The organism is Acinetobacter sp. AG1 (assembly GCF_001005525.1).
Taxonomy (GTDB): Bacteria; Pseudomonadota; Gammaproteobacteria; order Pseudomonadales; family Moraxellaceae; genus Acinetobacter; species Acinetobacter modestus.
In genome coordinates this window covers 1-115,343 of the sequence record NZ_LBMZ01000123.1, presented here as the reverse complement: position 1 = coordinate 115,343, position 115,343 = coordinate 1, and the positions used below count along the sequence as shown (strand labels likewise).

The window sequence follows — 115,343 nt, the reverse complement described above, 5'->3', positions numbered from 1 at the left end:
ACTTGTATTAGCATAGGTATTCCAAACCTCTGTATTTGACCATCCTGTTGATGCTGCTGTAGCATTTCTGTCTGTGTTATAAGTTCTTGTTGATACACCAGCACTGTAAGTTGCTTTAACATTTGCAGCGTCACCACTGTTAAAACGCAAAATACCAGAAGCTCCAAGAGTATTATTATAAAATTTACTCATACCATTATTGATACCAGTATCACCAGAAAGTCCAACGCCTCCTAAAGTTTGAAACAACTGTAAATTACTTCCATTTACACTGAAATTATTCCAAATTGCCTGCAAACGTAACCGATTTTCACGTGGTATTTGCGCCGTGTTTACAGCACTTGTATTACGAGTACAACCATTTAAGCAAAATTGATTTGCGTCACCTTCTATTTTACTTGGATCTCTCACGAAAGCATCAGCCCATAAACCCAATTTAAGTTTATAAGCATCTAACCCTGTATCTGATGTAAGCCCAGCAAGACTTTGATTATAAAGTGGAGCTTCCATAGAAAGGTAAGTAACTGAACTTTTAGATGTACCACCTTTTGTACCATTGACATAAAAATCAGGTACATTGTATGCAGTACTTGCCTTTAACAACCAAGGATTACTTGCTGTTCCCCAACTCTTAATACTTGCATTAGCAGCAGTACTTGCTATACGGGTATTCGTATTGTTATCAGATTTGGAAACTGCTAAACCATATAAAAATAAATCTGCTTTACCAGCACCAGCTGCACTAGCTTCTGATGTTAAAGGGCCAACAGGAATGTAACGAATATAACCTGTATCATTTAATCGATCATCCGTATTACCAGCAATCCCATCCACCCCAGCTAATGGAGTAGCCTCATTAGGACCTGCGCCACGGAAAATCATATAAGTATCTTGGGGTAGTAAAGCGATGCCTTCACCAGTGGTTTCACTTAAACCATCGTCTGATAATTCTTGCAATGCAAAAACTGACTGATTTAGACATAAACCAATCAAAGTCGCCAAAACAGTTTTTTGAAATGATACCGTATGAAGTGTAGTCATCTTGACCTTCCCATTACGCGATGCTCCGCACCATCGTTATTTTTCTAACTTCCTTTTGAGTGATTCCCTAAAAGAGAAATTGTATCCAAACATCACTCAAACGCAGGTAAATTTTACCCATATATATTCATTCTTCATTATGCCGATAATTTACACAAATGCAAAATATATTAGGTAAACGTTTTATTTTCCGATGAATGAATTATTGTTTTTAAATAATTTCTTTTAAATATATATCTGAATATTATATTTTTATTCTTTAAATATAATGTTTGTATTGCAACAACCAAAAAACTTTATGATTGTTGCAAAATGTAATTTAAAAATCATGTTTTCGGTAAAGTTACACCTGTTTGACCTTGGTATTTACCGCCACGGTCTTTATAAGATGTTTCACAAACTTCATCACTTTCAAAGAACAACATTTGTGCAACACCTTCACCCGCATAAATACGTGCTGGGAGATTCGTTGTATTTGAAAACTCAAGCGTAACATGACCTTCCCACTCAGGCTCTAGCGGCGTTACATTCACGATAATACCGCAACGGGCATAAGTCGATTTACCTAAACATACCGTTAGGACATTTCGTGGAATACGGAAATATTCAATCGTACGCGCGAGAGCAAATGAGTTCGGTGGAATAATACAAACATCTGATTCGATATCGATAAAACTTCTGTCATCAAAATTTTTCGGATCAACAATTGCAGAGTGAACATTGGTAAAAACTTTAAATTCACGCGCACAACGGACGTCATAGCCATAGCTAGACACCCCATAAGAAATCAATTTTTCTCCGTTTTCATCGAAACGGACTTGATTCTCTGCATAAGGTTCAATCATGCCGTGTTTTTCGCTCATTTCACGAATCCAACGATCAGATTTTATTGCCATGACTTTTATCCAAAATCTAAGTTAATGATTGGCGAGTACTTTAACGTAAAACGACATTAATGAAAACAACAGAACCCTGCTACCTAGATGGTTCAAGGCAGCAGAAAATTAGAATTAGAGATTGATTAGAGCTGAATAGCTAATAGGAATGGCAAAGCTGATCAGTACAACTGATGCTGTACGCTGTAACTTAGATTGAGATAACCATTTTACTTTATTGGTTGCCAACACAGCGCCAACTGAAATCCAAAATAGTGCAATTGGAAGAATGAGTGCAACAAAGCTACTCATATGCGCAACATAGATTTCTTGCATTTGCCATGCTGTTGTTGGGAAAATTGCAGAAGCAAATAGTAAAGCTTTAGGGTTTAATAATGTCGCACATAACAATTCTCTAGGTCGAATTGTAGGTTGATTTAAAATCACTTCTTGATTTGCTGTACGCCATAATTTAATCGCAAGGAAAATAATATACCCTGCACTTAATAGTTTTAAAAATGTTGGCAATAAAGGTAATGTCGCTGAGACTTTACCAATCAACATTCCCCATGCACTAATCGCAATAATATAACCAATCGCTTCCGCAGGAATCAGCAATAGAGATTTACGCAATCCTACCTGAATACCAGAGGATGCAAGTAAAGTATTGGTTGGACCAGGAGTGAGCAAAATGGTTATCACTAAACCAATAAAAAACCATGAAATCATTGAATGACCTCACTAAAAGATAAATTCAGATTAATATAATTGCCAAATGATAGCAAAATTTTAACTGTAAGCACTTATGACGAGAGCCTATTTAAATAAATGTTTTATCTATATTTTATTAATTACAAGTACACTCTACTCAAGAGTCACATGAGTAAAAACACAGGCTAAAATACAACACATATAACGTATTCTAAGTATTCTTATTTTTTAACAAGATAAACTTTGGTGCTATTTTAAGTTTTCAATAAGTAAATAATGTTATTTTATATACATTCGTTCACTTTTCTCTTTAAATGTGTTCCATCGCTTATGCCTAAGAAGTTTTTTAACAAGTGGCTGCCTTCATCAGAGAAAGTTGCTAGTCTAAAATTTATGAGAATTTTTGGTGAACGTACCTTAAATCCTCTACTTTGGTATGTGAACCGTCGTTCTATTGCGAAAGCCATGTTTATTGGAACATTTTGGGGAATATTACCTGTCCCTTTTCATAGCCTATTCATTATTTTGACTGTGTTATGGTTTGAAGTGAACTTGCCTATTGGCCTATGTATGGCTTGGTTAACCAATCCGCTCACTGTCGTTCCAATTCTGTATTTAGGTTTTTGGTTTGGAACTAAAATTTATCATGTGCACATGATCAATAGCGATATGCTTTTAGGGGTTTTACACCAAATTATCAATTGGCTTAAGAATTTTGGTCATGGCCATATCGATTTCAGCCTTGCGAAGATTCTCGTGTCAGGGCTTGTCATTGAAGCAATTTTATTTGCGATTAGTTTTTATTTAATTACACATTTACTTTGGCGTTGGAGCGTAGTGAATGCTTGGAAAAAAAGAAAGCAAGCACTGCAATCAAATAATGAAATTAAAAAAAGCCTCTAAATTAGAGGCTTTTCAAATTTAGAAAATACGATTTTCATCACGCTGACGTTTTGGCAATTTATTCATTTGTTTTAATACAGCTTGTGCGATATTGAGGTAGCTCTCTGCCGCTGCATCCTGAGCAATCACACTTGGTTTACCATTATCTGCATGTTCACGAATTTTTGCGTCTAAAGGTAAACGTCCTAATAAAGGAATATCATATTGCTCAGACAATTGATCTCCTCCGCCTATTCCAAAGATCTGTTCTTCATGTCCGCAATTAGAGCAAATATGTGTCGACATATTTTCAATAACACCGAGTACAGGAATATTTACTCTGTTAAAGAGTTCAATTCCTTTTACCGCATCCATAAGTGCAACATTTTGAGGAGTAGTGACAATCACCGCGCCTGTTACAGGAATACGTTGTGCCAAAGTCAATTGAATATCACCAGTACCAGGTGGCATATCAATCACTAACACATCTAAATCTGGCCAAAGTGTTTGGTTAAAAAGTTGCATCAATGCACCAGTCGCTTTAGGACCACGCCAAGCCACAGGGGTATTGTGCGCACCAATCAAATGTCCAATTGAAAGCACAGCCATGCCGTACGCATCTAAAGGCACAAAATTTTCATTTTCAATTTGTGGAGTACGTCCCGCATTCCCCAACATGGTTGGAATACTTGGACCATAGATATCTGCATCCAAAACACCGACTTTTAGACCGAGTTGTTGCAATGCAAGCGCCAGATTCACTGTGGTGGTTGATTTACCGACCCCACCTTTTCCTGACGATACCAATATTACATTTTGAATACGTGGATGTGCTGCCACATCGCGTTGTTGCGGTGCAGCTTTTTGAATCGGTGGATTATTGGGATCGACTTCCGCTTTAGGTGAAGCATCCATTACAGGTGGTAAATTGCTATTTTCTGCTTTTGGCTTTGATGAGCAGCTATGACCTGCTTCACCATGCGCTGCATGTTTTTGTTGAATAACATGTAAATTTAACTCTTGGATACCGCATTTTTCTAGAGCTTCAGCGAGTTCGTCGTGAATCTGTTGTAAGTGATCTTTTTCTTGAGGAAAAGTATTAATCGTGAGTTGTAAAATTCGACCTTGTACATTCACTTGGCTGATACGATCTTTTAATGCATTTTCAGAATGTGGCAGCACATAATTTTGTAAAACAGCTTGAATTTCATCTTCCTTCACTTCTTGTGCTGGTGAAAAAACAGATTTTAAGGAAGAAAGCCACGACATTTTGTTTACTCCAAAAACAGATGATCAATATATCACTGAGTTTGGCTAGTTTAGCAGTATTGAAGATTGGACGCTCACATCAGAGAAGATAATTGCTCATTTTTTATGAACGTGTTTTCCTCTCTGAGTATAAGCGTGAATCTTAAATAGTCATCAAAAGATTAACCTTTGAATTTATTTAGTGTATCTGTTGCAGCTTTCTTTAAATCATCCAGTTTATGGCTCGCTTGAGCTTTTAGATCTTCAAACTTAGCAGCAGCTTCATCTTTTAGTTCAGCAGCTTTTGCTTTGGCATCTTCTAACTTATGGCTTGCTTCTTCTTTTAAATGATCTAATTTCTCTTTGGCTGCATGCTGAGTATCTGCCAATTTTTCTTTCAACTCATCTGCTTTAGCAGATAAAGCAGCTTTACCCTCACCATACTGATCCGTTGCATTTGTTTTTAAATCATCTAAAGCTTGCTCACCCTTTTGCTTCAACTCATTAGCTTTATCTTTTGCTTGTTGCAAATCAGCTTTAGTTTGATCGAGATCTTTAGCTGCAAAGTTTTTAACGTCTTCGACAGTTTCCTGACCTTTTTGCTTGATGTCATTTCCAAGTTCACTGACTTTATCTTTGGCTTGCTGTAAATCTGTTTTAGTTTGCTCCAAGTCTTTTGATGCGAACTCTTTTAACTGATCAATTTTGTCATTACTCATGTCTTGTTCCTCTTGTTATATCGTAATAAATTACTGTTGCTTTCAGTTATAGTTATACAAGATTCTGCGGATATTTAGAGGAATTGCTGCAAATTGAAACAAATGGGATACAGGATGATTCAATTTATTGCTTATGAATAACCATTTGAATTTTCAGATATAAAAACTATATAAATAAATAACAAATGGTTTACTTAATCCAATCTGACTGATGAATTTCATACAATACATGCCAACTGAGTGGATGATCTTTTACCAAAGCAGGATGTTGAAATTCCCCCACTTTGATCATGCCTAACTTTTGCATCAGCATTTGTGACCTTAAATTTTCCAAGCTTGTAAAAGATACAATCTTTTCAAAGTTTAATTCTCTAAAGGCAAAGTCCAATACTGATTGAGCAGCTTCAGTTGCATATCCCTTCCCCCAATAAGCCTGATCTAAACGCCATCCAATTTCAATGCAAGGAGAAAATGAAAACTGTGTCGGTTGCGAATGTATGCCAACAAAACCAATAAATTGATGGTTTGACTTTAATTCAACTGCCCAAAAGCCCCAACTCTGTAACTCAATGATCGCTCTAACTTTATTAATAAAAGCGTCACTTTCGGTGCGGGTCAATAATTTAGGAAAATATTGCATCACTTGAGGATTTTTACTCATCTGAGCAAAAGATGCATAGTCCTCGGGCTGCCACTGTCTTAAAATCAGTCTTGCTGTTTCGATCACTTTTAAAACCATTAGTCATTCATTAAAAACTATTCACAATATACAGAAATAGATCAGATATACTTTTGCGCTATCAGAATCTATACCTTGTTTATAAAGCTTTATATATGAATGAAAATGAACTCTTAGACATCCAAAATGAACTTCAAGCCCAACAAAAACGTTTGAACTATATCCTTTCAAGCAAGAAAAGAATCCAAAACATGATTGATTCTTTTGAAGGTGATTTAGCAGAGCAATTACTTCCTGTCATTCATAATGAAAGCAACGATTATGCTGGAATCGCAACAAGTTTGGCACTTTCAATTTGTTGGAAATTTTCAAAAGTTGAATTCCCAAAGACCGTTCATTGGTGCAGTGAATTAAGTATTAGCGATCTACAAGTTAAAGATGAATTTACCGCTGTAATTAAAGCTCAGGCTTGGTTAGGTACTTTAGGAAGTGATGAACTTTGGCAAACGCCACTCTTTGCCGAAATTACAGTTGATCCAAAAACCAATAGTTTAAAAAGCTATCACATCCATTTCTTATCTAAAGGGAAAATCATCTCTTTAAGAAAGGACTCTAAGCAAAGTGTTACCGTTAAGCAAATGCAAAGTATGTAATCCTTTGGGATGCATACTTTTTTAATAAAACAACTTAACTGCGCTTTAATTTCTCAAAACCATTGGCTGCAATAAATCCCAACAACAATGGAACTAACATAAAAACATATGCAAAAATTAAAGTGATAAATAGTTCAAATTGAAAACTTTTCTCCCCGAGAACGATCATAAAGCTCACAATATAACCAACCAATATGAGCCCTAAGCCTCTGAGCAGTTGAGATATATCGATTATCTTTTTAGGTTGAGGTAAAAAGTAGTAACAAATCAAATAAATAAAACTAAGGCATCCAATTAAAATTGGAGAAAACATAATGATAGTTGCAACGCCTCTTAGCACACCATTAGAAATATCTTGAGATGAAAATATCTGTTCATACATTAAAAAACACCAAACTAAGATGATTATACTCGCTGTTGCAACAACCCCTGAAATAATTGAGCGTAGAAACCAACGTTCAAAAATTAAAGTTTCACCACAATAATTTTTTGTCATTAATCTTTTTCCTCATCACGAGATAGCAAACATTCGCGCTCATACAGCCTAATGCCAGAGTCAGTAGCATTACGAAATACATCAAAATACCGATCTTTAAAGCTGAGAAATCAATCTGGTTCACTTGATCTTCAAACAGAATCATTGAGACCAGTAATGTCCAAGCAATTAAGATCACAAAACTTATTTTTAAAAACTGGTATAAATCAAAAATCTGAGTGGGCAGTTTCAATACTGCAAAAACAATCAAATAAAAGATAAAAGCCAAAATGAGAAGGATTGGGGTCAGATACATCATGACTTCCATCCTATCACTGACCACATGAATAAGATGATTCTGTCGATAATTTAAGAATAAACAAAATGGAATCACAAAACTAAAAACAGAAACTAAACTGGCTGAGAGTGATGCACAGACTAAAGACCAAGACCTCATTTCTATTCCTCTATTTTTGAGATTGTGCTTATTTTCAATAAAAGAAATGTGTTTTGGTTGAAGCCAAAGTGAAGCTTGTATGAAGTTTGAAAATAATGATTCTCCATCAGGCTAAAAAGATTTCACCGATTCCCTTGTGCAAGTCGCTCTTAAGTCATGTAAAATCATCTGCCTTGCAAATACGAATGAGAGAACAATATCCGTGCGTAAAATTTTAGTCACCAATGCCCTTCCTTATGCCAATGGTCCTATCCATATGGGTCACTTACTCGGTTATATCCAAGCAGATATTTGGGTTCGTGCGATGCGTGCAATGGGTCATGACGTGACTTACGTATGTGCGGATGATGCTCATGGTACAGCGATCATGTTACGTGCCGAAGCCAATGGCATTAGCCCTGAAGCACAAATTGCCAATGTTCAGAAAGAACACATTCGTGATTTTGATGGTTTTGGGGTGCATTTCGATCACTATGATTCAACCAATAGTGATGAGAACAAAGCGCGTTCAGAAGAAATTTATATTAAAAACCGTGAAGCAGGCAATATCGCAATTCGCCCTGTAAATCAGCTTTTTGATCCTGAAAAAGGTATGTTCCTGTCTGACCGTTTCATTAAAGGTACATGCCCAAAATGTAAATCAGAAGATCAATACGGCGATGCCTGCGAAGTATGCGGTACAACGTACAATGCAACTGAATTATTGAATCCACGCTCAACTTTGAGTGGTGCGACTCCTGTTGAGAAATCGTCAGATCACTATTTCTTTAAACTTCCGAATTTCTCAGAATACCTACAAAAATGGACACGTGATCAAGGTCGTTTACCTGTTTCGATTGCCAACAAGCTAGATGAATGGTTTGAAGCAGGTTTATCCGATTGGGATATTTCGCGTGATGCACCTTATTTCGGTTTTGAAATTCCAGATGCACCAAACAAATATTTCTATGTTTGGGTCGATGCACCGATTGGTTATATGTCGAGTTTTGAAAACTACATCAAAACCAAACGTCCTGATTTGAGCTTTGATGACTTCTGGAAAAAAGACAGCGATAAAGAAATTTATCACTTCATTGGTAAAGACATCGTTTACTTCCATGCGCTGTTCTGGCCTGCAATGCTTGAAGGTGCGAACTACCGTACCCCATCAGGTTTGTTCGTAAATGGTTTCTTAACGGTGAACGGTCAGAAGATGTCAAAATCTCGCGGTACATTCATCAAAGCTGAAACTTATTTAGAGCATTTGAATCCTGAATATTTACGCTATTACTTTGCTTCTAAGCTTTCAGACAAAGTTGAAGATTCAGATTTGAATTTGGATGACTTCGTACAGAAAGTGAATTCTGACCTTGTCGGTAAAGTGGTCAATATTGCCAGCCGTTGTGCAAAATTCATTAACAGCAATTTCAATAATACGCTTTCCAGCACTTGTGCTGAGCCTGAACTGGTGCAAAGCTTTATTAATACGGGTGATTCAATTGCTCAAGCCTATGAAGCACGTGAATTCTCTGCGGCTGTTCGTGAAATCATGGCACTTGCGGACAAAGCGAATCAATATATTGATGAGAAAAAACCGTGGGCACTTGCGAAGCAAGAAGATCAAGAACAACAAGTCCATGATGTTTGCTCAGTCGGTATTAACTTATTCCGTCAGCTTGCGATTTACTTGGCTCCAGTGCTTCCAACGCTTGCGACTCAAGTTCAGTCTTTCTTACAACTTGAAAGCTTTGACTTTGCATCACGTCAACAAATCTTAGTTGCACACGACATTGCTCAATTCCAACCGCTTATGCAGCGTGTTGATCCTAAAGCAGTTGCAGCAATGGTAGATGCATCGAAAGACTCTTTAGCTGCGGCGGCAGAAGCGCCAAAAGTGGAAAAGAAAAAAGAGAAGAAAGCCGAGAAAAAGCCTGAGCCTAAAGTTGGTGAAGCTGAGATCATTGGTATTGAAGACTTTATGAAAGTTGACCTCCGTGTAGCTGAAGTTTTAGAAGCTGCAACGGTCGAAGGTTCGGATAAATTGCTTCAATTAACTTTAAATGTAGGTGAAGCTGAACCGCGTAATGTGTTTAGTGGTATTCGTGAGTTTTATCAGCCAGAAGATTTAAAAGGTAAATTAGTGGTGATGGTTGCGAACCTTGCACCTCGTAAAATGCGTTTTGGTATTTCTAACGGTATGGTACTTGCCGCTGGTAATGGCGAAGGTGTTTGGGTGATTTCACCTGAATCGGGTGCTAAAGCTGGTGATAAAGTTTCTTAGTCAATAAAAATATAAAGGGCTTCGTAAGAAGTCCTTTTATGTTATTTTGAAATAAATTAAACTAAATTTCATAAATGAATAAAAATAAATTCTCAACTACAGCATTTACTCGTTTCGGCCCAATGATTGGAACTTTTATCATTGTCATCAGTTTTCATATATTATTTTTTTTAGATCACCCTGCAAAATTCTTACAAGGTTTAATCACGCCAAGTGTGATTATCCCTATGTTTTTCTTGATGTTGATTGCCATTATAATTGGTTATGTTATTGGCTATATTCCTGCGTATATCACAGGTGAGTTATTTTTACATATATTCAAAAATAAGTTAGCGAATGCAAATTTATACCAAATTATCGCTTATGGTTGTTTTACTAGTTTTTTATGGATACCTCTTTTATTAATACTGTCTCAATTTTCTCATGAATGGTTACTGATTTTTTTATATCTACAATTTATTTTCATTCTGCCAATTACTATTATTTGCGCTGTTATTGAATGGAGAAAATTGAGATAAGGATTAATATTTTGAATCAAATAGACTCCCTAAAACTAGATAAAAATGTATTTTACCTTATGTACAGATGAAACCTCTTATTCAAGAACACAATCAAAGACGAGGTGATTTCTTTTAACTTGATTATTTCCTTTTAAAGAATAGTTATCCGTGCTAAAAAGTAGACAATTCAACTAAATTTGAGAATATTTATAAATGAAAAGAATAATTGCTTTGGCTTTATTAAGTTCGTACTTTCCTTTACTGAGCCATGCAGAAACAAGCAAAACTCTGCCGATCATTGAACAACAAAAACAGGTTGCAGGCTACTACCAATATCAAGCAGATGACGTACAAATCACTGCCTTGCTTGATGGCACCAACTTTATGTCGCCAAACTTATTTAAAGATATTTCTCAACAACAAGTGCAACAAATTTTGAAGAAATACTATGCAGATCAAGATAAAGGCGTACAAACCTCTATCAATGCCTTCCTCGTCAATACAGGAAAATCTCTGGTATTAGTGGATAGCGGTGCAGCCAGTTGTTTCGGCTCACATCTAGGTTCAGTATTAACCAACCTAAAAGCATCAGGCTATCAACCAGAACAAGTCGATACCATTCTACTCACACATTTACATCCCGATCATGTCTGTGGTATCAGTAAAGATGGCATTGCCAATTTTCCTAATGCGACAGTCTATGTATCTAATGATGAAGCAACATATTGGTTAGATCCCAAACAAGCGGCAAAATTACCAAAAGAGAAACAAGCCAATTACTTAGGTACAGTCGAAAAGATCAAGGAAGCCATTGCTCCTTACCAAGCCAAACAACGCTTTAAAACCTATAAACTCGGTGATGAAATTCAGGGCTTTAAAGTCATTAACACGGCAGGACATACACCAGGGCATTTTAGCTATGAGCTAAAAACCAAAGATGAAAACGTGGTATTTATTGGAGATATCGTACATTCACATACTGTGCAATTTGATAAACCTGAAACGGCAATTGAATACGACATAGACCCGAAAAAAGCAGTACAAACGCGTTTAAAGCAATTCGCAAATTTTGCTAAAAATGGACAAACCATTGCCGCTCCACATTTACCATTTCCGGGGATTGGACATATTTATTCTGCGGATGGAAAAAGCTATCAATGGATTCCTATACATTTTAAAGATTAAGACAAATGAGCTGATTCTAGGCAATAAAAAAGCGACTTTCATAGTCGCTTTTTTTACGGTATCACTTCATCCCAAAGATCAGTTTTAATCCCAGCAAGGTCATCACCCCACCTGCAATACGATCAAAAATAGCCTTAGATTTTAAATACACTTTGCGAGGGCCTTCTGCTGACAAGGCGACTGCCACAAGCGAGTACCAACCTGCATCAATAAAGAAGCACAGCATCGGCAATACCACATAGAAATACGTTGGGATTTCTTTCGGTAATAACGCGGTAAAAATACTGGCAAGGATAATCGCAATTTTGGGGTTACTTAATTGGGTAATCAGTCCTAAACGAAATGCTTGCGTATAACTCATGGTCTTGACTGTACCATTTACAGCTTCCATGGGTTCTTTGGCATGTTTAATAATTTTAAACGCCAGCCAAAGTAAATAGAGACCACCAAAAACTTTCAAAGCTATATAGGCAGAAGGCACAGCCAGCAAAATTGCTTGTAACCCCATCACTGCAAGCAAACCAAATAATGCTGCACCTGTGCCTGTACCAAGCGCCGTAAATAAGCCATGTTTACGTGAAATCGCAATTGAATTTTTGGCAACATAAATAAATGTAGGACCGGGACTAATTGCCCCCAACATTAATGCCAAAGCAATAGAGCCTAAAATCAATAATGATTCCAAGATAGACCTCAAGATTAGAATAATTTTCAACTATTTATTTTACTTAAAAAACCATAATAGAAGATATAATTTTTTTGATTTCTGTTTATAAATTTAAGGATTTTTCAAGCAATTTGATATTTAGTAAAAAACTAAAAATAGAGCAAAAACTCAATTTAATTTCAATATCAAACAGTTAAAACATAGCATATGAATACTAAAATTTTATTGTGCATCCATTTTTTCTATTAAAGTTTTTTTCTGATAATAATTTATCATCGTTTTTTAGCAGAACTTTCATATATTTTTAAAACATACAATCCCATAATAAAATTATGGCTTTAATTTTCTTTAGAACTACAAACGAGGCACATCAGATGCAAAATAAAAGACTGAAAACATTAGACCGCTCTAAATCACATCTTTGGATTGTAGGTGGAGGCATAGCTGGTATGGCTGCTGCTGCTTTTGCGATTCGTGATGCTAAAGTGCCAGCCGAACATATCCATATTTTAGAAGAGTTGAATGTTTCTGGTGGTTCGATGGATGGTGGACATAATCCGCTTAATCCTAACCAAGCATGGGTCACACGTGGTGGGCGTATGCTAACTGATGAGACTTATTTGTGTACTTGGGATTTATTTTCAAGCATCCCGTCTTTAGAAAATCCAGACATTTCTGTTCGTGAAGAATGTCGTGAATTTAACGAACAAGTTAAAACCAATGCTCAAGCACGTTTGATCGACTCAAATCATATTATTGCAGAAGCTCAAAAATTGGGATTATCAACGCTCAACCGTGCTCAAATGTTACGGCTGTTAGCATTAAAAGAAGATCGTATTGGTAGTCGCCGTATTGATGAATTTTTTGATGATGCATTTTTCCAAACTAATTTTTGGCGGATGTGGCGAACCACTTTTGCGTTTCAAAAATGGCATAGCGCAGCAGAATTACGCCGTTATTTTTTACGTTTCATTCATGAATTACCACGCATCCATACCTTAGCAGGCGTAAAACGAACCAAATACAATCAATATGATTCAATGATTCACCCCCTACAACGTTGGTTGGTGGAACAAGGCGTTGATGTTCGTTTCGGTAGTTATGTCACAGATGCGGACTTTGTCGAAGATGCCCAAACGAAGGAACGTAAGGCAACCCAACTTTATGTCAACATTCCAGAAGGCACTGAACAAATTCAACTGGGCGAGCATGATCTTGCGCTCTTTACTTTAGGTTCAATTACGGCTGATTCACGTTATGGCGATAAATTCGATGTTCCTGAGCTGATTCGTGATCGACAAGATCATGGCTGGCGTTTGTGGGAAACATTGGCTCAAAAAGCCCCTGATTTTGGTCGTCCAATGACCTTCTATGGCAACATTGATGAGCATAAATGGAAATCCTTTACGCTCACCATGCATGATGATGTGCTGCTAAAACGGATTATTGATTACACAGGAAATGAACCCGGTACAGGTGCATTGATGACTTGGTTTGAATCTGGTTGGCATCTGTCTGTGGTCGTTCCAGCTCAACCGCATTTTGCTGACTTACCAGAAGGCAAATTCACCTTATGGGGTTATGGTTTTGAAATTGATCATATCGGCGACTACATTAAAAAACCAATGAGTGAAGCCACAGGTCAAGAGATTTTAATTGAGTTGATTCATCAATTTGGTTTCGATGACATCTTGGATCATGTGTTGGCACATACAGACATTACCACGGTAATGATGCCTTATGCTTCTGCCCTATTTGCATGTCGTAAAGCAGGTGATCGCCCATTGGTCATTCCAGAAAATGCGGTCAACTTTGCTTTCTTAGGTCAATTCGTAGAGCTTGTAGATGATGTGGTTTTCACTGTGGAATATTCCGTACGTTGTGCCATGATTGCCATTTATCAACTCTTAGGTGTCGAACGTGAAATTCCAGAGATTTATAATGGTTTACTCGATCCTAAAGTTGGCTTAAATGCTTTGGAAGCAGTTTTTCACTAAGTTTTAAAATAACCATAGAGCGGATCACTGCCCTATGGTTATTCAACTTATTTTGATAAAACGATATAAGCAACTTCACTGCTAAAAGAACCATCGGCTTTGATTTGATAATATCGTTGCACCTGCTCTGATGCTTTGCTTTGTAAATCACGTATGGTGGTAATGGCATATTCAGGCGTTTGCATCCGTTCTGTCCAACTTTGGAAATCTAAATCCAAACGTTGCTTTGCAACGGTTTCAACTTTAAAGCCAGTAGATTCCGCGAAATACATCCATTCCTGCAAACTATAATTTCTGACATGACTCGGATCTCGAATCATTTCAATGGTCTGAAAAAAGCTATCAATCGCTGGGTTTGAATTTCCTAAAATATCAACAATAATAACTTTGCCGTCTTGAGTTAATACACGATAAATTTCATGCATTGCCTGAGCAACACTCTGCCAATGATGCGCTGAATAACGCGTGATGACACAGTCAAAACGTTGATCTATAAAAGGTAGTTTTTCCGCTGCACCTTGTTGGGCAATCACGTTTTCAAAACCTCTTTGTTTGGCTTGAGTCGATACAAGCTCAACCATTGACGGCGTTAAATCATAGGCAACTACTTCATCAACCAATGCTGCCACCTGATAAGTCACATGCCCGCCGCCACAGCCCAAATCCAAAACTGTTTTTATTTGATTGGTCCGAATCAATTGCTGCATTTTCTGAAATTCAATGCCTTGCGCATGCACCGCACTGGCTAAATAGACCTGAGATTTATCTTGATACTGCTGTTGATTCACTTGATGTTGCGTATTCATTTCTTATCCTTGTAGTTGTTGACGTATTTAAAATAGCCAATCCTAACCAAAATAAAAAATAATCAATTTTAATAAAATTAATAAAAATAAGTTATCAATTATAATCCAATCAAACTGGCTGCTACATTAATAGCGATGGCTAAAATCATGGTATTAAAAATAAAAGCCAAGACACAATGAAAAATATTCAGATGCCTCAATTCAGAACTGGTAATGGAAACATCTGCCGTTTGTGCAGAAGTGCCGATAATATAACTAAAATAAATAAAATCGAGATAATCAGGTTGATCAGTTTTTGGAAAATCTAAACCCGGATCCTTTTGCTGACTTTTGGCAAGATAATAATCATGCGCGTAGTGAATCGCAAATAAAGTATGCAGCAACAGCCATGTTGAAAAAATAGTCCCGATGGTCAATAAAATTAGAAATCCTTTTAAAAAAGTTTGGTCTTTTGGGACATGACTCAATTGCACCACAATCGAAATAAAACAAATCACAATCGCAATCAACACGACATTTAGAATGGCCCATTTGCCCGCATCTTGTTGTTTTGCTCTTTGTAAAATATGTACGGCATCTAAGCGCCACATCATTTTTAAGGTCAGGAATAAATATAACCAAATGGCAATATTCCAGCCTATTTGTAAACAAGTTGCCCACTGCCAATGGGTGAAAAAATGCAAAACTGCATAAATCACGAGACCTAAACTAAAGGTTGCGGATAGGTATGGTCGATGTCTAATCCCTCTCGCAAAACGCTGTATAAAGCCCTGCATTCTTCACCTTTTATTTTGTGTTTAGTCTCAATTGATGCTTATTTTGACGTTATAAAGTCTTATCGGAACACCATATCACATGTATTTTACTTAAATTAAACAAAATATAAGCTGCTTAAGATTTACTTCGGACAAAAATGTCCGTTTAATTCACATTTGATCTTTCAAGAATTTGAGTCATGGCAAAACGTCAGCAATTGGCAGCGCATAATCGTGACGAACTCCTCAACGCAGCAGAGGAAGTCTTCAGAACACACGGTGTTCACGTCCCATTACAAACCATTATTGATCATGCAGGCGTTGGTCGTGCGACCTTTTATCGTAATTTTGCAGATCGAAAGGCATTGATGTTGGCTTTACTTGAACAAGCAATGACTCGTTTAGAGCAACGCGCTCAAGCCTTACAAGGACTCAATGATGGTTTTATTCGTCTAATCGAAGGCCACATTGAACAACTCCCACATTTGGTTGTATTGATTGATTACTGGCGCATTATTGATCGACAAGACCCAATCATGCTAAACATTTATGAAAGACGTGATAAAGCTTTGCAACCACTTATTGATCAAGCAATTGAACATCGACTCTGTCGTCCTGACCTCACTCCGCAAGATTTTGGCATGATTACGGCGATTTTAGGATCTTCATTTCAGGGACATCATCGTTCTGATCAAATTCGCTTAGCACAACGCGCAATAGAATTATTATTAAACGGCATTAAAGTTTAGTTCGAGGAATAACATGGATAAAAGCCCTCGCTATCTTGAAACTCCTCCTGATTGGTCTGCCGATGAGCGTCCAACCTTACCCGGCTCGCCCGCAGCAATCGCACACGCTAAACCAAAACGCTTCGCCTATTTTTTTATTGGGCTGTTTATTTGTATTGCTGCCAGTTTAAGTAATGGCTTTATCGTTGCGAATTTACCCATTTTCCAAGGTGAATATGGTCTAACCCCTTCTCAAGCTGCTTGGTTACCTGCGGCTTATGTGATGGCGAATGTCAGTTCTAACCTGATTTTATTTAAAGCCCGTCAACAATATGGTTTGCGCCTATTCTCAGAAATTGGTCTATTGGTTTTTATTGGCGTATTGATCTTACACATTTTTGTCAAAACCTATGAAATGGCATTGTTTGTTCGTTTCATCGCTGGCTTAGCAGCTGCACCACTTAGCTCATTGGGTATGTATTACACCATGCAAGCTTTTGGTAAAGCAGATATGGCCAAAGGAATTTATTTAGCATTCGGATTCCAACAGCTTGGTCTACCCTTAGCATGGATCATTTCCCCTTTCTTGCTGAGTGCCAATCAGTGGGATGTGATCTATACCTTTGAACTGGGCTTAGCGATCTGTTGTTTAGCGATGGTGGTTGCCTTGAAGCTTCCTCGAAGCTTACGTTTACAGGTTTTTGAAAAGCAGGACTTCTTCACTTTTGCTTTGCTCGCTCCTGGTTTTGCATGTTTGTGTATTGTATTAACCCAAGGTCCAATTCATTGGTGGTTTGATAGTCCTTGGTTGGCCTATACCTTAATTGTGGGTTTTTGTTTGATTGTTTTTGGTCTTACTTACGAACATTATCGTGCTAATCCATTGATCATGACGCGTTGGTTAGCAGCGGGCGATTTACTCAGTTTTGTGGTCAGCGCCTTCGCCTTACGTTTGTTAATGTCAGAACAAAGTTATGCCGCTGTTAATTTTCTAAAAACCATAGGTATGGGACCCGATCAGTTTGTCCCACTCTATGTCGTTATTTTCTGTGGCACCATTGCAGGCTCAGTCTTTAGTGCACTCACATTTCACCGTGAACGCCTCATTCTGAATTTATTTCTCGCTGAAATCTTAATTTTAATTGCCTGTGCCTTAGATTATCACCTCACCAGTGACGTTCGCCCTGCCAACTTCTATCGCAGTCAATTTTTAGTCAGCTTTGCAGGCGGCGTATTTATCGGTCCGCTGTTGCTCATGGGCTTTATGCGAACTTTACAACGTGGTCCTCAATATGTAGTGACCTTTATTGTATTGTTTTCAGCAACGCAAAACTTTGGTGGTTTAGTCGGTTCATCTTTCTTTAACACCTATCAGCAACGCCATACCTATGACTATAAAGTAGAAATCAACAGCAGTCTCGACCCTACCGACCCCATCGTCGCACAACGCTTACAAACCTATCAACATAGTGCCATGCTCAACAGCAATGATCCTGTTTTGCAAAACAACCAAGCCTTGCAGAATCTGAATAAAGTAGTAACCCGCGAAGCCCAAGTCCGAGCCTATAACGATGTAATTGCATTAAATGGCATTTTTGCAGTGATTTTACTACTTTGGGGCTTATTCAAGTATGCACGGAATAAATACAAAACCCGAAAAAGTTTGCAAACTGCCAGTTAGTACCATCGTATTAGATTGAGAAAAGATTATGTCCGAACAAGATAAACCTGACAGCGATAACGCTTCAGATGTGAAACAAAATGAGAGTACTCAAGTGGTAAAAGCGCCTACCGCACAATTGCCACCACCTCCACCACCGACGAGTAAACTGATTAAAACCAAACGCTCGACCCTCTGGTGGATGTTATTGGTACTAATAGTTGGCATTACCATTATCTTATGGGCATGGCGCATTGGTCCCTTTCATACAGCCGTTGAACAAACCGACAATAGCTATGTAAAAGGTAAAACTACCATTCTGTCCTCACAAATCAATGGCTATGTTAAAGACGTGTTGGTCAAAGACTTTGATCAAGTCAAACAAGGTCAAGTGTTGATGCATATTGATGCCACCACCTATGACCAGAAAGTGACACAGGCAGCATCAGGGGTTGAGCAGGCTGAAAACAGTCTTGCTAATCAAACCCAAGCGATTGCTCAACGTCAGGCTGATGTTGTGGCAGCACAAGCCAAGTTAGATCAGGTTAAAGCACAATATGACTTATCCGTTGCACAGTTAAAACGCTATCAACAACTTGGTGATAGTGGGGCTGCTTCAAAATCTGAACAAGATAAAGCAGCAGCAGATGTGCAAAATAATCACGCCTTACTCAAGCAAGCTGAAGCCAATATTTTAGTAGCACAAGAATCGTTAAAAACGGCACAAGTAGCACAATCAGGCTTAAAAGCACAAGTCAATAGCGCGCAAGCACAACTTGACCAAGCCAATACAACCAAAGACTACAGTACTATTGTCGCGCCATTCGATGGGCAATTGGGTGAGGTCAACCCTCGTGTAGGTCAATATGTAGCGGCAGGAACACAATTACTTTATTTGATTCCAAAACAAACATGGGTGATTGCCAACTTTAAAGAAACCCAAATCGCCAACATGAAAACTGGTCAAAAAGCGTACTTCACTGTTGATGCCATGAATCATCAGAAATTTACGGGGCATGTTGAGCAGATTTCCCCTGCCGCAGGTTCAGAATTTAGTGTACTGAAACCTGACAATGCGACAGGTAATTTCACTAAAGTGGTACAACGGATTTCTGTCCGTATTGCGATTGATCCAAATCAAAAAGGCATGGAAAAATTACGACCAGGTATGTCTGTGATTAGCTCTGTAGATACTGACTCTTAATGCAAGACTGACATTCTCAATCAAATCCATTTACAATGTGATCAAATTCATTTCCCTTGTTCGAAAATGTTTGATCACATTGCTTTTCCCATACCCTATCAAACATTAGCGCTTAGCAGTTCGGTTCAATTAACCATGAAGCGTTTGGATCTGATTCATCCTCAAATTTCGGGCAATAAATTTTTTAAGCTGAAATACAACTTCCTCGCTGCACAACAACAAGGTTTGTCGCAAGTACTAACGTTTGGTGGTGCATTCTCCAATCATATTGCAGCAACGGCTTATGCAGCTCAACGCTTTGGCTTTCAAAGTATTGGCATCATTCGTGGTGAAGAACTTGCGACTCAAGACTTAAATCCTACCCTACAAACAGCACAAGATTTTGGTATGCAACTGCATTTTGTCAGCCGAGCCGAATATCGGCTACGCCATGATGTTGAGTATTTACAACAACTACAGCAGCAATACTCTCAAGCCTTTATCATTCCAGAAGGTGGAACGAATGCACTTGCTCTGCAAGGAACACAGGAAATTTTGAGTGAAGATGACCGAAAGAATTATGATGTCATTTGCTGTGCCGTTGGAACTGGTGGAACAATTGCAGGACTGATTGAAAGTAGTTCAAATCAACAACAGATAGTGGGTTTTTCTGCATTAAAGGGGAATTTTTTACAACACGATATTCAACAGTGGACCACTAAAACCAATTGGACATTAACCGATGCCTATTGTTGTGGGGGTTATGCAAAAACTACTGATGAACTACTACAATTTATGCAGCAATTTGAACAGCAATATGCAATTCCTTTAGAACAGGTTTATACCGCTAAGATGATGATGGGGTTGTTCGATTTAATTCAACAGAACCACTTTCTAGCAAATACAAGGATTTTGGCGATTCATACAGGTGGGCTACAAGGCCGTTTTAAAATGTAAATCACCAAAATCATTTTTATCATTCAACCTAGATTTATATTATTGATTTACACAAAACCTCACTGTTCCTGTCGCTGCGGGATTTAATACGCCAGTTAAATTCCACTCCAATGCATCTCCGACATGATTGATATTACAACTATTACCATTCGGTGTTGAATTGCAACTCATACTACCGAAACTGGTGGCTATAGGTAGACTATCCTTAATTTTCACATTATTCAGCAGCTTCGTACTATTATTTTTATAGGTGATTTCATACTCTAAATGGTCGACCTTATTTGCTTGATTCATTACAGAAAATTGATTTTGATCAGCAGGCGTTGAAGGACAACTGGCAACTGCGCGTACCTTTTTAGTTAAGCTAAGACCCGCTTTACCAATCAATGTGACATCTTGTCGTTTAATTGATTGACCCGTAATTGTCTGTGTTGGATTTGCCAAGATCACACTATAACTTGCCTCTAAGGTCGAAACATGCTGTGCACCTGCCATGACATTTGTAGGTGAATGAACACGTTGAACCAAACAAATATCTGCATTGGGTTGTAATGTATATGGATTCGCTACGGTTGGATTAAATATGGTTTCACCACTATCCACACTCCCATTACAGTTCGTATCTTTATAAACCAAAGCTTGCCAAACTTGGTCATTACCACTGTTGGGTTGTTGGGTAGACAACTGATTGAACTGTGTGATTTGTACTGGAGCTTGTGAATTAAGACGATGCGGATAATCTGTGACGTCTCCAGAAGCTATGGTGTGTTGCCCATCTTCAGTCAGTACGATATTCAGATTTGCATCACCAAAATTATTATTTAGATAATTGGTTGCGGTTGTTTTAGGGAGTGAAATCGTATCCGTACTTCGGTTATAACTTCCGGTTGGACTCGCTCCGCTGACAGAACTATATTCGGACAAATTTGTTTGTACGATACAAAATGGATTGGTTAGAACGCTGTCCTCAACTTTAAAACTATATTCTCCATTACTATTACTGATCGTCACAAAATTAAGCTCAAGACCAGCACAATTAGCAAGTTTGAGACGACTCCCTGCAATGCCGATTTCATTTGCATCTTGTACGGCATTATAAGCATTACTCAAGATATTATTGGTCGTTCCGCCATTATCGTTAAAAATACGCCCTGTAATCAGGACCAGTTTTTTTCGACTATTGGTTAAAGTACAAATAATTGCAGCATCATCACTGTGAATCGTTAGCTTAAAGCCATTCAGAGCGATGTTGTTGCCTGTGCAAAGTAAACTACTATTATAATCTGCAGCTTCACCTTTACTAAATGACTCAAGAATCGTTGCAGTTTTACCAATCACATTCGGCATAAGCACAACAGGCGTTCCAGTGGTGCTATTTGCCCCTGTCTGATCAGCAACCGAAACTGCGGTGGTTACATTGGTATCCAAGCCAATACTATTCACGATTACACTATCACCAGCGACTGCGTTATCCCATTTTTTTATCAGTGTTAAAGTCGTGAGCGTATTGGTTAAGGTACATACAATTTCAGCGCCAGAAACGATACCACTTTTATTTAATGTAACTGTTGCATTGGTATAATTCGTAGTAACTGAACTGGCTGGCAATCCTGTGCAAACTGCATTGGTTAGACGGAAACCTGTTGGAATATTTGTTTCATTAATCACAGCATCTGTTGATGGATTTGGGGTAGTAAAATACTGTGTTTCCCCCACAGTTTCAGTATCTTGAACTGTAGTCGTAATTGAATGATTTGCGATACCATTATTGCCAGTAAAATCAAACTTACCCAACCCACCACGGCTAATTTTCTTAATAATTAAACTAGGCTTACTATTAATAAAAGTACACGTAATGTCAGCACCACCAGTAATTAAATAGGTGTACGGAATCGTGATTCTATCGGTACTGAAATTACCAAATGTACCAATGTTGCCTGTAATCAAACTATTTGAATCAATACAACTCGCAGATTTTAGTGCGTACCCCGTCGCAATCGATGACTCTCTAATAACAACATCTGTTGCATTACTCACTACCGTTAAAACAGGCGAAGTCCCCGTTCCAATATTGGGTGATCCTTGTAAACTTGTCGCAACATTACTGGAATTACTGGATAAATTAGTATTAGCAAAACCGAATGTTCCCGTTCCTCCCTGAGAAATTTTCTGAATCTTTACCGTTGGAATTTTGGTATTCACAAAGTTACAGTTTAAATTTGGATTATTGCTAATATCGGCTGCTGTTAGAGTATAAACCGATCCTGATTGGCTACCGACAGAGTTGCCCGCTGTGTTACGACAACTGGCACCTGTTAAACTCCATCCCCCGCCAGTAGGTAGACTACTTTCATTAATCGTTATGCTACCAGTTCCTGTGACGACAAAAGGTTGCACACCTGCCAGCGTCGTATCACCATCAACCTGATATTCCTCACCCTGAGTCAATGTTGTAATCGAACCCGAAGTTTGGCTTGTACCAGTCAAGGTAAAACCGAAAGTACCTAATCCACCTATTGTTGATTTTGTGAGGGTGATTAAAGCTTTTGCAATAGCAACTTGCACACTACTACTATTATCAGAAGGGAAAATTTCAGTGTTGGCAGCGGGTACATTGACTGTTGCAGTATTGGTTACAATCCCTGCTGAATTCGCTTTGGCTTGAACAACCAGCGTACAAGTTGCACCTTTAGGCCCACTAAATTGACCAGTTAGCGTATTGCCTGTAAAACTTGCATTACATGTGATTGCACCATTTGATTTGGTAGCACTCAACAAAGAGAGTGTATTGAAATTACTTGGTATTGCATCAGTGAAGTTTGCTCGACTCGTATCACTGACTGCATTTTCCCCCTTATTACTAATGACCAATTGATACTGAATGGTATCTCCTAAATTCATCGTCAATGAATCAGCTACAAAGCTTCCAGAAGTACCTATTCTTTGTTTCTTCTCTACTTTCAAATCCATATCTGTCGGCAGATCATCATCTTTAATTACATAGTTTGCAACACCGTTACCAGATGCTCCGCAATCATTTGATGACATAATATGAAAATCGTTACTTTGATTGATGGTTACATTAAATGTATCGTCAACCTCATTCACTAAATCATTAATAATTTCGACTGGAACCTCAAGAACATAAGGAGTGCCCGCACCGTAATTGCCTTGCGGTATTGTCTTGGTAAAAGTGTTTGCAACTCCACCATTAATTTTATAATCGACACCTAATTGAGCTGTGCCATCATTTACATTAAAGACCAATGAAATACCACCACTCGGTACATCACCGACCACAATAACCTTAAGTGGCTGCACAGTGCCGCCATTTTCAGGTACAACATAATTGGCTGAACTAAATTCAATAATCGGTTTTACAATAATTTGTATCGCATCTAAAAAATTTCCGCTGGTGCTTGTTCCCGAAGTCGACTGGAATCCCATCGGCACTTGTCCTGTTGCGCCTGTATAGGTAAATGTTCCACTGTAGTCTGCCCAACGTTTAATTGTAGAACCCGTTGTCGCCCCTACACCTGATCCAGAACCGCTAGAGACAGAACATGTACCCGACACACAACTTGTGACCTGCCCATCCCCAGTTTTACTTGTCGAGACCGTTGTGATCGTTTGAGTTCCAGCACGCAACAACATCGTATCGTCAGCAGTATTACGCCCATTATGGCTAAATTTCCAAGATACAGACTCACCATTCACTAAACAGATATTCTGAGAAACAGTAGAAACAGCATCTGCGTTTAATTCGACAAATTGATTGCCTTCCCGTGCTTTGATCGTGTTGGTGGGGGTTGTATTGGTACCATCAATATTTCTTGAGCCAGCCCACATTTCCATGAGTTGCCCTGAACCATTGGTTGAGATTGAGCATGTGCCACTAAAGCCCTCATTTCCATATGGGTGTGTGGTTAACCAACCAGGTACACGTGTACTACTTATATAAACACGACAAACATTGGTTCCAGTTGAAATGACTGGAGTTTCAAAACCTAAATTTAAATAACCACGCTGATAAGCAGCATTTGCAATCGAAATATTGAATATGCACAATAAAATGGCGATCGTGATTTTTGTAGAATAAGTACACTGTAATTTCAACAAATCAAATATTTGCAAAACCTTCATACCCACCATAACGCACCCCGACATTAAATGTGTAGTTTGGATTTGCAAGAAACGTGCTATTTAAAAAAAATAATAGAGAATACCGAGGTATACCCCATAATAAAATCAATGACACCGTCGCAAAAACAGAACTAAAAACAATTTAATTTTCTGAAAAACATCAAAGTTTAAACTTAAAAAGAGACTTTGCTCTCATTTGTATTCTACATCAGACTTTGTATGTTTTTTGTTAAGCCAATCATGATTTGCTAAAAAACTGGATCTATTTTGTATCTAATAATGTGTAAATTTTAGTAATGAATTTGCTTCATAAATCCGTATAACTTCGTAAATTGTGCGTACTAAACTTCGCTTAAATCTTTTATAATCGCTCGCTTTTCGTCTACCGAGTAATCCTCATGGTTCATCAAGTTGATGTTGTTGTTTTAGGTGCAGGTGCATCAGGCTTGATGTTGGCTGCAGAGGCTGGTAAACGTGGACGTTCCGTTGTCGTATTAGAAAAAGCCAATAAAGTAGGTAAAAAGATTCTAATGTCTGGTGGTGGTAAGTGTAATTTCACTAACTTAGATGTTGAACCATCAAATTATATTTCTGAAAATCCACACTTTGTTATTTCAGCGCTCACTCGTTACACCAACTGGGATTTTATTGGTTTGGTCTGCGAATATGGTATTGAATATGAAGAACGTAAACACGGTCAGCTCTTTACAATCAAAGGCGCAAAAGAAATCCTCGAACTTTTACTTGCAGAGTGCAATAAAGCGAAACGCGTTCAGATTCAGACCCATTGCGAAGTACAAAGCGTAACAGCACAAATAGATTCAAGTTTTATCATTGAAACCAATCAAGGCACTTATCACTGTGAATCTCTCGTTGTGGCGACGGGTGGCTTATCTATTCCAACACTAGGAGGCTCTGGTTTTGGATATGAACTAGCACAGCAGTTTGGACACCATATTTTTCCTACCCGTGCAGGTCTAGTCCCCTTCACCTTTTCAGACCATTTTAAAGAAGTCACAACGCGCTTAAGTGGTAATGCTTTAGATGCAACACTGGTGAATGATCGACATCAATTTACTGAAGCTTTGTTGTTTACTCATCGAGGTCTAAGTGGACCAAGTTCATTACAGCTCTCAAATTATTGGCATGTGGGTGAAAGCTTTAAAATTGATTTTTTCCCGAGCCAAGATTTAGTTCAATTCTTCAAGGAAAAGAAAAAGTCGCAACCCAAAGTTCTGCTCAGAACTTTGCTCAGTGAATTCACGGCGAAAAGTATCGTGCTTGAGTTACAACAACTAATTTGGGCGGAACAAAGTGAAACTGCGATTGGCAATTTTAGCGATTTACAACTAGAGCAAATTGCTGATCAATTGCACGCCTTTTCTGTTAAGCCATCTGGAACTGAAGGATATCGTACTGCTGAAGTCACATTAGGTGGTGTAGACACCAGCGAAGTTTCTTCAAAAACCATGGAAAGTAAAAAGCAGAAAGGCTTGTATTTTATCGGTGAAGTACTCGATGTAACAGGTCATTTGGGAGGATATAACTTCCAATGGGCATGGTCATCGGCTCAAGCAGCGGCTCAATTTGTTTAGTTTACTTAACAAATTAAGCCGATTGCTAAATAATACTAAGCATGATGATCTGAAGAGTTAGCGGCTTCTGTAGAAGATACTTTTTGAGTATTTTCAGTTGGTTTTTCTTTAGCTGTATTTGATTTCGCAACAACAAATTTGTACGCACTCGCCAAAAAACCTACAGTAATACCTGCAATAATAATCGGTGCAAATACGCGATTTGGCCTCTTCATTTCACTCTCCTCTATAGAATTTTTATTTAGAGACTATTGATACTTTATCTATAAATGAATTGCTTTTCAGGTCAAATTTTTGATTAATCCTATTAAACTACAGTTATATGTACCCTAAAACTCAGTTTTAGGTCTCGTTTTTCTAAAATATGCCCTAATCACGATATAGATAAAAACTCAATAATGCTTATACAAACAAAACGACCACCCTGCTTAGAGTGGTTGAATTGGTTCAAAAAATCAAAGATTTTTTTTTCTATTCATCTGAATAAGGTGGAGTCGGTGGTGTTATTGGTGGTACAGAATGACTTGGTGTGATTTCTTTATGTAACGGATTTGGTTGCTTAGCTTCATTTTTTGCCTTATCTAATAAATCTGTCAATAAGCGTTCTGCAGGTTGACGACCGCCTAAACCAAATGCCAAGGCAAAAGCAACTGCAACTGAACCAAGCGTCAAACCAAAAGCCAAATTCACAATTGAATCCGCAATACCCATGGCTTTTAGACCCATCGCAATCACTAAGCCCATAATTAAAATACGAACTAGGTTTGCTAACCAACGTGAACTATTGTATTCACCGCGTTGCACCACTTTAGCCACAACATTCGCGAGCCAAAATCCAATAACTAAAATTACAGCACCAAGTAAAATACTTGCACCAAACTGAATAAACATCGCAATCAGAACACTTACTTGCTCTAAGCCAAGACGGTTCGCAGCTTCAGAGATTGCAAACAACATGGTAAAAAATACAATCAAATAACCGATCACATCAGAAACACGTGTTTGCCCAAGGAATCGTTGCAAATCAAGCTTCATTGGAATTTCATCAATTCCTGCCCCTGAAATCAGTTCAGCGACTAAACGTCCAACAAAACGAGAAACAATATAGGCAACGATTAGAATTAAACCTGCTGCAATAATTTGTGGAATTGCATACATTATTTCATTCAACATCGCTGTTGCGGGTTGAGAAATCGCTTGGATTCCTAAAGCTTCAAATGCCACGATCAACGCTGTAATGACAATAATTGCAAACACAAATGAGCCTAAAAATTTCGATACATTTGAGTTTTTAAATAATCCTACTTTTTCAGCTTGAGTTTGTAGTCCCAAGCTATTACTTAATCCCTCAACAATACCACGCACAATTTTGGCGAGAATATAACCTACAAAAATGATCACACCCGCAATAAACAAATTAGGCAGATAAGCAATCGCTTCGTTTACCATGTTTTGTACGGGAATCAGCAGTCCTGTTAAACCTAAAATAGACAGCACAATTGGTAGAAATAGTAATAAAACCAACCAGTAAAAAATTTCTGCGATATTACTACTTAAAGCGTTAACACCAACTTCACTGCTTAGCTTCTCATCTAATTCTGTTCTAGATAATACGTTGGTCAATCCAGCACGTACCAAACGCGCCACAATCCAACCAATAAATCCTACTGCAACGGCTGCAAATAAGTTTGGTATATAAGCAAGTACTCGTCCTACCATATTGCTAAACGGGTCACTTACACCACTAATATTTAAAACATTGAGTGAGCCAACCACAGCGAGAATCATGACAAACCAAAACACCAATTTGGAAACCAAGTTTTCAATATTGGGTGTACGACCAGTTGCCGAAGATAACTTATGATTGGTATCAAGCTTTTGCAATAGCCGCTTTACACCTGCGGCAATGACTAAGGCAATAATCCAACCCACCAGTAAGATCACAATTGCTGCAAAAATTGGATGAAATTGATCCCAGTAATACATGGCATCAAATCCCCCTCGATGAGAGGGATCATTAAAAAATTCATTCATGCGAGTTATCCTTATATTGTATTTTTAAATCTTGATATAAATCACCCATCACTGTTCTATGTTGAAACACACAAACTATGAATGTTTATCACCTTAGTTTTTGTCGATTTTTCAATCAATCAACAGCATCACTAATACAACAAAAAGCACTCATAATTTTGCAAAAAAGCCCATTAGTTCACACTAATGAGCTTTTAGATAAATTGTTTTGGTCAAAGCCATTTAAGCATTCAGAAGTACAGACTGCAGATTTGACATCATCACTTGAGCAGTTGGATTTGCTGAATGATCGGCGATCATAAATACAAGCAACGCTATCAGAAAAATTCCAACTATTAATAACATATAGACTGGTAATTTCCTTTTACGTGCAATTTCTTCCTTACTTGCCACATGAGGTTGTGGCTTACTAAAATCATGCATCATAGCAGCCCTCATCCTTTTATTTGTTAGGCTTTTATCTTAGCAATACTCAATGTTGCATTGTGTGAAAAAGCTTCGGACTATCGTTGCGGTGTTTGCAGAACTCTACTTTTTTTATTTATTTTTTTGTTTAAAATATAGTCGGTTTTAGAATACGCTAAAAATAAGCTATACTAGTCGGCTTCGTTTCTCATATGTTTTGCTTTATGTCCTATAGTCAACAAAGTGTTTCTCTTGATTTAGACACGGATGTTACTCATCAATGTTTTTTACATCACACACGTGATGAACATTTAATAGGAATTATTGAGTTTAATAAGCCAAGCTATATCTTAAAGTGGGGAGATTTAGAATACTTCCGTCGTCGTACTGAAGAATTCTCCGTCATGCCTTTACCTGATTGTGTAAATGCAATGATTATCGATATTCGAAATGTACAACCTTTTTTAGACAATGAAGTGCCTATTTTACCTTGGCGCTTACTCGAAGAAGATTGCCCTGTTCGCCTTGTTGTTCCTCAAGACCGTTTAGAACATTATATTGGTATTTTTGAACCGACATGGCTGACCACTGATGTCGATACTGCAATTCAAGAAATCCGTGAATTTATGGATATGTTTGTACATTAAGACATATCCATACCATACAACTACCAATAATTCTCTACTGCAATATTACCTTCACCACGACGATTCATCGTTAAACCTCGTTGTTTTAGAGCCTCTTTTGTATCTTCAACCATCTGAGGATTACCACACAACATCACATGACTACTTGCAGGGTTCAAAGCTAATCCTGCTGCTTTTTCTAATTCACCATTACCAATTAAAATTGGGAGTCGATCATGTAATGCGGCTTGGGGATCACGGGTAACAATTGGAATGAATTTAAATCCAGAATGCCCTTCACCAAATGATGCAGCGATTTCTTCAATACGTTCCACATAAGCCAACTCGGACTCTGTACGAACGCTATAAACTAGATGAATATGTTTATATTTATTCCAAGTTTCAAAGTCTTGTAACATGCATAGAAATGGTGCAAGTCCAGTACCAGTCCCCAATAGCCAAAGATCTTGTGGTAAAGGTTGTTGATACCTTGCCAAAGTCAAATAACCATAAGATATTTTATCTAAATAAAGTTCATCACCGACTTTAAGGTGTTGCAAATTTGACGTAAATGCACCATCGGGAACAACAATCGAAAAGAATTCTAAAGTTTCATCAAAGGGCGAAGAAACAACAGAATAAGCTCTTACAACTAACTCACCATCAACCATTAAACCAATTCGCGCAAACTGCCCTGCTGTAAATTTAAAATGAGCAGGTCGAGTCATGGTGAAACTAAAAAGATTGTGAGCCCAACGATGAACAGATAGAACTTTTTCTACGCTAAATTTTTCAATTGACATGATTTGAACGTGGCACGAAACAGTAGGCTCATGTTAGCATGATCGAATAATTGATGGATACTCAAAACATTAAGGCTATTTAACATGCGCATGACCTTACGCCAATTGGCTGTTTTCGTGGCGGTTGCACAAGAAGGAACTGTAACCAAAGCGAGTGACGCTGTCAGACTGACACAAAGTGCAGCAAGTATGGCTTTAGCTGATTTAGAAGATGGCTTAGGTGCGCCTTTATTTGACCGTTTAGGCAAGCGTTTACAACTGAATGATTTGGGGCGTTTTTTATTGCCTCAAGCTTTAGAAATTTTAGGTCGCTGCGAATCGTTTGAACAAGCCGCTAAAGGTGAACTGCAAAGCATTGATTTGCGTTTAGGTGCAACCTTAACGATCAGTGATTATTTAATGCCTGATCTGATGGCTGAATTTTTACAGCATCATCCTCAAGCCCACCTTCAATTACAAGTCGGCAATACTCGCCAGATGATTGAAGCAGTGAATCAATTTCAGCTTGATTTAGCCTTGATCGAAGGTTCTTGTCATTTGCCTCAATTACAATGTATTCATTGGCGAGATGATGAACTTGCTGTTTGCTGTGCGCCTGATCATCCTCTAGCAAAGTTAGATCGCCCAATTACACCAGCAGATTTCCATGAGGTTGAATGGATTTTACGTGAAGAAGGCTCAGGCACACGTGAAGTTTTTGACAATGCGATTTTACAAGATCTACCAGATGCCAATATCCGTTTAACCCTCGGCCATAACGAAGCAATTTTAAAAATTGTTGCTGGTGGTTTGGGCATGTCTTGTGTTTCAAGACTCGCGATCGAACCGCTGGAGGAGAAAGGTCAACTGGTTATTCTTAATACACCTTATTGGCAATTAACTCGCCCATTGTACATGTTAGTGCATCGTCAAAAATACCAAGGTCCTGGACTCAAAGCCTTTTTACATTTTTGTGAAGATCAGGTTTAAGCCTGATCTTTTATTTTAATGTCTAAATTGGTGCTCACATGGTTCACCATCATTATTTCCATCCATTTTCACATTTGGACAATTTCTTAAAAAGAAGACAGCCTCTTCATACGAACGCATTTGAGAACAGTGAGTTCGTCCATCACAACTAAATTGGGTTTGCGCGGTGGCAGGTTGCTGTTCTAATCATTTTTGATCATGGTGTACTGGTGGTATTGCTTTTAAAGCTTGCTCCGTTTTTTCAGATAACTGTACTTCAGTTAAATCACCCAATGCCTGTCTTTGGGCAATCACTATTTTCTTTTGCTCTTCGATCAACTGAGCTGCTTTTAATTTTTGTGACTGTTGATAAGACTGATATTTTTTAAAGACCAGAACTGCTAAAACCGCAATAATCATTAAACCAATGACCGTAACGATCATTCTCTTTTTAGAACTAGATTGAGGATTATTTGGTAAAATTGCATTAGAAGAGATCTCAGAATTAGAGGCAAAATGACTAGAAGAATGAGAGCTCTTTAAATCTAACCGAACAATATTTGCTGCTTTAAATTTATCTTTATCTTGCACAATAAGAAATTTAAGTAATTCGCCAACTTTTGGCTCACCGCCTGCTTTGGGAAAATCGGTAATATGAAAGAAGATATCTGCCCGCCCTTCAAGCGCTATAAAGCCAAATCCTCTTTCTGAATTATATTTTTTAATTTTACCTTCAACAAACATATTTTTCTTTTCTCATTTGCAGAGCTTAATAGATCAATATGGAGATCAAAAAATTCTCTCCATATTTTATCTAGATGATTAACGTCGAAAGTTTGATAACAATTCTGATGTAATCGATTCATTATGAGCCAATATTTTATTTTTTTTAGTTTTTGCAGGATTCGGATCTACTCGTTCAATTTGTACTGCTTTAAATTTTCCATTATTTTCTAGGGCTACAAATTTTACTTTTTCATTTCGTTTCGGCTCACCTTCCGATGCAGGAAAATCTGAAATATGAAAAAAGATCTCGCCTTCAGCAGTTGCAATAAAACCAAACCCTTTGTCTGGATTATATTGTTTAACTTTTCCCTGATAAAATTCTTTTTTCATGACATTCACCTAATTTTGCAAGTACCGTATTTCAGTATATAAAAAAAGAGACTTTAAATCCTCCCCTGAAAACCTTACGGTTGGATTAAGTCTCTGTTTTAAGCATATTTTCAAAAAATTAATCTTTTTGAACACTACCAAATATCTTATCACCCGCATCACCAAGACCTGGAACGATATAGCCATCCTCATTCAGACCTTGATCAATTGATGCTGTATAGATACGTACGTCAGGGTGCGCAGCTTCTACTTTTGCAACACCTTCAGGTGCAGCAACCAAAACCATAACACGTATATCTTTACAACCACTTGCTTTAAGCACATCAATTGCAGCAATAAGTGAATTACCCGTCGCCAGCATTGGATCAATAATCATCGCTAAGCGATTAGCAACATCAGGTACTAATTTTTTATAGTAAGTACGAACCTCTAAAGTCGCCTCATCACGCTCTAAACCTAAGACACTGACTTTGGCACTTGGGATCAAGCTCAGTACGCCTTCAAGCATACCAATTCCAGCACGTAGAATCGGTACAATTGTAATCTTCTTACCTGCAATACGTTGAGTCGAAACTTTACCTGCCCAACCATCAATTTCATGATCGACAACAGGAAGATCCTTAGTTGCTTCATAAGTGAGTAACATCGTGACTTCTTGCGCCAATTCACGGAAGTTCTTTGTGCTAATGTCTGAACGGCGTAATAAACCAAGTTTATGACGAATAAGCGGATGGCGAATTTCTTGAATCGACACGAGTGAGTACCTAACTAATATTAATCTTTGAGTATTATAGAGTGTTTTTTTACTCTTCATTAAAAAAAGCCCCCAAATTTTGGAGGCTTTTTTGTACAAATCAAATCATTATTGTTGTTGAGACAACATGAAATGCAATGGAGAAAGAATTTCTGACTTCAATGCTAAATTGATCATTGGATCTGGGTAGATACCGAGTAATAATACAAGCAATGCTGCACCGAGTACCATGATACCACCAACTTTAGTTCCCCAATGTGCGTCAGCATCAATACGAGGTGTTTCTGGTGGTGTCATATACATTACGATCATCACGCGTAAGTAGTAATATAAGCCAATACCACTTCCGACAACGACCATTGCAGCCAAGAACCAATGTTGAGTTGTTACAGCAGCCATTACCACAAGGAATTTACCAATAAAACCTGCAGTTAATGGAATCCCTGCTAATGACAACATCATCACGGTCAATGTTGCAGTCAAGATCGGACGACGCCAGAACAAACCACGGTAGTCTGCAAGACTTTGTGCTTCATCAACGTTGTTATATGGACTAGACATTAACGCAACTGCACCAAATGCACCGATTGTTGTAAATACATAAGTAATCACATAAACCGTTACACTGCCTAAACTTGCATAAGTCATACTAATCAAAGCAATCAACAAGTAACCAAAGTGTGCAATTGATGAATAACCAAGGATGCGTTTTAAGTTAACTTGACGTACTGCAAGTAAGTTACCGACCAAAATTGATAACACAGCAATGACTGTCAAAACAGTCACTATTGATTCAACTAAGATTGCACCAGAACTTAATAAGTAACGTACAAATAAACCAATCGTTGCAACTTTGGCAGCCGTTGCTAAGAATGTCGCCATAGGTGCTGGTGCACCTGCATACACATCAGGCGTCCATTTATGGAATGGTGCAAGTGAAAGCTTAAATGCAACAGCAAAGATAATGAGACCTAGACCTAATAGCACCATTGGTTGCTTGATCGCAGTCATCAAAGCTTGAACAGAGTCATAGAATGACAATGAGCCTGTATATGCATAGATATATGCCATACCCATCAACAACATCGCAGATGCAGTTGCTGAAAGTACAAGATACTTAATTCCCGCTTCTAAAGATTGGCTACGTTGATGCGTGTAAGCCAACATACCATACACAGGAATTGACATTAACTCTAAGCTAATGAAGAAAGAAGCATAATGAGAACTTGCAACCAATAACATTGCACCTGCTACAGAACAAAGTAACAAGATATAAAGTTCTTCACGATTATCTTTATACGTTTCAATGTAGGCATGTGAAAGCGTACTACAAGCCAAAGCAGCAATCAAAATCAGGAATTGGTAGAGCATGGTAAATGGATCAACCATAAACATGCCCATCACGTTCGCAGGAACAAAGTGCCCACTAAACATGGTATATGCAATTAGAATTGCAGAAAGGTTTAGACCCACAACTGTCGTTGTTGCAATCAGATTATGATTACGTTTAATCGCAATCAATAACATCACAACAACTGCAGTCAATGCCACAATCATCGCTGGGGCAAGTGGCATAAGCTCAGAAAAAGAAAGTGTGAAGTTCATGGTTTATCGCATCTCCACTTGTTCAAGTTGAGTCGCAGTCTGCTGAACAGTTTCGACAACTTCTTGTACTGGCATATAACTATTGACTAACCACTGCATACTTGAATGTGACATATCCAAGAATGTCTGTGGGTAAAGTCCTAACCAAAGTAAACCAATCACACAGATCATCAAAATACTAACTTCACGTACTGATAAATCTTTCAGTGGACTCTTGTAGTGTTGCTTTTGTTCAGCATTTGGTTCACCAAAAAGTGCTTTGTGAATCAGAATCAGACCGTAAAGACCTGCAAATACTAAACTTACTGCAGCAATGATGGTGAAGGCTGGATAAGCTTTAAATGAACCCATAAGAATTAAGAATTCACCAATAAAGTTACCTAGACCAGGTACACCGACAAGCGCTGCAACAAAGAACATCAGGAAAAATGGCAAGTATTGCAGTTGGCCACGAAGACCACCCATTAAACGTAAATCACGGGTATGTAAACGTTCATACACTTGACCAGACATAATGAACAATGCAGCAGATGACAAGCCATGTGCCAACATCATGATCATCAGACCTTGGAAAGTTAGAATATTACCTGCGTAGATTGCAAGTAAAATGAAACCCATGTGTGAAATAGACGTATACGCAAGCAGACGTTTCATGTCTGTTTGTTGGTAAGCTAAGAATGCACCGTAGAAAATACCAATTAAACCCAAAATGATTGCAATATCAGCAAACTGAGCTGACGCTGCTGGGAAGAATGGAATGACGAAACGAAGTAGACCGTACGCTGCTGTCTTAATCAAAATACCAGCCAAGTCCACAGAACCCGCTGTTGGTGCTTGTGCATGCGCATCAGGTAACCAACCGTGTAATGGGAATACAGGTAATTTAACTGCAAAACCAACAAAGAAACACAACATAAATGCATATGCAACTTCTGGTGGTAAGTGGTTTGCAACAGCCAATAAGTAGCTGTAATCAAAACCAATCATACCTGTCATCATATATCCATAGACCACTAAGCCTAAGATACCGATTAACATGATCAAACCAGCAATTTGTGTATATAAAAAGAATTTAGTTGCAGCATAAACACGTGAACGACCATTTGATCCTGAGTGTCCCCATAACGCAATCAAGAAATAGATTGGTACAAGCATCATCTCCCAGAAGAAGAAGAACAAGAATAAGTCAATTGCAAGGAATACACCGATGACCCCACCTAAACTCCAAAGGAGGTTTAAGTGGAAGAAACCAACATTCTTTTGAATTTCACCCCATGAACAACCAACAGCAAGCACACCAAGTAACGCTGTAAGTAAAACCATGAGTAGAGATAAACCATCCACAGCCAAGTGAATGCTGATCCCTAAAGTCTGAATCCATGGGAGATGGAATTCAGCAGCCCAAGTTGGGACTTTACCGCCCAACTCGTAGCTATATGTACCAGTTTGCCATAGTGCAATACCCAAACCAAAGGTAATGAGCATACCAATCAAGGCAATCCAGCGTGGCAAATGTTGGTCAAATTTATCAACCAACCAACAAATAAAACCAGCAATGAAAGGAACTAAAATCAGTGCGGGTAAAATTAAATTGTTTTCCATTTTATTTCCCCACAACCTGAATCACGATCAAGATCATCAATAACACCACTACACCGAGTGACATGCTTGATGCGTATTCACGCAATGAACCTGTTTGACGCGAACTTGTAAAGCTATTACCACCTTTCACAAGTGCAGGTAGCACTAACCATAAACCATCAATTGGATCACGACCTAAGATTTTCGCAATCAATAAATATGGTTTTACAAAAACGATGTCATACAAAGCATCAAAACCAAATGCGGTACGGCAAATATGTGCTAAACCAGAACCCAAAGATGTTTGAGCAAATGATTTAACCGCACCATACGCAAAGGCAAATAAGAAAATACCAACAACTAAACCAACAAGGGCAACACCACTTGCTAAATGTTCTGCATGTGCAACAGCTTCTTCTAAAGCTTCAGGAACAACAAAGCTTGGAATACTTGCAGCAGTCAATAATTTTGCAACAGGTGCTTGTAAGAAATAACCAATACCTGTTGATAAGGTCGCAAGAATTGCAAGCGGTGCCCAGTAAGTCACGCCATGAATGGCATGTGCATGGGTTTTTTCTTCGCCAAAGAATACCACCCAGATTAAACGGAAGGTATAGATAGACGTCAGGAATGCACCAGTAACACCTACCCAATACAACGTGTTATAAAGTGGAAGGTTTGCAATCGTAGACTGTGCATATACTGCACCTAAAATCGCATCTTTAGAGAAGAAGCCAACTGTTACGATTGGAAGTGCAGCTAACGCACCACCGCCGATTACGAAACACCAGAATACAAATGGAATCTTTTTACGTAATCCACCCATTTTGAAAATGTTTTGTTCGTGATGACATGCAAGAATCACTGCACCTGAAGAAAGGAACAATAACGCTTTGAAGAATGCGTGGGCAAGCATGTGGAATAAACCAGCTTGATACGCCTCAGCACCCACAGCCATAAACATATAACCGAGCTGACTCATGGTTGAGTAAGCCAAGATACGTTTGATATCGGTTTGAACCAATGCAGCAAAACCAGCTACAAGTAAGGTTACTGCACCTGTAATCGAGATGAACTGCATTACTTCTGGTGCCATTTCCATCACAGAGAACATACGGCAGCATAAGTACACACCCGCTGTAACCATCGTTGCAGCGTGGATCAATGCAGATACTGGTGTAGGACCAGCCATCGCATCAGCTAACCAAGTTTGTAATGGAATTTGTGCTGATTTACCTGCCGCACCTAAGAACAACATCAATGCAGTCCAAATCGACAATGATGAGCTTTGCGTCATCACAGTCGCTGCATGTTCAACAATGTACTGTGTATTCAACGTACCAAACTGTTGATAGAGCAAGAACAATGCGATGAGTAAGAAAACGTCACCCACACGTGTTACGGTGAATGCTTTGATTGCTGCCCAACCATTTGCAGGGTTTGAGTAGTAGAAACCAATCAAGAGGTATGAACACAGACCTACGCCTTCCCAACCTAAGAACAATAACGCCAAGTTATCGCCGAGTACCAACAACAACATGCTGGCAACGAACAGGTTGAAATAAGAGAAGAAACGTGCGTAATCTTCTTCACCACGCATATACCATGACGCAAAGATGTGGATCAGGAAACCAACACCTGTGATCATACCTGTCATCAATAATGACAAACCATCGAGGTGCAAGCTGATACCTGGCTCAAAACCGCCAACACTGAACCATGTCCATAAGTGTTGAACAAAAACGGTTTGGCCACTGCTGGTAAATGCAAGACCAGCGATTAAAGCAAATAACGCAGATAAACCAACTGAACCGACACCAATAATGGCAGCGACATTTTCAGACAGTTTATTACGCCCTGCCGCTAACAGGATAAAACCAATGAGCGGGAATAAAACGGTTAAATATAATGTACTCATCCGCGCATCTCACTAGCAGCATCCACATCCAAGTGATGGAAGCGATGATAAAACTGAAGGACGATCGCAAGACCAATACACGCCTCTGCTGCAGCAAGCGTTAGGATCAAAATGAACATCACTTGTCCATCTGGTTGAGCCCAAACACTACCTGCCAAAACAAATGCCAATGCAGCAGCATTCATCATCACTTCAAGGCTCATTAGCATAAATAATAGGTTGCGTCGCACCATTACACCGTAAAAACCGAGTGCAAAAAGGATGGTTGCAACAATCAAACCATGTTCTAAAGGGATGTGTCCCATTATTCTTTATCCTCTTCTGCACTTGGTTCACGTTTGCCAAGGTGATATGCAGCAACTAAGGCTGCAAGCAATAACATTGCGGCAACTTCTACCAATAATAGATAGTGAGTAAATAATGCTTGACCGACTGCTTTAGGACCTACAATTTCTGTACCTAATGGTGCAGAAATCGTGGTGTATTCTCCACCCAACATCCAAACCAAAACCAAGCCCAATAAGAAACTCATTAATGCAGGATATGCCCATGCATCAGAGGTTAACCATTTACGTTCTTGTTCAATCGTATCTTGTCCAAGGTTCAACATCATGACCACAAAGACGAACAAGACCATGATTGCACCAGCATAAACAATAATCTCAAGTGCACCAGCAAAAGGCGCACCCACGATCATGAAAATACCAGCAACAGCAAGTAAAGAAACGATTAAACTTAAAAGAGCATGTACGGGATTCGTATTTGTCACAACACGAATTGTCGATACGATGGCCACAAGTGCCATCAAATAAAATGGCCACATCATGGTAATAAGCTCCGTACATCAACTGGTGCACTTTCTTTTTGTGCTTGACCTTTTTCCTTACCATTTACTGCCATACCAGTGACACGGTAGAAGTTATAGTCAGGATATTTGCCTGGGCCAGAAATCAATAAGTTTTCTTTTTCATAAACCAAGTCTTGGCGTACATATTCAGCAAGTTCAAAATCTGGAGTCATCTGAATTGCAGTTGTAGGACAAGCTTCTTCACACATACCGCAGAAAATGCAGCGTGAAAAGTTAATACGGAAAAATTCTGGATACCAACGTCCATCTTCTTTTTCCGCTTTTTGTAATGAAATACAGCCAACAGGACATGCAACCGCACAAAGGTTACATGCCACACAACGCTCTTCACCATCTGGATCACGCGTCAAGATGATACGACCACGAAAGCGTGGAGGCACAATTTGTTCAGCTGGTACTTCTGGATATAAAATCGTGTCACGTTTACGTGTTACATGGCTAAACACCATCCACAACGAACGGACAATCGATCCAAATCCAGCTAGAATTTTATACATTTTGTACTCCCTGCTGTCCTAGGCCTGATTCATCAGAATCACAGCACCAGTCACTAACAAGTTGACCAACGCCAATGGCAAACAAACTTTCCAACCAAAGTTCATCACTTGGTCATAACGTGGACGCATTAAAGAACCACGCGCCAATACAAACATCATTACAAAGAATGCTGTTTTAATCACGAACCAAAAAACTGGTGGAACAAATGGAATTTCTAAGTTAAATGGTGCAAGCCATCCGCCGAAGAATAACGTTACGATCAGTGCAGAGATTAAAACCACGTTCACGTATTCCGCAACGAAGAACATCCCCCACTTCATCCCACCATATTCAACGTGATAACCTTCCGCCAATTCTTGCTCAGCTTCTGGTTGGTCAAATGGATGACGATGCGTCACTGCAACACCAGCAATAACAAAGATAATAAAACCAATGAATTGTGGAATAACAAACCAAACATCACGCTGAGCTTCAACGATTTCACGTAGATTGAATGAGCCTGCAATAGCAACCACACCCATCAAGGAGATACCCAAGAACACTTCATAAGAAATAGTTTGAGCAGCAGAACGAAGACCACCGAGTAACGAGTATTTGTTGTTAGACGCCCAACCACCAAACAGCACTGCATAAACTGCGATACCAGCCATTGCCATAAAGAACAATAGACCGATACTCATATCCGCAACGCCCAGTGTAGGACTTACTGGGATGACCATAAACGAAAGTACCGCAGTTGCCATCGCAACTGCTGGTGCTAAACGAAAAGTCAGCTTGTCGGCAAACTTTGGTGTCCAGTCTTCTTTGAACATGATCTTGAGCATGTCAGCAACGATCTGGAACATACCACCCGGACCAACACGGTTTGGACCATAACGGTCTTGCCATAATGCCAAGAGACGACGCTCAATAAATGACATTAACGCAGCAACCAAAACCACCACCAGCAAGATCACAACTGCTTGAATCACTGAATAAGCGATTGGCCAGTTCTCAGCCCAAAGTGGCGTTTGACGTATAATTTCTTGATTCATGAATTACACTCCTACTGCCACAGACACAGGCTCTGCCAATGAAACGGTTGGTGCTAGACCAATTGGATAACCAATATAGCCTGTTGGTAAATATTCGATGACTTGTACAGGTAAGCTGATGCTCGTTTCGCCTGCTTTCACGGTAATACGTTGACCATCTTGAACATTTAAGCGCGTCGCATCTTGTTCACCTACGGCAAACATCGCTTCAGGAATACGTGATTCCATTGCTGGTGTTTTAATCGTGAATTCACCAGAACCAAAGATATGGTGCATTGGCACAAGACGGAAGCTTTCAGGATTCACAACCACGGCAGTCGGTGCAACATAGCTACGTGCAGGACGTTTTGCTAAGCGATCGAATAAACGCACACCCGAATCACCACCTTTTAAGTGACCACCGACTTCATCTTGGTACTTGTTCCACGCTTGTGGCGAGTTCCAACCCGCAGCCCATGCGAAAGGTACTAAAGACGATGCTGTCTGATTACCCACATAACCTTCCATAGAGAATGTTAATGCTGAATCTGGATCGGTTGGTTGTTTTGGCTCGTGAATCGATAACGGTGCACGCATTGCGGTACGACCTGAGTAACGACGTGGCTCACGTGCAATTTTCAAACCATGAACACGATAACCTGCATCTGGTGCAACATCTTGAATCGCTTCAAGTACTGGAACATTCTTCACGATGTCATCAATTACATCATCAAGCAATGTCCAATCGACTGCTTTACCTTTAAGACCTGTCTCAACAGCATGTAACCAACGCCATGATTCTTTGATCGCATATTCAGGCTTGTAGTAGCTTGGGTCATACACTTGATAGAAACGTTGTGCACGGCCTTCTTGACTCACTACAGTGCCATCACCTTCAGCAAAACTTGCTGCTGAAAGAACGATGTCTGCAAGCTTCACAATCTCAGTTTCACTGTGATCCAATACGATCACAGTTTCAGCTTTATCAAGCGCAGCTTTTACTTGAGCAACTGGCAAACGACGAGTTAGGTCATTTTCAACCACAACTACGGCATCATAATCTTGGGCAAAAGCTTGTTCTAAACTTAAACCACCGAATAATGCTAAGCCCATTGAGTTCACTTCAGGAACAGTCAATGATAAACCTGCATTTTCACCTAAGTTTTGTGCAACCTGTGCAGCCGCTTCGATAATCGCAGAATCTTGTAAACTCGTACCAGAAATAATCAAAGGCTTTTTCGCTGCTTTCAAGGTATCTGCAATCGTTTGCGCAAATGCTTTTGCATCTTCAGCCAAACCAGTCAGTGCTTCACCTTTAAGCGCAGCAGCAACCGCGAAACCTAAACGTGCGATGTCATTTGGCGATGCAACTACTTCACCTGTTGCAACATCCGCTAAACGTGTTTGCGTTGCAGCAAGAATGTAGATTGGAGATTTAGCATCTTGACCAATACGTTGTACAGGCTCTGCCAACCAATCTGGTGTACGTGTTTTAGCTGCCATTTCTTTTGCTTTATTTTTCGCTGCTTGACGAACCGATAAAGCCATACGTGGCGCAGTTTGAGTTAAGTCTTCACCCAAGATCAACACCGCATCGTAACTTTCAATTTCACGCATGTTCGGGTTGTAAATGCCCTGTGTTTGCATGATTGATGCAGCTAATTCAACCAGATTTTGCTCTTTTTGAGACAATCCAGTTGAATAGTTGTCTTGTCCAACCAATTGACGTAGCGCATAGTTTGATTCCAAGCTTGCGCGTGGTGAACCAATACCTAATACTTTTTTGCCTTTTAGTTGAGCAATGGCTTGATCAAGTGCTTGATCCACACTCACTGTTGTAACAACGTCACCATTACGGAACTGTGGTTGACGTGGACGATCTGCACGATTCACATAACCTGTACCGAAACGACCTTTATCACACAAGAAGTATTGATTTACTGAACCATTGAAACGGTTTTCAACACGACGGATTTCGCCATAACGCTCACCCGGTGAGATGTTACAACCTGAAGAACAGCCTTGGCATACGCTTGGTGCGTATTGCATGTCCCACTTACGGTTATAACGTGCTGAATGCGTTTTATCAGTAAATACACCAGTCGGACAGACTTCAGTCAAGTTACCAGAAAATTCAGACTCTAAAGTTCCTGATTCTGGACGACCGAAATAAACACGTGATGCATTGGCATAGACACCAAAGTCTGTACCACCCGCATAATCTTTGTAGTAACGCACACAACGATAGCACGCGATACAGCGGTTCATTTCATGTGCAATAAACGAACCCAACTCTTGGTTATGATGGGTACGCTTTGTGAAGCGATAGCGACGACGATCGTGTTGCGTCATCACCGTCATATCTTGTAAATGACAGTGACCACCTTCTTCACAGACTGGACAGTCATGTGGGTGGTTGGTCATTAAGAATTCGACGATTGATGCACGAAAATCCGTTGCTTCTTTGTCTTCAATAGAAATAAAGGTATTGTCGGCAGCTGGTGTCATACAAGACATGACTAAGCGCCCACGTGTATCTTCCGCATTATTATATTGCGTAACAGCACATTGACGACAAGAACCAACAGAACCTAAGGATGGGTGCCAACAAAAATACGGGATGTCGATACCAAGGCTGAGACATGCTTGTAGCAAGTTTTCAGAGCCATTGACTTCATACGATTTTCCATCGACATGAATTGTAGCCATAGTCGAATTCCTTAAGCTTGTTCTACGTCAAGAGCAGGAGCATGGGTTTTAACCTTTGCTTCAAACTCATGGCGGAAATATTTTAATGCGCCCATAAGCGGCTCCATCGCACCCGGTGCGTGAGCACAGAAAGTTTTACCGATCCATAATTTACGAGTCAGTTCTTGTAAATGATCGATATCTTCTTTCTTACCTGTACCTGTTTCGAGTGCTTTCAGCGCTTTGACTGCCCAAGGTAAACCATCACGGCACGGTGTACAGAAACCACATGATTCACGTGCAAAGAACTCTTCTAAGTTACGCGTTGCAGAGACCATACATTGGGTTTCATCAACCACCATCAACAAACATGTTCCTAAACGTGAACCTGCTTTCATGATGCTTTCAGCGTCCATTGGCAAGTCAATATGTTCAGCCGCCAAGAAATCTGTTGATGCGCCACCTGGTAACCATGCTTTCAGTGTTAGACCGTCACGCATACCGCCCGCATGATCTTCAATCACTTCGCGTGCAGTTGTACCAAAAGGAAGTTCCCAAAGTCCTGGGAATTTCACCTTACCTGATGCACCATAAATCTTAGTACCTGGATCTTTAGACTTATGTGCAGAAAGGTTGATATACCACTCTGGCCCACGCAACATGATTGCTGGCAAGTTATTGTAGGTTTCGACGTTGTTGACAATCGTTGGACGCCCCCATGCACCAGCAACTTGTGGGAATGGTGGTTTAGTACGCGGATTGGCACGACGACCTTCAAGCGAGTTAATCAATGCAGTTTCTTCACCACAGATATAACGCCCTGCACCCGTGTGAACATACATCTCAAAGTTCCAACCAGTACCGAGGATGTTTTCACCCAAGTAACCTTTGGCACGAACTTGCTCTAATGCTTCATTTAAGTATTGAGCTGCTTCGATGTATTCACCACGAATGAAGATATAACCATGCGTTGCTTCAAGGGTATAACCTGCGATCAACATACCTTCGATCAATTGATGTGGAAGTTTTTCCATCAACAAACGGTCTTTAAAGGTACCTGGTTCCATTTCATCAGCATTACAAATTAAATAGCGTGGACCACCATCATTCGGTGCCATCAACGACCATTTAATTCCTGCTGGGAAACCTGCACCACCACGACCTTTAACTGTCGCAGCTTTAATCACGTCAAGTACATCTTTTGGTGGCATGCTGAGCGCTTTTTTGAAGCCTGCGTAACCTTCTAAAGCTTCGTATTCATCAGCATTGCGTACCGCATCTTGCTTACTCAAACGCCAAGTGAGTGGATGAGTTTCTGGATTACCGTCGCCATAAATTGGTTTTGGTTCAGTATTCATACATACTTCTCCAATAACTGTTTAACTGATGACACATCCACTAAACCGTGAGTATCTTCATCAATCATTAACGTTGGACCTTTATCACAGTTGCCTAAACAGCAAATTGGGAGCAAGGTGAAACGACCATCTGCTGTGGTTTGTCCATACTGGATGCCTAGCTCTCGCTGAAATGCTTCTGCTAAAGTTTCTGCACCCATCAAGAAGCATGCAATCGAGTCACATAACAAAATCACATGACGACCTACAGGTTGGCGATAAATACGGTTATAGAACGTTGCTACACCCTCTAAATCCGCCACACTGATTGTCAACAATTGCGCAATCGCATTCATTTGAGCGTCATCTACCCAGCCATTACGACGTTGTACGCATTTTAATGCATCCAATGATGCCGCACGTGGATATGGATAGTGATCAATATGATGTTCAATGTCATGGATTTCTTCAGCAGTCAAAATCCCTTCAACATTCACACGAGGTTTTTTATCAGTCAAAATCATCATAATCGTTTACCCCTAGCGATCCACGTCAGCCATAACCACGTCAATGGTCGCCAAATAAATGATCAAGTCAGAAACCAAACTGCCATTAATCACAGAAGGCATTTGCTGCAAATGTGTGAAGGTCGGTGTACGAATACGAGTACGGTAACTCATCGTTGACTTATCTGAAGTCAAGTAATAAGTACTCGCACCTTTCACCACTTCAGTCATAAATGATGACTCACCTGCAGGCATGACAGGACCCCAAGATACGCTCAAGAAGTGCGTAATCAAGGTTTCAATATCTTGTAATGTCTTATCTTTTGGTGGTGGAACAGCCAGTGGATGATCCGCTTTATAAGGACCAGATGGCATGTTGTCCAAGCACTGTTGAATAATTTTCAACGACTCAGTAATTTCACGGAAGTGAACCAAGACACGCGCATATGCATCGCCTTCATATTCCACTGGAATATCAAAGTCGAAGTTTTCATAACCACTATATGGACGATATTTACGGACGTCAAAATCAATACCCGTCGCACGTAAACCCGTACCAGTTACACCCCAAGCCAACGCAGATTTAGCGTCGTATTGCGCAACATTGCGGGTACGACCAATAAATACTGAGTTTTTAAGTGCCGCAGTGTAGTACTCGTTCAAACGTTTTGGCATCCACTCTAGCAATTCTTTAACAAGTTTTTGCCAGTTGTTTGGAAGGTCATGTGCCGTACCACCGATACGGAACCATGCTGGATGCATACGATAACCCGTGATCGCTTCAACGATGTCATAGACTTTTTGACGGTCTGCGAACATATAAAATACAGGGGTCATACCACCCGCATCCTGAATCGCTGTACCACAGAATAACAAGTGGTTATTGATACGGAATAATTCGTTTAACATCACACGAATGACTTGCGCACGCTCAGGTACTTTAATACCAGCAAGCTGTTCAACTGCCATCACGTATGGCATGTTTTGCGCACAACCGCCTAAGTAGTCAACACGATCGGTATAAGGAATAAATGAATGCCACGTCTGACGTTCAGCCATCTTTTCCACACCACGGTGGTGATAACCAATATCAGGTACGCAGTCTTTCACTTCTTCACCGTCCAACTGCAATACGACACGGAACGCACCGTGTGCAGATGGATGGTTAGGACCTAAGTTCAAGAACATGAAGTCTTCATCAGCATTGCCGCGTTTTAGACCCCAGTCTTCAGGCACAAAGCGTAGGTGTTCTTGTTCAAAATCCTGTTTCGCTTGATTCTGCATATACGGCGTATATTCTGTCGCACGCGCAGAATATTCTTTACGTAATGGATGACCTTCCCAATAGGTTGGCAACAAGATACGACGGAGCATTGGATGCCCAGCGAAATCGATACCGAACATATCGTAAGCTTCACGCTCGTACCAGTTGGCATTTGGCCAAATATTGGTTGCGGTTGGGATGCTTAAATCATTTTCATTTAATGCAACTTTAATACGAATATCACTATTACGCTCAAGCGATAACAAGTGATAAAACACAGTAAAGTCTGATGCTGGTAAACCATCACGGTGAACACGTAAACGCTCATCAACCGCAGATAAGTCAAACAGCATTACATAAGGACGTTCCACTTTACGGAGGAACATAAGGACTTCTTGCACGCGCGCGCGCTCAACCCAGACTGTTGGAAACTCTTCAAAAGTCGCCTGCACATAGAAGTTCTCACCAAATTTGGTTTTGAGCTCTTCTACGATTGCAAATGCTGGGCGTGAATCAACTTGCGTTGACTCTGGCATAGCAATGTCAGTTTCAGCCATTGGCTTGGCTTCCTATTTAATACAAATTCTGGCAATTTTCCCGATGATCATGTCTCTTCAGACATGTCACAATTCATCGTTCAAATTATTTAATTTCATCCATAGAGCGTAAATTTTTCACCGCAATACGTTCCGCATTTTTACGATCGCGTTCTGGCATCATCTTTGGCTTATACACAGGCTGAAGATCATCACCAATCACCGCTGAAAGTGGACGGCGCTCTAGTTGAATTTGGTCTTGAAGTAACATCAATGCTTGGATCAATGCTTCTGGACGAGGTGGGCAACCTGGGATGTACACATCAACAGGAATAATTTTATCGACACCTTGTACTACAGAATAGATGTCGTACATACCACCAGAGTTCGCACAAGCACCCATAGAGATGACCCATTTAGGCTCAAGCATTTGTTCATACAAACGTTGAATTACAGGTGCCATCTTGACAAAGCAGGTTCCTGCAACAATCATTAAATCTGCTTGACGTGGTGAAGCACGAATAACCTCAGCACCAAAACGAGACAAGTCATGTACACCAGTTAAAGTCGTCGCATATTCAACATAACAGCATGATGTACCGAAGTTAAAAGGCCATAAAGAGTTTTTACGTCCCCAGTTCACTGCGGTATGCAACACATCTTCAAGACGTGTCATCATCACACTTTTATTCACTTCTTCCTCAAGAGGATCAGTTACGATTTGACGATCTTGTAATGGATACTGATCGGCATCTGGATTCGCACGGGTTAAAGTATATTTCATCCCGACTTACTCCTGTTCAAATGATGATGTAGTCGGTGTTTTAGACTTAACACGACCAGAAGACTGCGCTGGAATATGACCAGTAGGATCGATAACAAGCTCTTCAATATTATTGAATCGAGTAATGTCAGCAATATTCATATTCGGTGAACCAATTTTTGTTGTCACACCAGCAGATTTACGACGATCTACAGGTGCCCAATTCAGCGCGCCTACAGAAATTGCATAAACCAAAGCGATCAAAAGATCCACAACAAAAATAACGACCGTGGTAAATCCAAACCAACCTACTTCACGAACTGATGTCGACCATGCGTAGAGGTAAAGAGCTTCCAAGTCAAAGACAACGAAGAAAATTGCAACTAAATAGAATTTGGCTGACAAGCGGATACGAGCACCGCCCGCACCAACTACACCTGATTCAAACTGCTCTTGCTTCGCACGCCCCCATGCTTTACCCCCGAGGAGTAAGGGAACTGTAAGCATAAAAACGCAAAGAAATGTAACGCCGATCACGAAGGCGATAATCGCCCAATCGTATGGAGTAATGGCACTCATGCGGGGATAACTCCTGGCAGGCCTATTTTTAACAAAGAATGTATGTATTGGCCTTCAAATACACCAAACACAAAATTAATCCCGCCAATTGTACCTGATTTCTAATTTCTCATGCTAGTTGAAGCGCTTTAGTCTTTAGGATGATTTTGTTGATTAATTTCCTGATACGACCTAGATCGCTACAAATTCACCCTTAAAAATCGAATTATCAAATCGACTAACCAATATTGATCATTTTTTTCTTTATTCTTGCGCCAAAAATATCCGCAACTTGTCATCAATGCTCAAAAATATTGCAGCATGAACTAAATCATTGCATTGATACAAATTTGTGCTGAAAATTTAAACAAAATTTATATAATAGCCCGACCTAATTCCTCCAAGGAAAAGTGTCAGGATGACTCAATCAATAGCAGCATCAAAACCTAAATCACTTTTGCAATTATTTTTCGTTTTCGCTGCTGTGATCTTTTTTTGTTGTCTCATCGGTATCGCTACCCGACACTTAACATTTCTTGCTTCGTTTTGGCCAGCCAATTCTGTTTTACTGGGTTTACTGATTCGTTTTCCACAAACACGGCACCCGATTAGTTTGATCGGTGCAATCGTAGGCTACTTGCTTGCGGATACTTTGCAAGATACTCCATTTTTGCTCAACCTCTGTTTAACTACAGCCAACTTGTGCTATGTCCTGACCGCACTTTTCCTTTACATCAAGTTAACCTCACTGATTCGCTCCATGCATCAAGGTTACTTCTACTTATTCTTATTTAGCTTCTGCTGTGTGGGTGCGGTATCAAGTTCTTTATTTGCTGCATTTTGCCTTCCCTACTTTAATACCAAATTCGCTCTTGGTTCGTTTTGGATTGATTTCGGACATTGGTTTACCGCTGAAATTCAAAATGCTTTGTTAATCCTCCCTGCTATGCTAAGTGCACCTGTGCTTGGAGAGTTCAAACAACAAATTAAAGAATTTAAAGCGCTTACTGTTCAGGAAAGCCTACCATTATTTAGTGTTATTTTTTCAATTGTAATCGCTTACTATGACACCGGTCCCGGTTCAGTGCTTTATCCAATTGCCGCATTAATTTGGTGTGCTTTACGCTATCGTCATTTTTCAGTCACGATTATCACTTCTGTGAGTTGTGCTTTTATTATTTATCACGTCTCACAAAACTATTTACTGCTCTATCCAGAGCGATATTTAAATAACACCATTTCTATACGTTTGGGTTTAATCATGATGACGATTGGACCACTCACAGTTTCCAGCATTAATATGGTGAGAACGAAGCTAATCCAAGAGTTACAACATATTATTGCTCATGATGAACTCACCTCAAGCCTGACTCGCCGTCAATTTTTACAGTCAGTTCAACTTTTACAACAGCAAGCAAAAAACTCTGCCCAAACGACCGCTTTTTTCATGTTAGATATCGATCATTTTAAACAAGTGAATGATAACTATGGCCATCAAATTGGAGATCGTGCGCTACAAAGTTGCGTCCAGACCATTCAAACCATGCTGAGACCGCATGATTTACTTGGTCGTTTAGGTGGTGAAGAATTTGCCATTTTCATGACTGATATAGATGCAAACACAGCCTATCAAGCTGCTGAGAACATCAGAAAAAGAATTAGCCAAACACCTATCAAATTAGAACAGCAAAATGACTTTTATATCCAAGTGAGTCTAGGAATTTATATCTGCGAGGCAGAAAACCTACATTCTATCGAACATCATTTCAAGCAAGCTGATGACGCCTTATATCAAGCCAAACGCCAAGGTCGAAATCAGGTTGTCATTTCGACATAATATGTTGCAATTCAGCTACATGCTTTAATTAACTTTATACACTATTTGGCTAAGAGATCGGTATTCTAAAAGTAGCAAACAAGGAGAAAAATATGCATTTAGAATATACACATGACTCAGATTATTTCTTTTTTTCACAGCTGCTGATGCGGCACATTGAAAGTTATATTCGGAAACACCCTGATGCTGATAATGCAATTTTCGACCTAAGAGATATCTATGAAGTTTTTAGAGAAGACTTTGCTGCAACAACAACCAATCTTGAAAGTATTCTAAACATTGCTGATAGCTATAAAGTTGAAACATTAAATGGCGATCAACCATTGATTAAAAGTTATAAAATAGACGTAAAAAATAATTCATTACTTCTGGATTTTAATATAGATGCACTGAATGGCTTAAGGTCTGGTCATCCATTAATCGAACCTGATTCATCTGTTCATGAATAATCAATATTTATGCTTCATAAAAAAATTAAAGCCAAAGCTTGATGCTTTGGCTTTCTTATATTTTTCACATAAGCTTAAATGAATTAAAACTATTTTTTTATGTTTTGTTTATAGCGCTTCGCTGGCCATGTCATGGTAAAACGTGCGCCACCTAAGTTAGGGCTTTGGTCTACCATAATATCTCCACCGAACCAATACGCGATACGACTCACGATTGATAAACCCAAACCATACCCACCTGATGCGCGTGTACGACTATCATCCAAACGAGCAAACGCTTCAAAAATACGTGTGCGCTCTTGCTCTGGAATCCCTGGTCCATCGTCCTCTACACACACATAAGCCTTACCATCAGCACGAACACCACCACTAATTCGAACTTTATGATCGCAATAACGAACGGCATTTCCAACCAAGTTTTGTACCACACGATGCAAATAGCGACGTTCAGCATCTACAGATAATGACAACGGCGGTGCAATTAACTCAATTTCTTTTTGAGTCTTCAATGCTTCTGTTTCCATTGCAACCTGATCGAGCACTTCAACCAATACTACATCTTCGAAGTCTAAAGATGGCGTACCCTGCTCTAGTTTGGCGTAAGTCATAATTTCATCAATTAAAGTATTGAGTGCTTCAATATCTTTATCAATCATATCGACTTGCTGAATTCGATAATTATAGTCATCTTCTTCAGCTAACATCTCCATGCCAAAACGAATTCGTGCCACAGGTGTTCTGAGTTCATGCGACACTGCACGCATTAATTCACGTTGTGCTTCAATCAACCGCTGAATGTGATCTGACATATTGTTATAACTAGATGCCAAATTTGCCATTTCATCTGTGCCTTCAATCGGAACACGTAATGACAAATCACCAGACTTCATTTTATTTAAAGCAAAACGAACCTGACGAATTTTCCGCTCAAGCGGTAGAATTAAACCGTAAACACCTAGACTTAATAAGAATAAGCTAAATAAGGTAATACCTGCTGAAAGCTGAAAAGGCATCCAATTAAACATTGGAACTGGACCTAAGATAAGGACTTGTGCAGGATGATTTGGCATTGGAGAAACAATCGAAATCGTTGTACCACGTACAGTTGCACTATCCTTATATAACAGAATACTTTGATCTTGACGTAAACGACCGATTTGCTCTGAATCTAGATTAATATCTTTAATATTGGCAATCGTAATCGGATAGTAAAAATGCTTTTTAATTCTTTCTAAATATTCACGCTCTTGCCCCGGATAAAAAATCAAATAATCCAGTACAAAAATTGGCAATGCCTTCATTTGGCGCTCGCCGAGCTTATCCACTTTGATATAAAGATAATGTTTCGCATCATCTTTCAGGCCAATAATGATATAACCCACACCATTATTGGCATCATAACGAACCACTGATTTCTGTTCAGCAATCCGCTTTTTCTCAGTACGAGAAAGCTCTACACGTGCTGCATCAACATAGTAGATTGGAAGTTCTAGTAAATCGGAGGCATCAGAAATCCAATCTAGCTTTTGTTGTTTTTGAGGCTGTCGAGATACCCCCTCACTGATGACATACGAAATACCATCCGTCAGAGATTCACGATATTCTTGCGCGCGTTGATAGTTGATGACCTGTACCAGCAAATAACAAAATGCGGCAACAACAACAACTAAAACCACTAATCCAGCATAAATTCGCAAGAAAATGCTGTTTTTTAGTACTCGACTTACCATAAGGGAAATAAATCCAAGCTAATTTAAAGCAAGACGCAAATTATATCCCGTTAGTTTCTTTAACGAATAAATAACCTTTGCTACGCACAGTTTTGATACGTTTTGGATTTTCTGGATCATCACCAATTTTTGGACGAATACGTGAAATACGCACATCGATCGAACGGTCTTGACCATCGTATTCAATACCACGGAGACGCTCAAAAATATCTTCACGAGATAAGATGCGCCCTGCGTTCGAAGCTAACAACCACAATAAGTCATATTCAGCACTCGTAAAATCAACCAATTCACCATTTAAAGTCACTGAACGACCACCGTTATCAATCACGAGATCATCAAACTCAATACGTTGAGCAACTTCATCTTCAACTGTTTTATCAGTACGACGTAATAAAGCACGAATACGAGCTAATAAAACACGTGGTTGAACGGGTTTAGCAACATAGTCATCTGCACCCATTTCTAAACCAAGTACCTGATCCATATCTTCAGTACGTGCAGTTAACATCAAAATAGGCTGATGATAGTGTGGACGAACTTCTCGACAAACGGTTAAACCATCTGCACCCGGTAACATTACATCCAATACAACTAAATCTGGCTGCTCACTGATAATACGGCGAATCGCACGATTACCATCTGTTTCGACCCCAACTTCTAAACCGTTACGAATCAAATACTCTTGTGTTAAGCGTGCTAAGCGTTCGTCATCTTCAACGATCAAAATCTTTGGTAACTTTTCTTCTTGGCTCATTTGTATGCCCCTACAATTAGAGTGAATCTATCTATAAAAATCTGACAGATACATTGGTTTATGTTTTGCAATATACACACGTTTACATTGTAAACAAGTAGGCGTTCACCAAACTGATACACGGCTAAGCACTTTTGTTATATTTTTATTAAAATTATGAATTTTAATATATTTTTTAATTTCACCTGCTTTTTCCGACAGGATGAATTTTTAGTATAGATTTTGTGCCAATGTTAAACAATTTGTTTCTTTCTTCACCCAAAATAATTTAAGTGTTTGTTTTTTGACTTATCCACAGAGTTATCTATAAGCCTTTTTTAATGGCTTTGTTATGCTATGTGCCTGTGAATTCAGCAGTTAAGACATGAAAAAAAATTTACCAAAATGTCAAGGATTGATCTGCTGTAAAAAATCCCGTATCTTGTGTTGAAAATAAACTTTAACCACTAAGTATTGTGTTTATCCCTCAAACATCGTGGCATACATTTTGCTCGATTCAAACGGTCTATGAACATAAAAATAGATGATAATGGAGCTATGCTGACATGAGCATCATCACTTCTACTCCTGGTCAAATTCAGGTAATTAAGCGCACTGGTGAAATCGCGTCTTTTAATGCCGAGAAGATTTCTGTTGCGATCGGGAAAGCCTTTTTAGCTGTTGAAGGTCAACAAGGTGCTGACTCTAGTCGCATCCATGACCGTATCACTCAATTAACAGAGATGGTACTCAATACTTTTAATCGTCGTTTACCTTCTGGCGGTACGATTCATATCGAAGAAATTCAAGACCAAGTTGAATTAGCACTTATGCGTACAGGCGAGCAAAAAGTTGCACGTGCCTACGTTATTTATCGTGAACAACGTGCCACTGCTCGTCAGCAAGCAGGCGCGAACCATCATCCTACCCTTCAAATCACTGATGCTCATGGACAGCTCCAACCATTAGACCTCGGTGCACTCACAGCGACAATCGAAACAGCAAGTGAAGGTTTGGAAGGGATTGATGTTCAAGCGATCGTCGATGAAACCGTTAAAAACTTATACAACGGCGTAAAAGAAAGCGACATCGCAACGACCATGATGATGGCAACACGTACTCGTATCGAGCAAGAGCCAAACTACACGTATGTGACTGCACGCTTATTACGTAATGAGCTAGTGAGCACAGGTTTAGAGTTCTTAGGTCTATCTACAGACACATTAGAAAATGATGCTTTAGAAACTTTCTTGAAGAAAGGGATCGAGCTTGATCTTCTTTCTGCTGATCTTCTTGATTTTGACCTTGCAAAATTGGCAGCAGCGATCCAACCAGAACGTTCAAACCAGTTTACTTATTTAGGTCTACAAACTTTATTTGACCGTTACTTCATTCACTCAAATGGCGTACGTTTCGAATTACCGCAATTATTCTTTATGCGCGTATCGATGGGTCTATCATTAAATGAAGAAAATAAAGAAGAACGTGCAATTGAGTTCTATAACTTATTGTCTAGCTTCGACTACATGGCTTCTACGCCAACCCTGTTTAACTCTGGTACATTACGTCCACAATTATCAAGCTGTTATTTAACAACAATTGGTGATGACCTATATGACATTTATGGTGCAATGCGTGACAACGCTATGCTCTCAAAATGGGCTGGTGGTTTAGGTAATGACTGGACACCTGTGCGTGCTTTGAACTCATATATCAAAGGCACAAACGGTAAATCACAAGGTGTTGTTCCATTCCTGAAAGTTGCAAACGATACGGCTGTTGCAGTGAACCAAGGTGGTAAGCGTAAAGGTGCAGTCTGTGCTTACTTAGAAACTTGGCACTTGGACGTTGAAGAATTCCTAGAGCTACGTAAAAACACAGGTGATGATCGTCGCCGTACACATGACATGAACACAGCGAACTGGGTTCCTGATTTATTTATGCAACGTGTATTTGAAGATGCTGAATGGACACTATTCACACCTTCTGAAACACCAGACTTGCATGACTTAACAGGTGCTGAATTTGCTGAGCGTTATGCACACTACGAAGCTGTAGCAAAACAAGAAAACATGCTACACAAGAAAGTACGTGCGAAAGACTTATGGCGCAAAATGCTTTCGATGTTGTTCGAAACAGGTCACCCGTGGATCACATTCAAAGACGTATGTAACTTACGTTCACCACAACAACATGTAGGTGTAGTTCACTCATCTAACTTGTGTACAGAAATCACTTTAAATACAAACCAAGATGAAATCGCGGTCTGTAACTTAGGTTCGATTAACCTTGTACAACATGTTCAAGGTGGTGTGTTAGATCGTGAGAAACTTGCTCGTACCATTAAAACTGCAGTACGTATGCTTGATAACGTCATCGACATTAACTACTACGCAGTACCACAAGCGAAAAATTCGAACATGAAACACCGCCCTGTGGGTATGGGTATCATGGGCTTCCAAGATGCGTTATATGAAATGGGCATCGCTTATGGTTCAGATGCAGCAGTAGATTTTGCTGATGAATCAATGGAAGTGATCAGCTATTACGCAATCGAAACGTCGAGTAACTTGGCAATCGAACGTGGTGCTTATTCAACATTTAAAGGTTCATTGTGGGATCAAGGTATCTTGCCAATCGACTCTTTAGAAATTGTTGCGAAATCTCGTCCAGAGCGTATGTTCGAAGTTGATCGTACTCAACGTTTAGATTGGGATAGCTTACGTACTAAAGTTCAAAAAGACGGTATGCGTAACTCGAATGTGATGGCAATTGCACCTACTGCAACGATCTCTAACATTTGTGGCGTGTCTCAATCAATTGAGCCAACATTCCAGAACTTGTATGTGAAATCTAACCTTTCTGGTGAATTCACTGTAATCAACCCTTACCTTGTTCGTGCATTAAAAGAACGTGGTTTGTGGGATACTGTGATGGTGAATGACCTGAAACACTTCGAAGGCTCAGTACAAAAAATTGCGCGTATTCCTGAAGAATTAAAAGCAATCTTCGCAACTGCGTTTGAAGTGGATACACGTTGGATCGTAGATGCTGCATCTCGTCGTCAAAAGTGGATCGATCAAGCACAGTCATTGAACCTTTACATCGCTGGCGCGAATGGTAAGAAACTTGACATCACGTATAAGATGGCATGGTTACGTGGTCTTAAAACTACGTATTACCTCCGAGCTTTAGGTGCAACATCTGCTGAGAAATCAACAATTAATACTGGTGCACTGAATGCAGTAAAACCAGCGACAATTGAAGCACCTATCGTTGCGGCTCAAGCAGTTGAAGAGAAAAAACCTGAAGCTCAAGTTGAAGAAGATGGTTTCACAACAGCAGCTCCAGTACCAATGGCTTGTTCAATCGACAATCCAGATTGTGAAGCTTGTCAGTAATTATATCTTGGAGAAACCCTTCTTAAATAAAGTAGGGTTTATTTAAGATTTAAAGGAAAGAGGCAAAGATTATGTTGAATATTAGCCATAACTATATGTTAGGACTAGCTGTTTTAATCTTTGCCTTTATTTTCTTTTATGTACCAATGGTCTATGCATTTTTAGCCATTCGGAAACAGCAGCGTAAGCAAGATCAATAAAGTGCTTTATTGGGAAGTAGAACTATGCTTCAACCTGATTTAGAACGATATGCTAATACCCCTGCTGTTTTAGTACAGATTTATGTCGATCGGATAGTACTTCATTATCCATCTTCTACAGAATATCTAACTGAATGTGCACAGTTTTCACATCCACGTTCGTTATTAGGTGATTTTAGTATCGCTGAAACTGCATTAACGCAGTTACTCAAACGTGGTGGTGGCGGTTTTAAGTATTTAGCTCCTTATATGTTTATTCAAGCAATGGAGCGAATGGAATTTGGTTTAACACAAGTAGAAATACGAGCATTACAAGAGCTAGGGCTAAGTAGCGGAGCAAGAGCGATTGCCATTTATGATGAAACAGGCAAATTATTAACGCCAAACTCACTTCCCGCAGCTATCAATCTCAAACGTTTAGCGATGATGGGATTGATTATTACCCTTTTTGTTTTGCTGTGTTTTTTATACGCCATTTTCATTTTTTAAAACTGCAATGTAAATAAATTAAGATTATAGTGAGATTAAATATGTCTATCCTTAGCTGGGACGATTTTGAAGATGATACGCAAAAACCGACTGCACCTGAACACAAGTCTGCGTCCCTCGACTCGCAAAAAACGGTTAATACGCAAGTGGTATCTGATTCAGAGCAACCATCGCCGCGCGTGGCAGTTGCACAACCCACTGGAACCAGTACCATCCGATCAACAAATCCAACCGATTCGTTGGCTCGAGCATCTCAAGCCTTAGAAAACCTTGATGTTGCACCAGGCTTGGAAGAGCTTGAAATGGGTGCACAGCGCGTACAAGTTGATGATAAAGCTATGATCAACTGTCGTGCCGACTTAAACCAACTTGTTCCATTTAAATACGAGTGGGCTTGGCAAAAGTATCTTGACGGATGTGCAAACCACTGGATGCCGCAAGAAGTGAACATGAACCATGACATCGCGCTTTGGAAGTCTGAAAATGGCTTAACAGAAGATGAGCGTACGATTGTAATGCGTTCTTTAGGTTTCTTCTCAACTGCAGATTCGTTGGTTGCAAACAACTTGGTATTAGCAATCTACCGCCATATTACAAACCCTGAATGCCGCCAATATATTTTGCGTCAAGCATTTGAAGAAGCGATTCATACACATGCGTATCAATACTGTATTGAATCTTTAGGTATGGATGAAGGCGAAGTCTTCAATATGTATCGTGAGATTCCTAGTGTTGCGCGTAAAGCGTCATGGGGCTTGAAATATACACAGTCATTAACTGATCCTAATTTTCATACAGGAACACCTGAAAACGACCAACGTTTACTTCGGAACTTGATCGCATTCTACTGTGTACTTGAAGGTATCTTCTTCTACTGTGGCTTTACTCAAATCTTGAGTATGGGTCGTCGTAATAAGATGAACGGTGTTGCTGAACAGTTCCAATACATCCTACGTGACGAATCTATGCACTTGAACTTTGGTATTGATATGATCAACCAAATCAAGATTGAGAACCCTCACCTTTGGACTGCTGAATTCCAACAAGAAGTCATTCAAATGATTCTTGAAGGTACGATGCTTGAGATCGAATACGCACGTGACACGATGCCACGTGGTGTATTGGGTATGAATGCAAGCATGATGGAAGAATATTTGAAATTCATCTGTAACCGTCGTTTATCACAACTTGGTTTACCAGAGCAATTCGCTGGTGTAACAAACCCATTTGCGTGGATGTCTGAGATGATGGACTTGCGTAAAGAGAAAAATTTCTTTGAAACGCGCGTAACAGACTACCAAACTGGTGGTGCGTTAAGCTGGTAAGATCATTTAGTGGAAAAAGGCTGTCATTAGACAGCCTTTTTTAATGGTTATAAATATTGAATGTCCCTTTAACCTACAAAACTTAGATTGACTAGAACAAGAAACAATAAAACCTATAATCTACTATTCAAAATGACTTGAATAATACATATTGCAACATTTGGTATACCAAAATCCTTTCTATATTAAAGTAAAATTCACAAACTTTTTCTCCAAACATCAGTCAAGACAACCCTTTTACTGATGTGCCTTTATTGTGCCAATTCTTATTGAAATCCTTTCTCTCTATATTACCCATATAGGGAGTCATTTAATTTTTAAGGTAAATTGAATGAAAAAATTCTGGAAGTATTTATTAGTACTATTGCTAGTACTAATAGTGATTGCTATTGCCTTTCTTTTTAGACCGATTACGTCTAAGGCAATTAAAACGAAAAATGATGAAACTGTTGTTGATGTTGTATTGGTCGGCGGTGGAATCATGAGTGCCACACTTGGTACTTACCTCAACGAGTTACAACCTGACTGGAACATCCGCATGTATGAACGTCTTGATGCTGTCGCACAAGAAAGTTCAAATGGCTTTAACAATGCGGGTACAGGACACTCTGGCTTTATGGAAATGAATTATACCGAAGAAAAAGACGGTAAAATGGACATTTCTAAAGCTGTTAAAGTGGCAAGCCAATTTGAAATTGCTAAGCAATTTTGGGCTTACCAAGTGAAACAAGGTGTATTAGAAACACCTAGTACATTCATTAACCCAGTACCACACATTGCATTCGTATGGGGTGATAACGTGAACTTTATGGAAAAGCGTTATGCTGCCATGGTTCAAAATCCGTTATTCGCTGGCATGAAATTAAGTGAAGACAAAGCCGAAATTCAACAGTGGGCACCATTGGTGATGGACGGTCGTGATCCTCAGCAAAAAGTGGCTGCAACCCGTATGGACGTTGGTTCTGACGTGAACTACGGTGCAATCACCAAGCAATTGATTAACAATCTCGAGAAAAGTCCAAACTTTAAACTCAGAACTTCAACTGAAGTCACTGGGATTAGTAAGAATGACGATAATACTTGGTCTGTTGCATTCAAAGATGTCAAATCTGGTGAAGTCAGTCATGTAAAAACACGTTTCGTGTTTATTGGTGCTGGCGGTGCTGCAATTAAATTATTGCAAATGACTGGTTTACCAGAAGCGCAACAATATGCTGGTTTCCCTGTGGGTGGTGAGTTCCTTGTGACTGACAATCCTACAGTAACAGCAAAACACACAGCCAAAGTCTATGGTCGTGCTGATCTTGGTGCGCCTCCGATGTCTGTTCCACATATCGATACTCGTTATATCGACGGTAAAAAATATGTATTGTTTGGCCCATTCGCAACTTATTCAAACAAGTTCCTGAAAAATGGTTCACAGCTTGATTTGCTTGCATCGACCAACAAAAACAACGTGTTGCCGATGGCTGCAATTGGTCTACAAAATGCTGATCTTGTTCAGTATCTGGTCAGCCAAGTATTGATGTCTGATGCAGATCGTTTCAATGAGTTGAAAAAATACTACCCTGAAGCTGATCCAAAAGACTGGCATTTACAACAAGGTGGTCAACGCGTTCAGATCATCAAGAAAGAGCCAGGCAAACCTGCTAAATTGCAATTCGGTACAGAAATCTTTGCCTCTAAAGATAAGTCTGTAACGGCATTGTTAGGTGCTTCTCCAGGTGCGTCTACATCACCTTACATCATGCTTAACTTGCTTGAAAAAGCTTTCCCTGAGCAAACCAAAGGTGTATGGAATGCTAAGTTACATGAAATCGTGCGTTCTTATGGTAAAGACCTTTCAACCGATCCAGCGTTGTTAGATCAAATCCGTCAGTACTCAAGTTCAACTTTAGGCTTGAACTATACGACTCCTGCTAACTTGGTTCCTGCTAAGAAAGTCGAAAAAGCGGAAGCTGTTGCGCAATAAGCAACACCACGCCCTTTGAAAATGGGAGGAGTTTTAGCTCCTCCCTTTTTCTTTATTTGTATGTTTTAAATCTACGCCTTATGTCTTCTGCTGTACCTCATTCTGCTTTTGCTGCATTTGCCAGTCGTGACTTTAAGTTATTGACCGTCAATCAATGCTGTCTGACTTTTGCGGTGCTGATTCAAGAAGTACTGGTGGCCTTTTATCTCTATCAAATCACCAAAAATCCGCTCATTCTCGGCCTAGTTGGGATCATGGATTTCTTGCCTTTCCTCGCCCTGTCTTTATGTGGAGGTTATATTGCTGACCGTTTTAATCGTCAACGTATTTTGCAGATCAGCTTTAGCTTTGCCATTCCCTTATCGATTGCTTTATGGATCAGTTTTGATCTTTTCCACAACCAAACCATCAGTGCAAATTTCTTATTAATCTCATGCTTGAGTATTCTGTTTTTATTTGGCTGTATTCGCGGTATTTATAGCCCCTGCTTTAACTCCTTACGTCCTTTTGTCGTACCCGAGCATCTGTATACCAATGCGGCAACATGGACCAGTATGTGCTGGCAAGCTTGCGGTATACTTGCACCCGTGGTTGGCGGTTTTCTGTTGGCGCATCTCGACCTAGATATTACTTTTGCTGTGATCGTGGCACTTTTCCTTACGGGCAGTATTGCTCTATGGTGTTTGCAAAGGCGAGCGTTTCCTCAAATCCAAACAGAGTCGGTAACTCAAAGTCTAAAGGAAGCACTGCAATTTATTTTTAAAACCAAAATTATTTTTTGGGCGATGTTTCTTGATCTTAGTTCTGTTTTCTTTGGTGGCATCATCGCACTGCTGCCCATTTTTGCCCAAGATGTTTTACATATCGGTGCAGATGGTTTTGGTCTATTACGCGCCGCACCTGCATTTGGTGGCTTGATCATGCTGCTGATCTTGGTGCGTTACCCACCCAAATCCAGACCGTGGCAGATGATGCTGATTGCGGTCACTGGCTTTGCGCTATGCACCTTGTTATTTGCTGTTACCAGACAGCTGTATTTTTCAGTCTCAGTTCTCATTATTATGGGGGCATGTGACAGTATTAACATTGTCATTCGTCAAACCATACTGCAACTGATTCCACCCAAGGACATGCTTGGACGTGTCGCTGCCATCAATGGCATCTTTGTCACCTCGAGTAATGAGCTTGGTGCGTTGCAGTCCAGTGTGATGACGCGCTTTTTCAGCGTGATTACTGCGATGTTGATTGGTGGTTCGCTATCTTTGCTCTGCGTTGTTTTAACAAAGATCAAGACCAAAGATTTATTGAAGTTTCGTTTTTAATTTCCCTATTAAACAAACAGTTATTTTAAAATTCAATGTCATATGAAACATACTTTGCCCGCGTCTTCAGGCCTCTCTAAATTTATTATTTTTTCCGTTTTTGTATGGCTGGTCTTGCTGTGGCTGCAATCGACCTATATTGTCATTATTGGCGGTCAAGCCTATCTGTTTTGGACCTCATTTGGCCTTTTAATATTGAATGTGCTTAGCTTGCGACCGACGATTTTAAAGAATCGGATCGCCTTCGTGATTACGGCTGCCTTGCTGATTTATCTGGTATTTAACTCGCTGTTTTGCACGTATTTGATGATCGCTTTTTATTGTATTTTCTACCTCTATTCAGATGAATATAAGCATAAACGCGCCATTAAATTGATCAGCCTATTTTTGATCATGATCATTTTTGCGATCTATCAAAGCCAATCACTGCATGAACTGAAAAGCCATTATGCAAACTATGAAACGGGTGAAACATGGCAAAAATATGGTGCGCTATAAACCCTAAAATTTATATTTTTTGTGTTCTTGATCAAATCATTTTTGTCTATATGCAGCCATAAACTGAAGTGTATCCTGCAAAGTCAGTTGAGCAGGTTTAGTGTCCAATAGAAATTGATATTCGTGTCCTGTAGGATCAGTTTTCTGATCAAAATATCTTGATTGCGTTACTACACCGACTTTCTGTAATTGTTTTTCTAATTCACGTGCTTGTTGTTCAAATGATGCGGTATTGCCATCTGTTAAATAAATTGGTGGCAGTGTTGAGTTTAGATATTCAGACACGACCAATCCTTGATCCTCAGTACGCGTCAGCCAATCTTTATCCTGCAAATATGCCCAACCAATACGTCCAAAGACAAATTGGGTAATTGCTGAATTTGCTTGGAGAACCATATTTTTCAGATCATAGGGACCACAATACAATAAAGCTCCTCGAATCTCAGATGGATTTAACGTATTGGGAATATTCATTAAATTTGCATATGAAGGATTTGATTGAATAAGTAAAAATTGCAACGCAATCTGTGCTCCCGCAGAATCACCTGCAATAAAAATATTCGACATATTTAAATCATGTTTTTTAGCAATACTACTTTTTATATAACGAATCGCTTCCGAAACTTGGATGACAGGTTCAGGGTATTTCGTAGTCGGTACAAGTTCATAATTGAGTACGATTACAGCGTAACCTCGCGCTGCTAATTGAGTTGCGTAGTCTTTGACCTCAAGCTTATCGCCACCTACAAAACCACCACCATGAACCCAAATCACGACCGGGTGATCAGGTAAAGGAGTTTGAGTGTTATAGAAATCGAATGTATTTCTCTGATATTTTGATGGATAGGTTAAGTTTGTTGACACAGCCACATTTGACTCTTGGTATTGAGCAGGCCGTAAATCTTTTGGAATACTAAATAAACTATGCTGCAATAACCAAATCGTTGGTTTAGGACTAACAAATAATACAGATACGAATATCACAACAATAAGAGCGCAAAACATAATTATTCTTTTCATTTGAAGCTCCTCTCAAGTCTCATATTGATTGAGAATCAATATACAAGATCATTATTCTTTTCAGATGATATGCAGATTATTATGATTGCAAGCTAGAACATTGACCAGCTTATACTTTGCAAAATCTTCTAGGTTTAAAAAAACCTCACATGACGTGAGGTTTTTTATTGCAACAATTAGTCTTGTGAATCAGGATACAAAGGACGATTACCGGGACTAATACGATTGATATGCAAAAAAGTCATATGACGTTCATACTTATCCAAGATGTCATTAATCACCTGTTCTTTGGTATATCCAACCAAGTCATTGTCCTGAGAACCTTCATATAAGAAAGTTTCCAGACGGTAATAGAACTGTTTGCCGCGTTTACCACGCTCACTAAAAGTCGGCGCGATATAACGTACTGGCCAGATCTGGTACACGAAGTTATGTTCTTCTTCGATGTAAATGGTGAGATCAAGATGATACAGGCTTTCGCTTTCTTCGACTTCACCCTGCGTCACTTCGACATTCATGCCACGCTTCACCAACTCATCCGCCACGGTTTGTACCGCAGGTTTACACACGTTATCGAGCATACGTTGAGTCTCGCTACTGCCTGGATGATGCATGACACGGGATAAACGCTGTTTCCAGTTCAAAATGTCCACATTTCCGACCACAGGCGCAGCATTCAAACTCCGGCTGGCTTTACGATAATCCTCTAAACGTAAGGATTTATATAAGCCCGCCATCACCAACAGCATCACAAAGCTAAACGGCAAGCCCATGATTACGGTGGCACTTTGCAGTGCGGTAATCCCGTTGGCCATCAGCATCGCCACGGTGAGCAAACCGATGGCAGTTGCCCAGAAGATTCTCAGCCAACGTGGTGCATCATTATCGACATTGGAGAACTTGGTAGTAAAGTTACCGAGTACCAAAGCCCCTGAATCGGCAGACGTCACATAGAACAATAGCCCCGTAATGGTGGCGATCCCCGCAATAAAGGCAAAGCCTGGATATTGCGCCAACAGGTCATAAAAACCATGTGCAGGATCAGTCAGAACGGTTTGTGCCAGTGCCGTATTGCCTTCAAAAATTACGTTATATAAGGCGCTATTCCCAAAAATAGACAACCACGTAATCGTGAACAATAAAGGAATGATCAAGGTGCCACAGACAAATTCACGAATGGTACGACCACGTGAAATACGTGCCAAGAACAGTCCCACAAATGGTGACCATGCGACCCACCATGCCCAGAAGAACAAGGTCCAACTGTTCATCCAGTCTTTTGGTCGGTCAAAGGCAAAGCTTTCCAAGGCCAAACTTGGGAAACGACTGATATAGTCACCAAAGTTTTGTACCAAGGCATTGAGCAAGAATTCGGTATTGCCGAGGAACAGAACGAACAACATCAAGCCAATCGCGGCATAGATATTGATTTCAGACAGTACCTTGATGCCTTTATTGACCCCTGCCGTCACCGAAATAATCGTGACAATCACAGCAAGACCAATCAGGGCGATCTGAATCCATAGATTTTCAGGTACATCAAACAGTACATGCAAACCATAATTGATCTGCACCACCGCAATACCACAGGTGGTGGCGATACCAAAGATCGTACCAATGACTGCGGCTGTATCGACGGTATGCCCGATCGGCCCATCAATTTTATTCCCAAAGATTGGATATAAAGCAGAACGAATGGTCAGCGGCAAGTTATAACGATAACTAAAATAGCCCAAGGCCATCCCGACCAGCGCATACATGCCCCAACCCGTTAAGCCATAGTGGAACAGCGTCCAGACCATGCCCTGACGCGCAGCTTCATAGGTCTGTCCCTCGCCCACAGGAGGATTCATATAATGAGACAGCGGCTCAGCCACCGAGAAGAACATCAAGTCTGTGCCGATGCCCGCTGCGAACAGCATGGCCGACCAACTCAGCAAGCTAAACTCAGGTTTGGAGTGCTTCGGACCGAGCTTAATATCACCATAACGCGAGCAGGCAATAAAGATCACGAAGATCAGATATAGCGTTGCTGCCAGCAAGTAATACCAGCTGAATTTATCACTGACCCAAGCCAGCACCACATTAAGTAAGTGGTTGGCAAAGTCATTAAAAAAAATCGTAACCAGTGCAAATGTTAAAATAAGTAGAGCTGAAACATAAAAGACCACACGATTTAACTGGTCTTTATTCGCTAATGTAGAATCATCAACCGCTCTTGGATTATCTGTTGCCATACAATCCTCAGGGAGTTAGAGAACAAAAAGAAAATATTCATCGACGTCTTTCCACCTTTGCATCAATGAAAAGACATGTCTGAATAAAAAATGAAAAATAAAAGTCATTTACCCGAATTACAATGTTTCTGATTTTTCAGTTATAGCTTGTGATGACTGAGTTACCTGCGTTATCACTTGCGGCGGTGTAGGACGAAACTGATCCTGTTTTAGTGCTTTGGCCAGGCCAAACATATACAGCAAAATAATAACGGAAAATGGTAAACCACACAGCACCACGGCACTTTGCATGGAGTGAAAACTCCCTGCCAACAGCAGACCAATACTGACAATGGTAATCACCACAGACCAGAAAATTCTCAACCAAATCGGCGAATCACTTTCATTGCTACCCCCTTTCGAGGACAGATTTGCGATCATGAGTGTACCAGAACCCACAGGGGTCAAAAACAATACGAAACAAATCACAACAACAATCCCAGCAATATAAGGATTGAACGGTAAAAATTCGAGAAGCTTAAATAAGGACAAAGCAGGGTCAGTCAGCACCAAATCCCCGAGGATTTTTTGCTTCTGTTCCAGAATAAAATAGATTGCAGTATTGCCAAAAATCGAGATCCAAGCCAAGGTAAAACCGAGTGGAATCAGGCAGACACCCAACACCACTTCGCGTATGGTACGGCCTTTGGAAATCCGCGCAATAAACATACCCACGAATGGCGCCCATGCAATCCACCATGCCCAATAAAATACGGTCCACGAGCCTAACTACTCACCCGCCTTGCTGTTATAAAGATACATATCAAAGCTTTTTGCCAGAAAATGATCGAGGTAATCGCCCATGTTCTGCACCAAACCATTGAGCAAATGATTGGTTGGGCCTGTCAGGAACACGAATAGCAATAAGGCATAAAGCAAACGCAAGTTGATGCGGGATAACCAAGCCAAGCCCTTTTCAATCCCAACCACGGTGGTAATGGTCGCCACTGACATCATCAACAACACCACCGCAATCAGTGTGGTTTGGTTATTGGGAATTTCTGGGAGAAGATAATGTAGACCTGAGACCAGTACCAAAGCTCCGATGCCTAAGTTAGTCACCAAAGAAATCACCGTGGCTAAAATCCCGAAACCATCGACAAAGTCACCAATCAGACCATGAATCCGCTCACCAAAGATTGGATACAGCGCGGAACGCAAGGCCAACGGCAAATCTCGACGGAAAGCAAAATAACCCAAGGTCACACCCAGCAAGGCATACAATACCCAACCATGAATGCCCCAATGCAGGAAGCTATACATCATGGCATCGCGTGCAGCTTGAATGGTCCCACCCTGACCTTCTGGCGGTCGAAGGAAATGATCAACTGGTTCAGCAACACCGTAATATAACAGTGCAATCCCGATCCCTGCCGAAAACAGCATCGACACCCAAGCGAGATAGCCAAACTCAGGTTTATCGTCATCTTTGCCTAAAGGAATCTGCCCAACCCGTGAAAAAGCCAGCCAAGCAACAAAACCTAAACAAACCACGATCACCAGCATGTAGTACCAACCAAACAATTGATTGGCCTGCCCTTGTATATAGGTTAACCAGAACTGACTGCGCTGTGGAAACAACACAAACAATAGGCCAAAAATGCCGATACTGATTGCAGAGCTCCAAAAAACAAACAAATTTAAACGTATAGGTTCAGATGGGGACCCTTCATTACTTTCTGACACCATGTTCTTGCTCCTTGCAATTGGTGTTTTTTTCTTAAAAAAATAATGTGATAAGTGTTCAATTCTGCTTATCGCTTTATCCATAAGAATCTTTGATTTATTAATTTATATCTCTTCTTGCCAATCAAAAATTCATTGATTTTTACAGAGTATACTTTTTATTGATTGAACGTTCAATCAATAAAAAGTATGATAAAAAAATGTTATGATGCTCTACATCGAGAAATGTTGAATAAAAAGCACCTTGGCAGGGCTTTAAATGGATAAGCATGACAAAGCGTAGAGTAAAACCAGAGCATGTGCGACGTGAAGAAATTATGAACGCCGCATTTTATGTAATTTCTGAAGTGGGGTTATCCAATACTACCATTGCACAGATTGCAAAAAAGGCTGAACTATCGACTGGTATTGTGAGTCACTATTTCGGTGACAAACAGGGATTGATCAATACTTGTATGCAGGAAATGCTCAACGTTTTGCGTCAAAAGACTGACCAATACAAAACCGAAGCAGATGCGCATCCAGAAAGCCAGATCAAGGCCATTATTGATTCCAACTTCGATATCAGTCAGGTCAACAAACAAGCCATGCGGGTCTGGTTAGACTTCTGGTCAGCCAGTATGCACTTGCCCGAACTTGGACGTTTACAACGAATTAATGATCAACGCCTGTATTCTAACTTGAAACATTATTTTCTGATGTTGATAGAGGATAAACAACAGGCCAGCATTGCCGCTCGCGGATTGGCGGCTTTGATTGACGGATTATGGTTACGTGGCAGTTTGAGCAGTCACGATGAGTTTGACAGCCAGTTGGCACGTTCCATTGCTTACGATTATGTAAAAACGCAATTGCAATTTGCGAACAAACCTTTGCAGGAGAGACAGAATGAGTGATGCACAAGTTCATCAGTTATATATCCACGGACGTTATGTCGCAGCAACTAGTGGTCAAACATTTAACAGTATTAACCCTGCCAACGGTGAAGTGATCGCAACACTTCAACAAGCCTCACAACAAGACATTGAAGCGGCTGTTCAAAGCGCACAACAAGGTCAGAAAATCTGGGCAGCCATGACGGCGATGGAGCGTTCTCGCATCCTACGTCGTGCAGTTGATATCTTACGTGAACGTAATGATGAACTGGCCCAGCTCGAAACCCTCGATACTGGTAAGGCTTACAGTGAAACATCGACTGTTGATATCGTGACAGGTGCCGATGTCATCGAATACTACGCAGGTCTTGCAACTGCCATTCAAGGCGAGCAAGTGCCACTGCGTGAATCAAGCTTCTTCTATACCCGTCGTGAACCCCTTGGTGTAGTTGCTGGGATCGGGGCATGGAACTACCCAATTCAAATCGCAATGTGGAAATCAGCGCCTGCCCTAGCAGCGGGAAATGCCATGATTTTCAAACCAAGTGAAACTACACCACTGACCGCATTTAAACTTGCTGAAATCTATACCGAAGCGGGCGTACCAGACGGCGTATTTAACGTCGTTCAAGGTGCGGGGCGTGATATCGGTCAATGGTTAACTGAACATCCTGTGATTGAAAAAATCTCGTTCACTGGTGGTGTTGAAACTGGCAAGAAAGTCATGGCCAGTGCTGCGGGTTCGACCTTGAAAGAAGTCACCATGGAGTTGGGTGGTAAATCACCCCTGATTATCTGTGATGATGCCAACCTTGACCGTGCTGCGGATATTGCCGTCATGGCAAACTTCTTTAGTTCAGGTCAGGTTTGTACCAATGGTACTCGCGTGTTTGTACCGAAAGCCCTGCTTGCTGATTTTGAAGCTGCCGTTGTAGAACGGGTAAAACGGATTCGTATTGGCGATCCGATGGCGGAGCAAACCAATTTCGGTCCACTCACCAGCTTCCCGCATATGGAAAAAGTGTTGTCTTTCATTGAGTCAGGCAAACAGCAAGGCGCAAAACTGTTGATTGGTGGTGGGCGTGCCACAGAAGGTGATCTTGCCAAAGGGGCTTACGTGCTCCCGACAGTATTCAGCAACTGCCAAGATAATATGGCGATTGTGCAAGAAGAAATCTTCGGTCCTGTGATGAGCATTCTCAGCTATGAAACTGAGGAAGAAGTGATTCGTCGTGCCAATGACACCACCTTTGGCTTAGCTGCAGGTGTGGTGACTCAAGACATCACCAAAGCGCATCGTATGATTCATCAACTTGAAGCCGGTATCTGCTGGATCAATACCTGGGGTGAATCACCTGTGGAAATGCCAGTGGGCGGCTACAAGCAATCTGGTGTTGGCCGTGAAAATGGCTTAACCACTTTGGGTCATTACACCCGTATCAAATCCGTTCAAGTTGAGTTAGGTGAGTATCACAGCATTTTCTAATGCGCTCAGCTGTCACCCTCAAAATTAATCCTGTATGCCGAGCAATCCCATGATTGCCTCGGCATCCTCAAGAATAGAAAAGGGATAACGATGAATACCCAAGCATATGACTACATTATCATTGGCGCAGGATCTGCCGGAAATGTGCTCGCAACACGTCTGACTGAAGACAAAGACGTGACTGTTTTACTCTTGGAAGCCGGTGGCCCAGACTACCGTTTAGATTTCCGTACTCAAATGCCAGCCGCTTTGGCTTTTCCTTTACAAGGCCGTCGCTATAACTGGGCCTATGAAACCGATCCTGAACCACACATGAACAATCGCCGTATGGAATGTGGTCGTGGTAAGGGCCTCGGTGGTTCTTCACTGATTAATGGCATGTGCTATATCCGTGGGAATGCCATGGATCTGGATCAATGGGCGGCCATGAAAGGGCTGGAAGACTGGAGCTACGCCGACTGCTTACCCTATTACAAAAAAGCCGAAACCCGTGATATTGGCGGCAATGACTATCATGGCGACAAAGGCCCTGTGTCCGTGGCAACCCCTAAAAATGGCAATAACGTGCTGTTCCATGCCATGGTTGAAGCAGGCGTACAGGCAGGTTACCCACGTACCGATGATTTAAATGGCTATCAACAAGAAGGTTTCGGTCCAATGGACCGTACCGTGACCCCAAAAGGTCGTCGTTCAAGTACCGCGCGTGGTTATTTGGATATGGCCAAAGGTCGTCCGAATTTAACCATCGTCACCCATGCCACCACCAATAAAATCCTGTTTAATCAAAAACAGGCGGTGGGTGTGGAATATATTATTGGCGCAGACCAAGCCAATATGAAACAGGCGCAAGCCAAGCGTGAAGTGTTGCTCTGTGCAGGTGCGATTGCCTCACCACAAATTTTACAACGTTCAGGCGTAGGTGAAAGTACCTTCCTGAAATCGATGGATATTGATGTGGTGCATGATTTGCCAGGTGTGGGTGAGAACCTGCAAGATCACTTGGAAATGTACTTGCAATATCAATGCAAGCAACCAGTGTCACTCTACCCTGCGCTGCAATGGTATAACCAGCCTGCCATTGGTGCTGAATGGTTATTCAATGGCACAGGTGTGGGTGCAAGTAACCAGTTCGAAGCGGGTGGCTTTATCCGTAGTTCGGAAGAATTTGACTGGCCAAATATCCAGTACCACTTCTTGCCTGTGGCGATTAACTACAACGGCAGTAATGCAGTAAAAGAGCATGGCTTCCAAGCCCATGTTGGTTCAATGCGCTCGCCTTCGCGTGGTCGCATCAAGCTCAAATCAAAAGATCCGTTTGAACATCCAAGTATCTTGTTTAACTACATGTCTACAGAACAAGACTGGCGCGAATTCCGTGATGCAATCCGTATCACCCGTGAAATCATGGCGCAGCCTGCGCTTGATCCGTATCGTGGTGAAGAAATCAGTCCGGGTAAACACATCCAGACCGATGCAGAACTGGATGAATTCGTCCGCACCCATGCCGAAACAGCATTTCACCCATCATGCAGCTGTAAGATGGGCGAAGATGAGATGGCTGTAGTCGATGGTCAAGGTCGCGTTCACGGCGTACAAGGCTTGCGTGTGGTCGATGCCTCCATCATGCCATTGATCATTACAGGTAACTTGAATGCCACCACGATTATGATCGCAGAAAAAATTGCCGACAAAATCCGTGGTCAAAAACTCCCTCGTTCTGAAGCGGCTTATTACAAAGCGGGTACAGCACCTGTACGTCAAGCACCATTACGTCCAATACAATAAGCAAGAAATTCCTTTAGGGGATACCCGAGGCTTAGGCTTCGGGTTTCACTTCATTCAGGGAGAAATGATGAAAAAAACCTTATTCGTAATTGCACCTTTCGCTTTTTATTTTCAAAGCACTCACGCAACTGAACCCACCTCACCTTACTCTGCCAATATCACTGCGGCCAGCCAATACGTTTCACGTGGTTTCCAGCAAACTTGGGGTAACCCTGCCTTACAGGGTGGGCTGGATTACAATCATGATAGCGGTTTTTATGCAGGGACATGGGCATCGACTGTAAGCGATCACTTTATTCGTGATGCCTCTGTTGAATGGGATGTATATACGGGTTATAGCCGTACGATCGGGGATTTTACGGTCGGGACTAAAGTTGCCTATTACTATTATCCAGGCGCAAAAACCACGGCTGACACAGGCAACACCCGCTTTGACTATGGGGAAATCATCCCTGAAATCAGTTACGGCCCATTAAGCGTTAAATATGCCATTACCTATACCCAAGACTATTTTGGCAATAATTCCGATACGCTAGGCACGGGAAATAACCAACATTCTCGCGGCTCAGGTTATCTGGATGTGAACTGGTATCAACCGATCACACAAGGCTGGTCACTCAATGCCCATTATGGTAATCAACGCATCAAAAACTTTTCTGCTGCCAACTTTCAGGATGCCAGTTTTGCGGTCAACAAAGAATTGCCATATAACCTTTCCAGCAGCCTGACCTATAGCAAAGCATGGGATAAAGACGGTTTTTATCAGCAATATAGTAATGGTAATCCAAACGCCAAAGTCTCGAATCCAATTGATTCAACAGTGACATTTTCGCTGACCAAAACCTTTTAAATAAGCAAATATCAATCAAGTGCCCATAAAAAAGCCGCTTTCGTTGAGAGCGGCTTTTTTTAATTTTGGTATTAAGACTTGATCAATTCGATTGCTGATCCCGCACGTTTCGGATCAATTAGAATCTTGGCATGTTGCTCTGGATCACGTAACGCATCAAAGGCATTGCTCACCCCTTCCAGCCCGACCACACCCGTGATCAATGGTGAACAGTCCACTTTTCCTTCTGCAATCATATGCAGCGTGTCACGGAATTCAAGCGGTGTATAACCCAATACATATTGGATTTCCAATTCCTTATTAATCGCCAATGCAGGTTCGATCTTGTCACTTTGCATACAGACACCGACCCCCACAATACGTGAGAACAACGGTGCACCTTCCAAGATTTGCTGCATAATCCCAGCCACACCCACACATTCAAAAATCACAGGACGTTTCGGCAATAGACCAAGCTTATCCCCCACCCGCATAGCATTCACCCACGGCAATGAGAAAGTCTGAACTTTGTCAAAAAGCCCCATCCCCATATTGATTGCTTCAGAAACATTGCCCAATAAACCCAATTCTTTCCAACTACTAAATGGCGATTGCTGTTTAGGATCAATCAAGATATCTGCACCACATTGCTCAGCCAAGCGACGGCGGTTCGGTGAAAAATCACTGGCAACCACAGTTTTAACCCCTGCAGCCTTGAGCATAATAATCACACCCAAACCCACTGGACCACAACCAATCACAATCGCTGGCTCATTTTTCTTGATTCGACTACGACGTACTGCATGCAGCGCAACAGCCATTGGCTCAGTCAATGCTGCACTGTCTACGTCTAAACCATTCGGAACTTCAAACATTAAACTCGATTGAACCAAGACTTGTTCTGCATAACCACCGGAAGCACTTGGCGACAGTCCCGTCGGAACATAACCTTGTGGATCAACATTTAATAATGGCATGGCACAAACCAAAGTATCCGCTTTCAATTTACGGCGTGTTTTTGGACCATAATCTAAGACTTTGCCACAGAACTCATGGCCGAAAACTAACTTATCAGAGGATTTGGCAACTCCATTAAACCCGACTCTTGCTGCCAGATCATGCATATGATCACAGTGATGCTGCATATGTAAATCTGAACCACAAATCCCGCAACGTACGACTTCAAGAAGTACTTGTCCTTTTGCAGGAATCAATTGAAGACTATCTTCCAGTTTCAACTCAGCGTTCTGACAAACCAGTGATTTCATAGGATGCTTTCCTTATTGTTTTATTGCATGTGTTAACTGTTTTAATTTTTTTTATTAAAACAGTTTAGCTCACTTATTTCATTTTAATTTTGACATACAGCATTGTCACAACATATGACTTAAAGATCAATATCCCTATCAAATAAGGTCAGCTTTATAAATCACCCAATGAAAAAGGTTAAAAATCATTCTCTTTTAACTTCAAATAGATGAGTCTATTTTTCTAAATTACTTCCCTATTTTCATTAAAACAATCAAATTTAGCACTTGCACTTAATAGTGTCATTATGACAATATATATTTACTGGCTTTAAGCCACTATAAAAGAGAAACTAAAAATGACGATTCAACTTAAGACAGCTCAAGCAAATGTTCCCATCGAGTTTTTGCAGTTTTCAGGTGGTGAACGTCATATTCAACTGCAACTTGAATTATTAAACCAATTAACAGTCGACACTCAGATCAAAGCTTCATTGCATAACAGTACAGATGTAATGGACTATCTATTACTGGAAAATGTGTTGTTAGAACAAGGCTCGCGCCTTTCGGTAGAAATCCCTTATTTTCCTTATGCACGTCAAGATCGTATCTGTGGACAAGGTCAGGCCTTTTCATTGGATTTAATGACCAAGTTATTAAATAGCAATAGCGAAAAATTTGCAGGACAGCGTCAGAAAATTGTGGTGTGGGATTGTCATAGCCCAGTGACGCTTGAGCTGTTACGCAAAAATACGCGTTTTCAAGCGGTGATCAATATTGAGCCGATTGAGATTATCCAGCAAAGCCCAGCATTGATGCATATTTTAAGCGCCGACAATACAGTATTGATCTGCCCTGATGCAGGTGCAATACAACGTACCCAAGCGATTGCAAACGGTATCAATTCGCAACGCCAACAAGCCATTGAAGTGATTCACTGTGAAAAGAAACGCGATCCAAGCACTGGCAAAATCAGCACAACGGCGGTGGATAGCCCTGATTTGACAGAAAAAACAGCCGTGATTACGGATGATATTTGCGATGGTGGTGCAACCTTTATTGGTATTGCCAAACAATTACGCAGCCTAAACTGCCACAACATTATTTTGTATGTCACGCATGGCATTTTTAGCAAAGGTCTGGCGGTATTTGATGGCTTGGTCGATCAGGTCTTTACCAGCAATAGCCTGCCACAAGCTGAAGCAAGCAAACTCAATATCATCAATTTTCAAAATTAAGATTAAAGCAAGAGGCCGATAAAAATGAGTATTAAAATTAACCCCCTCAATGCAATTGATTTCTATAAAGCCGACCACCGTCGCCAGTATCCAGTGGGAACTGAATACGTCTATGCCAACTTTACCCCGCGCTCATCACGCCTAGCTAAAATGCTGCCTGATTTTGATGACAAGATTGTGTTCTTTGGTTTGCAAGGCTTTATCAAACACTTTCTGATTGAAACTTGGAATGAAGGCTTCTTCAATCAACCCAAAGCCAAAGTCGTCGCAGCCTATAAACGCCGTATGGACAATTCTTTAGGTGAAGGTGCAGTGCCTGTCGAGCACATCGAAGCTTTACACGATCTCGGCTATTTACCATTAAAAATTAAAGCCTTGCCAGAAGGTAGCCGCGTCAATATCAAAGTGCCGGTATTGACCATTATCAATACTGACCCGAATTTCTTTTGGTTAACCAACTATATCGAAACCGTGCTCAGTGCCGAATTATGGAAAAGCTGTACCACGGCCAGCATTGCCTATGAATACAAACGCTTGTTGACCCAATATGCAGAAAAAACAGGTGCAGCTTTAGACTTTGTTCCCGTTCAAGGCCATGATTTTAGTAGCCGAGGAATGAGTGGGATCTATGATGCTGCCCAATCGGGTGTGGGTCACTTAACCAGTTTTATTGGGACAGATTCAGTTGCTTCAATTGACTATGCAGAAGAATATTACAATGCAACAGGGGTCGTCGGTGTTTCAGTACCTGCAACAGAACACAGTGTGATGTGTATGGGCAGTGAAGAAAGTGAAATCGAGACCTTTAGACGTCTGATCTGTGAACTTTATCCTGCCGGTGTGGTCAGTATCGTTTCAGATACTTGGGATTTCTGGCGTGTGATTACCGAGTTTAGTGTGGAATTAAAATCAGAGATTTTAAAACGCCAACCGAATGCCCTCGGACTCGCCAAAGTGGTGTTTCGCCCTGACTCAGGTGATCCTGTGAAAATTATCTGTGGCGATCCTGATGCTGAAATAGATAGTCCAGCTTATAAAGGTGCAGTGCAATGTTTATGGGAAATTTTCGGAGGAACCGAAACTGCACAAGGCTATAAAGTCCTGAATGAACGGGTTGGCTTGATTTATGGTGACTCGATTACCCTAGAACGTGCACAAAATATCTTAAAAGGTTTGGAGGCCAAAGGCTTTGCTTCAAATAATCTAGTCTTTGGAATCGGCAGCTATACTTATAACTATTTGACTCGTGATAGCTTTGGTTTTGCAGTCAAAGCTACTTGGGGTCAGGTTAACGGTGTCGGTCGTGAACTGTTTAAAGACCCAGTGACCGACTCGGGTGTTAAAAAATCAGCCAAGGGCTTATTACGGGTTGAACAAACCGAGAATGGTTTTGAGCTCTTTGATCAACAAAGTTTTGAACAGGAGAAGATGGGGGCACTGCAAACAGTATTTGAAAATGGTCAATTGTTAAAAGAATGCTCGCTTGATCAAATTCGAGAGAGATTGGTCTAAAGCGATATCAATATCTCTCATTTCAAATTTGAAATTTATCTACGCTAGATTGATAAACGGCATGGATGCTGTCTCTTTAACTGTCTTGCACGAAGTTCAAAGTATTACTTTGAACTTCGCTCAGGATGTACCATCAGCTCATTCAAATCTATAAAAAACCTTTATACTTGATTCACTCATCCATGAGACAACGCCAAATGACCTATACCTCCGAACAGAAATACCTTGCCCACTATCAAAAAACAGACTATGACACGCCTCTGTTTACGGTCGATATGGCAATTTTTTCTGTAGCAAAAGGTCAATTACAAGTCTTAATGATTCAACGCTCCAACTTTCCCGAAAAAGGCAAATGGGCGCTACCGGGTGGTTTTGTCGATTTAAAAACCGATCCCGATTTAATAGCAACAGCACACCGTAAACTGCTTGAAAAAACAGGGATTCACTCCCCTTATCTTGAACAAGTCGAAACCATCGGCAATCAACATCGTGATCCACGTGGTTGGTCAATTACATCACTTTATTTTGCACTGATTGATTTTAGTAAGTTTGAAATTCAAAAGACTTCAACAACTGAAATGAGTAAATGGCTTTCTATAGAAGAAGCCTTGGAACTTGATTTAGCCTTTGATCATCAACAACTGCTAAAACTCGCTTATGATCGCCTTGCCAATAAAACCCGTTATACCGCTCTACCCGCCAGCCTCATGCCTGAGCTTTTTACCCTGACAGAATTACAAACCATTTATGAAATTATTTTAGGGCATACATTAGAAAAGAAATCATTCAGACGGCGTATGCAGGAAGCAGGTGCAGTTGAGGAAACAGGACAACAAAAAATTGTCGGTAAGCGCCCTGCTCAATTGTTCCGCTACGCCCTAGAAAATTATAACTTCACCTTTCCGCGTATGCTGGAAACACCACGCAACTCCGCTGAAAATGAAAAGAGCTAAGGCAAATAGCTTAGCTCCACAACAACTTAGAGCTTACTTCCAAGTTTGACGAATCAAATCAACCGCTTTTTCAGCAATCATAATTGCTGGCGCATTGGTATTGCCATTGACCACAGTAGGCATAATCGACGCGTCCACCACACGCAGTCCGACAATGCCATACACTTTTAGCTCAGGATCGACCACGGCCATCTCATCCACACCCATTTTACAACTGCCGACTGGGTGATAGACCGTATCGACACGTTGGCGTAAAATCTCACGAATTTCATCATCAGACTGCACATTCGCTGTAAACATATCTTCTTTAATTTTGTCACTTAAAGCAGGTGCATTCATTAACTTTCGCGTGACTTTAAATCCATCGACCATATCTTGCAGATCTTGTTCATCCTCTAAGAATTTAAAATCAATCAATAATGGATCATCAACATTTTTACCACTGAGTTTGACTGAACCACGCGCACGCGGATTCAATAAACACACATGACATGAAATACCATGACCTGTGTGCATCGTGCGAGCATGGTTATCTACTACAGCAATCACAAAATGTAATTGTAAATTTGGCTTATCTAACTCAGGGCGACTTTTTAAGAAGCCACCACATTCAGCATAATTGGTGGTGATTAAACCACGACGTTCTTTACGATAACGCCCAATCTGTTTAACTAAATCAATACCGCCACCAACCGACACCCCAAAGGTTCCTTCCATTTGCTTAGTCTTATAAGCAAAAATAAAGTCAGGATGATCGTGTAGGTTCTCACCAACACCTGCTAAATCTTTAACTACAGGGATACTATATTTTTCCAGTTCTTGACGTGGGCCAATTCCCGACAACATCAAGACTTGTGGTGATTGGAAAGCACCCGCAGACAGTAAAACTTCTTTATTGACACTAACAACAATTGTCTGTCCTTTATGGCTATACTCCACCCCAACAGCACGACCATTTTCAACAACGATACGTGAAACTTTAGCTTGGGTAACTACATGTAAATTTGGTCGCTTACCTAAATAAGGAAACAAATAACCACGTGCTGCGCTCCAACGTTCACCATTTTTTTGTGTGACCTGATAAACACCGAGTCCTTCTTGTTCTGCGCCATTAAAGTCATCATTAAGTGGATAATTGACCTGCTTCGCAGCTTCAACAAAGGTTTTCTGATACAGATTGTCCGAACGTAATTCACTGACATTGAGTGGACCATGTTGGCCATGATATTCATTACGAATACGCTCGTTATGCTCTGATTTTATAAAGTATGGCAATACATCCTGATAGGACCATCCTGTATTACCTAGAGCTGCCCAATGGTCATAGTCACTATGATGACCACGGATGTAGACCATCGCATTAATCGCAGAACTACCACCTAAGCATTTTCCACGAGGTTGATAGCCTTTACGCCCATTTAAACCTTTTTGTGGAATGGTTTCTAAAGCCCAGTTATTAATCTTGGTTGGAATACTGATAACTGCTGCTGATGGTGTATTCACCAACCAGCTATTGCCATCACCACCAGCCTCAAGTAAACAAACTGATATATTTGGATTTTCTGAAAGCCGACCTGCAAGTACACAACCTGCTGAGCCACCACCAATAATTACAAAATCAAAAACTGCTTGTGTCATTTCTATCCCTGTTATTTTCATTCTTTCAAAATGCGAAAAGATTATGGTAAATCTATAAATATAATTTTACTATCTATGTCCAACAATGAAATAAAAACTATGTTGTATTCATCAATGATGATAAATAGGAATAAATTATTTTTTAGCTCAAATAAATGCTGTTAGTACCTATCTTGTTGAGATGTTAAGAAACTGCTTGCTAACTTTCGTACATGCTCATTTCCATCATCTTTATAATAATCAGCATATTCAGGTTTTGCCTGAAGTACAGCCATTCTCACCGTGCTATCTTGGTCATCTTTATAATTATCCGCAATATCTTTATAAATTTGAACAAGAGTTCTTCTTACAATTTCGCTAGGATCATCTTTTCTAGTCAACGCTAAGTCTCGATCTTGTGCATATTTAATTGCTACGGAGCGCACGATTGCACTTGTATCATGAATCAAAATTTTTGCACAAGATTCATTCAGTGTTGCACACTTCTCTCTAATTTGTGCATCTTCATCATAAATAAAATGTTCAGCAAATTTAGGCCATCTCACCAAAGCCCAAAACCGGACATGCTTTTCAGGGTCTTTAAGTAATAATGCTGCACAACTTTCCCATATAGTGCATGCTTTGCGGACATACAGATTACAGTCATCGAGCAATTTTAAAGCCACTTCTTCACTTTTGCCTGCACAACATGATCTTACTAGATAATTCTCATCATAAACGAGCTGTTGAGCACACTTTTCCCAAGTTGAAGCACAACGCATTCTGACATTTACATCTGGATCATTAATCAATAATGTTGCAAAAATTCTTGATTTTTCAACAATAGCTGCCCTTATCATTACATTTGGGCTTTGTATTAAAATAGCTAGACAGCTATTCCAAATCATACACGTCTGTAAAATTTCAAACTCAGCATCAGTTTCATGATTCCTGCTAAAAAAATCATAAAATTTTTGATTATGAAGAGTTAATAAACAGAATTTCTTTGCAATTTCTTCATCTCTTTTAATACTCTGATATAAGCCTTCAAGGTATAGAACTGCTTCCTCACACAAGTGATCAAAACTGAGAAGCTTTTGTAAATAAAACCCTAATGTATCAAGCGTGACTTCTATTTCTTCTTCCATATCAGTACCAATTTAAACCCACAGTTCATTTTTATATTTTTCTAGCATTTAAACACTATAAAGATACAGACATAATATAGTTAGAAAAAATAAATCAAATTTCAGACGTAAAAAAACCGCTAACTTAGCGGTATTTTATCTCATCTTAAAGATGATGGTCGGAGCAGTAGGATTCGAACCTACGACCCCCTGGTCCCAAACCAGGTGCACTACCAGGCTGTGCTATGCTCCGAAATTGGGGTGAATGACGGGATTCGAACCCGCGACAACTGGAATCACAATCCAGGGCTCTACCAACTGAGCTACATCCACCATCAAAACTTTGATTCTATATACCAAGCTGCCAAATGGCGCGCCTGACAGGATTCGAACCTGTGACCATCCGCTTAGAAGGCGGATGCTCTATCCAACTGAGCTACAGGCGCATAACGATGATAATACTATCACGATACTTCGCCGATATTTAAAACTATGTTTTTCAACATATTTTAAATGGTCGGAGCAGTAGGATTCGAACCTACGACCCCCTGGTCCCAAACCAGGTGCACTACCAGGCTGTGCTATGCTCCGATTTCTTTTCAGCTTTTAGCGTATCGCACATCGTGCGGTACGGTGTGCATTCTAGGCGCGACGCTCTAGAACGTCAACACCTATTTTTCAAAAAAAGAATAAATCCTTATCAAATGTATATTTAACAAGCATTTTCAAACGTTTTAGCGTTTCAAAGAAGCACTAAAGTTCAACATTCGATCTAAGGGTAATTTCGCGCGTTCAGCAAGAGCTGGATCAACGTGTATTTCTTGATCAGCATGCTGTAATACATGCAAAATACCATCCAGTTCATTCATCGCCATCCACGGGCAATGTGCACATGAACGACAAGTTGCCCCCTCACCTGCGGTTGGTGCTTCAAATAATTCTTTATCAGGCGCTGCTTGCTGCATTTTATAGAAAATACCTCGATCCGTTGCCACGATCATTTGTTTATGCGGCAAGGTCTGAGCTGCTTTAATCAGTTGCGAGGTACTTCCCACCGCATCAGCAATATCCACCACAGATTCAGGTGACTCTGGATGAACTAAAACCGCTGCATCTGGATAGAGCGCTTTCATTTGCGCAATACCACGGGCACGGAATTCTTCATGCACTATACATGCACCATCCCACAACAACATTTCAGCGCCCGTTTTCTTCTGAATATAGCGACCTAAATGCTGATCTGGTGCCCAAATAATTTTTTCGCCCAAACTATCTAAATGTTCAATGATCTCAACCGCACAACTTGAAGTCACCACCCAATCGGCACGTGCTTTTACAGCCGCCGAGGTATTGGCATACACCACCACGGTATGATCAGGATGCTGATCACAGAACGCTGAAAACTCATCTACAGGACAACCCAAATCAAGTGAACAGGTGGCTTCTAAAGTTGGCATCAACACTGTTTTTTCTGGTGATAAGATTTTAGAGGTTTCACCCATAAACTTTACGCCTGCCACCACAAGGGTTGTTGCAGGATGATCACGACCAAAACGTGCCATTTCCAATGAATCAGAAACACAGCCCCCTGTCAGTTCGGCAAGCTCTTGTACTTCAGGATCACAGTAATAGTGAGCCACAAGCACTGCATTTCGCTTTTTCAACTCAGCTGCAATTTGGGCAAACTTTTCTTGTTTCACTTCTGGGCTAAGGCTATTGTCCTTTGGCTCGCCCAAACGATCTAAATGCGCCTGCACAATATTTTTGGCTTCGTTCGCAATTAAATTCGCATCATTCATAAAGCGTCTTCTCTATCCTGCGTGCTTGCATCGCTGCAAACTTCTAACTTGGGTATCTTGGTGAGCATTTAGTTAATATCACACTATCCACATACCAGCTTATAAAAAAAGCCTCACTGTGGAGGCTTTATTATAACGCAAATTTATGAACGATAATCGGCATTAATTTTGACATAGTCATAAGAAAAGTCACAGGTATAAACCGTGTCTTTAGCTGTACCTCTACCGAGATCAATACGAATGCTAATTTCCTTTTCAGCCATGACAGCTGCACCTGCTTCTTCAGTATAATCTGGGTTTGCACCACCATCTAAGCAAATCTGTACATCACCTAACCAAACTTGTACTTTACTACTATCGAGGTCGGGTACGCCTGCTTTACCAATCGCCATCACAATTCGCCCCCAGTTTGGATCTGAAGCGAATAAAGCGGTTTTAATTAACGGCGACTCGGCAACGCTATAGGCAACATCACAACATTCTTGAGTATTTTCTCCACCATCAACCTGTACAGTAATGAACTTGGTCGCACCTTCACCATCACGCACAATCAATTGCGCTAAACGGTTCATAATACGTGCAAGCACATCAAGAACCTGCTGATAACGTGCATCATCTTGGCTCTGAATCTCAACACCACCTGCTAATCCAGTTGCGACAAAGATACAAGAATCATTGGTTGAAGTATCACCATCAATCGTAATACGGTTAAATGAATGCTCAACCGTCGTTTGTAATAAACGCTGTACCAGTTTAGAGCTAATTGGCGCATCGGTTGCCACAAAACTCAGCATAGTCGCCATATTTGGACGAATCATGCCTGCACCTTTACTGATACCCGTCATCGTATAGATTACACCGTCCAGCTCAAACTGTTCAGATGCACCTTTTGGTGTGGTATCTGTGGTCATAATGCCTGATGCAGCATCCGCCCAACGATCGGCATTTAAATCATTGAGTGCAGGTTGAATACCTTGTACTAAACGTTCAATCGGCAATTGCTCACCAATCACACCCGTTGAAAATGGTAAAATCTGATTGGCTTGAACACCAGTTAACTCAGCCAACTTGGCACAAGTGGCTTCTGCATTTTTATAACCGACTGTGCCTGTTGCAGCATTGGCATTGCCTGTGTTGATAATCAAGTACCGTGGTGTGTTTTCTGCTAAATGCTTTTTACTCAATTGAACAGGCGCTGCAGCAAAAGCGCTTTGGGTAAACACCCCTGCAACGTTTGAACCTTCGGCAAATTCAAAAATGACTAGATCTCGTCGATTTGGATAACGTACATACGCTTCAGTTGAGCCAATTTTTACACCCTGCACCACATGCATAAGTGGCATTGTTACGTCACCAACAGCCATTTTTAAACTTCCATTCAACTTGTTATGAAAGGCTTAAGCTTATTCCAAAAGGCGATTAAAATCGAGTATTAACGACATGGATAATTTATAAAGTAAAGTTAGTTTTATAGAATTATACTCAAGATTGACTATCCTGATAGGCGGCATGGATGTCGCCAGTTTGGCTGTGATATCAAGGATGTACCATCAGCCAAACAAAAGATTTTTGTTACTTTTCATCTTTGAAAAGTAGAAAAATGCCTACGCAAAATACATCTAATCCCTTACTGATTTATAAGGCTATGCAGAGTTTGAAATTAAAATTATTTAAGCTTTGCTTTGCTCTAAACTGAGTAAAATCTGCTTCTTATCCAAACCACCAGCAAAACCAACCAAAGCTCCACTCGAACCAATCACCCGATGACATGGTGCAATAATCGAAATCGGATTTTTACCATTGGCTGCCCCAACAGCACGTACCGCTTTTTCGTTGCCAATTTGAACAGCGATTTCCTTATAACTACGTGTCTCGCCATATGGAATAGTTAATAAAGTCTGCCAAACCTGTTGTTGAAAATCTGTCCCTTTAAAATCTAAAGGTAAATCAAATTGCTGACGTTGCCCTGCAAAATACTGTTCTAATTGTTTTTTAACTCGAAGTAACATCGGATGTTGATGATCTTCTATCAGTTCAGCGAGTCGAACTCGTTTATGATCTTCATTGTCCCACATCACGGCGACCAATGCATGATCATGAGCAACCAGTTTTAATGCACCCACAGGAGAATCCATATACATATACACCAGTTGCATTACGCTCTCCTTAAACCATTAATTTGACGAAATTTTCATCAACATTAAGCCAGATACAATTAATATTGCAGCAATCATTCGCATCGCAGTCATTGGTTCATTTAAAACCATGATGCCAACAATAAATGATCCTATCGCACCAATTCCCGTCCAAACCGTATAAGCTGTACCCAAAGGCAATGATCGCATTGCAATTGACAATAATACGACACTTAAAATCATAAAAATGATGGTCACGATACTTGGCGTTAGTTTGGTGAAACCCTCAGACATCTTCATTGAATATGCCCAAATAATTTCAAAAATACCCGCCAAAATTAAAATTGCCCATGCCATTTTTTACACTCAACCTTAACAAGAGTTGGGTCGTCCCAACGTGATGCGTTTGAAGTGAGGTCGTCCTCTCAGGAAAAGCAGTGTACTGTAAAATTTCGAGATTATGTGAAAGGTTATGTATGGATTCCAATGCAGTATTTTAAAAAATTAAAAACTTTATCTAAGGTTAAGATTTACTGCCATGAAATTTGGTCGACTTGCATTAGCTCACATGCCCCATTTCCTGTATCTTCACGGGATAAAGAACTTTTCCAATGCCAGCCATCTTTTGTCTGTATTTCGATTAAAGAACCTTTTAAATAGACTAAATCATCTTTTTTAATTTTTTTCATTTGAGATGCGACATAAGCATTGGCGGGAACTAGGTGCATATTGGCACTATGCGTTGCGATTTCTCTCAAAGAAATAGGCGGTTGATGATCTATACGCCAGTGATACCAACGATTACTTTGTGATACATCAATTTGTTTATAGATCTGTGGATTTGCCATATCTCCCCAACCAACAGCAATATCCATTGGTGAAAATTCAGCTTCACGCCCTAAATTGTAGTCTTCTCTAGAAAGCACACGAAATGCACCTTCATAGCGCTCCAAGGCATTAATCTGTACGCCTTGTTGAGTGGTCATTTGACTAATATTTGGCGCTGGTTTTAATACCTGTGTCCAAACCAACCATGCGATAGCCAATCCTAGTACACCATACATCCATCTTGGCATGCTTAATTATCCTTCTTTCTCTGTAAGCATTTTATCCATTGCTTTAAATGATTTAAGCATGAAATTAAAAAATGACCTAAAACACTTAAATAATTATCCTGTGACTCAACTTTATGCTCCTGTAAAGTTGCAGTATCTGTATTCAAAGTATTCATTTCTAAAGGTTCATAATGTGACAAGGTTTGTTGTAACTCAGCTCCCAAGCTCAAGCGAATTAGAGCAATTGTCACCTCATCAATTCCACAATGATGATATAAAGTTAGATGACGTGTATCTAAATCAATACTATGTTCAACTAAAATTTCAGCAAATGGCAATAATGCTTTTCTAATACGTTGTACTTCCACCAAACTACTCATGTGTGGAATATAATAAAAACTGACTTTCATACTGCCATCACGTGGAACAGCGTCAAATTGAGTTATCAAATTTTGTGTTTTTTCTCTCCGACTTAGAGATTCATTTGCTTTATCAGTTATTAAATTGTCTTGTTGTTCTAAAGCCATTTATGCACCATGAATGACTCAAAAAAGATACTGCTAGTATAAACCAACAGTATCTCAGGATAGTGACCTTTTAGACAAAGGATCAGAACTTTAACGTAAGTCCCAAACCATATAGCCAACCTTTTTTACTGTCTGTAGCCGATTGCAATTCGGTTTGTTTCAAACCTTTGTTATATGCATAAGCGACATCAATAAATGGCATGATTTTTTTACTGATTTCATAACGCGTTTGCAGGCCTATCTGAAGTTTAGATAATCCAGATTTACTTGCATAACTTGACTCATCATTGAATATTACATCTGCATTCAAATAAGGTTGAGCAATCAACTTTTGCGTAAATAATACATCCCGTGTTGTTTCTAAACTCAATTGCCAGCGTTGGTTTTGACCTGCATAAATATAGGCTTCGGTTTCAAAAAAATACGGTGCTAGACCATGTAAGCCTAATACCGTGTCCCATTGATTTTGAGCATGCTTTTGCTCAGGCTGATATTGATAACGAACACCGGTTTGTACATCCCAAAAGTCAGCAACATTGCGGCTGTATAACAGCTTTGTTTCGGTTTGAGTTTTTTCCGATTCTGCTTTTTCAACATGTGCTTGAATGAATATTTTATTTTTATCACTTCCCACCCATGTTTTTAGTTCAGTACTAGCACTACCTCGACCATCGTCATCAACGATCCATGCATTTTTAATCGCTGTGGCTTGATAAATTTGTCCACCATGTTCACGATGATGATCATGTGTATCATATTGAATATCAGATGGTACTTGCTTTAATTCAGGTTGATGTTCTGAATGATCAATAGAAGATGATGTCTCCATCAATATATCCTGTTGTACCGGTCGATCCATTTGCATCATTTGACCATGCCCCTCATGTGCAGATGCAAATACACTCAAAGAAGAAATCATGCCACCAATTGCCAATAATTGCGTATAGCGTTTCATCGTAGAAGCTTGCTTAGTGATGTGCATGACTCGCTCCTTGAGATGATTGAACAGATTTTTGTTTTAGTGCTTTTGAATCATCAACATTTGCGACAATCAATTTACTCATCATGCCTGCACTCATGTGGTACAACAGATGACAATGAATCGCCCATTCGCCTAGCTCATCAGCAGTAAGTAGAGCTGTAACAGTTTTGCCCGGCGGCACAATCACCGTATGTTTATTTGGCATATCCTGCGGTGCCTGACCATTTTCCAGCTGCATAAACATGCCATGTAAATGCATTGGATGCGCCATCATACTTTCATTCACAAATTTGAGACGGATACGTTCACCATAACGCACGGTTAAAGGCTTAAAGTCTGGATCACTAAATTTCTTACCATCAATCGTCCAAATATAACGCTCCATGGTTCCACCCAAACGAATTACCACTTCACGCTCTGCTGGGCGACTATAGCGCTCAGGTTGTGGCTGTAAGGATTGCAAATCGGCATAACTTAAAGCTTTATCGCCTGCTGGCGTTGCTGCGTTGGCCCATCCCTGAACAGTATCTGAAGTTGCTTTTTCAGAAGATGCCGCCATCTGGTGTTGGCTATGATCTGACGGCGTTGCTGAAGCTGACATATCCATCTGACCGTGTGCACTATGGTCCATACCCGCCATGTTCATCTGTCCATTCGAACTATGATCCATTTTCGACATGTCCATTTTTCCATGTGAACTATGATCCATCGCTGCTTTTTGCATCGGTGCAACTGGTGCTTTACCTTGAGGCATCTGATGCTGACTATGATCCATATTGGCCATATTCATTGACTGATCTGAACCATGATCCATGTTGCTCATATCCATCTGACCATGCGAACCATGATCCATACCCATATCTTCCATCGTCAATAATGCACGTGGGCGCGCTTTAGGGATCTGAACCTTTTGCGTATTCGGTGTCATGCTATTGTGCAATGAAGCAATTGCAAAACCAGAACGGTCGATTGATTCAGCTTCAATTTGGTAATGTGCCTGCTTAGGTTTCACTAACACATCATAAGTTTCTGCGGTGCCAATACGAAACTCATCCACAGGAACAGGTTTCACTGGCTGACCATCTGCACTGACGACAGTCATTTTTAAGTTTGGAATACGTACATCAAAGAAAGACATTGCTGATGCATTGATAAAACGCAAACGAACCTTCTCACCTGCATTAAAAGCACCCGTCCAATTCTGCTGTGGTGTCTGGCCATTGACTAAATAGGTATAACCAGTGACATCAGCTAAATCGGTTTTTGCCATTCGCATCTGATTCCACATCGAACGGTCTTGCCAAGTTGCTTTTAAGCCTTGCTGCTTCACCTGTCTCCACACATCGCCAACTGTTTCACGCTGGTCCTGATAATGCTCAGCAGACTTCTTCAGATTTGCCATGATCTTGTCACTTTCCGTTTCATGGAGATCTGACAACATCACCACATAATCACGCTCAGCCTTTTCATGTGCCGCGACAGGTTGTTTGCCTTTCGGATAAATTACCAAAGGGCCATATAGGCCATCTTGTTCTTGTCCTTTACTATGCGCGTGATACCAATAAGTTCCGTTTTGACGAACTTTAAAACGATACTCAAAACTTCCATTCGGCTTGATACTTTTAAAGCCATTAAAACCAGGCACACCGTCCATCAATCCTGGCAAAAGTAATCCATGCCAATGTAATGACGTATCTTGATCTTTGAGTTGATTATGCACATGAATGACCGCTTCATCACCTTCTTCAAACTCTAATAACGGCGCAATAAATTTGCCATTTACCGTAATACGTTTGACAGGTTTTCCAGTGACATTGACCATTCCTTGATTAATGTTCAGATGATATTCTTTTATTGCAGCCAAACTATAAGGCGCAAAAATTAGACTTAAGCCAGCAATAACACCAGCATATATTTTTGAGGACATAATATTTTCCTAATCTGTGAACTATTTTTAAATCGCTCGTTGAAGCGAAAAAGAGCTTCTAAGACAGATTAGGTTCTAGGAGGACGTAAAATTTCTTGCCAATGACCTACAAGATGACGAGCTTGATACGCTGTATTTTTATATGTGTTTAGCTCAAAAAAAGTTGAAACAGACAGGCTCGGAATTTGTTGATCGAGTGCAAAATTAATCGTTTGGCAATGCGAAATATTATTACAATCAGGGCAATGTTGCTGATCTTGTATTTGCCCATCATGGCATTTAACCACATTGGTTACATCATGCGACATATCCATTTGATGATGCGGACGTGTCATCTGTTGATCATGACATGGTATCACTTGCGCTGTAGGCATCTTTTGATCAAGTTGAATATTTTGGACTGCTGCAATAGACGCACCGCTTCCCCCGATGAAAAATATCATCAGGAATACAAACCATAGATGCTTGTATTTTTTATGAAGTTGCACTAAATATCCTTGGATCAATCATCAAATGAATGCGATTTGCTTAGCATAATTTCTTTCTATCTTATGCACAATCTACTTTATGTTCAAATTACGCTAATTTCATGCATTTAAGCAACAGAACTGCCGATTTATCAAACGAAAAAGAATAAAGTACGTTATGAACAAAAATAAAGCAAAATAAAGGACTTGACGAACAAAAAAAGGACAAAAATTTGTCCTTTTTTGATATTTTTGTTGAGAATATAAACAACTGAAATCATTTTGTTTATTTTAACAACATCTTATCCACTCGCTTATCAACACGGTTATCCACCCAGTTATAAACAAAGTTATCCACAACCTTATGTGAAAAATAGTATGAAAACACTAAATTTCTTTTGCACCAACTTGAGCTAACTCTGCACGCATTTGATCAATTACAGTTTTATAGTCAGGTTGACCAAAAATTGCCGAACCAGCTACAAACATATCCGCACCCGCTTCAGCAATTTCACGAATATTTGCTGGACCGACGCCACCATCAACCTCTAAGCGAATATCAAGACCACTGACATCAATGATTTTGCGTGCTTGGCGAAGTTTCTCCAATGTCATTGGAATAAATTTTTGCCCACCAAAACCAGGGTTCACACTCATCAATAAAATTTGATCTACTTTATCGAGAACATAATCAAGATAATGTAAAGGTGTTGCTGGATTGAAAACTAAACCTGCTTTAGCGCCACCTGCCTTGATCAGTTGTAAAGAACGATCAATATGATCCGTTGCTTCTGGATGGAAAGTAATAATATCTGCACCTGCCTCCAAAAAATCACCGATCATACGATCAACAGGTGAAACCATCAGATGCACATCAATTGGTGCCTTAATTCCATAATTTTTCAATGCCTTACAAATACCTGCACCAAAAGTTAAGTTTGGTACATAATGGTTATCCATGACATCAAAATGCACAACGTCTGCACCCGCAGCTAAAACTTTTTCTACATCTTCACCTAAACGTGCAAAATCAGCAGATAAAATCGAAGGCGCAATTAAATAAGGCTTGGACATGAATGACCTGGTAAACTTTGAAAAATGATAATTGAATTATAACAAATTCATCGGCTTTAGGCTGTTACAAAGATACGATTACGACATTGCAAACTTGCAACAACACGTTGCATGAATACTATTTTTAACTGCATATGATTTTGCTATTTTTTTAATGGTGAAATCAGAATATGAAGTTAAAAAATGAATAGTAAGACACAAATTACAACTCACGAAGGTAAACGTATCAGTAAACGTTTATTGAATCACTGGAAGCACAAATTTGAAGTATCAGAGACTGAGCTGTATTCAAAAATTTTTATGCCGACTGCAACGGTGACGCTTACACCACAAGAACAGCATTTAGATGTATTGATTGAAAATCAGCAAGAAGATGTTGCTCGTCTAGAACAGGTGGTTATTGATCATTTAAATCGTATGGCACAACAAGAGTTTATTGTTGAATGGCAGCATCATTAAAAAAGAAGCTCAATCGAGCTTCTTTTTTTAAGCCATTTCCTTCTCTAACTGAATCGCATGAAATTGCAGATGATCATCAATAAAACTTTGAATAAAGTAATACCCATGATCATAGCCCTTGTGCTGGCGTAAAGTTAAATGTTGCCCTGCATCCAAGCAAACTTGCTTAAACTTTTCAGGGTTTAATTGGGCATAAAACTGATCTTCTAGACCTTGATCAATTAAAATTTCCTCAAAAATTCCACCCTTTTGCTGAACTAAAGCGGTTGCATCATGTGCTAACCATTGCTGTTGATCGGTACCTAAATAGTGACTAAATGCCTTTTCTCCCCACGGACAAATACTTGGCGCGCAAATCGGAGCAAAAGCTGAAACCGATTTAAATTGCTCTGGGTATTTAAACGCCAAAGTTAATGCACCATGTCCACCCATTGAATGTCCAAAAATTCCAATCTGACTTTCAATAATCGGAAATGCTTGTAAAACATGTGCATAAAGTTCATCAACCAAATAAGACTCCATTTGGTAATGTTCAGCCCAAGGTTGTTGAATAGCATTGATATAAAAGCCTGCACCCTGACCAATATCCCAATGATCACCCTGCGCAACCCCCTCTCCACGCGGAGAGGTATCAGGGCTGATTAGAATCAAACTCAGTCGAGCAGCCATGCGCTGTGCATGTGCTTTAATCGCAAAGGTGTCTTCAGTGCAAGTTAAACCCGCAAGATAAAATAATGCTGAACAAGGCTTTCCTTCTAAAGCAGCAGGAGGTAAATACACTCCAACTTTGGTTAGACCTTTAAGATGCTGTGATTCCAGTTGATAAATACGCTGTTCACCCTCAAAACAACGATTTTTTTGCAGTAGCTGCATGTTGATTATCCTGTGTTTTTGTAATGTCTGTTGTTGTGATATTTTGTGTCGGGAATAAATATGGCTCAAGTTGTGGCAACATCAATTCCATGTTACGACCAATGGCCCATTGCGGCTCAGATGGTTCAAATCCTTGAGCTGTTTCCCACTGTGTCACAGTTTGTTTAGACTGATCAAATGCTTTTTTCATTGAGGATTGTTCACGCATCGCCAAATCGAAGAAAGCACGACCAAAATAAGTGTAATCCGCTTCATTATTACAACCAAAAGAGGTTTTATCTGCGGCTGAAGCAGTAATAATTAAGGTTTCAGGCGACTGTAACGCTGGAATAAAACTTCCTGAATAACAAGCTGAAATTACAATCACTCGCCAACGAATCCCTGATTTATCAAGCGTTTCACGTAGCCATTTCGGATCGACTTGCCCTAATTCTAATGGTGCATTTTCGATTTCAAAATGATTACGCTCACCGTGGGATGTCATATAAAGAAATAATACATCGCTATCACGGTTCATCTGCTGACCAATCCGACGCAACGCTAACTCAATACTGGTTTTAGATGCAATTGGAACATCTAAACGTGTCGCAGGATTGTTAATCAACATAATGGAACGTCCAAACGTTCCAAAACGAGTATCAAATTGCTCTCTAATGCGCTCAATTTCAGATTTAAAAACATCAGCGTAGCTATCCCCAGCTACGCCCATAAAATACCAATGGCTTTTCGCAATATCACCATATTGGATTTGATCTAAAGCTTTGTCCAACACATGACTTTGCGCATAAAAAGCATCTTCAGCAAAACTTGGTGGTGTTTCTTCAACTTTCCAAATCGGTTGATCTTTTACCGAAAGTTGCCAAACCACCATTGTTGCAATAGTCGCAATAAAAACTAAAGCACGCTCCCACCACGGCCAATTTAATGCCCGTGAAAATACCCAAATCACAGCCAGACTTTGCCAAACAAATAGCCCAACAAATAATGGTGGTAAGAAACCATTATAGATTGTATCGGGAATGAAATTTAGATAGCCATTTGAGCCTAAATATTGGATCAAGCACTGTAATAATAGGATATTGGTATCAAGCACTAACCATAATAATGCGGGTACAAGCATTAAACGGGCTTGGTTCATGCGTTGCGAAAGGAAAATCCCCACAATTAAGGCAATAAAAGGCCAAAGTGCGTAACCAATCAAACCTTGAGGGTTGAACTCACCAATTTGCCCTGCCACCAACCAGCTATAAAGTGAGTTGGTACAACCACCTAAAATACCCCAAATAATGAGTTGCGTAATTGATGGATGAACAATCTGTAAGGAACGTCGAGACCCAAGGAACAACCACATTCCAGCAATTTGGTTACTTTTAAAATCATGCCAGATATTAATGGAGGGTTTGAGGTCGATCATAAAGTTCTTCGGGTATTTCTCTTTTCAAGCTTAGATTGAGAATATGTCTATCTTTTATAAAATGAATATGACTTTTCCTAAAAGGAACAACGTCTTTCCTTCATTTAAGCTCGACAAGAATTTTTTATCAATCATGCTTTTGCACTATATCACAAATCTTTACCGAGCATTCACCTAAGCTAAACAATCACTTGGATAAAAGTTAAGTTGAACTTTTGGGAAAATATGCATCAAAACGACAAGCATCACCTAGCCATTGATGATCTGGAGCTTGATCGGCCAAATAAACAGCATGTCGTGGTCGTTTTACAATAACGCGTTTAGCGATTTTACTGGCAAGATGCAATAATTCATCACCTAAATCCATTTCACCATCTTCAGGTAATAACATATGCAATAATTGCATTTGCTTTTTGACCTGTGCCTGTTTCTTCTGTGCTTGGTGGTTTTGATCTCGCTGTGGGAACATCGGATCTAAATAAACGACATCGACTTGTTCATCTCGCTGCTTTAACTCATGTAAATAATCAGTTGAATCAGCATAAATGAGTTGAATCTGTGGCATAACAGATTGCAAAAAAGGATCTCGTTCTGCTTGGGCTTTGGTATATTCTAATAATACAAATAGGATGGGATGACGTTCAATTAAACGCACATCAGCACCCAAGTAAGCCATCAATAAACTATCATGACCTAAACCAGCTGTTGCATCAATTAAGCTAGGTTTTTCACCTAATTGACATGCTCTTGCGATCATTTCAGATTTCAGACTGGCTCGTTTTAAACGAGGAATTTCAGCACGCCAATCAGGTTGCATTTTCATCCCATTCGCAGCCAGACTGAGTCCATCCTCATCTAAAACTAAAGCCATTTCTGGATTCAGACGAAGGAAACGCGCATTCACTTTTTCAACGATTTGACCTTTTAGTTCGACATCAAAACTGGCTAAACGAGTTTGAAGTTGTTGAAATCTCTCCGCGTACTCCGTCTGATACCAACAGATCATCTGCATTACCAATGCACCCAACCTGTCCACCATGTCGCCAAAATAAATAAACCAAAGACTATACGGTAGTAAGCAAAAGCGGTGAAATCATGCTTAGAGACATAACGAATTAATGCACGAATCACAATTAAAGCTGAAACAAAGGCAACAATAATTCCAACTACTAAAATAGCCATATCATTACTATGTAATTCATGACGCATTTTATACATATCCAGTAAGCCTGCACCCATCAATACAGGAATACCGAGGAAGAATGAAAATTCAGCCGCTGCTTTACGTGAAATACCTAAGAATAATGAACCAATAATGGTTGAACCAGAACGTGAAGTCCCAGGAATTAACGCAAAACATTGAATCAAACCAATCAGCGTTGCCTGCTTGAATGTCAAATCCTCAACTTCAGGACTTATAATTTTATGCTGGCGGCGTTCAGCCCATAAAATGACGAAACCACCGACAATGAGCGCAATTGCGACCGTAACTGCATTAAACAAATAAGCCTTCACCACATCGCCAAAGGTCAATCCGATAATCACAATTGGAATAGAAGCGATAATTAAATTCAGGCTTAAACGGCGACCTTGTTCTTGACCGGTGAGTGCTCCAATTAATGCTCCCCACAGCTTGCCCCAATATTCATAGATTACCGCTGCAATTGCACCAATTTGTACTGCAACAGCAAACATTTCTCGCTTTTCAAGCGTCCAGAAATCTAACAACTGCCCTGCTAGAATCAAGTGCCCTGTACTTGAGATCGGTAGAAATTCAGTAATCCCTTCCACCAAACCCATAATTGCTGCTTTAAATAGCAATAAAAGATCCATAATTAACCTTAATTCGCTTTACTTTGTTCTGGAATTTTTTTCCATGCATCATCACGTAAATACACAGGTAGTGCATGTTCAGCATCAACCCATTTTTTTTGTACAGCATAAACTCGCGCAATGGTTGCAATATCCTGCGCAGTTGCTCGAATTTCTGTTGCAGACGTTTTTAGAATGGAAGCCTCTTGCGAGTCTATTTGACTTGGCTTAATCAATTCTGAACCTGAGCCAATCGCCGTAAATTTACGATATGCGGTCGCTTGTTCATAATTTAATAATTTTTCTTCATCAACAGCATGCATAATCCCATCTTCATCTAGACTAAAATTAGCAATATAAACTTCTTGCATACGCGCATCTAAAACAGCTGTAACCTGCTGTAATCCTGTCAAACGATATGCAGCTTGCGCCAACGCTTGCAAGCTTGATACAGGAATAACAGGCAAATCTTGTGACCATGCCAAAGCTTGAGCAACCGCAGCATTAATACGTACACCACTAAATGAACCTGGTCCACGACTAAACGCAATTGCAGCCAGATCAGCCAATTGAGTTTGAGTCTGTAATAGCGCCTGTTCAGTTAATGGCAAAATGGTTTGCGTTTGTGCTTTTGGTCGCTCATCTAATTGAAAATAGAGTTCTTGAACATCATCAATTAATGAAACTGAACAGTGCTCATTTGCAGTTTCCAATGCAAGCAACTTCATGCAAAAACCTTAGCTTAAAAGAGATAAAAAACGTCGAGTATCATACCCCACTCAAGCGCCCTAAGCGAGTTATTGGCTTTTTATAGATACAAAAAAGCCAAGGATATACTTGGCTAAAGAAACACAATATATCAACTCGTAATTATTAGAAATTAAACTCTTCCAATACTAAAAAATTCTTATAGTGTTCAGCATAATGTAAAGCACTCAAGCGTAACCGTGCAGCGCCATGCTCATCTAATGTTTTGATCACTTTTCCTGGGGACCCCATGACTACAGAATTATCAGGAATAACTTTACCCTCAGGAATCAATGCATTTGCACCGATAATACAATTTTTACCAATCACAGCATTATTTAAAACTACAGCATTGATACCAATTAAAGAATTATCTCCAATCGTACAGCCATGCAACATTGCTTGATGACCGACTGTCACATAGTCCCCAATATTCAGTTCAATACCTGCATCAGTATGTAAAACTGCATTCTCTTGAATATTCGAGAAATTTCCAATCCGAATTTTACAGTTATCAGCTCTTACAACCGCACCAAACCAAATACTGACTTGGCGACCTAACTCAGCTTGACCAATCACCGTTGCATTCGGTGCAATCCAGCCATCCCAAGGTTCATGTAATGCTTTAGGGCTCAATCCTTGATATGTGTACATCATGACAAAATACTACTCTATTTTAAGAAGACGTGATTAGAATTTAGATAATCCAAAATGAGGAGGATTAACTAAAAAAGGCCATTTTTTTTGATGTCCTAGTCCATATTGAAATAATGATACTAACATTCGAGCGGTTAAGCCCCATACGATCTCATTTTCAACCTGCATACTCGGAAAATAAATTGATTGTCGAGCTAAACGCACTTCATAGGGTAAAGGCGGTGCATCAATTAGCTGCTGCAATGGTGCAAAAAAAATACGATCTATCTCTGTAGGTTGTGCAATTAGATCTACTTCTGCGGGAATTAATCCTACAATCGGTTTCACAGATAAACCACTACGCGCACGTTGTATCGGTAAATCACCTAACAGTTTGACATCGAACGGATTAAGTGCTGTTTCTTCTTGTGCTTCACGTAAAGCAACTACAATATTGCTAGTATCACTCGGATCACGCTTTCCTCCCGGAAAAGACACCTCACCTGCATGTTGAGATAAATGGATTGAACGACGTGTGAGTAAGACCTTAGGTTGCTGTTCTTGTGTAATTGCAATTAAAACCGCTGCATCAGCTTGTTGGATTCGTTTGGAAAAACGCAACCGTTGTTGTAAAAGCTGTATTAACGATGGTTCTTCCATATGACTCATCTCTTTTTCTCGTTTTCCTTACAAATCATCATAACTGAAATTTCAATCACAATCATAGATCATGATGCGAAGTGATCAAAATTCAGTTATGCTGAGTTATCTCTGTAGCTGATGATAATTATGAGCTTTTGCGTTGCGTGTGGACATCAAACTGAAGCAAGAATCCCGCTAGGTGATCATAAAACACGGCTCGTCTGCACACACTGTGGCAACATCCACTATGAAAATCCGAAAGTTATTTGCGGTGCATTAGCCATTTGGGATAATAAAGTTTTATTGTGTCGGCGCGCTATTGAACCACGTTATGGGCTATGGACACTCCCAGCAGGCTACATGGAATTATTTGAAACCATGGAACAAGGTGCTGCTCGTGAAACACGAGAAGAAGCTGAAGCAGAAGCTGAAATCGAACAGTTATATTGCATGTACAATATTCCACGTATTGGACAAATTTATGTTCTATTTAAAGCACAATTGAAAGATGGTGTTTTTGGAGCTGGAGAAGAAAGTCTCGAATGCCGTTTATTTGAAGAACATGATATCCCTTGGGCGGAACTGGCATTTCCAAGTGTAGAACAAACTTTAAAACATTATTTTGCAGATCGTAAACTAGGATTATTTCCTTCTCATTTAGAAACATTAGGCACACGTTTAGATCATACAGGTTAAATAAAAAAGACCGCTTATCGCGGTCTTTTTATTTAACTTTTATTTTGTCTTAACAGCTTTACAAGCATTTAAATTTTGATCTGCAAGTTGAATAGTCACTGGACCAGTCCAGCGTTTAGCCATTTTACGATCTTCATCTGTTGGTTTAACATACTTATTTCGCTCTGTGTCGTCTTTCAAACTATCGTATAAATTTACATACACACCCTGATAATAAGCGTAAGTGTTTGACCAATATACTGTACTACTTGTCTCAGTAAAGTCAGTTAATGTTATTTCCTTTTGTGGTGCATCACTTAATAAATTATGAATATTAATTTTAGCGCCACCAATAGCTCTAATCGTCTCGTTATAAATAACGCCAACATTTAATCCAAACATAGCACCATTTAATACACCAAATTTTGGATTAGACAAAATTGCTCGGACAGATACTGATTTACTTGTAGGTGTAAAAGAGGTTGCTCCTGTAGAGCCTATACGATATTGAGTTTCTCCAAATTCATCAGTGATCGTCCCATCTGAATTAATAGATTGGATTTTTCCACACTCTCCAGACATATCACTAGATGTAGAATTTTTACGAATATCAGTTCGGATATCACCATTCTCGTCAATTACAATCCCTAATTTAATTTTTTCTGAGTCAGGAATACTATTATCAGAGAAACCAAAAATTAGAGTCGCATATAAAGGGAAAATATATTTTTGATTTGTTTTTACATTTGTACTAGTTTTAAAAACATCTTTACCTAAGTAACTTGGCGGGTTTGCTTTATAAATTTCTAAACTTCCATTATAAGCTCGACCATCTATAGCTTGCTCCCATTGCCCCAAATGTGCTGTATTTACAGGGTCAGTATCTTTAGCATTTAATAGCAGTCTATAAACATATTCTGTCCCAGGTATTGTATGACCGTTAATCAACTTACCTTGCTTAAATTTTAAGTCTTCTGATGGGTTGGTTGTCAAAGCAAAACGCAGCGGTTGGTTAGAGTTTATTTCACGATTAATAGGATTCAACCACGTATTTTGAGGATTAATTTGTACTTTTTGAGCTTTGACTTTAGTAATTAATACAGATGGTGGATAAAGTTTACCCTCTATAAAACTTGCAGGACCTCTCCATTGTTGACCTGTTCCTATTGTATATCCTTGTCGATCTGTAAGTAAAAAGACCTCCCCCATCGAATGTATAAGGTCATTACCTTTATCAGGATTTACGCAATCATTATAATTTGATTGATTACAACCAAAAAAGCCATCTGGAGTCTTAACTGAAGGTGTAATTGTACCCGCTTTTAAGAAAGGTATTGTTGTTTGCCATACACCTGCATTAGATAAATTTAAGAGACGCTGAAGCAGCACCATCGCTTGTTCATCTGTTACATTACTAACATTCAACCATGGCTTTAATATATCGACGTAAGATCCATTACTCAGTTCAGCGACACCAATATCTTTAGTTAATTGAGATAATAGATCTTTCTTTTCATCAGTAATCTGAGTAGGTTGAATATCCCCCAAAGCATTATCTTCTTGCTCAAGACCAATGCTATGGAAAATTTTTATTAATGCTATAGCTACACGAATAGTCTCATCATTTGGATCAAGCGCTGTTGGCATTTTGCCTGTTAATGCACTTGCTAAATCAATTACTCGAAGTCGCGGTACAGGATACCTTAAATCATTAATCTTGGAAATATCATCCAATTTCACAACACCAAGGTTAATTTTCCTAGCATCTTTACCTTGTATATAAAAAGTTGCCGTGTCGCCTAATTTACAAGCTCCCGTAACATTATTTGAGCCAAGCTTAGTTACAAAGTGATTGACTTTATCACTACTACAATCAAAATTTAAACCAGAAATAGGATAATCCATGGCAAAGGGTAGACAGTCACTACTTGTAGGAGTGCAACTCGTATTAGTTGTTACGCCACTAACCCCTTTATTTGGATCTTCATTAATTTTTGTACTCTCGCCTCCACAGCCTTGTAATAATGCTACTAATGTCGTTAAAGCAAAGGGTAAGAAAATTTTGTTATTTGTCATGGGTTCATCCTATTAATGCTTACTGTAAAGCAGCAATCTTAATCTGTCCTTGATTTGAAAGTTCCTGCTCTGGAACATCCACGGCTGATGCTAATGGAGTCATCATCATATAATAACTTTTAGGCGGTATCTTAATTACACCTTGAAGAGCTGCATGTTGTAATAATGTTGCTGGAATCTTCTGATTCTTAAACCCACTCACACCTTCTAATATACAACCAGACTTATCTAAAAAAATCACCAAAGGCCAATAATATGTCGGTTTATCAGTATTAGATGCATAAGAATCAAATTGCATATATTGGATATTTTGATCAAGCTTAACCAATTCATATTCAAATTTTTCTTTTATAGGTTTACGAGGCCATAAGCCAATTTCTTTTTCGGGAACTAAACTCTTGATCGTTTTATTTTTACTATAACTTTCTAAGAAACAGCGATCATTCTCAAATGCCAAAGATAAATCTTGCGCAGATAAACGCACATAATTATTAGATAAAGTAATTGAAGTTAGATTCTGGTTTGATTTGTTTAATACTTTATCCAAAATTGATCGACTTATACCTTTTTTACGCTCTATCGTCTCTATACGTCCTGTACCATCAGGCATACTATAAAAGCGCTTTTTACCCTCTAAATTAAATTCCTGATCTTCTAAATATTCATTATTGACATATTCAACACCATCTACTTGTATGAATGCAGATGAAGCAGATGAAGCAGATGAAGCAGATGAAGCAGATGAAGCAGATGAAGCAGATGATTCTGCCTCAATAGTAGTTAGACTTTTACTAGCAACATTTAATTTTGGTGTTATCTTTTTATTAGTATTGGCATCAATTATTTCTTTTGAAGTATTTATAAAATTTTGAGATTTTGGTTGATTAACTACTTCAGAAGCTAATCTTGATTCTGAAGATGATTGCATTTTAACTGTATTCTTAACAGCATCTTGCTTAGACATTGGTATTGTTGGTAAATTTAAATTTACATTATTTCTAACTGGTAGGTTTTTTTCTGATGCTGCCGAAGAATCAACATGAGTAGAATGTATAACCTTATCTGTTCTATTCTCATTTTCTGTTGGTTTTTTAGGAATAATCATTGGTCTTCCATCAGGACCAATAATTGTATAAAAACCTTCTGCATATACAACCGAAGTACTTGCAATAACAGTAATAATTACAGCTATTGCAAGCTTAGATTGTTTTATTTTCATAGTCGTTAACATTACCATTTTGTTCTATAGTTGATACCAAGCAAAGTGATCTTAGTATTGGTTTTAATATCTAAGCCTGCATATGGGTTTAACAAAATATTATCAACCCCTGTTTTATTTGCAAGACTACTAGTATTTGCAGGAATATCATCACGACTGCGTAAGAAGCCAATTGAAAGATCTAAATCTGTATCTTGATCAAATCGATAACCAACACCTAAACCGAACAGTTGAGCATTATTAATTGGTACCATCGTATTCCGTTTGTCGTCCGGAATTGAACTTGTACGAGGCTCATAACCCATGCGTAACTTCAGCCGATCAGTTGCAGAATACTCAAAACCGATTCCCCAACGCCAAGATGATTGAAACTTTAAAGGTAAAGCTAAAGAACGATCCGTCACATCAGCAGACAAAAGTTTAGCAACCTTTAATAATGATATTTGTCGATCAAATTCAAACTTAAACTTATCCCACGCAGCGAAGTCGGTCCAACCGAGATCAAAGTTCATTTGCAAGTCGGGAAATATTTTATATTTTATACCCGCTTTAAAATGTTGTGGATATTTAAAATCCATGGCAACTAAACCAGATTCCACATTAGGAACATACCCAGGCAAGCCAAGAATTGCCGCAAGAATTTGACCAGTTGCTGACGAATTTAAACCAGCTACGAGTTGTTGTGGAGCTGTCGCATTATTAATTAAATATTTACCTCGCAATCGCATTTTAGCTTCACTTTGATAGACCATACCAAAACTAAAATCATCGGTTGGCTCCCATAATACGCCCAAATTATAACTTGGACTTAATGATTGCTCTAAAGATACATCCATTGCCCCCATTTTACTAAACGGGTTCATACCTTCTTTGGCATTACAAATACCAAATAATAGTAAATCGGTGATAATATCCCCATTATTCTTAAATGGAGTACATACCACTTCATCTACCATTCGCAATACACCAATCATTTCATTTGGAAAGCGTAGATCCGTTTTAAGTGCGATCGCTTGATAAGACATACCAAATGATGCACCAACTGATAAATGATCATTCACTTGATAGCCAAAAGATGGGGATAAATAGGTAATACGCTCTAATGCAACTTGTTGGCCCATATAATTACTTGGATTACCATCTTCTGCGCCAAAACCTGCAACTAATGGTGCGTACATAGCTGTCGCATAGGTTACTTTGGAACCAGGTGGCTTATAAGCAATCGCTGCAGTTGGTGCAGCTAATGGAGAATTAGGTCCTAAATCTACGATTTTTTTGAGAATCGGTACATAAATACTTGCGTATTCAACGTCCCCGTGAACTGTTCCTTTAAAATCTGTACAAATTCCAGTTCTAACTTCTGGTCCATCATTACAAACCAATGGATCATCTGAATAACCAAAAACATTATAACCAGCAGGAGCTGAATACTCACGTTGAATAGCAAAGTTAGCTAAAATACCTTGCACATCAGTTTGTAACCCATCAATCTTAGCTAATGCTGCTGGATTAAAATGTACCGCACTAATCCCTGGTGGATCAGCAGTAACTGCATTTCCTAATGATAATGAACGTAAATCTACAGATAAGTCCTGTCCTAATTGTGCGTTAGCAATATTAGATAAGCTAGCTAAAAAAATTGCTGCCGTCAAAGGACATAATTTTAGGTATTTCACCATTACATCTCCTTAACGAACTTTTTTGCCAAAACCTATAATATCGAGTGGGAAAGATAATCCTAGGGATACATCAGGAGCATCTTCCGTTAAACCAATACCAACTGTACCATTTACAATTGTTTCAGGTGAGACTCTAACTCCTAAGGCAAAAGAAAGCATCGCACTACTTTGATCAGCCGATTTATAACTTTCATCATTCTTGAAGTAGAATTTTGCACCAGTGTTAAAACTTTGCTGATAGGACATTGTGAGTGATACGTCGTAGTTAAACGAATATGCAAATCCGAATGAAAAACCACCACTTAAACCTGGATCAAAACTTTCCAACACTCTGTTTCCGCGTAATTGGTTAAGTCCAGATTCTTTCAGACCATAGTTCGCCGATACTGAGCTAAAAAGCACAACAGGATCGATGTATTTGCGAGTACTTGCACCAAAACCAACTGAATAATAACCTTTACCAGTTGACAGCTCATCAATACCAATTTCATAAGGACTATCACCAGTTTTAGTTGATAAATTACCAAATAAAACCAACGGAAGACGTCCTTGTTTTAAAGGAAATGGTTCCCAACGAGCTCCAAAAGAAATATCACCTAAACCTGCGGCTGTTTTTTGCTGTAATAAATCTTTTTTTGCTATGAGAGGAATAGATGCTGATAAGGTCAAGTTATCAAGTAAACCATATTGGGTAGTAAATGTATTTGTAAGTGTATGGTTTGCATCTTCTTCAACACGTAAGCGTTGTAAAGCACTTGTACTATCGCCCGTAGCAAGATCTAGTCTACTATCTCGATAGTATGTGTAATCAATGTCATAATAAGAAGAAATAACGCCTTTTTTTATCAATGAATATTGACGTTCGTTAGATGTAAATACTTCTTGTAAATTTGTTTCTTTAGTCGCATCACCTTCTTGCTTTTGTAATGCATTTGCTGCTTGTGTTGCTTGACTTTCACCAGCTTTTACATTGGACTCATCTTTCACTGCATCTGTAGCTTGATCTACTTGCGCTGTTTGTTCGGTCTGAACTTCCGTTGATTTCTGTTCTTCAGCATAAAGTGTTGTTGTTACTGCACTCATACTTAATGCCAACACACTGATGTTCATCCATGGACTTTTCATTTTGCGTTACATCCTATTAATACATTAATTTTAATGATTTCTAAATTACTTCCGCTTGTAATATAAGCGCATAAAAGTCGTAATTGGTTGATTGTAAGTAGCGGAAGTAGGGTCTGCATCTAATACTCGGCGCATTGTTGATGCTTTATCGGCCATACGTTCAAACTTTTGTGTCGGGAACTGAATTTCCGCAAGAGCGTATTTATTGACAGTTGCATCTTCTACATGACGCATATCTGAGTCTTGCAACGCTAATAAGTTTTTACGATACTCTTCCGGAATATCTACAATGAAAAGTGTATTATTATCCCAAATCTGTTTAAAGCGAATTTCATCAAAACTAATATTGCCTAATGATGGATCAGCCACATAAACTCGACCATTTTTATATGCTTTATATACAACAAAATGTTTAAAACCAGCATAAGTAATAGGAACAATTGCAGGCTGTTTTAAACTGGTTAAATCTGAAAACTCCCCTCGATACCCACCACTATTCAACCCAAGTGCAGTAACAAATCGCTTCATGTCTAACAGAGAAAAACTACGGCGCTCAATAATACGCTGATACTCACCATACTGAAGCAAACCTGTCATCGTTTGTTGTTCAGTCAAACGTAAACCACCATAGCCATTTAACAGCGTAGTTAATGCTGCCGAGCCACAACTATAATCATACGCCTGACGTACAATTCCTCGAAATTGATCTTCTATAGCAGGTTTAATTGTGACCGCCTCACGATGATTACGTGTAAAAGAAGGATTACGAGAATCTAAGGTCTCTGTATAATATACAGTACCTTCTGGTTTTTTTTCTATTTCGAAGGCTTGCGTTGTAAAGTAATACATCAATGCTGAGCCTAAAGCGATCTCTAACATACGTCTCTTTTTCTAACAGTGGCACAACTTGCCTTATTCATTTTATTTTAGTGTCCGTAAACACCTCATCCCTGCATGTTGAAGATACCTTTTTTTATAAAAAAAAACAGCTTTTTTTTAGTTTTTTTTGACGAAATGTATTTTTTAATAAAAATTAGTTGTCATTAAGTAATTTATTGTGCTTTAGCAAAACTATTTTCAGTTTTTTAGCACATAAAAAATACTTATTTCAAATAAAAAAAAGCGCAACTAGTGCGCTTTTTTTATTATAAGATTAGTGACCAGAAATAGTGATCATAGAACCTTGAACATTTGCAGTACCGTTGAAATAGTAAGTTTGTAAACCTTGAACTTCTACATCACCAATTGAAGCCGCTGCTTGGCTACCTAAATGAACACCTTTGATGTACATATCAGTTTTAGGTGTAGTAGCACCAGAACCAGTGATAATACGTAAGTAACCGTTGTTAGAACCTTCTTTACCAACTACACTTACTGCAGCATTAACAGTTAAATTAGCTTGGCTAGCATCTGAAACTTTGATGCTATCAAGGAAAATTTGACCTGCAGCACGGTTACCAGTTGTACCATCTGCAGTACCAGTTTTAGTAGAACTATCAACAATACCTAGGTTTTTAATCTCTAAACCACCTTGCATAGTTGTATTCAATACAATCATTGCACCTTGTGGAGCAGCACCTAACTGAATATTAGCGCTTGTAAGACCAGTCTTGATTGTTAAACCAGATAAAATTGTGTTGTAGTTAGCTGCATCATTACCACGACGAACAGCTGTAGTGCTTGCTGCATTAGAGCCAGACACACCAATTTCACCGATATAAATATCTAAACCAGATACAGCAGCTGCTACATTAAGGAACGCACCATTTGTACCAGTACCTTTGTCTGTATCAATTGTAAGATCAGCAAGGTTGTGTGATGCTAAAGCACGAGTATTATCTACAGCAGTACCTGTAGCATCCATTGGAGCAGTAATTACGATACCGTTAGCAGCAGTTGCACCAGTACCATTTGATTTAATTACGATAGCACCAGCATTAGCAGCTGTACCATTTAAACCATCGTTATCGTGAATTAAAACTTTTTCAATTTCAATTTTAGAAATACCGATACCAATATTGATACCGTCTTGACCTGTTGCAGCGCTTAGTGCAGCATCATCCATTGACTGCATAGCCATTGCATTCGCGCTAATCGCCATTGAAGAAACTAAAGCTAGTTTAGTAAACATTTTCATTGAGCACTCTCCCAAGAGCATTTATTTTTTGACTTTCACTACTCTAAACTGTCCACGGTCGTTTTTTTCTTAATGACAACTTGAACTTCCAATCCTTGAGTAGTTCGTTTAGCAAGTACTAAATTACAGGTTTGTTATTTTATGTTCAACTACTGTTAATCGATTTTTATAAATAACCCGACAAACGGCATGATACTTTTTTCATGCATCACTTTAACTTATATGCTCTAACATCTGGAAAGCACTATAATTTTTTAATCAGCATTTTTAGAAAATCATAGTCAAATATCCTATTTCGACCTTTTATCATCCGCCAAAATCACTGCAAAATGTAAACAATTGCGCTTTCTTAAATCAATTCATGAAAATTGCAACTTGTTTTGCAATTTCAGTAGATAGAATCACAATACATTTCACAAATATTTTTCAAGCTTTTATCTACAGGATAAATATCAGTAGAGTTTAGATGATTGTAGTACAATTATATTTTCTAAATGTATATGAATGTATTTTTGTTTTATGTCTCATTTTCAGCAAAAACTTGACACGCAACTCACCTCTGCATTTGACCTTCTTATACAACTGAATGAACTAACTGGTTTAGTTTATTTATATGATAATCACGCTCCGACAATTGGTTTTTTGCCTCAAGAATTTTTAGTATTAGAACAGTCAGAACTAAAAAAATTTTATAAAACTCAATTTAATAAATATAAGAATGAACAAGCAACCTTACCTATTAGCGATTTTTTAAATTTTCAAGCCAATTCAGAAAGTTCAATGAGAACTACTTTTAGTGGTGGATATATTGGCTTTTTTAGTTATGACTATAGTGCAAATCAATTTATAAACATGGTTTCACGAAATCAGCCCAGTTTTTTCTTAGGTCTATATTCGACTTTTTTAAAGTTTCAGGATAATGCTTGGTATTTTTATAGTGATGAAAATGAAGCTGAAAGTATTTATCAAAATGTCATAAATCTACTCAATCAATCAATCAATATTCAAAAAACACCTTTCTCATTATTAGAAAAATGCTATCCGCGCTGGTCTAAGCAACAATACCTACATGCATTTAATCAAGTGCAGGAATATATCAAAGCTGGTGACTGCTACCAAATTAATTTAACTCAAGAGTTTATTGCAAAAACACAAGGTTCATTATTAGATCGAGCACAGGATTTATGGGCGCTCACCCATGCACCTTACGCGGCCTATCTAAAGATACATGATTTTGAGCTACTCAGTTGTTCTCCAGAGTTATTTATCGAGTTTCAAACAAATCGAAAAATTAAAACGCGACCAATTAAAGGTACAATGCCTCGTTTTGATGATGCTATGCGAGACCAACAATCTAAAGACCAGCTAAGTCGCTCTGAAAAAGATCAGGCTGAAAATGTGATGATTGTTGATTTACTTCGGAATGATTTAAGTGTTTATGCGGAAATAGGATCTGTAGAAACTACAAAACTTTTCGAAATTGAAAGCTTCAACCAAGTTCATCATATGGTCAGTGAAATCACTGCAACCTTAAAAAAAGAAGTAAACCCCATGCAGATGTTATTGTCCGCCCTTCCAGGTGGTTCAATTACAGGGGCACCCAAAATTCGCGCTATGCAAATTATTGATGAATTAGAAGGTGCTCCACGTGGCGCATATTGCGGAAGTTTGGGTTATTTTAATTTTGATGGAACAGGTTGCTGGAATATCTTAATCCGTAGTATTCAAAAATATCAGGATCAATTATCGATGTGGGCAGGTGGCGGCATAACCATCGCTTCTGATGCGGAAGCCGAGTACCAAGAATGCTTTGATAAAATTTCTGCCATGCTTGATTTACTCAATACATGGCAAAAACCTAAGAACTAAATTTTTCTATAAATTACAAAATTTGCGTTTTAAGCGTATCGACTAGACGTTGATTTTGTTCATCGGTACCAATCGTGATGCGTAAAAATTGATTAATCCGTGGCTTATTGAAATAACGCACAATAATCCCCTGCTCACGCAATTTTTGAGCCAGTTGAGCAGCATCATATTCTGAATGTGTGGCAAAAATAAAATTGGCTTTCGATGGCAATACATCAAAACCTAAAGCCGTGAGATCACCAACTAATTTTTCTCGACTCTCAATCACTTTGGCACATTGTGCTTCAAAATAAGCTTGATCTTCAAATGAGGCTACCGCTGCAGCAATCGCAAAACGATCGATTGGATAAGAATTAAAACTATTCTTCACTGCTTCAAGTGCAGCAATCAAATGCGCTTGAGCAATCGCAAATCCAACACGTAAACCAGCCAATGAACGCGATTTCGATGTGGTTTGGCAAACAACTAGGTTCTCATATCGATTGACCAATTGTACCGCTGACTCTGCACCAAAATCGACATAGGCTTCATCAATCACCACGACTCGATCAGGATTTGTTTTAAGTACTTGCTCAATCTGCGCTAATCCTAATGCAATGCTGGTTGGCGCATTCGGATTGGTAATGATGATACCGCCATTTTCCTGTGCATAATCACAAACATCTATTTCGAACTTGTCATTCAAAGGAATCTGCTTGGTTTGTGTTGCAAAAAACTGGCTATAAACAGGATAAAAACTATAGGTAATATCTGGGTAGAGAATTGGCTCTTTCTGAATAAAAAAAGCCTTAAAAATATGCGCTAAAACTTCATCCGAACCATTACCGACAAAGACTTGAGCAACATCAACATGCTGCTGTTTGGCAATTGCTTGCTTTAAAGCCGTCGCATCTGGATCTGGATACAAGCGCAAAGCATCAGCTTGGTGAGTTAAAACTGCTTGAACTGCTTCCACAACTTTCGGTGATGGTGGATATGGATTTTCATTGGTATTGAGTTTTAGTAAGTTCTGAATCTTAGGCTGCTCACCTGGTACATAGGGCTCAAGCTCACGAACTTCTGGACTCCAAAAGCGCATTTGTTCTGTTGTAAACGTCATTGTTGTACTCTCATATATCTCAAAAAAGGGGCTTCTATCAGCCCCTATCTATTCTTTTCGAATCGGTTATTGATAGCGATAGCGTGCCGAGCGCGCATGGGCATCAAGATTTTCTTCAACTGCCAACACATCTGCTGTTTTAGCCAAAGTTTTAACGCCCTCTTGCGAGCACATAATTAAACTTGAACGCTTTTGGAAATCATAAACGCCGAGCGGTGAAGAAAAACGTGCTGTCCCCGAAGTCGGTAAAACATGATTTGGACCTGCACAATAATCACCGATCGCTTCAGGCGTATAACGCCCCATAAAGATCGCACCTGCATGACGAATCTCTTGGCTCATTAATTCAGCATCATCAAGACATAATTCTAAATGCTCTGGAGCAACCTGATTAATCAGTTTAATCGCTTCCGCACGATCCTTTACTAGTACCAACGCACCACGATTTTGAATCGAAGTTCGAGCAATTTCTGCTTTTGGCAATTCACTTAAATGCTTTTCAATGGCTGTTTCGACAGCATTTAAAAGTGCTTCATCTGGCGTAATAAAAATGGCTTGTGCAACCGTATCATGCTCAGCTTGAGACAATACATCCATAGCCAACCATTCAGCATTATTTTCCCCTTCGGCATACACTAAAATTTCCGAAGGTCCTGCGATCATATCAATACCTACCTGACCAAAGACTGCACGTTTGGCTGCTGCTACAAAACGGTTCCCCGGTCCTGTAATTTTATCGACAGCTGGAATGGTTTGCGTTCCATAAGCTAACGCAGCAACGGCTTGAGCACCACCAATAGTAAATACACGGCTTACCCCTGCTAAATATGCAGCTGCTAACACCAATGGATTCAATTCACCATTCGGCGCTGGAACCACCATGATAATTTCAGGAACCCCTGCTACATGTGCTGGTAAAGCATTCATAAGTACAGATGATGGATAAGATGCTAATCCACCAGGAACATAAATCCCGACGCGATCAAGTGGTGTGACTTTCTGACCTAATGTATTACCTAGATCATCAACATAAGTCCAACCTTCCTGCTTTTGTGCCTGATGGAAAGAACGAATACGTTTTGCAGCCAATTCTAAGGCTTCACGAATTTCTGTGCTTAAGCCTTCAAATGCAGTTTTAAGTTGAGCTTGGGTCAGTTCCAAATCCGAGAATTGATGCGCTGGATGTCGATCGAACTGTTGTGTTAATTTAAGTACATGATCATCACCATACTGACGAACATCAGCAATGATTTGGTCTACAGTTTGTACTAATTGAGGATCATTCACAGTTTCAAATGCTAAAAGTTCAGCAAATGCCTGTTTAAAATTTTGATCCTGAGTCGATAAACGTCGCATCAATTTACCCACAAGGCGAATAAGAGAAGGCTAAGTTTACTCTTTTTCAACACGCTTGTGGGCAAGATAACATCAGCATTTCCACCTGCTTTAATAGGAAAAATCATTTTTAGGTTTAAATATTCTAAATTTTATGTATTTAAGTCTGGATTATCCCAATCTCCATCATGCCGTATTAGCCAATTCAAAGCACCGTGACGTTCCACAACAACTGAAGCATTTAAATTTTCAGGCGCATCTTGTTGTTTTAAACGAGCATCTACGCATGCCCAATCATAACGATAGGTCAAATCTGCCTGATCTAAAATTTCATCTAGATTTCTTAACTCAACTTGCTGCATAAATTCATCAAATGAGCTACAAGCAGAAACTACCTGAACTGCAAAATCACAATCTGCTATTTCATTTGGATAATTGAGTTCTTTTACAATTCCGAGTGCCCAAAGTAAAACCCAGTAAGCCTCATACTTCCAAATCATATTCACGACATCTTGTTGAGAAACTTCTTGATTTAAAATATTTCGTTCTTTAAGGGTTAGCTCATCAAATACTTCAAATTTATTTAGCAAATCAACAATAAAGTCTTTAGTTTCTTGATCAAATTGCTGATTGTTTAAATCACATGCCACTTGGATAATGATCAAACACGCAATCGCCCGTTTGGCAATACTTTCAACTGAACGGGCTATAACTTCATCAACCGATTCAAGATGCGGCAACCACTCGATGTAAGGAATAGATTGTGCTTGTAATTTTAAAATAGACTCTTGTTTACGCTGTAAGGGCGTTTTCATTCTTATCTCTAATCACAAAACGATAAACCCTTTTAGCACACAGCCAAATCTGAAAGGAATACATTCTTTCCCTTAATCAGAAAATTAAGCGATAAAAAAAACCGTTCAAAAGAACGGTTATTTTGAATCATCATACAAAATCATACTGAACGTGATTTCACAGCTTCTTCAAGTTGCGTCAAAATTGGATTTAACACGGCTTGTTTACGTTTAAAGCTCGCTTTATTGACAATTAAACGAGAAGAAACTTTACAAATTTCTTCTAATGGCTCTAAACCATTGGCACGTAAAGTATTACCTGTATCGACCACATCGACGATGTAATCACCCAACCCAACCAAAGGTGCAAGCTCCATAGATCCATAAAGTTTGATCACATCAACTTGCTCGCCTAAACTTGCATAGTATTGACGAGTAAGATTCACGTATTTAGTTGCAATTTTTAAACGGCCTTTCGGACGTTCCATGCCAACTTTACCAGCAGTCATCAATTTACAATTTGCAATTTTTAGATCAAGTAACTCATAAACATGTTGGGCGCCATGTTCCATCAGCACATCTTTACCCGCTACACCAAAATCTGCTGCACCATTCTCAACATACGTCGGTACATCAGAAGCACGAAGAATCAAAATACGTACTTTTTTATGTGTGGTTGGGAAAATTAATTTACGTGATTTATCAGGATCTTCTAATAAATTAATACCCGCATTCTCAAGTAAAGGTAATGTCTCTTTTAGGATACGTCCTTTACTGAGTGCTAAGGTTAAACCATGATCAAAATTACCCATTACATCAAAATTTGGATCATCGTTTCTTAAGTCATTCATCCTTTTACTCGCTTAATCTGAGCACCTAAACTTTGTAACTTTTCTTCAACTTGTTCATAGCCACGATCGATATGATAGATACGATCAACTAAGGTTTCCCCTTCTGCGACTAATGCAGCGAGAACAAGAGAAAATGATGCACGTAAATCAGTCGCCATTACTGGAGCAGCTTGCAATTTATCTACGCCAGTTACGACTGCATCATGCCCTTCCACTTGAATATTTGCGCCCATACGTGACAATTCAGGAACATGCATAAAACGATTTTCAAAAATTGTTTCTGAAATCGTTGCAAAACCACGACCAATCACATTGACCGCCATAAGCTGTGCTTGCATATCAGTTGGAAATTCGGGATGAGGTAAAGTTCTAAAGCTCACAGCTTTAGGACGTTTACCTTGCATATCTAGTTCAATCCAATTATCACCACGGGTCACTTCTGCACCCATTTCTTCAAACTTATCCAATACTGCTTCTAACAATGCTGGGTCCGTATGCGTGGTTTTAACTCGACCACCTGTAATTGCAGCAGCAGCTAAATATGAACCAGTTTCAATTCGATCCGCAACAACCGCATATTCACAGCCATGTAAACTTTCAACGCCAGTTACAACTAATGTATCTGTGTCCAGACCTTCAATCTTGGCACCCATTTTAATGAGCATTTGTGCAAGGTCAGTAATTTCAGGTTCACGAGCAGCATTACGAATTGTCGTCACACCATCAGCCAATACAGCAGCCATCAAGATATTTTCTGTACCGCCAACAGTGACCATATCAAAAATAACTTCGCCACCTTTTAAGCGACCATCAACAGAAGCATGGACATAACCATTTTCAACTTCAATCTGCGCACCTAAAGCTTCCAATGCTTTCAAATGCTGGTCAACAGGACGTGAACCAATCGCACAACCACCAGGTAATGAAACCTTAGCATTTCCATAGCGAGCCAATAGTGGACCAAGTACCAAAATTGATGCACGCATAGTTTTCACAAGTTCATAAGGTGCAAACTGATTATCTAATGTTGACGCATCCGCACGAACCGTATCTCCCTCATAGTTCATTGTAATGCCTAAGCCAGCAATCAGCTTCACTAAGGTGTTCACATCTTTTAAATGAGGTACATTCGTTAAAGTAATCGGAGAATCTGCAAGAATCATTGCAGCAAGTAAAGGCAGAGCAGCATTTTTAGCACCAGAAATACGTACTTCGCCCTCGAGCTTAACACCGCCCGTAATTAAAAATTTATCCATTAATATTTAAGCTCCGAAAAGGCTTGCTTTGCGCCATTCGTCTTTTGTCATTGCGCGAATCGTAACTGCGTGCACTTCACCACTTGCGATATAAGAGTTTAATGGTGCATATACGGCTTGTTGACGGGTAATCGTACGTTTGCCATCAAACTGATCATCAACAATTCGAAGGTCGAATTTCCCAGCTTGGCCACTCACTGCTACTTCTGCTTCAGGGAAAGCTTCTTTTAAAATTTGCGTGAGCTGCTCACTATTCATTACTAGACCTCTTATACAACCATGGCGTCAAACCATACATTTTACTATAACTTTTTCAGATAATTCAGTAAGCCGTTTCTTTTTTTATCGATAAAAAAAAGAGGCTATTTGCAAAGCCTCTTTTGATAAAAAAACTTAAGTTAAAATTGCCAGCTCATGTTGATAAGAACACTGTATTTTTCTATGTTTTGCAAGCTGTCTTTTTAGTTTTTCTGTTAATTTATTAATCGAAGTATACATATCATCTGCTGTCGCCTGTGCAAACAGTTCAATCCCCGGTAAGCGAATAATCGCCTCAGCAATATGATTAGAGCTCCCTTTATGAGAACGTTTATCAATTTGATGATCTTTAGCCAATTTAATTTGCATACTATTCACTTGATCTAGATGCTTAGTCATTTGACTAAATTTCATTTTTATATTTTCTTCAATAGCAGGCGTAATGGTTAAATGGTGTCCACGAATCGTTATTTGCATAATTCTATCCCTCACCTTTTTCTAAGGATACAAAGAATCGCCCAAGCAAATTTAATGCATATTAAGATTCAACATTCATTAAATCATTTTAGCGATTCCTTTAGTGACTATTAAAAAGATTCATTATTCCGTAATAATGAATCCCTAGAATAGTCACACCTTGAAATTTAGATCAAGACTTTTCTTTCTGAAGATGATGGAATATGTAACGATTCACGATATTTTGCGACTGTACGTCGAGCTACTTCAATCCCCTCATCTTTCAACATTTCCGCAATTGCATTATCAGACAAAGGCTTACGCGGATTTTCATTCGAAACCAATTTTTTAATCATTGCCCGAATCGCAGTTGAAGATGCCTCACCACCTGTCGTCGTTCCAACATGACTTGAAAAAAAGTATTTCAATTCAAATAAACCACGTGGTGTAAGCATATATTTATTAGTTGTTACACGTGAAACAGTGGATTCATGTAATTCAACTTCCTCTGCAACATCACGGAGAACTAAAGGCTTCATCGCCTCAGGTCCTTGTTCAAGAAAAGCTCGCTGATGTTCCACAATACAAGTTGAAACTTTGAGTAATGTTTTATGCCGCTCGTCTATGCTTTTAATAAAATTTTTCGCCTCAAGCATTTGATTACGTAAATAAACATTATCATCACTCTGATCAGCACGACGAATCATATTTGAATAAAAAGAATTAATCCTTAATTTAGGCATAACATCAGGATTAAGCTGCACTTGCCAATGCTGATCTTTCTTGGAAACCACAACATCAGGAACTTGATATTCAGATTCTTGTTGGCTAAATTCTAAACCTGGATATGGTTTTAATGTTTTTAATAAATCAACAGCACCTTTCAACTGCTCTTTAGACAAACCCGTTTGTTTCAATAATTTATTTAAATCATTTGCTATTAATAATTCATAATACTTGAGTAGACACTTTGCTTCGGCTAAGTATGATTTTTTTTGATCTATGCCTTCTAATTGGATCTTCAAACATTCTGCTAAATTTCGAGAACCCACTCCAATTGGATCTAAACGTTGAATATGTTTTAAAACAACAATAATTTCATCTTCTTCAACCTCATCAGCACTCTCCATTTCATTTAATAGCCGAGTAACTGCAAGCAAAATATCATCTAATTCAGCATCTAAAAACCCTTTATCATCTAAAGAATCAACGATGCAATAAGCAATTAATTTATCTACTGTAGAAAAATGTAATAAATTTACTTGCTCTAAGATATGTTCTTTTAGACTCAATTGAACTTGACGATTATCCTCTCGCTCTTCATATTCTGGCGACGCTAATGCAGTTGATTGATGTGTATAAATATCATCCCATTCGGTATCAACAGGCAAGTCATTTGGTAAATGATCTGCATTAAGCTCAGTTGTTAAATCTCCTGACTCACTGGTATCTGAAGTAGATAAACTTTCTATTGTATTATTTTCTTCAATTTTTTCCAGTAACGGATTACTATCTAATTGAATTTGTATTTCTTGTTCTAATTCCAAGCTAGAAAGTTGTAGTAAACGAATTGCCTGCTGTAATTGAGGGGTTAACGATAAACTATTCGCAACTTTCAACCCTACAGATAATTTCATACTAAGACTTCCCTTTTTAAATAAGCAAAAAACATGCCCATAAAAATATTTATAACATAAAGCAATGTTTACGCCTATAAGCAAAGCTCTTTTCTACTGATTAATCTGCTCAAAAATAGCAAAGGTGCAAATATTTATTGTAATAGGGGGTTGTATCCTTCTCATTTAACAAACATGCAAACAGTATAGAATTATTTTATGTTTTGCTGCTTAAGACATTCAAGCATTTCTTCAAGCACATTCTTTCCCAGCGTTCTTCGCACAAGCTCATTTAAATCCCCTGCTAGAAAGCCAGACCAAGTCGTACTCGTTGAACCAGACAAATGCGCATAACGACCAGAAGTAGACCAGACCTTTTTATCAGATGTAATAAAAGCTACATATAGCTCACCGTCAGGATCATCCAATATCCATTCACGAACAACTCTAGGTTCTTGATTTTGTTTCTCTGTATTTTTTTTAATGCTATTCAATATTAAGAAACACAAATAGATAGAAGCAATAGCAGATAAAAGTGTATAAAAAATCATGCTAACCAATCTTTATTAATTATTCGAAATATTGCTAAGAGAATAACACAACTCTAATTTCTACATATGACACAATTTTCATCAGACTAAAATTTAATAACTTAGTTTTGATAAGATAATTACATAATCCCCCGCAAAAAAACACCCCTTAACCGTCAGGTTAAGGGGTGTTAGTATTTAAAAGCTGGCGA

Annotated in this window: 103 protein-coding genes, 4 tRNA genes and 2 pseudogenes (1 of these 109 running past the window's edge); 32 read left to right on the top strand and 77 right to left on the bottom strand. The window is 39.5% G+C overall.

The genetic code is table 11. The annotated features are described in order from the left end of the window. The 3 genes from AAV96_RS16370 to AAV96_RS16360 all read right to left on the bottom strand — a co-directional run. Positions 1–1,041, bottom strand: partial view of a hypothetical protein gene (locus AAV96_RS16370; RefSeq protein WP_046740076.1) — the beginning only. The gene continues 1,533 nt to the left of window position 1, outside the view; 1,041 of the gene's 2,574 nt are visible here — the first part of the coding sequence; it begins with the start codon at positions 1,039–1,041; the stop codon falls past the left edge of the window. Positions 1,042–1,367: 326 nt separating this feature from the next. After that, positions 1,368–1,937 (bottom strand): dCTP deaminase, encoded by a 570-nt coding sequence (gene dcd / locus AAV96_RS16365; protein WP_004663684.1) that lies wholly within the window; start codon positions 1,935–1,937, stop codon positions 1,368–1,370. A 114-nt stretch (positions 1,938–2,051) separates the two neighbouring features. Further along, complete coding sequence (locus tag AAV96_RS16360; protein ID WP_046740075.1) at positions 2,052–2,645, bottom strand: LysE family translocator; 594 nt, start codon at positions 2,643–2,645, stop codon at positions 2,052–2,054. Between the two features lie 312 nt (positions 2,646–2,957). On the opposite strand from AAV96_RS16360, the gene AAV96_RS16355 reads away from it, so the two are divergent. Then, positions 2,958–3,530, top strand: coding sequence for a DUF2062 domain-containing protein (locus AAV96_RS16355; RefSeq protein WP_004663687.1), 573 nt, complete (start codon positions 2,958–2,960; stop codon positions 3,528–3,530). A gap of 18 nt (positions 3,531–3,548) precedes the next feature. Here the strand turns inward: AAV96_RS16355 and apbC are convergent, their stop codons facing one another. The 3 genes from apbC to AAV96_RS16340 form a co-directional block, all read right to left on the bottom strand. Next, a complete protein-coding gene (apbC, locus tag AAV96_RS16350) occupies positions 3,549–4,778 on the bottom strand; it encodes an iron-sulfur cluster carrier protein ApbC (RefSeq protein WP_046740074.1) in 1,230 nt (409 codons plus the stop codon). A gap of 161 nt (positions 4,779–4,939) precedes the next feature. Further along, a complete protein-coding gene (locus AAV96_RS16345; protein WP_046740073.1) occupies positions 4,940–5,476 on the bottom strand; it encodes a hypothetical protein in 537 nt (178 codons plus the stop codon). 190 nt (positions 5,477–5,666) lie between these two features. After that, positions 5,667–6,203, bottom strand: a complete 537-nt coding sequence (locus AAV96_RS16340) for a GNAT family N-acetyltransferase (RefSeq protein WP_171249175.1) — start codon at positions 6,201–6,203, stop codon at positions 5,667–5,669. A 107-nt stretch (positions 6,204–6,310) separates the two neighbouring features. Between AAV96_RS16340 and AAV96_RS16335 the strand changes: the two genes are divergently transcribed. Next, positions 6,311–6,808 carry a hypothetical protein gene (locus AAV96_RS16335; protein WP_046740071.1) on the top strand — a complete coding sequence of 166 codons (498 nt, stop codon included), beginning with the start codon at positions 6,311–6,313 and terminating at the stop codon, positions 6,806–6,808. A 34-nt stretch (positions 6,809–6,842) separates the two neighbouring features. Here the strand turns inward: AAV96_RS16335 and AAV96_RS16330 are convergent, their stop codons facing one another. Both AAV96_RS16330 and AAV96_RS16325 read right to left on the bottom strand, forming a co-directional pair. Next, complete coding sequence (locus AAV96_RS16330; RefSeq protein ID WP_004663695.1) at positions 6,843–7,304, bottom strand: hypothetical protein; 462 nt, start codon at positions 7,302–7,304, stop codon at positions 6,843–6,845. Then, positions 7,282–7,740 (bottom strand): hypothetical protein, encoded by a 459-nt coding sequence (locus AAV96_RS16325; RefSeq protein WP_046740070.1) that lies wholly within the window; start codon positions 7,738–7,740, stop codon positions 7,282–7,284. The genes AAV96_RS16330 and AAV96_RS16325 overlap by 23 nt, the downstream gene beginning before the upstream one ends. A gap of 202 nt (positions 7,741–7,942) precedes the next feature. Between AAV96_RS16325 and metG the strand changes: the two genes are divergently transcribed. The 3 genes from metG (at position 7,943) to AAV96_RS16310 (ending at position 11,685) form a co-directional block, all read left to right on the top strand. Then, a complete protein-coding gene (gene metG, locus AAV96_RS16320) occupies positions 7,943–10,000 on the top strand; it encodes a methionine--tRNA ligase (protein WP_046740069.1) in 2,058 nt (685 codons plus the stop codon). A 74-nt stretch (positions 10,001–10,074) separates the two neighbouring features. Continuing rightward, positions 10,075–10,518, top strand: coding sequence for a hypothetical protein (locus AAV96_RS16315; protein WP_046740068.1), 444 nt, complete (start codon positions 10,075–10,077; stop codon positions 10,516–10,518). Between the two features lie 195 nt (positions 10,519–10,713). Continuing rightward, complete coding sequence (locus AAV96_RS16310; RefSeq protein ID WP_046740067.1) at positions 10,714–11,685, top strand: MBL fold metallo-hydrolase; 972 nt, start codon at positions 10,714–10,716, stop codon at positions 11,683–11,685. Positions 11,686–11,746: 61 nt separating this feature from the next. Here the strand turns inward: AAV96_RS16310 and AAV96_RS16305 are convergent, their stop codons facing one another. Next, positions 11,747–12,370: a LysE family translocator gene (locus AAV96_RS16305; RefSeq protein WP_046740066.1), complete on the bottom strand. Its 624-nt coding sequence runs from the start codon at positions 12,368–12,370 to the stop codon at positions 11,747–11,749. Positions 12,371–12,726: 356 nt separating this feature from the next. Here AAV96_RS16305 and AAV96_RS16300 point away from each other — a divergent pair, with 356 nt between their 5' ends. Next, positions 12,727–14,349, top strand: coding sequence for an oleate hydratase (locus AAV96_RS16300; RefSeq protein ID WP_046740065.1), 1,623 nt, complete (start codon positions 12,727–12,729; stop codon positions 14,347–14,349). A 47-nt stretch (positions 14,350–14,396) separates the two neighbouring features. Here AAV96_RS16300 and AAV96_RS16295 read toward each other — a convergent pair whose 3' ends face one another. Next, positions 14,397–15,155, bottom strand: coding sequence for a class I SAM-dependent methyltransferase (locus AAV96_RS16295; RefSeq protein ID WP_046740064.1), 759 nt, complete (start codon positions 15,153–15,155; stop codon positions 14,397–14,399). Positions 15,156–15,253: 98 nt separating this feature from the next. Continuing rightward, the gene (locus AAV96_RS16290; RefSeq protein ID WP_046740063.1) at positions 15,254–15,931 is read right to left on the bottom strand and encodes a DUF1345 domain-containing protein; all 678 of its coding nucleotides are present in this window, start codon (positions 15,929–15,931) and stop codon (positions 15,254–15,256) included. Between the two features lie 179 nt (positions 15,932–16,110). Here AAV96_RS16290 and AAV96_RS16285 point away from each other — a divergent pair, with 179 nt between their 5' ends. From AAV96_RS16285 to AAV96_RS16270, 4 genes are all read left to right on the top strand, one after another. Next, positions 16,111–16,659, top strand: a complete 549-nt coding sequence (locus AAV96_RS16285; protein ID WP_046740062.1) for a TetR/AcrR family transcriptional regulator — start codon at positions 16,111–16,113, stop codon at positions 16,657–16,659. A 13-nt stretch (positions 16,660–16,672) separates the two neighbouring features. Next, a complete protein-coding gene (locus AAV96_RS16280; RefSeq protein WP_046740061.1) occupies positions 16,673–18,319 on the top strand; it encodes an MFS transporter in 1,647 nt (548 codons plus the stop codon). Between the two features lie 25 nt (positions 18,320–18,344). After that, positions 18,345–19,502, top strand: a complete 1,158-nt coding sequence (locus AAV96_RS16275; protein WP_413772451.1) for an HlyD family secretion protein — start codon at positions 18,345–18,347, stop codon at positions 19,500–19,502. Positions 19,503–19,568: 66 nt separating this feature from the next. Continuing rightward, on the top strand, positions 19,569–20,438 hold the full coding sequence (locus AAV96_RS16270; protein ID WP_046740059.1) for a 1-aminocyclopropane-1-carboxylate deaminase/D-cysteine desulfhydrase: 870 nt from the start codon (positions 19,569–19,571) through the stop codon (positions 20,436–20,438). 39 nt (positions 20,439–20,477) lie between these two features. Here AAV96_RS16270 and AAV96_RS16265 read toward each other — a convergent pair whose 3' ends face one another. Next, positions 20,478–24,590 (bottom strand): DUF11 domain-containing protein, encoded by a 4,113-nt coding sequence (locus AAV96_RS16265; RefSeq protein ID WP_046740058.1) that lies wholly within the window; start codon positions 24,588–24,590, stop codon positions 20,478–20,480. A gap of 389 nt (positions 24,591–24,979) precedes the next feature. Here AAV96_RS16265 and AAV96_RS16260 point away from each other — a divergent pair, with 389 nt between their 5' ends. Next, on the top strand, positions 24,980–26,176 hold the full coding sequence (locus AAV96_RS16260; protein ID WP_046740057.1) for an NAD(P)/FAD-dependent oxidoreductase: 1,197 nt from the start codon (positions 24,980–24,982) through the stop codon (positions 26,174–26,176). A 35-nt stretch (positions 26,177–26,211) separates the two neighbouring features. Here AAV96_RS16260 and AAV96_RS16255 read toward each other — a convergent pair whose 3' ends face one another. From AAV96_RS16255 to AAV96_RS16245, 3 genes are all read right to left on the bottom strand, one after another. After that, positions 26,212–26,391, bottom strand: coding sequence for a hypothetical protein (locus tag AAV96_RS16255; protein ID WP_046740056.1), 180 nt, complete (start codon positions 26,389–26,391; stop codon positions 26,212–26,214). A gap of 256 nt (positions 26,392–26,647) precedes the next feature. Further along, a complete protein-coding gene (locus AAV96_RS16250; RefSeq protein ID WP_046740055.1) occupies positions 26,648–28,210 on the bottom strand; it encodes a mechanosensitive ion channel in 1,563 nt (520 codons plus the stop codon). Positions 28,211–28,432: 222 nt separating this feature from the next. Further along, positions 28,433–28,633, bottom strand: coding sequence for a hypothetical protein (locus AAV96_RS16245; protein WP_034601857.1), 201 nt, complete (start codon positions 28,631–28,633; stop codon positions 28,433–28,435). Positions 28,634–28,839: 206 nt separating this feature from the next. On the opposite strand from AAV96_RS16245, the gene AAV96_RS16240 reads away from it, so the two are divergent. Continuing rightward, entirely contained in the window at positions 28,840–29,262 is a 423-nt protein-coding gene (locus AAV96_RS16240) for a hypothetical protein (RefSeq protein ID WP_005218098.1), read from the top strand. A gap of 20 nt (positions 29,263–29,282) precedes the next feature. Here the strand turns inward: AAV96_RS16240 and AAV96_RS16235 are convergent, their stop codons facing one another. Beyond that, positions 29,283–30,044 (bottom strand): ferredoxin--NADP reductase, encoded by a 762-nt coding sequence (locus AAV96_RS16235; protein WP_046740054.1) that lies wholly within the window; start codon positions 30,042–30,044, stop codon positions 29,283–29,285. Positions 30,045–30,128: 84 nt separating this feature from the next. Between AAV96_RS16235 and gigC the strand changes: the two genes are divergently transcribed. Next, positions 30,129–31,013 (top strand): LysR family transcriptional regulator GigC, encoded by an 885-nt coding sequence (gigC, locus tag AAV96_RS16230; RefSeq protein ID WP_004663735.1) that lies wholly within the window; start codon positions 30,129–30,131, stop codon positions 31,011–31,013. 15 nt (positions 31,014–31,028) lie between these two features. Here gigC and AAV96_RS18585 read toward each other — a convergent pair. The 17 genes and pseudogenes from AAV96_RS18585 to ndhC all read right to left on the bottom strand — a co-directional run. Then, a pseudogene (locus AAV96_RS18585) lies at positions 31,029–31,139 on the bottom strand (excalibur calcium-binding domain-containing protein); the annotation flags it as partial. Positions 31,140–31,199: 60 nt separating this feature from the next. Further along, positions 31,200–31,736, bottom strand: a complete 537-nt coding sequence (locus AAV96_RS16225) for a cold-shock protein (protein WP_413772450.1) — start codon at positions 31,734–31,736, stop codon at positions 31,200–31,202. Between the two features lie 78 nt (positions 31,737–31,814). Further along, positions 31,815–32,108: a cold shock domain-containing protein gene (locus tag AAV96_RS16220; protein ID WP_004663739.1), complete on the bottom strand. Its 294-nt coding sequence runs from the start codon at positions 32,106–32,108 to the stop codon at positions 31,815–31,817. Positions 32,109–32,226: 118 nt separating this feature from the next. Beyond that, entirely contained in the window at positions 32,227–32,862 is a 636-nt protein-coding gene (gene upp / locus AAV96_RS16215; RefSeq protein ID WP_004663741.1) for a uracil phosphoribosyltransferase, read from the bottom strand. Between the two features lie 108 nt (positions 32,863–32,970). Beyond that, positions 32,971–34,467 carry an NADH-quinone oxidoreductase subunit NuoN gene (nuoN, locus tag AAV96_RS16210; protein WP_046740053.1) on the bottom strand — a complete coding sequence of 499 codons (1,497 nt, stop codon included), beginning with the start codon at positions 34,465–34,467 and terminating at the stop codon, positions 32,971–32,973. Between the two features lie 3 nt (positions 34,468–34,470). Continuing rightward, the gene (nuoM, locus tag AAV96_RS16205) at positions 34,471–36,069 is read right to left on the bottom strand and encodes an NADH-quinone oxidoreductase subunit M (protein WP_046740052.1); all 1,599 of its coding nucleotides are present in this window, start codon (positions 36,067–36,069) and stop codon (positions 34,471–34,473) included. A 1-nt stretch (position 36,070) separates the two neighbouring features. After that, positions 36,071–37,966: an NADH-quinone oxidoreductase subunit L gene (gene nuoL / locus AAV96_RS16200; RefSeq protein WP_046740051.1), complete on the bottom strand. Its 1,896-nt coding sequence runs from the start codon at positions 37,964–37,966 to the stop codon at positions 36,071–36,073. Then, positions 37,963–38,271: an NADH-quinone oxidoreductase subunit NuoK gene (gene nuoK / locus AAV96_RS16195; protein ID WP_004638057.1), complete on the bottom strand. Its 309-nt coding sequence runs from the start codon at positions 38,269–38,271 to the stop codon at positions 37,963–37,965. Before nuoK ends, nuoL begins: the two co-directional genes overlap by 4 nt. Beyond that, positions 38,271–38,789: an NADH-quinone oxidoreductase subunit J gene (nuoJ, locus tag AAV96_RS16190; RefSeq protein WP_171062459.1), complete on the bottom strand. Its 519-nt coding sequence runs from the start codon at positions 38,787–38,789 to the stop codon at positions 38,271–38,273. Before nuoJ ends, nuoK begins: the two co-directional genes overlap by 1 nt. Further along, positions 38,789–39,331, bottom strand: a complete 543-nt coding sequence (gene nuoI, locus AAV96_RS16185) for an NADH-quinone oxidoreductase subunit NuoI (protein WP_004663751.1) — start codon at positions 39,329–39,331, stop codon at positions 38,789–38,791. The genes nuoJ and nuoI overlap by 1 nt, the downstream gene beginning before the upstream one ends. A gap of 18 nt (positions 39,332–39,349) precedes the next feature. Continuing rightward, a complete protein-coding gene (gene nuoH, locus AAV96_RS16180; protein ID WP_004663752.1) occupies positions 39,350–40,366 on the bottom strand; it encodes an NADH-quinone oxidoreductase subunit NuoH in 1,017 nt (338 codons plus the stop codon). A 3-nt stretch (positions 40,367–40,369) separates the two neighbouring features. Beyond that, entirely contained in the window at positions 40,370–43,054 is a 2,685-nt protein-coding gene (nuoG, locus tag AAV96_RS16175) for an NADH-quinone oxidoreductase subunit NuoG (RefSeq protein ID WP_046740050.1), read from the bottom strand. 11 nt (positions 43,055–43,065) lie between these two features. After that, complete coding sequence (nuoF, locus tag AAV96_RS16170; RefSeq protein WP_046740049.1) at positions 43,066–44,391, bottom strand: NADH-quinone oxidoreductase subunit NuoF; 1,326 nt, start codon at positions 44,389–44,391, stop codon at positions 43,066–43,068. Beyond that, complete coding sequence (nuoE, locus tag AAV96_RS16165) at positions 44,388–44,897, bottom strand: NADH-quinone oxidoreductase subunit NuoE (RefSeq protein ID WP_004675093.1); 510 nt, start codon at positions 44,895–44,897, stop codon at positions 44,388–44,390. Before nuoE ends, nuoF begins: the two co-directional genes overlap by 4 nt. 12 nt (positions 44,898–44,909) lie before the next feature. After that, positions 44,910–46,697 carry an NADH-quinone oxidoreductase subunit C/D gene (nuoC, locus tag AAV96_RS16160; protein ID WP_046740048.1) on the bottom strand — a complete coding sequence of 596 codons (1,788 nt, stop codon included), beginning with the start codon at positions 46,695–46,697 and terminating at the stop codon, positions 44,910–44,912. Between the two features lie 85 nt (positions 46,698–46,782). After that, positions 46,783–47,460: a NuoB/complex I 20 kDa subunit family protein gene (locus AAV96_RS16155; protein WP_004638049.1), complete on the bottom strand. Its 678-nt coding sequence runs from the start codon at positions 47,458–47,460 to the stop codon at positions 46,783–46,785. Positions 47,461–47,466: 6 nt separating this feature from the next. Beyond that, positions 47,467–48,018 carry an NADH-quinone oxidoreductase subunit A gene (gene ndhC / locus AAV96_RS16150; RefSeq protein ID WP_046740047.1) on the bottom strand — a complete coding sequence of 184 codons (552 nt, stop codon included), beginning with the start codon at positions 48,016–48,018 and terminating at the stop codon, positions 47,467–47,469. Positions 48,019–48,415: 397 nt separating this feature from the next. Between ndhC and AAV96_RS16145 the strand changes: the two genes are divergently transcribed. Beyond that, positions 48,416–49,834, top strand: coding sequence for a GGDEF domain-containing protein (locus AAV96_RS16145; RefSeq protein ID WP_046740046.1), 1,419 nt, complete (start codon positions 48,416–48,418; stop codon positions 49,832–49,834). Between the two features lie 92 nt (positions 49,835–49,926). After that, positions 49,927–50,283, top strand: coding sequence for a hypothetical protein (locus AAV96_RS16140; protein WP_005218120.1), 357 nt, complete (start codon positions 49,927–49,929; stop codon positions 50,281–50,283). 89 nt (positions 50,284–50,372) lie between these two features. On the opposite strand, the gene bfmS is transcribed toward AAV96_RS16140, so the two are convergent. Both bfmS and bfmR read right to left on the bottom strand, forming a co-directional pair. Beyond that, on the bottom strand, positions 50,373–52,013 hold the full coding sequence (gene bfmS / locus AAV96_RS16135; protein ID WP_046740045.1) for a sensor histidine kinase BfmS: 1,641 nt from the start codon (positions 52,011–52,013) through the stop codon (positions 50,373–50,375). A 40-nt stretch (positions 52,014–52,053) separates the two neighbouring features. After that, positions 52,054–52,770, bottom strand: coding sequence for a response regulator transcription factor BfmR (gene bfmR, locus AAV96_RS16130; RefSeq protein ID WP_004655457.1), 717 nt, complete (start codon positions 52,768–52,770; stop codon positions 52,054–52,056). 545 nt (positions 52,771–53,315) lie between these two features. Here bfmR and AAV96_RS16125 point away from each other — a divergent pair. The 7 genes from AAV96_RS16125 (at position 53,316) to AAV96_RS16100 (ending at position 61,956) form a co-directional block, all read left to right on the top strand. Then, positions 53,316–56,150 carry a ribonucleoside-diphosphate reductase subunit alpha gene (locus tag AAV96_RS16125; protein WP_046740044.1) on the top strand — a complete coding sequence of 945 codons (2,835 nt, stop codon included), beginning with the start codon at positions 53,316–53,318 and terminating at the stop codon, positions 56,148–56,150. Positions 56,151–56,221: 71 nt separating this feature from the next. Continuing rightward, positions 56,222–56,350 carry a preprotein translocase subunit YajC gene (locus AAV96_RS18045; protein WP_081407499.1) on the top strand — a complete coding sequence of 43 codons (129 nt, stop codon included), beginning with the start codon at positions 56,222–56,224 and terminating at the stop codon, positions 56,348–56,350. Positions 56,351–56,374: 24 nt separating this feature from the next. Then, positions 56,375–56,839 carry a hypothetical protein gene (locus AAV96_RS16120; RefSeq protein WP_046740043.1) on the top strand — a complete coding sequence of 155 codons (465 nt, stop codon included), beginning with the start codon at positions 56,375–56,377 and terminating at the stop codon, positions 56,837–56,839. Positions 56,840–56,880: 41 nt separating this feature from the next. Continuing rightward, a complete protein-coding gene (locus AAV96_RS16115; protein ID WP_004663768.1) occupies positions 56,881–58,164 on the top strand; it encodes a ribonucleotide-diphosphate reductase subunit beta in 1,284 nt (427 codons plus the stop codon). A gap of 331 nt (positions 58,165–58,495) precedes the next feature. Beyond that, entirely contained in the window at positions 58,496–60,136 is a 1,641-nt protein-coding gene (mqo, locus tag AAV96_RS16110) for a malate dehydrogenase (quinone) (protein WP_046740042.1), read from the top strand. Between the two features lie 80 nt (positions 60,137–60,216). Next, positions 60,217–61,458 carry an MFS transporter gene (locus AAV96_RS16105; protein WP_046740131.1) on the top strand — a complete coding sequence of 414 codons (1,242 nt, stop codon included), beginning with the start codon at positions 60,217–60,219 and terminating at the stop codon, positions 61,456–61,458. A gap of 42 nt (positions 61,459–61,500) precedes the next feature. Continuing rightward, positions 61,501–61,956 carry a hypothetical protein gene (locus tag AAV96_RS16100; RefSeq protein ID WP_046740041.1) on the top strand — a complete coding sequence of 152 codons (456 nt, stop codon included), beginning with the start codon at positions 61,501–61,503 and terminating at the stop codon, positions 61,954–61,956. Between the two features lie 36 nt (positions 61,957–61,992). On the opposite strand, the gene AAV96_RS16095 is transcribed toward AAV96_RS16100, so the two are convergent. The 3 genes and pseudogenes from AAV96_RS16095 to AAV96_RS16085 all read right to left on the bottom strand — a co-directional run bounded on the left by AAV96_RS16095 (position 61,993) and on the right by AAV96_RS16085 (position 66,941). Next, the gene (locus AAV96_RS16095; RefSeq protein ID WP_046740040.1) at positions 61,993–62,976 is read right to left on the bottom strand and encodes an alpha/beta hydrolase; all 984 of its coding nucleotides are present in this window, start codon (positions 62,974–62,976) and stop codon (positions 61,993–61,995) included. Positions 62,977–63,152: 176 nt separating this feature from the next. Further along, complete coding sequence (locus AAV96_RS16090) at positions 63,153–65,213, bottom strand: choline transporter (RefSeq protein ID WP_046740039.1); 2,061 nt, start codon at positions 65,211–65,213, stop codon at positions 63,153–63,155. Between the two features lie 117 nt (positions 65,214–65,330). Continuing rightward, positions 65,331–66,941: pseudogene (locus tag AAV96_RS16085) on the bottom strand (BCCT family transporter). A 266-nt stretch (positions 66,942–67,207) separates the two neighbouring features. Between AAV96_RS16085 and betI the strand changes: the two are divergent. The 4 genes from betI to AAV96_RS16065 all read left to right on the top strand — a co-directional run bounded on the left by betI (position 67,208) and on the right by AAV96_RS16065 (position 71,934). Then, the gene (betI, locus tag AAV96_RS16080; protein WP_046740038.1) at positions 67,208–67,834 is read left to right on the top strand and encodes a transcriptional regulator BetI; all 627 of its coding nucleotides are present in this window, start codon (positions 67,208–67,210) and stop codon (positions 67,832–67,834) included. After that, on the top strand, positions 67,827–69,299 hold the full coding sequence (gene betB, locus AAV96_RS16075) for a betaine-aldehyde dehydrogenase (protein ID WP_046740037.1): 1,473 nt from the start codon (positions 67,827–67,829) through the stop codon (positions 69,297–69,299). The genes betI and betB overlap by 8 nt, the downstream gene beginning before the upstream one ends. Positions 69,300–69,389: 90 nt before the next feature. Beyond that, positions 69,390–71,084 (top strand): choline dehydrogenase, encoded by a 1,695-nt coding sequence (betA, locus tag AAV96_RS16070; protein WP_046740036.1) that lies wholly within the window; start codon positions 69,390–69,392, stop codon positions 71,082–71,084. 67 nt (positions 71,085–71,151) lie between these two features. Next, positions 71,152–71,934, top strand: coding sequence for a TorF family putative porin (locus AAV96_RS16065; RefSeq protein WP_046740035.1), 783 nt, complete (start codon positions 71,152–71,154; stop codon positions 71,932–71,934). A 71-nt stretch (positions 71,935–72,005) separates the two neighbouring features. Here the strand turns inward: AAV96_RS16065 and AAV96_RS16060 are convergent, their stop codons facing one another. Continuing rightward, the gene (locus AAV96_RS16060) at positions 72,006–73,181 is read right to left on the bottom strand and encodes a zinc-binding dehydrogenase (RefSeq protein ID WP_046740034.1); all 1,176 of its coding nucleotides are present in this window, start codon (positions 73,179–73,181) and stop codon (positions 72,006–72,008) included. A 338-nt stretch (positions 73,182–73,519) separates the two neighbouring features. Here AAV96_RS16060 and AAV96_RS16055 point away from each other — a divergent pair, with 338 nt between their 5' ends. From AAV96_RS16055 to AAV96_RS16045, 3 genes are all read left to right on the top strand, one after another. Further along, on the top strand, positions 73,520–74,398 hold the full coding sequence (locus AAV96_RS16055) for a phosphoribosyltransferase family protein (RefSeq protein ID WP_046740033.1): 879 nt from the start codon (positions 73,520–73,522) through the stop codon (positions 74,396–74,398). Between the two features lie 24 nt (positions 74,399–74,422). Beyond that, on the top strand, positions 74,423–75,910 hold the full coding sequence (locus tag AAV96_RS16050; protein WP_046740032.1) for a nicotinate phosphoribosyltransferase: 1,488 nt from the start codon (positions 74,423–74,425) through the stop codon (positions 75,908–75,910). Between the two features lie 197 nt (positions 75,911–76,107). Then, positions 76,108–76,863, top strand: a complete 756-nt coding sequence (locus AAV96_RS16045) for an NUDIX hydrolase (protein ID WP_046740130.1) — start codon at positions 76,108–76,110, stop codon at positions 76,861–76,863. Positions 76,864–76,896: 33 nt separating this feature from the next. Here the strand turns inward: AAV96_RS16045 and AAV96_RS16040 are convergent, their stop codons facing one another. The 16 genes from AAV96_RS16040 to rpe all read right to left on the bottom strand — a co-directional run bounded on the left by AAV96_RS16040 (position 76,897) and on the right by rpe (position 89,573). Next, entirely contained in the window at positions 76,897–78,501 is a 1,605-nt protein-coding gene (locus AAV96_RS16040; protein ID WP_046740031.1) for a GMC family oxidoreductase, read from the bottom strand. Between the two features lie 161 nt (positions 78,502–78,662). Continuing rightward, a complete protein-coding gene (locus AAV96_RS16035) occupies positions 78,663–79,628 on the bottom strand; it encodes a hypothetical protein (protein WP_046740030.1) in 966 nt (321 codons plus the stop codon). A 155-nt stretch (positions 79,629–79,783) separates the two neighbouring features. Continuing rightward, positions 79,784–79,860 (bottom strand) — tRNA-Pro (locus tag AAV96_RS16030). 4 nt (positions 79,861–79,864) lie between these two features. Next, positions 79,865–79,940 (bottom strand) — tRNA-His (locus tag AAV96_RS16025). A gap of 36 nt (positions 79,941–79,976) precedes the next feature. Continuing rightward, positions 79,977–80,053 (bottom strand) — tRNA-Arg (locus AAV96_RS16020). Positions 80,054–80,121: 68 nt separating this feature from the next. Further along, positions 80,122–80,198: transfer RNA gene (locus AAV96_RS16015), tRNA-Pro, on the bottom strand. A 143-nt stretch (positions 80,199–80,341) separates the two neighbouring features. After that, positions 80,342–81,406 carry a quinolinate synthase NadA gene (nadA, locus tag AAV96_RS16010; RefSeq protein ID WP_005218157.1) on the bottom strand — a complete coding sequence of 355 codons (1,065 nt, stop codon included), beginning with the start codon at positions 81,404–81,406 and terminating at the stop codon, positions 80,342–80,344. 143 nt (positions 81,407–81,549) lie between these two features. Beyond that, positions 81,550–82,770 (bottom strand): bifunctional glutamate N-acetyltransferase/amino-acid acetyltransferase ArgJ, encoded by a 1,221-nt coding sequence (gene argJ, locus AAV96_RS16005; protein WP_046740029.1) that lies wholly within the window; start codon positions 82,768–82,770, stop codon positions 81,550–81,552. A 306-nt stretch (positions 82,771–83,076) separates the two neighbouring features. Continuing rightward, complete coding sequence (locus AAV96_RS16000) at positions 83,077–83,562, bottom strand: methylated-DNA--[protein]-cysteine S-methyltransferase (RefSeq protein WP_046740028.1); 486 nt, start codon at positions 83,560–83,562, stop codon at positions 83,077–83,079. A gap of 18 nt (positions 83,563–83,580) precedes the next feature. Continuing rightward, positions 83,581–83,898, bottom strand: a complete 318-nt coding sequence (locus tag AAV96_RS15995) for a DMT family transporter (RefSeq protein WP_046740027.1) — start codon at positions 83,896–83,898, stop codon at positions 83,581–83,583. 173 nt (positions 83,899–84,071) lie between these two features. Beyond that, on the bottom strand, positions 84,072–84,617 hold the full coding sequence (locus AAV96_RS15990) for a hypothetical protein (RefSeq protein ID WP_005218164.1): 546 nt from the start codon (positions 84,615–84,617) through the stop codon (positions 84,072–84,074). A 2-nt stretch (positions 84,618–84,619) separates the two neighbouring features. Continuing rightward, the gene (locus AAV96_RS15985) at positions 84,620–85,123 is read right to left on the bottom strand and encodes a hypothetical protein (RefSeq protein WP_046740026.1); all 504 of its coding nucleotides are present in this window, start codon (positions 85,121–85,123) and stop codon (positions 84,620–84,622) included. A gap of 82 nt (positions 85,124–85,205) precedes the next feature. After that, positions 85,206–86,105, bottom strand: coding sequence for a copper resistance protein B (locus tag AAV96_RS15980; protein WP_046740025.1), 900 nt, complete (start codon positions 86,103–86,105; stop codon positions 85,206–85,208). Beyond that, positions 86,092–88,032, bottom strand: coding sequence for a copper resistance system multicopper oxidase (locus AAV96_RS15975; protein WP_046740024.1), 1,941 nt, complete (start codon positions 88,030–88,032; stop codon positions 86,092–86,094). The genes AAV96_RS15980 and AAV96_RS15975 overlap by 14 nt, the downstream gene beginning before the upstream one ends. Positions 88,033–88,100: 68 nt before the next feature. After that, positions 88,101–88,520: a hypothetical protein gene (locus AAV96_RS15970; protein WP_046740023.1), complete on the bottom strand. Its 420-nt coding sequence runs from the start codon at positions 88,518–88,520 to the stop codon at positions 88,101–88,103. Between the two features lie 366 nt (positions 88,521–88,886). Beyond that, positions 88,887–89,573, bottom strand: a complete 687-nt coding sequence (gene rpe / locus AAV96_RS15965) for a ribulose-phosphate 3-epimerase (protein ID WP_046740022.1) — start codon at positions 89,571–89,573, stop codon at positions 88,887–88,889. Positions 89,574–89,756: 183 nt separating this feature from the next. Between rpe and AAV96_RS15960 the strand changes: the two genes are divergently transcribed. Continuing rightward, entirely contained in the window at positions 89,757–90,032 is a 276-nt protein-coding gene (locus tag AAV96_RS15960; protein ID WP_046740021.1) for a DUF2218 domain-containing protein, read from the top strand. A 27-nt stretch (positions 90,033–90,059) separates the two neighbouring features. Here the strand turns inward: AAV96_RS15960 and fghA are convergent, their stop codons facing one another. From fghA to AAV96_RS15925, 7 genes are all read right to left on the bottom strand, one after another. Next, entirely contained in the window at positions 90,060–90,905 is an 846-nt protein-coding gene (fghA, locus tag AAV96_RS15955; RefSeq protein WP_046740020.1) for an S-formylglutathione hydrolase, read from the bottom strand. Further along, on the bottom strand, positions 90,874–92,319 hold the full coding sequence (locus AAV96_RS15950; protein WP_004663809.1) for a C13 family peptidase: 1,446 nt from the start codon (positions 92,317–92,319) through the stop codon (positions 90,874–90,876). The genes fghA and AAV96_RS15950 overlap by 32 nt, the downstream gene beginning before the upstream one ends. Positions 92,320–92,521: 202 nt before the next feature. Then, positions 92,522–93,331 (bottom strand): class I SAM-dependent methyltransferase, encoded by an 810-nt coding sequence (locus AAV96_RS15945; RefSeq protein ID WP_046740019.1) that lies wholly within the window; start codon positions 93,329–93,331, stop codon positions 92,522–92,524. Further along, complete coding sequence (locus AAV96_RS15940; RefSeq protein WP_046740018.1) at positions 93,331–94,152, bottom strand: undecaprenyl-diphosphate phosphatase; 822 nt, start codon at positions 94,150–94,152, stop codon at positions 93,331–93,333. The genes AAV96_RS15945 and AAV96_RS15940 overlap by 1 nt, the downstream gene beginning before the upstream one ends. A gap of 8 nt (positions 94,153–94,160) precedes the next feature. Beyond that, positions 94,161–94,859, bottom strand: a complete 699-nt coding sequence (tsaB, locus tag AAV96_RS15935; protein WP_046740017.1) for a tRNA (adenosine(37)-N6)-threonylcarbamoyltransferase complex dimerization subunit type 1 TsaB — start codon at positions 94,857–94,859, stop codon at positions 94,161–94,163. Between the two features lie 145 nt (positions 94,860–95,004). Continuing rightward, positions 95,005–95,532, bottom strand: coding sequence for a gamma carbonic anhydrase family protein (locus tag AAV96_RS15930; protein ID WP_161794016.1), 528 nt, complete (start codon positions 95,530–95,532; stop codon positions 95,005–95,007). 36 nt (positions 95,533–95,568) lie between these two features. Continuing rightward, entirely contained in the window at positions 95,569–96,183 is a 615-nt protein-coding gene (locus AAV96_RS15925) for a CoA pyrophosphatase (protein ID WP_005218190.1), read from the bottom strand. Between the two features lie 120 nt (positions 96,184–96,303). Here AAV96_RS15925 and AAV96_RS15920 point away from each other — a divergent pair, with 120 nt between their 5' ends. Then, complete coding sequence (locus AAV96_RS15920) at positions 96,304–96,852, top strand: NUDIX hydrolase (protein WP_046740015.1); 549 nt, start codon at positions 96,304–96,306, stop codon at positions 96,850–96,852. Positions 96,853–96,891: 39 nt separating this feature from the next. Here AAV96_RS15920 and AAV96_RS15915 read toward each other — a convergent pair whose 3' ends face one another. From AAV96_RS15915 to AAV96_RS15890, 6 genes are all read right to left on the bottom strand, one after another. Further along, the gene (locus AAV96_RS15915; protein ID WP_046740014.1) at positions 96,892–98,907 is read right to left on the bottom strand and encodes a hypothetical protein; all 2,016 of its coding nucleotides are present in this window, start codon (positions 98,905–98,907) and stop codon (positions 96,892–96,894) included. Between the two features lie 19 nt (positions 98,908–98,926). Further along, entirely contained in the window at positions 98,927–100,126 is a 1,200-nt protein-coding gene (filE, locus tag AAV96_RS15910) for a putative pilus assembly protein FilE (RefSeq protein ID WP_227505856.1), read from the bottom strand. 11 nt (positions 100,127–100,137) lie between these two features. Next, positions 100,138–101,802, bottom strand: coding sequence for an OmpP1/FadL family transporter (locus tag AAV96_RS15905; protein WP_171249172.1), 1,665 nt, complete (start codon positions 101,800–101,802; stop codon positions 100,138–100,140). A 12-nt stretch (positions 101,803–101,814) separates the two neighbouring features. Then, entirely contained in the window at positions 101,815–102,930 is a 1,116-nt protein-coding gene (locus AAV96_RS15900) for a hypothetical protein (protein ID WP_046740011.1), read from the bottom strand. Positions 102,931–102,975: 45 nt separating this feature from the next. Further along, positions 102,976–103,809, bottom strand: coding sequence for a C39 family peptidase (locus AAV96_RS15895; RefSeq protein WP_046740010.1), 834 nt, complete (start codon positions 103,807–103,809; stop codon positions 102,976–102,978). Between the two features lie 274 nt (positions 103,810–104,083). Continuing rightward, positions 104,084–105,067, bottom strand: coding sequence for a DUF6160 family protein (locus tag AAV96_RS15890; RefSeq protein ID WP_046740009.1), 984 nt, complete (start codon positions 105,065–105,067; stop codon positions 104,084–104,086). A 519-nt stretch (positions 105,068–105,586) separates the two neighbouring features. Here AAV96_RS15890 and AAV96_RS15885 point away from each other — a divergent pair. Then, a complete protein-coding gene (locus tag AAV96_RS15885) occupies positions 105,587–106,936 on the top strand; it encodes an anthranilate synthase component I family protein (RefSeq protein ID WP_046740008.1) in 1,350 nt (449 codons plus the stop codon). Positions 106,937–106,949: 13 nt separating this feature from the next. Here AAV96_RS15885 and hisC read toward each other — a convergent pair whose 3' ends face one another. From hisC to AAV96_RS15840, 9 genes are all read right to left on the bottom strand, one after another. Next, positions 106,950–108,035, bottom strand: coding sequence for a histidinol-phosphate transaminase (gene hisC, locus AAV96_RS15880; protein WP_046740007.1), 1,086 nt, complete (start codon positions 108,033–108,035; stop codon positions 106,950–106,952). Positions 108,036–108,101: 66 nt separating this feature from the next. Continuing rightward, positions 108,102–109,391 carry a histidinol dehydrogenase gene (hisD, locus tag AAV96_RS15875; protein WP_005158794.1) on the bottom strand — a complete coding sequence of 430 codons (1,290 nt, stop codon included), beginning with the start codon at positions 109,389–109,391 and terminating at the stop codon, positions 108,102–108,104. Between the two features lie 131 nt (positions 109,392–109,522). After that, positions 109,523–110,185 carry a DUF4272 domain-containing protein gene (locus AAV96_RS15870; RefSeq protein ID WP_046740006.1) on the bottom strand — a complete coding sequence of 221 codons (663 nt, stop codon included), beginning with the start codon at positions 110,183–110,185 and terminating at the stop codon, positions 109,523–109,525. Between the two features lie 140 nt (positions 110,186–110,325). Continuing rightward, the gene (gene hisG, locus AAV96_RS15865) at positions 110,326–111,015 is read right to left on the bottom strand and encodes an ATP phosphoribosyltransferase (RefSeq protein ID WP_004663840.1); all 690 of its coding nucleotides are present in this window, start codon (positions 111,013–111,015) and stop codon (positions 110,326–110,328) included. Then, positions 111,012–112,271 carry a UDP-N-acetylglucosamine 1-carboxyvinyltransferase gene (gene murA / locus AAV96_RS15860; RefSeq protein ID WP_046740005.1) on the bottom strand — a complete coding sequence of 420 codons (1,260 nt, stop codon included), beginning with the start codon at positions 112,269–112,271 and terminating at the stop codon, positions 111,012–111,014. Before murA ends, hisG begins: the two co-directional genes overlap by 4 nt. A 6-nt stretch (positions 112,272–112,277) precedes the next feature. Further along, on the bottom strand, positions 112,278–112,529 hold the full coding sequence (ibaG, locus tag AAV96_RS15855; protein WP_004663844.1) for a BolA family iron metabolism protein IbaG: 252 nt from the start codon (positions 112,527–112,529) through the stop codon (positions 112,278–112,280). A gap of 135 nt (positions 112,530–112,664) precedes the next feature. Continuing rightward, positions 112,665–113,006, bottom strand: a complete 342-nt coding sequence (gene hpf / locus AAV96_RS15850; RefSeq protein ID WP_004663846.1) for a ribosome hibernation-promoting factor, HPF/YfiA family — start codon at positions 113,004–113,006, stop codon at positions 112,665–112,667. A 167-nt stretch (positions 113,007–113,173) separates the two neighbouring features. Further along, positions 113,174–114,622 carry an RNA polymerase factor sigma-54 gene (locus tag AAV96_RS15845; protein ID WP_046740004.1) on the bottom strand — a complete coding sequence of 483 codons (1,449 nt, stop codon included), beginning with the start codon at positions 114,620–114,622 and terminating at the stop codon, positions 113,174–113,176. A gap of 191 nt (positions 114,623–114,813) precedes the next feature. Beyond that, on the bottom strand, positions 114,814–115,152 hold the full coding sequence (locus tag AAV96_RS15840) for a hypothetical protein (protein ID WP_046740003.1): 339 nt from the start codon (positions 115,150–115,152) through the stop codon (positions 114,814–114,816). Positions 115,153–115,343 lie beyond the last annotated feature (191 nt).

What these genes read in the sequence shown, in the direction of transcription:
- AAV96_RS15985 (WP_046740026.1), bottom strand. Translation starts at nt 85,123, where the DNA reads ATGGCTTTAGAACAACAAGACAATTTAATAACTGATAAAGCAAATGAA.
- argJ (WP_046740029.1), bottom strand. Translation starts at nt 82,770, where the DNA reads ATGGCTGTTGGTGACGTAACAATGCCACTTATGCATGTGGTGCAGGGT.
- AAV96_RS16235 (WP_046740054.1), bottom strand. Translation starts at nt 30,044, where the DNA reads ATGTCAATTGAAAAATTTAGCGTAGAAAAAGTTCTATCTGTTCATCGT.
- nuoC (WP_046740048.1), bottom strand. Translation starts at nt 46,697, where the DNA reads ATGGCTGAAACTGACATTGCTATGCCAGAGTCAACGCAAGTTGATTCA.
- AAV96_RS16330 (WP_004663695.1), bottom strand. Translation starts at nt 7,304, where the DNA reads ATGACAAAAAATTATTGTGGTGAAACTTTAATTTTTGAACGTTGGTTT.
- bfmS (WP_046740045.1), bottom strand. Translation starts at nt 52,013, where the DNA reads ATGGTAAGTCGAGTACTAAAAAACAGCATTTTCTTGCGAATTTATGCT.
- AAV96_RS15980 (WP_046740025.1), bottom strand. Translation starts at nt 86,105, where the DNA reads ATGCACATCACTAAGCAAGCTTCTACGATGAAACGCTATACGCAATTA.
- gigC (WP_004663735.1), top strand. Translation starts at nt 30,129, where the DNA reads ATGCGCATGACCTTACGCCAATTGGCTGTTTTCGTGGCGGTTGCACAA.
- AAV96_RS15920 (WP_046740015.1), top strand. Translation starts at nt 96,304, where the DNA reads ATGAGCTTTTGCGTTGCGTGTGGACATCAAACTGAAGCAAGAATCCCG.
- AAV96_RS16045 (WP_046740130.1), top strand. Translation starts at nt 76,108, where the DNA reads ATGACCTATACCTCCGAACAGAAATACCTTGCCCACTATCAAAAAACA.
- nadA (WP_005218157.1), bottom strand. Translation starts at nt 81,406, where the DNA reads ATGAATGATGCGAATTTAATTGCGAACGAAGCCAAAAATATTGTGCAG.
- AAV96_RS16295 (WP_046740064.1), bottom strand. Translation starts at nt 15,155, where the DNA reads ATGAATACGCAACATCAAGTGAATCAACAGCAGTATCAAGATAAATCT.
- AAV96_RS16255 (WP_046740056.1), bottom strand. Translation starts at nt 26,391, where the DNA reads ATGAAGAGGCCAAATCGCGTATTTGCACCGATTATTATTGCAGGTATT.
- AAV96_RS15945 (WP_046740019.1), bottom strand. Translation starts at nt 93,331, where the DNA reads ATGCAGATGATCTGTTGGTATCAGACGGAGTACGCGGAGAGATTTCAA.
- mqo (WP_046740042.1), top strand. Translation starts at nt 58,496, where the DNA reads ATGAAAAAATTCTGGAAGTATTTATTAGTACTATTGCTAGTACTAATA.
- AAV96_RS16065 (WP_046740035.1), top strand. Translation starts at nt 71,152, where the DNA reads ATGAAAAAAACCTTATTCGTAATTGCACCTTTCGCTTTTTATTTTCAA.
- murA (WP_046740005.1), bottom strand. Translation starts at nt 112,271, where the DNA reads ATGGATAAATTTTTAATTACGGGCGGTGTTAAGCTCGAGGGCGAAGTA.
- nuoM (WP_046740052.1), bottom strand. Translation starts at nt 36,069, where the DNA reads ATGGAAAACAATTTAATTTTACCCGCACTGATTTTAGTTCCTTTCATT.
- AAV96_RS16325 (WP_046740070.1), bottom strand. Translation starts at nt 7,740, where the DNA reads ATGAGGTCTTGGTCTTTAGTCTGTGCATCACTCTCAGCCAGTTTAGTT.
- AAV96_RS16345 (WP_046740073.1), bottom strand. Translation starts at nt 5,476, where the DNA reads ATGAGTAATGACAAAATTGATCAGTTAAAAGAGTTCGCATCAAAAGAC.
- AAV96_RS16245 (WP_034601857.1), bottom strand. Translation starts at nt 28,633, where the DNA reads ATGCATGATTTTAGTAAGCCACAACCTCATGTGGCAAGTAAGGAAGAA.
- AAV96_RS15950 (WP_004663809.1), bottom strand. Translation starts at nt 92,319, where the DNA reads ATGATCGACCTCAAACCCTCCATTAATATCTGGCATGATTTTAAAAGT.
- fghA (WP_046740020.1), bottom strand. Translation starts at nt 90,905, where the DNA reads ATGCAGCTACTGCAAAAAAATCGTTGTTTTGAGGGTGAACAGCGTATT.
- AAV96_RS16095 (WP_046740040.1), bottom strand. Translation starts at nt 62,976, where the DNA reads ATGAAAAGAATAATTATGTTTTGCGCTCTTATTGTTGTGATATTCGTA.
- hisG (WP_004663840.1), bottom strand. Translation starts at nt 111,015, where the DNA reads ATGAATGACTTAAGAAACGATGATCCAAATTTTGATGTAATGGGTAAT.
- AAV96_RS16270 (WP_046740059.1), top strand. Translation starts at nt 19,569, where the DNA reads ATGTTTGATCACATTGCTTTTCCCATACCCTATCAAACATTAGCGCTT.
- AAV96_RS16090 (WP_046740039.1), bottom strand. Translation starts at nt 65,213, where the DNA reads ATGGCAACAGATAATCCAAGAGCGGTTGATGATTCTACATTAGCGAAT.
- betA (WP_046740036.1), top strand. Translation starts at nt 69,390, where the DNA reads ATGAATACCCAAGCATATGACTACATTATCATTGGCGCAGGATCTGCC.
- AAV96_RS15995 (WP_046740027.1), bottom strand. Translation starts at nt 83,898, where the DNA reads ATGGCATGGGCAATTTTAATTTTGGCGGGTATTTTTGAAATTATTTGG.
- hpf (WP_004663846.1), bottom strand. Translation starts at nt 113,006, where the DNA reads ATGCAAATAACGATTCGTGGACACCATTTAACCATTACGCCTGCTATT.
- AAV96_RS16240 (WP_005218098.1), top strand. Translation starts at nt 28,840, where the DNA reads ATGTCCTATAGTCAACAAAGTGTTTCTCTTGATTTAGACACGGATGTT.
- AAV96_RS16060 (WP_046740034.1), bottom strand. Translation starts at nt 73,181, where the DNA reads ATGAAATCACTGGTTTGTCAGAACGCTGAGTTGAAACTGGAAGATAGT.
- AAV96_RS16125 (WP_046740044.1), top strand. Translation starts at nt 53,316, where the DNA reads ATGAGCATCATCACTTCTACTCCTGGTCAAATTCAGGTAATTAAGCGC.
- filE (WP_227505856.1), bottom strand. Translation starts at nt 100,126, where the DNA reads ATGAAAATAAAACAATCTAAGCTTGCAATAGCTGTAATTATTACTGTT.
- AAV96_RS16220 (WP_004663739.1), bottom strand. Translation starts at nt 32,108, where the DNA reads ATGAAAAAAGAATTTTATCAGGGAAAAGTTAAACAATATAATCCAGAC.
- AAV96_RS16260 (WP_046740057.1), top strand. Translation starts at nt 24,980, where the DNA reads ATGGTTCATCAAGTTGATGTTGTTGTTTTAGGTGCAGGTGCATCAGGC.
- betI (WP_046740038.1), top strand. Translation starts at nt 67,208, where the DNA reads ATGACAAAGCGTAGAGTAAAACCAGAGCATGTGCGACGTGAAGAAATT.
- nuoJ (WP_171062459.1), bottom strand. Translation starts at nt 38,789, where the DNA reads ATGTGGCCATTTTATTTGATGGCACTTGTGGCCATCGTATCGACAATT.
- AAV96_RS16040 (WP_046740031.1), bottom strand. Translation starts at nt 78,501, where the DNA reads ATGACACAAGCAGTTTTTGATTTTGTAATTATTGGTGGTGGCTCAGCA.
- AAV96_RS16055 (WP_046740033.1), top strand. Translation starts at nt 73,520, where the DNA reads ATGACGATTCAACTTAAGACAGCTCAAGCAAATGTTCCCATCGAGTTT.
- AAV96_RS16355 (WP_004663687.1), top strand. Translation starts at nt 2,958, where the DNA reads ATGCCTAAGAAGTTTTTTAACAAGTGGCTGCCTTCATCAGAGAAAGTT.
- AAV96_RS15975 (WP_046740024.1), bottom strand. Translation starts at nt 88,032, where the DNA reads ATGTCCTCAAAAATATATGCTGGTGTTATTGCTGGCTTAAGTCTAATT.
- apbC (WP_046740074.1), bottom strand. Translation starts at nt 4,778, where the DNA reads ATGTCGTGGCTTTCTTCCTTAAAATCTGTTTTTTCACCAGCACAAGAA.
- AAV96_RS15990 (WP_005218164.1), bottom strand. Translation starts at nt 84,617, where the DNA reads ATGCCAAGATGGATGTATGGTGTACTAGGATTGGCTATCGCATGGTTG.
- AAV96_RS16285 (WP_046740062.1), top strand. Translation starts at nt 16,111, where the DNA reads ATGGCAAAACGTCAGCAATTGGCAGCGCATAATCGTGACGAACTCCTC.
- AAV96_RS16310 (WP_046740067.1), top strand. Translation starts at nt 10,714, where the DNA reads ATGAAAAGAATAATTGCTTTGGCTTTATTAAGTTCGTACTTTCCTTTA.
- AAV96_RS16250 (WP_046740055.1), bottom strand. Translation starts at nt 28,210, where the DNA reads ATGAATGAATTTTTTAATGATCCCTCTCATCGAGGGGGATTTGATGCC.
- AAV96_RS18045 (WP_081407499.1), top strand. Translation starts at nt 56,222, where the DNA reads ATGTTGAATATTAGCCATAACTATATGTTAGGACTAGCTGTTTTAATC.
- AAV96_RS16050 (WP_046740032.1), top strand. Translation starts at nt 74,423, where the DNA reads ATGAGTATTAAAATTAACCCCCTCAATGCAATTGATTTCTATAAAGCC.
- AAV96_RS15960 (WP_046740021.1), top strand. Translation starts at nt 89,757, where the DNA reads ATGAATAGTAAGACACAAATTACAACTCACGAAGGTAAACGTATCAGT.
- AAV96_RS16115 (WP_004663768.1), top strand. Translation starts at nt 56,881, where the DNA reads ATGTCTATCCTTAGCTGGGACGATTTTGAAGATGATACGCAAAAACCG.
- AAV96_RS16140 (WP_005218120.1), top strand. Translation starts at nt 49,927, where the DNA reads ATGCATTTAGAATATACACATGACTCAGATTATTTCTTTTTTTCACAG.
- nuoL (WP_046740051.1), bottom strand. Translation starts at nt 37,966, where the DNA reads ATGAGTACATTATATTTAACCGTTTTATTCCCGCTCATTGGTTTTATC.
- hisC (WP_046740007.1), bottom strand. Translation starts at nt 108,035, where the DNA reads ATGACGTTTACAACAGAACAAATGCGCTTTTGGAGTCCAGAAGTTCGT.
- betB (WP_046740037.1), top strand. Translation starts at nt 67,827, where the DNA reads ATGAGTGATGCACAAGTTCATCAGTTATATATCCACGGACGTTATGTC.
- ibaG (WP_004663844.1), bottom strand. Translation starts at nt 112,529, where the DNA reads ATGAATAGTGAGCAGCTCACGCAAATTTTAAAAGAAGCTTTCCCTGAA.
- AAV96_RS16155 (WP_004638049.1), bottom strand. Translation starts at nt 47,460, where the DNA reads ATGAAATATACTTTAACCCGTGCGAATCCAGATGCCGATCAGTATCCA.
- AAV96_RS15885 (WP_046740008.1), top strand. Translation starts at nt 105,587, where the DNA reads ATGTCTCATTTTCAGCAAAAACTTGACACGCAACTCACCTCTGCATTT.
- rpe (WP_046740022.1), bottom strand. Translation starts at nt 89,573, where the DNA reads ATGTCCAAGCCTTATTTAATTGCGCCTTCGATTTTATCTGCTGATTTT.
- tsaB (WP_046740017.1), bottom strand. Translation starts at nt 94,859, where the DNA reads ATGAAGTTGCTTGCATTGGAAACTGCAAATGAGCACTGTTCAGTTTCA.
- AAV96_RS16300 (WP_046740065.1), top strand. Translation starts at nt 12,727, where the DNA reads ATGCAAAATAAAAGACTGAAAACATTAGACCGCTCTAAATCACATCTT.
- AAV96_RS16315 (WP_046740068.1), top strand. Translation starts at nt 10,075, where the DNA reads ATGAATAAAAATAAATTCTCAACTACAGCATTTACTCGTTTCGGCCCA.
- AAV96_RS16145 (WP_046740046.1), top strand. Translation starts at nt 48,416, where the DNA reads ATGACTCAATCAATAGCAGCATCAAAACCTAAATCACTTTTGCAATTA.
- AAV96_RS16225 (WP_413772450.1), bottom strand. Translation starts at nt 31,736, where the DNA reads ATGTTTGTTGAAGGTAAAATTAAAAAATATAATTCAGAAAGAGGATTT.
- AAV96_RS15845 (WP_046740004.1), bottom strand. Translation starts at nt 114,622, where the DNA reads ATGAAATTATCTGTAGGGTTGAAAGTTGCGAATAGTTTATCGTTAACC.
- AAV96_RS16360 (WP_046740075.1), bottom strand. Translation starts at nt 2,645, where the DNA reads ATGATTTCATGGTTTTTTATTGGTTTAGTGATAACCATTTTGCTCACT.
- nuoG (WP_046740050.1), bottom strand. Translation starts at nt 43,054, where the DNA reads ATGGCTACAATTCATGTCGATGGAAAATCGTATGAAGTCAATGGCTCT.
- nuoI (WP_004663751.1), bottom strand. Translation starts at nt 39,331, where the DNA reads ATGTATAAAATTCTAGCTGGATTTGGATCGATTGTCCGTTCGTTGTGG.
- AAV96_RS16035 (WP_046740030.1), bottom strand. Translation starts at nt 79,628, where the DNA reads ATGGAAGAAGAAATAGAAGTCACGCTTGATACATTAGGGTTTTATTTA.
- AAV96_RS16000 (WP_046740028.1), bottom strand. Translation starts at nt 83,562, where the DNA reads ATGCAACTGGTGTATATGTATATGGATTCTCCTGTGGGTGCATTAAAA.
- AAV96_RS16265 (WP_046740058.1), bottom strand. Translation starts at nt 24,590, where the DNA reads ATGGTGGGTATGAAGGTTTTGCAAATATTTGATTTGTTGAAATTACAG.
- AAV96_RS15940 (WP_046740018.1), bottom strand. Translation starts at nt 94,152, where the DNA reads ATGGATCTTTTATTGCTATTTAAAGCAGCAATTATGGGTTTGGTGGAA.
- AAV96_RS16335 (WP_046740071.1), top strand. Translation starts at nt 6,311, where the DNA reads ATGAATGAAAATGAACTCTTAGACATCCAAAATGAACTTCAAGCCCAA.
- AAV96_RS16105 (WP_046740131.1), top strand. Translation starts at nt 60,217, where the DNA reads ATGTCTTCTGCTGTACCTCATTCTGCTTTTGCTGCATTTGCCAGTCGT.
- AAV96_RS15930 (WP_161794016.1), bottom strand. Translation starts at nt 95,532, where the DNA reads ATGTACACATATCAAGGATTGAGCCCTAAAGCATTACATGAACCTTGG.
- AAV96_RS15895 (WP_046740010.1), bottom strand. Translation starts at nt 103,809, where the DNA reads ATGTTAGAGATCGCTTTAGGCTCAGCATTGATGTATTACTTTACAACG.
- nuoF (WP_046740049.1), bottom strand. Translation starts at nt 44,391, where the DNA reads ATGAATACTGAACCAAAACCAATTTATGGCGACGGTAATCCAGAAACT.
- AAV96_RS16120 (WP_046740043.1), top strand. Translation starts at nt 56,375, where the DNA reads ATGCTTCAACCTGATTTAGAACGATATGCTAATACCCCTGCTGTTTTA.
- nuoN (WP_046740053.1), bottom strand. Translation starts at nt 34,467, where the DNA reads ATGAACTTCACACTTTCTTTTTCTGAGCTTATGCCACTTGCCCCAGCG.
- bfmR (WP_004655457.1), bottom strand. Translation starts at nt 52,770, where the DNA reads ATGAGCCAAGAAGAAAAGTTACCAAAGATTTTGATCGTTGAAGATGAC.
- nuoK (WP_004638057.1), bottom strand. Translation starts at nt 38,271, where the DNA reads ATGGGACACATCCCTTTAGAACATGGTTTGATTGTTGCAACCATCCTT.
- nuoE (WP_004675093.1), bottom strand. Translation starts at nt 44,897, where the DNA reads ATGATGATTTTGACTGATAAAAAACCTCGTGTGAATGTTGAAGGGATT.
- hisD (WP_005158794.1), bottom strand. Translation starts at nt 109,391, where the DNA reads ATGCGACGTTTATCGACTCAGGATCAAAATTTTAAACAGGCATTTGCT.
- AAV96_RS16290 (WP_046740063.1), bottom strand. Translation starts at nt 15,931, where the DNA reads ATGCAGGGCTTTATACAGCGTTTTGCGAGAGGGATTAGACATCGACCA.
- dcd (WP_004663684.1), bottom strand. Translation starts at nt 1,937, where the DNA reads ATGGCAATAAAATCTGATCGTTGGATTCGTGAAATGAGCGAAAAACAC.
- AAV96_RS15890 (WP_046740009.1), bottom strand. Translation starts at nt 105,067, where the DNA reads ATGAAAATGTTTACTAAACTAGCTTTAGTTTCTTCAATGGCGATTAGC.
- AAV96_RS15870 (WP_046740006.1), bottom strand. Translation starts at nt 110,185, where the DNA reads ATGAAAACGCCCTTACAGCGTAAACAAGAGTCTATTTTAAAATTACAA.
- AAV96_RS15925 (WP_005218190.1), bottom strand. Translation starts at nt 96,183, where the DNA reads ATGAGTCATATGGAAGAACCATCGTTAATACAGCTTTTACAACAACGG.
- AAV96_RS15840 (WP_046740003.1), bottom strand. Translation starts at nt 115,152, where the DNA reads ATGATTTTTTATACACTTTTATCTGCTATTGCTTCTATCTATTTGTGT.
- AAV96_RS16280 (WP_046740061.1), top strand. Translation starts at nt 16,673, where the DNA reads ATGGATAAAAGCCCTCGCTATCTTGAAACTCCTCCTGATTGGTCTGCC.
- AAV96_RS15915 (WP_046740014.1), bottom strand. Translation starts at nt 98,907, where the DNA reads ATGACAAATAACAAAATTTTCTTACCCTTTGCTTTAACGACATTAGTA.
- ndhC (WP_046740047.1), bottom strand. Translation starts at nt 48,018, where the DNA reads ATGAGTGCCATTACTCCATACGATTGGGCGATTATCGCCTTCGTGATC.
- AAV96_RS16100 (WP_046740041.1), top strand. Translation starts at nt 61,501, where the DNA reads ATGAAACATACTTTGCCCGCGTCTTCAGGCCTCTCTAAATTTATTATT.
- AAV96_RS15900 (WP_046740011.1), bottom strand. Translation starts at nt 102,930, where the DNA reads ATGAAAAGTCCATGGATGAACATCAGTGTGTTGGCATTAAGTATGAGT.
- nuoH (WP_004663752.1), bottom strand. Translation starts at nt 40,366, where the DNA reads ATGAATCAAGAAATTATACGTCAAACGCCACTTTGGGCTGAGAACTGG.